At 44.1% G+C, this 115,343-nt stretch carries 105 protein-coding genes, 3 tRNA genes and 1 pseudogene (1 of these 109 running past the window's edge); 75 read left to right on the top strand and 34 right to left on the bottom strand.

Annotated elements, in window-relative coordinates:
• Window positions 1-453: the 3' portion of a Bax inhibitor-1/YccA family protein gene (locus FG24_RS00540; protein WP_036299888.1), read on the top strand. Its footprint begins 237 nt before the window's first position; only the last 453 of its 690 coding nucleotides appear in the window; its start codon lies off the left edge, out of view; the stop codon is at window positions 451-453.
• A gap of 86 nt (window positions 454-539) precedes the next feature.
• Here FG24_RS00540 and tadA read toward each other — a convergent pair whose 3' ends face one another.
• Genes tadA through FG24_RS00525 form a run of 3 tightly spaced genes read right to left on the bottom strand, consistent with a single transcriptional unit; the run spans window position 540 to window position 2,475 of the window.
• Window positions 540-1,037 (bottom strand): tRNA adenosine(34) deaminase TadA, encoded by a 498-nt coding sequence (gene tadA / locus FG24_RS00535; protein WP_036299886.1) that lies wholly within the window; start codon window positions 1,035-1,037, stop codon window positions 540-542.
• Between the two features lie 59 nt (window positions 1,038-1,096).
• Window positions 1,097-1,549 (bottom strand): phosphate-starvation-inducible PsiE family protein, encoded by a 453-nt coding sequence (locus FG24_RS00530; protein WP_036303772.1) that lies wholly within the window; start codon window positions 1,547-1,549, stop codon window positions 1,097-1,099.
• Window positions 1,550-1,560: 11 nt separating this feature from the next.
• Window positions 1,561-2,475: a LysR family transcriptional regulator gene (locus tag FG24_RS00525; protein WP_036299883.1), complete on the bottom strand. Its 915-nt coding sequence runs from the start codon at window positions 2,473-2,475 to the stop codon at window positions 1,561-1,563.
• Window positions 2,476-2,873: 398 nt separating this feature from the next.
• Here FG24_RS00525 and FG24_RS00520 point away from each other — a divergent pair, with 398 nt between their 5' ends.
• The 4 genes from FG24_RS00520 to FG24_RS00505 all read left to right on the top strand — a co-directional run bounded on the left by FG24_RS00520 (window position 2,874) and on the right by FG24_RS00505 (window position 5,677).
• A complete protein-coding gene (locus FG24_RS00520; RefSeq protein WP_036299881.1) occupies window positions 2,874-3,485 on the top strand; it encodes a YceI family protein in 612 nt (203 codons plus the stop codon).
• A gap of 32 nt (window positions 3,486-3,517) precedes the next feature.
• Window positions 3,518-4,597 carry an alkene reductase gene (locus FG24_RS00515; RefSeq protein ID WP_036299880.1) on the top strand — a complete coding sequence of 360 codons (1,080 nt, stop codon included), beginning with the start codon at window positions 3,518-3,520 and terminating at the stop codon, window positions 4,595-4,597.
• A 6-nt stretch (window positions 4,598-4,603) separates the two neighbouring features.
• A complete protein-coding gene (locus FG24_RS00510) occupies window positions 4,604-5,215 on the top strand; it encodes a nitroreductase family protein (protein ID WP_036299878.1) in 612 nt (203 codons plus the stop codon).
• 90 nt (window positions 5,216-5,305) lie between these two features.
• Window positions 5,306-5,677: a thioredoxin family protein gene (locus tag FG24_RS00505; protein WP_036299876.1), complete on the top strand. Its 372-nt coding sequence runs from the start codon at window positions 5,306-5,308 to the stop codon at window positions 5,675-5,677.
• Window positions 5,678-5,804: 127 nt separating this feature from the next.
• Here FG24_RS00505 and FG24_RS00500 read toward each other — a convergent pair whose 3' ends face one another.
• The 11 genes from FG24_RS00500 to FG24_RS00450 all read right to left on the bottom strand — a co-directional run bounded on the left by FG24_RS00500 (window position 5,805) and on the right by FG24_RS00450 (window position 17,634).
• Window positions 5,805-6,161 (bottom strand): hypothetical protein, encoded by a 357-nt coding sequence (locus FG24_RS00500; protein WP_036299875.1) that lies wholly within the window; start codon window positions 6,159-6,161, stop codon window positions 5,805-5,807.
• A gap of 22 nt (window positions 6,162-6,183) precedes the next feature.
• Entirely contained in the window at window positions 6,184-7,197 is a 1,014-nt protein-coding gene (locus FG24_RS00495) for a peptidoglycan DD-metalloendopeptidase family protein (RefSeq protein ID WP_036299874.1), read from the bottom strand.
• Window positions 7,194-7,832, bottom strand: a complete 639-nt coding sequence (locus FG24_RS00490; protein WP_036303770.1) for a protein-L-isoaspartate(D-aspartate) O-methyltransferase — start codon at window positions 7,830-7,832, stop codon at window positions 7,194-7,196. The genes FG24_RS00495 and FG24_RS00490 overlap by 4 nt, the downstream gene beginning before the upstream one ends.
• 55 nt (window positions 7,833-7,887) lie before the next feature.
• Entirely contained in the window at window positions 7,888-8,631 is a 744-nt protein-coding gene (surE, locus tag FG24_RS00485) for a 5'/3'-nucleotidase SurE (protein ID WP_036299872.1), read from the bottom strand.
• A gap of 88 nt (window positions 8,632-8,719) precedes the next feature.
• The gene (locus FG24_RS00480) at window positions 8,720-9,082 is read right to left on the bottom strand and encodes a DUF2069 domain-containing protein (RefSeq protein WP_036303769.1); all 363 of its coding nucleotides are present in this window, start codon (window positions 9,080-9,082) and stop codon (window positions 8,720-8,722) included.
• A gap of 22 nt (window positions 9,083-9,104) precedes the next feature.
• On the bottom strand, window positions 9,105-9,830 hold the full coding sequence (locus tag FG24_RS00475) for a HugZ family protein (protein WP_036299871.1): 726 nt from the start codon (window positions 9,828-9,830) through the stop codon (window positions 9,105-9,107).
• A 3-nt stretch (window positions 9,831-9,833) separates the two neighbouring features.
• A complete protein-coding gene (gene wrbA / locus FG24_RS00470; protein ID WP_036299869.1) occupies window positions 9,834-10,433 on the bottom strand; it encodes an NAD(P)H:quinone oxidoreductase in 600 nt (199 codons plus the stop codon).
• Window positions 10,434-10,446: 13 nt separating this feature from the next.
• Window positions 10,447-13,605, bottom strand: coding sequence for a translocation/assembly module TamB domain-containing protein (locus FG24_RS00465; protein ID WP_036299867.1), 3,159 nt, complete (start codon window positions 13,603-13,605; stop codon window positions 10,447-10,449).
• Entirely contained in the window at window positions 13,605-15,362 is a 1,758-nt protein-coding gene (locus FG24_RS00460) for an autotransporter assembly complex protein TamA (protein WP_036299865.1), read from the bottom strand. Before FG24_RS00460 ends, FG24_RS00465 begins: the two co-directional genes overlap by 1 nt.
• Window positions 15,363-15,405: 43 nt before the next feature.
• Window positions 15,406-16,779, bottom strand: coding sequence for an adenylosuccinate lyase (gene purB / locus FG24_RS00455; protein WP_036299863.1), 1,374 nt, complete (start codon window positions 16,777-16,779; stop codon window positions 15,406-15,408).
• Between the two features lie 120 nt (window positions 16,780-16,899).
• A complete protein-coding gene (locus FG24_RS00450) occupies window positions 16,900-17,634 on the bottom strand; it encodes a tetratricopeptide repeat protein (protein WP_160172168.1) in 735 nt (244 codons plus the stop codon).
• 182 nt (window positions 17,635-17,816) lie between these two features.
• Between FG24_RS00450 and ung the strand changes: the two genes are divergently transcribed.
• Window positions 17,817-18,512, top strand: coding sequence for a uracil-DNA glycosylase (gene ung / locus FG24_RS00445; RefSeq protein ID WP_036299860.1), 696 nt, complete (start codon window positions 17,817-17,819; stop codon window positions 18,510-18,512).
• Window positions 18,513-18,551: 39 nt separating this feature from the next.
• On the opposite strand, the gene FG24_RS00440 is transcribed toward ung, so the two are convergent.
• The 6 genes from FG24_RS00440 to FG24_RS00415 form a co-directional block, all read right to left on the bottom strand.
• Entirely contained in the window at window positions 18,552-20,015 is a 1,464-nt protein-coding gene (locus FG24_RS00440) for a bifunctional 2-methylcitrate dehydratase/aconitate hydratase (protein ID WP_036299858.1), read from the bottom strand.
• 130 nt (window positions 20,016-20,145) lie between these two features.
• Window positions 20,146-21,300: a bifunctional 2-methylcitrate synthase/citrate synthase gene (gene prpC, locus FG24_RS00435; RefSeq protein ID WP_036299857.1), complete on the bottom strand. Its 1,155-nt coding sequence runs from the start codon at window positions 21,298-21,300 to the stop codon at window positions 20,146-20,148.
• 1 nt (window position 21,301) lies between these two features.
• On the bottom strand, window positions 21,302-22,186 hold the full coding sequence (gene prpB / locus FG24_RS00430) for a methylisocitrate lyase (protein WP_036299855.1): 885 nt from the start codon (window positions 22,184-22,186) through the stop codon (window positions 21,302-21,304).
• A 129-nt stretch (window positions 22,187-22,315) separates the two neighbouring features.
• On the bottom strand, window positions 22,316-23,314 hold the full coding sequence (locus FG24_RS00425; protein ID WP_036299853.1) for an HpcH/HpaI aldolase/citrate lyase family protein: 999 nt from the start codon (window positions 23,312-23,314) through the stop codon (window positions 22,316-22,318).
• On the bottom strand, window positions 23,314-24,381 hold the full coding sequence (locus FG24_RS00420) for a MaoC family dehydratase (RefSeq protein WP_036303768.1): 1,068 nt from the start codon (window positions 24,379-24,381) through the stop codon (window positions 23,314-23,316). Before FG24_RS00420 ends, FG24_RS00425 begins: the two co-directional genes overlap by 1 nt.
• A gap of 12 nt (window positions 24,382-24,393) precedes the next feature.
• Window positions 24,394-25,275 carry an HpcH/HpaI aldolase/citrate lyase family protein gene (locus tag FG24_RS00415; RefSeq protein ID WP_200876855.1) on the bottom strand — a complete coding sequence of 294 codons (882 nt, stop codon included), beginning with the start codon at window positions 25,273-25,275 and terminating at the stop codon, window positions 24,394-24,396.
• A gap of 182 nt (window positions 25,276-25,457) precedes the next feature.
• Here FG24_RS00415 and FG24_RS00410 point away from each other — a divergent pair, with 182 nt between their 5' ends.
• The 13 genes from FG24_RS00410 to FG24_RS00350 all read left to right on the top strand — a co-directional run bounded on the left by FG24_RS00410 (window position 25,458) and on the right by FG24_RS00350 (window position 39,466).
• Entirely contained in the window at window positions 25,458-26,192 is a 735-nt protein-coding gene (locus FG24_RS00410; RefSeq protein ID WP_036299846.1) for a GntR family transcriptional regulator, read from the top strand.
• Window positions 26,193-26,338: 146 nt separating this feature from the next.
• Window positions 26,339-27,529 (top strand): malic enzyme-like NAD(P)-binding protein, encoded by a 1,191-nt coding sequence (locus tag FG24_RS00405; RefSeq protein WP_036299845.1) that lies wholly within the window; start codon window positions 26,339-26,341, stop codon window positions 27,527-27,529.
• Entirely contained in the window at window positions 27,530-27,919 is a 390-nt protein-coding gene (gene sdhC / locus FG24_RS00400; RefSeq protein ID WP_036299844.1) for a succinate dehydrogenase, cytochrome b556 subunit, read from the top strand.
• A gap of 11 nt (window positions 27,920-27,930) precedes the next feature.
• Window positions 27,931-28,278, top strand: a complete 348-nt coding sequence (sdhD, locus tag FG24_RS00395) for a succinate dehydrogenase, hydrophobic membrane anchor protein (RefSeq protein ID WP_036299843.1) — start codon at window positions 27,931-27,933, stop codon at window positions 28,276-28,278.
• 7 nt (window positions 28,279-28,285) lie between these two features.
• Window positions 28,286-30,046: a succinate dehydrogenase flavoprotein subunit gene (sdhA, locus tag FG24_RS00390; RefSeq protein ID WP_036299842.1), complete on the top strand. Its 1,761-nt coding sequence runs from the start codon at window positions 28,286-28,288 to the stop codon at window positions 30,044-30,046.
• Window position 30,047: 1 nt separating this feature from the next.
• A complete protein-coding gene (locus FG24_RS00385) occupies window positions 30,048-30,785 on the top strand; it encodes a succinate dehydrogenase iron-sulfur subunit (protein WP_036299840.1) in 738 nt (245 codons plus the stop codon).
• 9 nt (window positions 30,786-30,794) lie between these two features.
• Window positions 30,795-31,097, top strand: coding sequence for a succinate dehydrogenase assembly factor 2 (locus FG24_RS00380; protein WP_036303767.1), 303 nt, complete (start codon window positions 30,795-30,797; stop codon window positions 31,095-31,097).
• 1 nt (window position 31,098) lies between these two features.
• On the top strand, window positions 31,099-32,229 hold the full coding sequence (locus FG24_RS00375) for an HpcH/HpaI aldolase/citrate lyase family protein (protein WP_019899227.1): 1,131 nt from the start codon (window positions 31,099-31,101) through the stop codon (window positions 32,227-32,229).
• Window positions 32,229-33,866, top strand: coding sequence for an acyl-CoA synthetase (locus FG24_RS00370; protein WP_036299836.1), 1,638 nt, complete (start codon window positions 32,229-32,231; stop codon window positions 33,864-33,866). Before FG24_RS00375 ends, FG24_RS00370 begins: the two co-directional genes overlap by 1 nt.
• Window positions 33,867-33,875: 9 nt before the next feature.
• Window positions 33,876-35,414 carry a fumarate hydratase gene (locus tag FG24_RS00365; protein WP_036299834.1) on the top strand — a complete coding sequence of 513 codons (1,539 nt, stop codon included), beginning with the start codon at window positions 33,876-33,878 and terminating at the stop codon, window positions 35,412-35,414.
• A gap of 95 nt (window positions 35,415-35,509) precedes the next feature.
• A complete protein-coding gene (locus tag FG24_RS00360; protein ID WP_051901379.1) occupies window positions 35,510-35,842 on the top strand; it encodes a hypothetical protein in 333 nt (110 codons plus the stop codon).
• A gap of 158 nt (window positions 35,843-36,000) precedes the next feature.
• Window positions 36,001-38,604: a bifunctional aconitate hydratase 2/2-methylisocitrate dehydratase gene (gene acnB, locus FG24_RS00355; protein WP_036299832.1), complete on the top strand. Its 2,604-nt coding sequence runs from the start codon at window positions 36,001-36,003 to the stop codon at window positions 38,602-38,604.
• Between the two features lie 106 nt (window positions 38,605-38,710).
• Window positions 38,711-39,466 carry a hypothetical protein gene (locus FG24_RS00350; protein WP_036299830.1) on the top strand — a complete coding sequence of 252 codons (756 nt, stop codon included), beginning with the start codon at window positions 38,711-38,713 and terminating at the stop codon, window positions 39,464-39,466.
• 42 nt (window positions 39,467-39,508) lie between these two features.
• Here the strand turns inward: FG24_RS00350 and FG24_RS12700 are convergent, their stop codons facing one another.
• Complete coding sequence (locus FG24_RS12700) at window positions 39,509-39,670, bottom strand: hypothetical protein (protein ID WP_160172167.1); 162 nt, start codon at window positions 39,668-39,670, stop codon at window positions 39,509-39,511.
• Window positions 39,671-40,079: 409 nt separating this feature from the next.
• Here FG24_RS12700 and FG24_RS00345 point away from each other — a divergent pair, with 409 nt between their 5' ends.
• The gene (locus tag FG24_RS00345; protein ID WP_036299828.1) at window positions 40,080-40,484 is read left to right on the top strand and encodes a hypothetical protein; all 405 of its coding nucleotides are present in this window, start codon (window positions 40,080-40,082) and stop codon (window positions 40,482-40,484) included.
• A gap of 19 nt (window positions 40,485-40,503) precedes the next feature.
• Window positions 40,504-41,601 (top strand): DUF2914 domain-containing protein, encoded by a 1,098-nt coding sequence (locus FG24_RS00340; protein WP_200876854.1) that lies wholly within the window; start codon window positions 40,504-40,506, stop codon window positions 41,599-41,601.
• Window positions 41,602-41,607: 6 nt separating this feature from the next.
• Here FG24_RS00340 and FG24_RS00335 read toward each other — a convergent pair whose 3' ends face one another.
• Both FG24_RS00335 and FG24_RS00330 read right to left on the bottom strand, forming a co-directional pair.
• A complete protein-coding gene (locus tag FG24_RS00335) occupies window positions 41,608-42,153 on the bottom strand; it encodes a TIGR00645 family protein (protein ID WP_036299826.1) in 546 nt (181 codons plus the stop codon).
• 171 nt (window positions 42,154-42,324) lie between these two features.
• Complete coding sequence (locus FG24_RS00330; protein WP_036299824.1) at window positions 42,325-43,170, bottom strand: 23S rRNA (adenine(2030)-N(6))-methyltransferase RlmJ; 846 nt, start codon at window positions 43,168-43,170, stop codon at window positions 42,325-42,327.
• 62 nt (window positions 43,171-43,232) lie between these two features.
• On the opposite strand from FG24_RS00330, the gene FG24_RS00325 reads away from it, so the two are divergent.
• From FG24_RS00325 to FG24_RS00285, 9 genes are all read left to right on the top strand, one after another.
• Window positions 43,233-43,925, top strand: coding sequence for a cation diffusion facilitator family transporter (locus FG24_RS00325; RefSeq protein WP_036299822.1), 693 nt, complete (start codon window positions 43,233-43,235; stop codon window positions 43,923-43,925).
• 70 nt (window positions 43,926-43,995) lie between these two features.
• The gene (locus FG24_RS00320; RefSeq protein WP_015831720.1) at window positions 43,996-44,178 is read left to right on the top strand and encodes a tautomerase family protein; all 183 of its coding nucleotides are present in this window, start codon (window positions 43,996-43,998) and stop codon (window positions 44,176-44,178) included.
• 138 nt (window positions 44,179-44,316) lie between these two features.
• Entirely contained in the window at window positions 44,317-44,838 is a 522-nt protein-coding gene (locus FG24_RS00315; RefSeq protein WP_036299818.1) for an SRPBCC family protein, read from the top strand.
• A 95-nt stretch (window positions 44,839-44,933) separates the two neighbouring features.
• Window positions 44,934-46,733, top strand: a complete 1,800-nt coding sequence (gene uvrC, locus FG24_RS00310; protein WP_036299815.1) for an excinuclease ABC subunit UvrC — start codon at window positions 44,934-44,936, stop codon at window positions 46,731-46,733.
• A gap of 61 nt (window positions 46,734-46,794) precedes the next feature.
• A complete protein-coding gene (gene pgsA, locus FG24_RS00305; protein ID WP_036299812.1) occupies window positions 46,795-47,391 on the top strand; it encodes a CDP-diacylglycerol--glycerol-3-phosphate 3-phosphatidyltransferase in 597 nt (198 codons plus the stop codon).
• 74 nt (window positions 47,392-47,465) lie between these two features.
• A tRNA-Gly gene (locus FG24_RS00300) sits at window positions 47,466-47,541 on the top strand.
• Window positions 47,542-47,655: 114 nt separating this feature from the next.
• Window positions 47,656-47,729 (top strand) — tRNA-Cys (locus FG24_RS00295).
• Between the two features lie 54 nt (window positions 47,730-47,783).
• Window positions 47,784-47,859 (top strand) — tRNA-Gly (locus FG24_RS00290).
• A gap of 283 nt (window positions 47,860-48,142) precedes the next feature.
• Window positions 48,143-48,352 carry a (2Fe-2S)-binding protein gene (locus FG24_RS00285; protein ID WP_036299809.1) on the top strand — a complete coding sequence of 70 codons (210 nt, stop codon included), beginning with the start codon at window positions 48,143-48,145 and terminating at the stop codon, window positions 48,350-48,352.
• Window positions 48,353-48,465: 113 nt separating this feature from the next.
• On the opposite strand, the gene FG24_RS00280 is transcribed toward FG24_RS00285, so the two are convergent.
• From FG24_RS00280 to FG24_RS00255, 6 genes are all read right to left on the bottom strand, one after another.
• Window positions 48,466-48,828, bottom strand: coding sequence for a hypothetical protein (locus FG24_RS00280; protein WP_051901378.1), 363 nt, complete (start codon window positions 48,826-48,828; stop codon window positions 48,466-48,468).
• Window positions 48,829-48,842: 14 nt separating this feature from the next.
• Window positions 48,843-49,535 (bottom strand): hypothetical protein, encoded by a 693-nt coding sequence (locus tag FG24_RS12360; protein ID WP_051901377.1) that lies wholly within the window; start codon window positions 49,533-49,535, stop codon window positions 48,843-48,845.
• 11 nt (window positions 49,536-49,546) lie between these two features.
• On the bottom strand, window positions 49,547-49,909 hold the full coding sequence (locus tag FG24_RS00270; protein ID WP_036299806.1) for a thioredoxin family protein: 363 nt from the start codon (window positions 49,907-49,909) through the stop codon (window positions 49,547-49,549).
• Between the two features lie 45 nt (window positions 49,910-49,954).
• The gene (locus FG24_RS00265) at window positions 49,955-50,335 is read right to left on the bottom strand and encodes a hypothetical protein (protein ID WP_051901376.1); all 381 of its coding nucleotides are present in this window, start codon (window positions 50,333-50,335) and stop codon (window positions 49,955-49,957) included.
• A 43-nt stretch (window positions 50,336-50,378) separates the two neighbouring features.
• Window positions 50,379-51,017: a response regulator transcription factor gene (locus tag FG24_RS00260; RefSeq protein ID WP_036299804.1), complete on the bottom strand. Its 639-nt coding sequence runs from the start codon at window positions 51,015-51,017 to the stop codon at window positions 50,379-50,381.
• 63 nt (window positions 51,018-51,080) lie between these two features.
• Window positions 51,081-52,025 carry a sensor histidine kinase gene (locus tag FG24_RS00255; RefSeq protein ID WP_036299801.1) on the bottom strand — a complete coding sequence of 315 codons (945 nt, stop codon included), beginning with the start codon at window positions 52,023-52,025 and terminating at the stop codon, window positions 51,081-51,083.
• Between the two features lie 237 nt (window positions 52,026-52,262).
• Here FG24_RS00255 and FG24_RS00250 point away from each other — a divergent pair, with 237 nt between their 5' ends.
• The 11 genes from FG24_RS00250 (at window position 52,263) to FG24_RS00200 (ending at window position 62,210) form a co-directional block, all read left to right on the top strand.
• The gene (locus FG24_RS00250) at window positions 52,263-54,062 is read left to right on the top strand and encodes a methanol/ethanol family PQQ-dependent dehydrogenase (protein ID WP_036299798.1); all 1,800 of its coding nucleotides are present in this window, start codon (window positions 52,263-52,265) and stop codon (window positions 54,060-54,062) included.
• Between the two features lie 174 nt (window positions 54,063-54,236).
• Window positions 54,237-55,070 (top strand): methanol oxidation system protein MoxJ, encoded by an 834-nt coding sequence (gene moxJ / locus FG24_RS00245; RefSeq protein WP_036299795.1) that lies wholly within the window; start codon window positions 54,237-54,239, stop codon window positions 55,068-55,070.
• 51 nt (window positions 55,071-55,121) lie between these two features.
• The gene (gene moxG, locus FG24_RS00240) at window positions 55,122-55,697 is read left to right on the top strand and encodes a cytochrome c(L), periplasmic (RefSeq protein ID WP_036299792.1); all 576 of its coding nucleotides are present in this window, start codon (window positions 55,122-55,124) and stop codon (window positions 55,695-55,697) included.
• 133 nt (window positions 55,698-55,830) lie between these two features.
• Window positions 55,831-56,106 carry a methanol dehydrogenase gene (locus tag FG24_RS00235; RefSeq protein ID WP_036299789.1) on the top strand — a complete coding sequence of 92 codons (276 nt, stop codon included), beginning with the start codon at window positions 55,831-55,833 and terminating at the stop codon, window positions 56,104-56,106.
• Window positions 56,107-56,260: 154 nt separating this feature from the next.
• Window positions 56,261-57,286: an AAA family ATPase gene (locus FG24_RS00230; RefSeq protein ID WP_036299787.1), complete on the top strand. Its 1,026-nt coding sequence runs from the start codon at window positions 56,261-56,263 to the stop codon at window positions 57,284-57,286.
• A 46-nt stretch (window positions 57,287-57,332) separates the two neighbouring features.
• Entirely contained in the window at window positions 57,333-58,184 is an 852-nt protein-coding gene (locus FG24_RS00225) for a DUF58 domain-containing protein (protein ID WP_235189699.1), read from the top strand.
• Complete coding sequence (locus tag FG24_RS00220; RefSeq protein ID WP_036299781.1) at window positions 58,184-59,122, top strand: hypothetical protein; 939 nt, start codon at window positions 58,184-58,186, stop codon at window positions 59,120-59,122. Before FG24_RS00225 ends, FG24_RS00220 begins: the two co-directional genes overlap by 1 nt.
• A 28-nt stretch (window positions 59,123-59,150) precedes the next feature.
• Window positions 59,151-60,146, top strand: coding sequence for a vWA domain-containing protein (locus FG24_RS00215; RefSeq protein ID WP_036299778.1), 996 nt, complete (start codon window positions 59,151-59,153; stop codon window positions 60,144-60,146).
• On the top strand, window positions 60,131-60,697 hold the full coding sequence (locus FG24_RS00210) for a hypothetical protein (protein WP_051901375.1): 567 nt from the start codon (window positions 60,131-60,133) through the stop codon (window positions 60,695-60,697). The genes FG24_RS00215 and FG24_RS00210 overlap by 16 nt, the downstream gene beginning before the upstream one ends.
• A complete protein-coding gene (locus FG24_RS00205; RefSeq protein ID WP_036299774.1) occupies window positions 60,694-61,704 on the top strand; it encodes an MxaL protein in 1,011 nt (336 codons plus the stop codon). The genes FG24_RS00210 and FG24_RS00205 overlap by 4 nt, the downstream gene beginning before the upstream one ends.
• On the top strand, window positions 61,701-62,210 hold the full coding sequence (locus tag FG24_RS00200; RefSeq protein WP_036299771.1) for an SRPBCC family protein: 510 nt from the start codon (window positions 61,701-61,703) through the stop codon (window positions 62,208-62,210). Before FG24_RS00205 ends, FG24_RS00200 begins: the two co-directional genes overlap by 4 nt.
• A gap of 226 nt (window positions 62,211-62,436) precedes the next feature.
• On the opposite strand, the gene FG24_RS00195 is transcribed toward FG24_RS00200, so the two are convergent.
• Entirely contained in the window at window positions 62,437-63,903 is a 1,467-nt protein-coding gene (locus FG24_RS00195) for a PLP-dependent aminotransferase family protein (protein WP_036299769.1), read from the bottom strand.
• A 281-nt stretch (window positions 63,904-64,184) separates the two neighbouring features.
• Between FG24_RS00195 and FG24_RS00190 the strand changes: the two genes are divergently transcribed.
• Genes FG24_RS00190 through FG24_RS00165 form a run of 6 tightly spaced genes read left to right on the top strand, consistent with a single transcriptional unit; the run spans window position 64,185 to window position 69,479 of the window.
• Entirely contained in the window at window positions 64,185-65,228 is a 1,044-nt protein-coding gene (locus tag FG24_RS00190) for an AAA family ATPase (RefSeq protein WP_036299768.1), read from the top strand.
• The gene (locus tag FG24_RS00185; protein WP_036299764.1) at window positions 65,225-66,085 is read left to right on the top strand and encodes a DUF58 domain-containing protein; all 861 of its coding nucleotides are present in this window, start codon (window positions 65,225-65,227) and stop codon (window positions 66,083-66,085) included. Before FG24_RS00190 ends, FG24_RS00185 begins: the two co-directional genes overlap by 4 nt.
• 43 nt (window positions 66,086-66,128) lie before the next feature.
• Window positions 66,129-67,046 (top strand): hypothetical protein, encoded by a 918-nt coding sequence (locus tag FG24_RS00180; protein ID WP_036299761.1) that lies wholly within the window; start codon window positions 66,129-66,131, stop codon window positions 67,044-67,046.
• Window positions 67,046-68,023: a vWA domain-containing protein gene (locus FG24_RS00175; RefSeq protein ID WP_036299758.1), complete on the top strand. Its 978-nt coding sequence runs from the start codon at window positions 67,046-67,048 to the stop codon at window positions 68,021-68,023. Before FG24_RS00180 ends, FG24_RS00175 begins: the two co-directional genes overlap by 1 nt.
• Window positions 68,008-68,544: a hypothetical protein gene (locus FG24_RS00170; protein ID WP_036299754.1), complete on the top strand. Its 537-nt coding sequence runs from the start codon at window positions 68,008-68,010 to the stop codon at window positions 68,542-68,544. The genes FG24_RS00175 and FG24_RS00170 overlap by 16 nt, the downstream gene beginning before the upstream one ends.
• Window positions 68,541-69,479, top strand: coding sequence for a vWA domain-containing protein (locus FG24_RS00165; protein WP_036299752.1), 939 nt, complete (start codon window positions 68,541-68,543; stop codon window positions 69,477-69,479). The genes FG24_RS00170 and FG24_RS00165 overlap by 4 nt, the downstream gene beginning before the upstream one ends.
• Before the next feature lie 201 nt (window positions 69,480-69,680).
• Here FG24_RS00165 and FG24_RS00160 read toward each other — a convergent pair whose 3' ends face one another.
• The gene (locus tag FG24_RS00160; protein ID WP_235189698.1) at window positions 69,681-71,891 is read right to left on the bottom strand and encodes a TonB-dependent receptor family protein; all 2,211 of its coding nucleotides are present in this window, start codon (window positions 71,889-71,891) and stop codon (window positions 69,681-69,683) included.
• 528 nt (window positions 71,892-72,419) lie between these two features.
• Here FG24_RS00160 and FG24_RS00155 point away from each other — a divergent pair.
• The 12 genes from FG24_RS00155 (at window position 72,420) to FG24_RS00100 (ending at window position 84,744) form a co-directional block, all read left to right on the top strand.
• A complete protein-coding gene (locus tag FG24_RS00155) occupies window positions 72,420-73,772 on the top strand; it encodes a sensor histidine kinase (RefSeq protein WP_036299750.1) in 1,353 nt (450 codons plus the stop codon).
• Complete coding sequence (locus FG24_RS00150; RefSeq protein WP_036299747.1) at window positions 73,772-74,413, top strand: response regulator; 642 nt, start codon at window positions 73,772-73,774, stop codon at window positions 74,411-74,413. The genes FG24_RS00155 and FG24_RS00150 overlap by 1 nt, the downstream gene beginning before the upstream one ends.
• Before the next feature lie 103 nt (window positions 74,414-74,516).
• Window positions 74,517-75,359: a tetratricopeptide repeat protein gene (locus FG24_RS00145; protein ID WP_051901374.1), complete on the top strand. Its 843-nt coding sequence runs from the start codon at window positions 74,517-74,519 to the stop codon at window positions 75,357-75,359.
• A gap of 220 nt (window positions 75,360-75,579) precedes the next feature.
• The gene (locus FG24_RS00140) at window positions 75,580-77,484 is read left to right on the top strand and encodes a PQQ-dependent dehydrogenase, methanol/ethanol family (RefSeq protein WP_036299744.1); all 1,905 of its coding nucleotides are present in this window, start codon (window positions 75,580-75,582) and stop codon (window positions 77,482-77,484) included.
• 248 nt (window positions 77,485-77,732) lie between these two features.
• Window positions 77,733-79,358, top strand: coding sequence for a quinoprotein dehydrogenase-associated putative ABC transporter substrate-binding protein (locus FG24_RS00135; protein ID WP_036299740.1), 1,626 nt, complete (start codon window positions 77,733-77,735; stop codon window positions 79,356-79,358).
• 140 nt (window positions 79,359-79,498) lie between these two features.
• Entirely contained in the window at window positions 79,499-80,065 is a 567-nt protein-coding gene (locus tag FG24_RS00130; RefSeq protein ID WP_036299737.1) for a c-type cytochrome, read from the top strand.
• A gap of 8 nt (window positions 80,066-80,073) precedes the next feature.
• Window positions 80,074-81,054, top strand: a complete 981-nt coding sequence (locus FG24_RS00125; RefSeq protein ID WP_235189697.1) for a beta-propeller fold lactonase family protein — start codon at window positions 80,074-80,076, stop codon at window positions 81,052-81,054.
• Between the two features lie 28 nt (window positions 81,055-81,082).
• Entirely contained in the window at window positions 81,083-81,559 is a 477-nt protein-coding gene (locus tag FG24_RS00120) for a DUF1924 domain-containing protein (RefSeq protein WP_235189696.1), read from the top strand.
• Between the two features lie 78 nt (window positions 81,560-81,637).
• On the top strand, window positions 81,638-82,174 hold the full coding sequence (locus FG24_RS00115) for an SRPBCC family protein (RefSeq protein ID WP_036299734.1): 537 nt from the start codon (window positions 81,638-81,640) through the stop codon (window positions 82,172-82,174).
• A gap of 39 nt (window positions 82,175-82,213) precedes the next feature.
• A complete protein-coding gene (locus FG24_RS00110; RefSeq protein ID WP_036299727.1) occupies window positions 82,214-82,759 on the top strand; it encodes an SRPBCC family protein in 546 nt (181 codons plus the stop codon).
• A 55-nt stretch (window positions 82,760-82,814) separates the two neighbouring features.
• Window positions 82,815-83,633, top strand: coding sequence for a quinoprotein dehydrogenase-associated SoxYZ-like carrier (locus FG24_RS00105; protein WP_051901373.1), 819 nt, complete (start codon window positions 82,815-82,817; stop codon window positions 83,631-83,633).
• Between the two features lie 145 nt (window positions 83,634-83,778).
• On the top strand, window positions 83,779-84,744 hold the full coding sequence (locus FG24_RS00100) for a beta-propeller fold lactonase family protein (RefSeq protein WP_036299724.1): 966 nt from the start codon (window positions 83,779-83,781) through the stop codon (window positions 84,742-84,744).
• 913 nt (window positions 84,745-85,657) lie between these two features.
• Here FG24_RS00100 and FG24_RS00095 read toward each other — a convergent pair.
• Window positions 85,658-86,179: a PepSY domain-containing protein gene (locus tag FG24_RS00095; RefSeq protein ID WP_036303746.1), complete on the bottom strand. Its 522-nt coding sequence runs from the start codon at window positions 86,177-86,179 to the stop codon at window positions 85,658-85,660.
• 658 nt (window positions 86,180-86,837) lie between these two features.
• Here FG24_RS00095 and FG24_RS00090 point away from each other — a divergent pair.
• From FG24_RS00090 to FG24_RS00025, 14 genes are all read left to right on the top strand, one after another.
• Window positions 86,838-88,538, top strand: coding sequence for a PglL family O-oligosaccharyltransferase (locus FG24_RS00090; protein WP_160172166.1), 1,701 nt, complete (start codon window positions 86,838-86,840; stop codon window positions 88,536-88,538).
• Between the two features lie 514 nt (window positions 88,539-89,052).
• Entirely contained in the window at window positions 89,053-89,946 is an 894-nt protein-coding gene (locus FG24_RS00085; protein WP_051901372.1) for a type II secretion system protein, read from the top strand.
• 89 nt (window positions 89,947-90,035) lie between these two features.
• On the top strand, window positions 90,036-90,812 hold the full coding sequence (locus FG24_RS00080) for a type II secretion system protein GspG (RefSeq protein WP_036299718.1): 777 nt from the start codon (window positions 90,036-90,038) through the stop codon (window positions 90,810-90,812).
• Entirely contained in the window at window positions 90,797-91,864 is a 1,068-nt protein-coding gene (locus tag FG24_RS00075; protein WP_036299715.1) for a prepilin-type N-terminal cleavage/methylation domain-containing protein, read from the top strand. Before FG24_RS00080 ends, FG24_RS00075 begins: the two co-directional genes overlap by 16 nt.
• Window positions 91,861-93,597, top strand: a complete 1,737-nt coding sequence (locus FG24_RS00070) for a hypothetical protein (protein WP_036299712.1) — start codon at window positions 91,861-91,863, stop codon at window positions 93,595-93,597. The genes FG24_RS00075 and FG24_RS00070 overlap by 4 nt, the downstream gene beginning before the upstream one ends.
• Before the next feature lie 48 nt (window positions 93,598-93,645).
• Window positions 93,646-94,380, top strand: a complete 735-nt coding sequence (locus tag FG24_RS00065; RefSeq protein WP_036299709.1) for a hypothetical protein — start codon at window positions 93,646-93,648, stop codon at window positions 94,378-94,380.
• A gap of 8 nt (window positions 94,381-94,388) precedes the next feature.
• On the top strand, window positions 94,389-96,029 hold the full coding sequence (locus FG24_RS00060) for a GspE/PulE family protein (protein WP_036299706.1): 1,641 nt from the start codon (window positions 94,389-94,391) through the stop codon (window positions 96,027-96,029).
• A 2-nt stretch (window positions 96,030-96,031) separates the two neighbouring features.
• The gene (locus tag FG24_RS00055; RefSeq protein WP_036299703.1) at window positions 96,032-97,264 is read left to right on the top strand and encodes a type II secretion system F family protein; all 1,233 of its coding nucleotides are present in this window, start codon (window positions 96,032-96,034) and stop codon (window positions 97,262-97,264) included.
• Window positions 97,265-97,271: 7 nt separating this feature from the next.
• Window positions 97,272-97,760, top strand: coding sequence for a hypothetical protein (locus FG24_RS12355; protein WP_051901371.1), 489 nt, complete (start codon window positions 97,272-97,274; stop codon window positions 97,758-97,760).
• Window positions 97,757-99,658 carry a type II secretion system protein GspD gene (locus FG24_RS00045; RefSeq protein WP_036299701.1) on the top strand — a complete coding sequence of 634 codons (1,902 nt, stop codon included), beginning with the start codon at window positions 97,757-97,759 and terminating at the stop codon, window positions 99,656-99,658. The genes FG24_RS12355 and FG24_RS00045 overlap by 4 nt, the downstream gene beginning before the upstream one ends.
• Entirely contained in the window at window positions 99,658-100,362 is a 705-nt protein-coding gene (locus FG24_RS00040) for a hypothetical protein (protein WP_036299698.1), read from the top strand. Before FG24_RS00045 ends, FG24_RS00040 begins: the two co-directional genes overlap by 1 nt.
• Before the next feature lie 219 nt (window positions 100,363-100,581).
• Complete coding sequence (locus tag FG24_RS00035; protein WP_036299695.1) at window positions 100,582-102,735, top strand: type I secretion system permease/ATPase; 2,154 nt, start codon at window positions 100,582-100,584, stop codon at window positions 102,733-102,735.
• Window positions 102,732-104,144: an HlyD family type I secretion periplasmic adaptor subunit gene (locus tag FG24_RS00030; protein ID WP_036299692.1), complete on the top strand. Its 1,413-nt coding sequence runs from the start codon at window positions 102,732-102,734 to the stop codon at window positions 104,142-104,144. The genes FG24_RS00035 and FG24_RS00030 overlap by 4 nt, the downstream gene beginning before the upstream one ends.
• Window positions 104,145-104,777 carry a response regulator transcription factor gene (locus tag FG24_RS00025; RefSeq protein WP_036299689.1) on the top strand — a complete coding sequence of 211 codons (633 nt, stop codon included), beginning with the start codon at window positions 104,145-104,147 and terminating at the stop codon, window positions 104,775-104,777.
• A gap of 76 nt (window positions 104,778-104,853) precedes the next feature.
• Here FG24_RS00025 and FG24_RS00020 read toward each other — a convergent pair whose 3' ends face one another.
• Complete coding sequence (locus tag FG24_RS00020) at window positions 104,854-106,770, bottom strand: bifunctional diguanylate cyclase/phosphodiesterase (RefSeq protein ID WP_036299686.1); 1,917 nt, start codon at window positions 106,768-106,770, stop codon at window positions 104,854-104,856.
• Between the two features lie 20 nt (window positions 106,771-106,790).
• Window positions 106,791-107,492, bottom strand: a complete 702-nt coding sequence (locus FG24_RS00015) for a transglutaminase-like cysteine peptidase (RefSeq protein WP_051901370.1) — start codon at window positions 107,490-107,492, stop codon at window positions 106,791-106,793.
• 220 nt (window positions 107,493-107,712) lie between these two features.
• On the opposite strand from FG24_RS00015, the gene FG24_RS12350 reads away from it, so the two are divergent.
• Entirely contained in the window at window positions 107,713-114,861 is a 7,149-nt protein-coding gene (locus tag FG24_RS12350; protein WP_051901369.1) for a retention module-containing protein, read from the top strand.
• Window positions 114,785-115,343, top strand: a pseudogene (locus FG24_RS12345) (hypothetical protein); the annotation flags it as partial. The gene FG24_RS12350 and the pseudogene FG24_RS12345, both read left to right, overlap by 77 nt.

The following is a 115,343-nucleotide window of genomic DNA, read 5'->3' as shown; positions in this document are numbered from 1 at the left end:
AGTTTCGGTGTAGTGCTTTTATTAGGCCTAACATTCTTAATGGGTATGTTACTTGGCCCAATTCTGCAACATGCACTTAACCTGAGTAACGGTGCGCAAATCGTTGGTTTAGCGGCTGGCGGTACAGGTATTATTCTGATGACATTGGCTGGTATTGCAACCACCACCAAAAAAGACTTTAGCTTCATGGGCAAGTTCTTAATGGTTGGTATTATTTTGCTAATCGTTGCTTCTTTGGCTAATATCTTTTTACAAATCCCAGCCATGGCACTTGCGTTGTCAGCTGTTGGTGTCATCTTGTTCTCTGGCTTTATTTTGTATGATGTTAGCCGTATCGTAAACGGTGGTGAAACCAATTACGTGATGGCGACGCTAGGTCTTTATTTAAGCATCTATAACCTATTTACTAGCTTGTTGCAGTTGTTAATGGGCTTGATGGGCAGTAACGATTAATCGCGATTGTTAGTGCATACGTTTAGATTAAAAAACCCGCTTCGGCGGGTTTTTTTATGTGAGCCATGTTTGACTATTGGGTGTAATTATTGGCGTTGGAGTTTTGCTAGTTTACGACGCTCAGAAAAAAAATTGGACAGCACCATCCCGCATTCCTTAGCGAGTATGCCGCTTATTACCTGCGTATGATGGTTTAGCTTTTGTTCTGCCATGAGGTTGACTACGCTGCCACAAGCCCCTGTTTTTTGGTCATTCGCACCATAGACTAGTCTGGCAATTCTGGCGTGTTGTATTGCGCCCGTACACATTGCGCAAGGCTCTAAAGTCACATAAAGCGTGCAGTCTACCAAGCGATAGTTGCCTAACTGTTTTGCTGCATCACGCATGGCCTGAATTTCAGCATGCGCACTAGGGTCATGTGAGCCGATGGGGGCATTGCTACCACGACCTATAATTTCGCCATCTTTCACGACAATCGCACCAACCGGCACCTCACCTGCGAGGGCGGCCTGTTCTGCTAGTGTTAGCGCGATGGACATAAAGGCTTGGTCTTGCTCCATGCTGTTAGTAGCGTTACTTGTCATTTTGTTAGGGTGTCTAATCTTTTATATATTAAATCAATTGCTTAGTATTATTTATTTTCTTACTCATTTTGCTTTTGACCCCAGCGAATTAGTACATAAACTAAACCTAGTACGAAAGCGCCTCCCACCCATGTTGCAATCTCTTCTGTGGTTGGTGAAAGATCCTGCACCGGCATCACAATTAATTTACGTAAGAACAGTACGAGTACAACTTCGACAAACGTTTCTACCAATAGCTTGCTACCTTGCAGGTAACGTATTTCCGCAGAGATAAGCGCTGAAATTGACCATAGCAGCATTAGTGTGCCCAGCGCGTGTAAGAAACCATGTACAAGATTATGCGCAGTTGCCGCGGCATAGACATCTTTAAAGAACAGCCAAGTAAACATGATGACGGAGGTGGCAAGTGCAAGCCCGATAATGATGTGTGCAAAGCCATTTAGCCATTGCATGGCCTTGATAGCGTAGTTATTGATAGTGGAAAAGTTCTTTGGAAGTTGATCTTGTGACATGCTAATTTCTTTCATTGTGCTGGTGATAACAAAATATCATTGATGTTCAATAATTGGAGTTGTTTAATGAGCCATTGTTGTGCTTTGCCGCCATCACTACGCCAAGCCAGGAAAATGGTGACTTCATGTTTTGGTTCTGCGACCTGTTTAATCACTAGCAAGCCTTTGCTAGCGTATTGCTCTGCTAGCTGATGTGGGATGTATCCCGCACCCAGACCCGCAATTTGTGCTTGTAATTTTAAACGCATATTAGGCACAGATAGCATATCTTGCCCAGTTAAAATGCCTGAAGTGCGTGGCGGCAAGTTGCGTGAGCTATCCGCAGCTGAGACTGAGCGGTACTGGATAATATCTTGATTTTGCAATGGCTCTGCTAACTTTGCAAGCGGGTGATGTGGCGCCACGGCATAGCTAAACATCAGTGAGCCAATTGGTTTTGTCATAAACCCTGCGTTCGGCGGTGCGTCGCCGGGAGCGCCTAAGGCGATATCTGCACGTCCGCTGATGAGTGCATCCCAACTGCCGCCATATACTTCTTGTGATAGTCTTATTCTGGTGCCGAAATGCTGGGCATAGAATTTTTCTAAGATGGGGTAGACACTTGTGATATCAAATAAATCGCTAACGGCGATGGTGAGTTCAGTTTCTACGCCTTTTGCAACGCGTTTAACTCGTGACTCCAGTTCACTGGCAGCATTAAGCAGGTTGCGACCTTCTTTAAGTAGTTCTGCCCCGGCTAAAGTAAGCTCTGCACGGTGACCGCTACGGTTAAACAGTTTGACATTTAAGTCTTCCTCAAGCTTTCTTACTGTGTAAGTGACTGCAGACGGCACGCGAAATAATGACTCTGCCGCTGCGGCAAAGCTGCCTTTACGGGCGATAGCATCTAAAACTTCAAGTGATTCTAAAGAAAGTTTTATCGACATAGGGGTTGGTAAATCTTAGTCAATTTTTTTGAATAAACCATGCAAAATTATTTGCTATTAGTATATTCTCATTAGTAATAACATGCTCTTAATTATTCAATTAACTTGAATGATGATGTTTGGTTGTCACTAGGTTTCATGCCACTGAGTTCATGTAGGTGTCATGATGTGATTGCATTATGAAGATGCAACTTTATGCCATTATGTTTGACCAATATCATGCTTCGCTATAGATGAGAGTATGCATCCGAACCAGAAACAGTTTCACGGCAAAGTACTCTCTCATGGTTAAGGAGACACTTCTTCTGTGTTTTCCAAAGTAACAGTTTCACTTTACTCAAAAGTGCGACACAAATACTAAAGATTAAAAAATACTAAGATTATAAAAAGGATACCGTATGAAATACACACATTTAAAAACGACAGCATTATTGTTGGGCACACTATTTTCAGGCATGAACACAGCGGTTGCAGCACCTGTTGCTTACAATATCGATGCTGCACATAGTTTTGCCAACTGGAGTGTTCGTCATGTTGTAGCAAAAGCTTCTGGTACTTTTAATGAAATTACAGGCAGTATCTCTATTGATAGAGATAATTTAGCTAACTCCTCAGTTGATGCAAAGATTAATGTACTTAGTGTCAACAGTGGGCTGGCTAAGCGTGACGCACACATCAAAGAAAAAGATTACTTGAATGCAGGCCAGTTTGCAGAGATGCGTTTTGTTAGCACAAAAATTGAAGCAAAAAATGCCACAGAAGGTGTGATGACAGGCAAGTTTACGATGAATGGCGTGACTAAAGAAATCGCATTACCGTTTAAAGTGTTAGGCTTTGGTAATGATCCATGGGGCGGTGAGCGCAGTGGTTTTGAAGCTAAAACTTCTTTAAAAGCGTCAGATTATGGCTTTGGTTGGGGTACAAAACCTAATGCGCCTGTGGGTGACGATGTAGAAATCACGCTATTGATTGAAGCGGTGAAACCTTCAGCTGAGAAGCCAAAAAAATAAAGTACTAAACAGCGTATATTTAGGAGTAACAAATGGCATTAGACTTATTTAGCCCAGCAACGCTGGGAAGTATACAATTGAGTAACCGTATTGTAATGGCGCCGCTAACACGCAATAGGGCGGGTGAGCACGGTGTGCCCCACTCTTTGAACGTTACCTATTATGAGCAACGCGCAAGTGCCGGGCTTATTGTGACTGAAGCAACGCCAATCTCGGCAATGGCGCATGGTTATCCAGCATTGCCTGGTATTTATACCGATGCTCAAGTCGCGGGCTGGAAGAAAATCACTGATGCGGTACATGCTAAAGGTGGAAAAATCGTCATCCAATTATGGCATGTAGGTCGTATTTCTCATCCAACACTATTGCCTGAAGGTGCGTTGCCGGTAGCGCCATCTGCGATTAAACCAGCTGGTCAGGCTTTTACCTATCAAGGATTAGTGGACTATGTGACACCTCGTGCATTGGATGTCAGTGAATTGTCAGACATTGTTGCTGATTATGTGCATGCGACCAAAGCTGCACTTGCGGCTGGGTTTGATGGTGTGGAGATTCACGCGGCTAATGGTTATTTACTTGACCAGTTCTTACGCGATGGCACTAATAAACGTACGGATCAGTATGGTGGTAGCTTTGAGAACCGGACACGGTTCTTGTTAGAGGTAACAAAAGCAGTAGTGGATGTTGCTGGCGCTGATAAGGTGGGCGTGCGTATTTCCCCTGTGAATCCTTTCAATGATATGCAAGATAGCAATCCGCAAGCATTGTTTAACTATGTGACTGAATCGTTGAATCAGTTTAATCTCGCTTACTTGCACGTGGTAGAAGGTGGTATTCATGGTGGCGGGCTTGCAGATCCATTTGACTTTGACGTGCTACGTAAGCTGTTCAAAGGCGCTTATATGGCTAATTTAGCTTATGATAAAGCACGCGGTAATGCAGTTGTTGCAAGTGGTCATGCAGATGTTGTGGCTTATGGTGTACCATTCATCGCTAATCCTGACTTAGTTGAACGTTTTAGAACAGATGCGCCATTAAATGAGGCAGATTCATCATCATTCTATGGCGGCGCTGAGAAAGGCTATACTGATTACCCATTTATTGAGGCTTAAATAACCATGCATAAACCCGCTATTACCCAACTACCGATTGATACCACACTCGCAAATCGATGGAGTGGCCGCGCCTATGACGCAGCTAAAGGCGTTACCCATGAGCAAGTAGTGACATTAATTGAGGCTGCAAGATGGGCGCCATCATGTTTTGGTGATCAACCTTGGCGTTTTGTGGTGTGGAATAAAGGTTCAGATGCAGCCAGCTGGCAACTGGCGTTTGATTGTCTTGTCCCTGGTAATCAGGATTGGGTAAAAAACTCACCATTGTTATTGTTGATTTGCGCAGACACTTTGTTTGCACACAACCAGAAGCCAAATCGTTGGGCACAATATGATACAGGTGCGGCTGCAGAGAACTTATGTTTGCAAGCGTCAAGCATGGGTCTGATGGCGCACCAGATGGGTGGGTTTGATGCGGATAAAACACGTAAAGAGTTTAATATTCCGGAGCAGTACACATTGATGGCCATGGTGGCTGTTGGTTATCCAGCTGATATTGCGACTTTAGAAGGCGATACCTTGACGCGCGAGACCGCTGATCGTGTAAGAAAGCCTTTGTCTGAGTTGTTTTTTGATGCGGCATGGGGTAACCCAGTTAAAGCGTTAAGTGAATAACTGTATTGCTAATGTAAAACTTAACGAAATATATGGCTTCTGATAAACTGCTATCTTTAGGTGTTACCTTATTCAATTAAAGGCAAAATTATGGCAGTTATCGCACTTACCAAAGCTAATTTTAAAGAAACGATAGAAAATAATCCTTTTGTGATTGTTGATTTTTGGGCTCAATGGTGTGATCCATGTGTTGCTTTTACGCCTACTTTTGAAGCTGCGGCAGCGAAGAACCCAGATATCGTATTTGGTATGGTCAATACTGAAGCTGACCCTGAAATTGGCGAGTATTTTGAAGTAACGCAAATTCCAGGCATTTTAGTGATTCGTGAGCAAGCTGGTATCCATGCGCAAGTGGGTGAAATTGGCGCCCCTGCGTTTGATGAAATTATCAAATGGGCGCGTGATTTTGATATGACACCTGTGCGTGAGTACTATAAAGAGCAAGCGAAAGCGGCTAACTAATACTGATAAGTTACTATCATCAGTAGCAATAAAAAAGCGGCTTAAAGCCGCTTTTTTATTGCATGTAAGATAAACAAACGTAATCAGATAGGCTATCCATGGTGATGGAAGATTGACTGCTATTGGGCTAAAAAGAGCCTGTCATGTAAAATCTGATTAAGAAGAAAACACCAATCGCCATCATCACATACATTGGTAAGTCACCACTTTTTTTGGTTTCTGATTTATTGGGCGTGCTGATCCATCTGTTGATTAACCATAATGCAAAAATGATGACTGGAATCATGAGCATACTGCTGGTTGATTCAAACAGGCTGCTCATTGCTTTTGAAAGCAAGCCCTCTTCACGAAACAACTCTAAGGCAATGCCCACAATACCTACAATCATCAGCCCCATTCGTATGGTTGCAACAAGCACGCTAGCTTTACTTTCCGGCTTAATGTCTTTATTTTTCAAATATTTGTTGGGTTCAATATTTGCCATATGCTACTCCTTAGGTATTGACTTAATCCGCACTGAGAAATTTCATTGGGTCTACAGATTTACCTTGTTGCCTGATTTCAAAGTGTAGTTTTACCGCATTGCTGTCAGTATCACCCATCTCTGCAATTTTTTGACCGCTACTCACTTGCTGGCCTTCTTTGACTAAAATCAGGCTGTTGTTAGCATACACAGATAAATATGTTGCGCTGTGTTTGATGATGACTAATTTTCCATAGCCACGTAAGTCAGAGCCGCTATAGATGACTTTCCCTGTTGCTGCCGCATGAATTGCTTGTCCCATTTTTCCTGAGATATCGATACCTTTGTTGCCGGCATCGTTAAAGTTGGCAACTACTTTACCTTTGGTTGGCCAAGCCCAGCTTAATTGGCCGTTAGGTTCGAGTTTAGGTTTCGACTCTACTTTTGGCTCCGCTGTTTTAACTTCAGGTTTTGGTTCGATGGTTGTTTTCTCTGCGACTGGTTTCTTCGCTACATTACTTGTTGAAGATGGTGTGGCTGTGATTGTTTTTGCGGTTGGCAATGGTTGTTTGTAAGCTTCATCACTGTAAGGTTCGCGCAGTGCCTTAGGTTCATTAATTGCAACTGCTACAGGTGGCGTTGCTGGTGAACTTACGCTGGATTCTTGCGGGCTGTCGTTACCAATCGCATAGGTCACTACGCCATTGCTATTATCTTGTGCTGGGCTAGCGTCTGCATTAGTTGGTGTTTCATTGAGCGTGGAGAACTTAAGTGTTTGACCGATTTTAATGATGTAGGGCGCACTAATGTTATTGGCTTGTGCGATTTCTTTGTAATCGTAACCATGCTCTAGCCCAATGCTATAAAGCGTATCGCCTTTTTTGACGATATAGGTTGCTGGTCGCCAGTCAGTGCCGGCTTTGTGCACAACAGGTGCGGTTTGTGATTTGTTTGATTTACCATGTGGCATTCGGTCAATCACAGGTGCTGGGGTAGTGCTACATGCGAAGGTAAGTGATGAAATAAATAGGATGATAAAACAGCGTATTACATTCATTGTGAACTGGTACCACCGAGTAATGGAACAAATTTTACAGGCTCTAATTGAGTTTGATGGTAATCATTTGTGGAGACGCGCTCTACCAAATATAAAATTTGCTCATCAGTGCCGACAGGAATGACCAAGCGGCCGCCAATCGCTAGCTGTGTTAATAACTCTTGCGGGATATGGCTTGCTGCTGCTGTCACAATAATGGCATCAAATGGTGCTAACTGAGCAAGTCCCATGTTGCCGTCAGCGTGGTCTAGCTTAACGTTGATGCATTTTAATTGGCGTAGATGGTCGCGCGCTTTTAGTACTAAAGGCCGGATACGTTCTACAGAGTAAACTTCTTTTGCCAGTTTTGACAAGACTGCGGTTTGGTAGCCGCAGCCCGTACCAATTTCCAGTGCTTTTTCTATCGATTGACCATTGCGCAGCAGTTCAGACATGCGGGCGACAATATAAGGTTGGGATATAGTCTGACCAAACCCAATTGGCAACGATACGTCTTCATAAGCGCGGATGGAGAGTGCTTCGTCTACAAATATATGACGAGGAATACTGCCAATCGCAGAGAGTACCACTTCATCTTTAATGCCTTGTTCACGCAGTCGATTTAGCATGCGATCACGCGTACGTTGTGATGTCATGCCAATACCAGCTTGTGATGATCTAATGAGTGCCAAGATGTTATTTCCAGTGTTGTTAGCTAGATAACCATTGTTTTATATCATTCAGCTGTGCATGGCAGGTTAGATCAACTTGAATGGGAGAAATAGACACTTGTTGATTAGCAATGGCATGAAAATCCGTGCCTAAACCGCCATCATTAGGTTGCCCGGCAGCACCAACCCAATATACCGTCTCATTGCGCGGCGTTTTAAGCTGTACGACTGGTTCTGCTTTATGGCGTTTGCCTAGGCGTGTCACTGTGCGGCCTTGCAGTGCTTCATAAGGGATGTCGGGCACATTTACATTAAGTAAGGTTGGTGCACTGAATCCATTTTTCTGATAGTGCTGAACAAGTTCAACGGCAACTCTTGCTGCAGTTTCAAAGTGTGTAGAGTTGTGCTGGGACATTGACACCGCAATTGATGGAATACCAAGTAAATAGCCTTCCATCGCAGCAGCAACGGTGCCTGAGTAAATCGTATCATCACCCATGTTGGCACCATCATTAATACCACTAATCACCATGTCTGGCATCGTATCCATTAGCCCTGTTAGTGCAATATGCACACAGTCAGTTGGTGTGCCGTTGACGTAAAAAAATCCGTTTGATGCTTTTTTTACGCTTAATGGACGATCAAGTGTGAGTGAGTTGCTTGCGCCACTTCTGTTTCTTTCAGGCGCTACGACTGTAATATCTGCAATTTTTGCAATATGTTCTGCCAGTATGTTTAAACCTGGTGCGAAGTAACCATCATCGTTTGAGAGCAGTATTTTCATGCGTAACTTGCTAATAGTGTTTTAATGACTAAATTATAGTAGAAGACAGCATGTTTGGCGCGGTATGGATGTAAAAACTTATGGTTGTTTACGCGTTTTCTACGCTGATTTGCTTTGGTTGACGTGTTAGTCGTGCGTAAAAAATTGTACATGTAAAGAATAAGATTGTAAGGATGACCTCTAGTAACGCAAGTTTGGCAGAAAGACCTGTATCAGCCCAAGCGCGAACTGCACCTTCTGTGAAGTAAAATAGTATGAACATACACGACCATTGGTAGGTGTAGCGTTTGCCTCGCAAAATACCAAACAAAGGCAGTAACAGCGGTAAAGCCTTGAGCATGAGCAGTGAGCCGCCAGGCTTTAACGGCGCCAAAACGGTTTCCCATGCGAGCGTGAGTAAAATAAGTGCGATGAGGCTAATCGAAGCACCCAGCTGAAGTTTGTTAAGCATGTTGATTTTATTCACGTTTTGTTTAAAGGTTGACTGATTTTGAGAGGCTTACCAATGCAGCTCTTGCCGATTGAGCATCATGGATTTTTGTTTCAAAGTTAAAGCGAAAAATAGTTGTTTTGTCGCCAACGGTGGCATGCACATCGAAGCCGTCGCAATCGATTCCTAGCATGCTTGCATGCGTAGCCTGGACACCGTGCACGTGCTGACAATAACGGATTAAGCTATCGGCATGGTCTGTATTCATATGCGCAATAATTTGTGCTTCCTGATTGGCTAGTAATGCATCTGTAGGGATGTCATTGATTAAATCATCACCCGATAGCCAGCCCATTTTGCCAAAACCAGCAATATAGCGCGCTGTTTCAATTTTTATACGATAAAAAGCAAAATCATGCATATCAAAATAGCCGCTCGCTTGTGGTAGGTAACGTAAATACCGCTCTCTCAAGTTAGCATCTTCGTTTTTATTGATTGCATTGGCGCTACCTAGTAGCGTGAGCCTTGCATTCGCTTGTAAGTCTTCAGCCCCTGCAAACACTAGCAGTGATACTTTTGGGTTGGCAGCGATGTTTTTGGTGTGTTCTGCAATGTTGCTAATCAATATGATTGGTTGGCATTGGTGATCTAATACAAACGGGGCGACCGAGCCAAATGGATAGCCTTCAAATTTTGTCGAATGGGTTGATAGTATAGCGGTGCGAGTGCTTCTTAGAAATTGCCTGGCATCTAGGTGTAAATTGGCCATTTTTTAAAGTTTTCTTGATAACTTTAACGCAGACTCAGCGAGGCGTTTACCTAGTGCGAGACACAGTTTCTTTTCATCATCGCTGATGGGTTTGTCATCCATGGCACCGCCAACATGGCTTGCACCATAAGGTGTGCCGCCAGAGGTGGTGGCTGATAGTGCAGGCTCTGAATACGGTAAGCCGACCATGATCATGCCGTGGTGCATTAACGGCAGCATCATGGTGATAAGCGTGGTTTCGTTACCACCATGCATCGAGCCCGTCGAGGTAAACACAGCGGCGGCTTTGCCAGCCAGTGCACCTTTTAACCAAAGTGCAGTAGTACCATCAAGAAAATATTTCATCGGTGCCGCCATGTTACCGAAGCGGGTAGGGCTGCCTAATGCCAAGCCTATACATTCTTCTAAATCCTGCAATTCAACGTATGGGTCACCTGTGCTAGGGATGTCAGATTCTGTGGCTTCGCAATTGGTTGATACTTTAGGGACAGTGCGAATACGCGCTTTAATGCCATCTACGCTTTGCACGCCGCGGGCAATCAACTGCGCCATTTCACGTACTGCGCCACCTTGAGAATAATATAGGACTAGGATTTCGTTCATTAGATTTATTTCATTACTTGAAGCTGAAAGTATATAACACATCGACAGCACTTTCATTGCCAGCTTCGGCGCGTAATGCCCAGCGTGGTGTGATGTTGAAGGTGAGTCTGGCGACATCTTGTAGGCTGCTGATGCTTTTTGCGTAACTGAGATACAGTTGTGAGGTGAGCCGCTTGCCTAACGTAAGTGATGCATTCTCAGCATCGCCGCCAGCGAAACTAAACTCGTCCAGCCCAGCAGCGCGCGCTATTTGGCTTTGTAGTGGTACAGATTGTCCTTGTGAGAACAGAGCGCCAGCGGCGAGCGAGAGTAATGCAAAATCATTCTTCCCAGCTTGTTCTGTGCCGTGACCCAGCACTAACCATGCGAGTTTATCCGTTTCTGGTACGTTGGGGTCTGAGACTAGTTTCACTACTGGAATGGTTGCACTCCCTGTTATTTCAACACCTGCATTGACTGGTTTGCTATTGCGCATGGCACGGATATTTAGACCTGGGTTATCCATCGGGCCATTAAAATTTAAAATACCGCGTTCAATGGTTAATATCTGGCCATAAGCCATGAAGGTGCCTTTTTCGACATTGATGCTGCCTTCGGTGTATGGTCTGTATTCCGTAAGGCCAGTCAGTGTTAATGCGCCTGTTAATTGTGCGTCTAAACCACGTCCGCGTAGGGTAAAGTCATCGCCTAGTTTGATATGCAAACCATTGAGTAGAATTTGTAATGAAGTATCTTTTTCTACAATAGCTTGTCCTAAAATCACAACATCATCACTTAACGTGGGTGTATCTTCTTGCGCGAGTTCTATCAAACCCTTGTTGACGGTGAAATCACCTGAAATATTGAGTAAGCTGTCAGCGAGCACGGTTTTACCTGTGCCACTTAATGTGAGCAGGCGATCTGTCCTGGAAAGTATTGTAAATTGATCTGCTGCCCAAGCAAGGTCTATGGTTGGTTTGCCTTGATTAAGCTGTAACCAGCCGTTTGCACTTAGGTTGCCTGAGCCGCCTTGCCAGACCATTTGCTCAATGTGTAGCTGGTCATTTTCAAAGCGTGCTTGAAATGTACCATTGTTTAATTGAATGCCTTCTGAGGGCAGGTTGAAACTGATTTTTTCGCCATTAATAGCGCCGCTCAGGTTGGGGTGCTCAATCGTGCCATCTGCGTTTGCAGATAGTGTTAGTTGACCATCAAGGTCTGCATCCAACATGGATGATGGCATGGGGAGCCAGAGCAATGTATTGAGTTGGGCGTGGCTGGTTAACTTAAATGGTGCATTGTTATGTAAGCTAAACCCTGCATCTTCTTTTGTAAGTCGGGTTGCTGTTTCAGCATTCAGTGTGCCAATATTTTTCCCATTTAAACTGACCTTAGCTGCTAACTCATTGTTGATAACGTTAAGTTCCACTTTTGTTTCTAATAACTCTAATGGTAACAATGTGCCGTCTGGCTTTTTAAAAGTGATATCTCCGCTATCACGCCACAAGCTAAAGTGAGCATTGATTGTATCTTTAGTTTCAAGGAACCATTTCCCTGAGAAAACTGCATTACTGCTCAGCGTATTCGGTAGTTGTAATAAGTTTGGCGGCAGGTCATCTAAGGTTATCTTCTCTAGTGAGCCTTTGCTATCTAATACGCCGTTGCCTATATGTATGTGTTCGACATTAATAGCACCATTTTTCAGTGTGAGTAATGCTTGCTTGAGCGATAGCTGCTCAAGGTCAACACTGAGCGGTGCAGCGTCTTTAAGCTTGATAGGTGTGCCTCCTGCGTAATCTAGTTGTTGCAATACACCTAGCCATTGTTTTTTTGCTGATGACTGCTTAAGTTGAATGCCACCTTTGAGCGTGCTTTGTAATTTATTCTCTTTGTTTTCTGCGGTGATGGTGATGGTATGGTCAGCTTGTGTGCCTTTTAATCGGATATTCCCATTGATAGGGGCGTAGCTCCCGAATTCTATTTTTTGTGCGTCAATGGTTGCGGCAATCGTGCCGTTTCCACCAGCTGTGATGTTGGCATCACCTGTTAAGTGCTCAATCTGTAAGTCTTTAGACAGGCGGAGTTTTTGCGCGAGTAGTTTGAGTGTTGCTGATGGGTTGTCAATGGCACCGTCAATCGTACCGTTTGCACTTATTTGTCCAGCGTAGGTTTGATCAAACCTACTCATGTCAGGTAAATCTGCCTGCCATGTTAAGTGCATATTTTCTTTATTGATATTGCCTGTGCCTTTAATTTGATTATTGGCAATATTCACTGCAAACGTTAGTTGTTCCAGAGTTTGGCCGTTTAATTGTGCTTTTACTAAGCCTGATACTGCTTGTTGTTGCCAAACACTATCATGTGCTGTGATGGTGAGGGCTGCATTTAATGTGGGTTTTAGTGCACCGTCTAGGTTTACCTCTACATTGAGTAATGCTTCTGGATAATTGCCTAAACGGGCAGGGGATAGTTCCAGAAGCTGACCATGTACCTGCATTGCATAGTTTTTATTCAACTCAAGCTGTGCATCAATAATGAGTTGTGCGCCAGCTTGTTTAGTATCTGATTTTAATAGGTTTATTTTTCTATCTTGTAGTGCTAACCATGATTTCGAATGGATGTTGATAATATTGAGATTGCCGCCCAGCTGCGCTTTAACGTCATAAGGGTAATCCGTATTTGTTTTTTTGAGTGAAACATCACCTGTGAGGTTAAATGGCTTGGTTGCGCTCATATTGATGTGTGCCGAAGCTTCTCCCCACGGCGTGCTTGCATGAGATAAATTCAGTTTGAGTTTCTTTGCATTCCCCTCAAAATTTAATTTAACATTGTGAAATGTCTGCCTATCTTCCCCTGTTACAACAATCACTTCGTTAATTTCTGACTGTTCGATAGTAATGGGAAAAGGCAGTTTGATACTTTTAGGTAATGGCGATTCTTTAGATTCAGTGTCGCTGTTTTTAACGGTAATAGTCAGGCGTTTTGCTTTTAATTGTTCTACCAGTAAATCTCCCTCGCCAAAAGGTGAAAGCTGCCAGCGTGCGCTGAGTTTTTCTAGTTTCAGATGAATACTGTCTAGGTCATAGCTAAAAGTATCTAAGCTGGTACTGACACTAATGGTTGATTCACTATGCGCAGCGGGCAATAGCAATAAGGCAATGCTCACCATTAGGATTTGCAGGTAGCGTGTCATTAGAATATCACCCCGATATTGAAATGCATGCGATATTCGTCTGTTTCCTGTCCATAGGCAATATCAGCACCAATCGGGCCGACAGGGCTTTTCCATCTGGCCCCCAAGCCGTATCCATAGACAGGTTTTAAATCTTTAACGGTGTTGGCGGCATTACCAAAGTCAGTAAAGATGGCGGCTCCCCACTCAGGGGTTAGCCATTGAATGATTTCAATACTGCCAGTAGCAAGATAGCGCCCACCCACAATCGCATCGCCTTCGGTGACACCTAAGCTTTGGAAGCCGTAACCACGTACCGATTGGTCGCCACCAGCGCGGAATAGAAAAGCTGCAGGTGCGCTATTTTTACCATTGACCATCCCTAGTTCAGCACGGGCGATGAGTTGCGTACTTTTGGTAATTGGGTAATAGGCCTGTGTTTTAAAATAGCTTTGCAAGAAAGTACCATTAGAAAGTGATGCTAACGGCGCACCATTAAACTGCGCATTAAACAGATAGCCACGCGTAGGGTTCAAATTGTTATCGGTGCGTCTTAATGTGATGCCATAGCCTAATGTCGCTGCATAATTATCGGACGATTCTGCGCTATCTAGCTTAACGTGTTCGGACAGTATATTGGCCCCAACATACTGCTCACGTTTAAGTGTTCCCCATGCGCGCTTCACGCCTGCTTGTGTCACCGTGGTCGTTTGTCCTTCAATCTCTGTGCGTGTGGTGGCGGCATTGGCACTATCACGATAACCATTTTCGGTTGTTGGCAGCCGAATGACACCAGAGATGGATTGTAGTTTTTCTTCTAATCTGAGGCTGGAAGTCATCCGCCAATTGCGGTTAAACAAGTTCAAGTGATCTACAGTCAACTGTGTACGTGCGCCAGTGTTGGTACTGTAACCCACACCTGTGCTGAGCTTAATCGATTGATTCTCATCGACTTTTACTTTAATTGGCGCCAAGTTGGTTTCTTGAGAGGCTGTTTTAGCATCTGAGGTCACTTCTACCACGCGGAAATAGCCGCTCTCTTGTAAACGAGTTTGAAAAGTCAGTAACTGCGCTTGGCTATATACCTCATTCGGCTTAATCGGGTTAAGGTTGTGGATGATGTTTTCAGGATAGCGTTGCAGGCCTTCGATGAGTATGTCACCAAAATGCACAGTGCTGCCGCTATCTACTGTGATTTGCAATGATGCAGTTTGTTGATTGGCATCGATGACTGCCTTGGTGTCAGTGATAGTTGCATTTGGGTAACGGTTAACTAGTAGCTTGCTCAGTAAGTTGCGCTTTGCTTCTGACCAAGCGGTCTGAGTGAACGTCATGCCAGATTTTAGTGGCCATTCATCACGAATTTGCTGCTGGCTCGGTGTCGCTTTAGCTGGTTGTTGTGTAATGTCACCAGTGAAGGTGATGTCGACCTTGTCTATTACAGCAGGGTTGCCTGGCTCAATCATAAATTTAGCAACATATTCGCTATTATTTTGTGTCGCTTGCAGGTTGATGCTTGGTGAGAAATAACCTTCTGTTGCCAGTAAGTCTTTGATTTGTTGATGCGCTTCTGCGGATAGGCGCTTCCACTCGCCAGGTGACATCCGCGGATTTTTACGCCATTTGATGATGTCGAGATGATTCTGTAGCAGAGACTCTAAGGGGGAGGGCGCTTCAATTTCTACTTGGTAGCTATTGTTATCCGCATATGCGGGCGCGCTCCCACATAAGAAAGTCACGTACAAAAAAAACACGTAGATGATAAGGCGCTTATTCAAGGGTAGGCGCCTTGTCATTACTGGTTTTTAAATGCATTTAAACTCACTTAATCGTTTTAACAAGCTCCGCTGCTTTACCTGTGTAAGTTGCAGGTGTCAGTGCCAGTAATGCTTGCTTAGCCTCTTCTGGAATAGATAAGCCGCTAATAAATGTATGTAATGAGCTTTGATTGATGCCACCTTTGCCACGTGTCAGTTCTTTGAGCTGTTCATATGGATTTTCGATACCATAGCGGCGCATTACTGTTTGAATCGGCTCAGCCAACACTTCCCAGCTATTGTTTAAATCTTCGTCTAAACGCGCAGGGTTTACTTCTAATTTATTTAAGCCACGTAAGCAAGAATCGTAGCCCAATAAGGTATAACCGAAAGCCACGCCCATATTACGCAACACAGTAGAGTCGGTTAAATCACGCTGCCAGCGAGAAATCGGTAGCTTTTCAGCCATATGGCGCAATACTGCATTGGCTAAACCTAAGTTGCCTTCGCTGTTTTCAAAGTCAATCGGGTTTACTTTATGTGGCATGGTCGATGAACCGATTTCGCCCGCTTTTACTTTCTGTTTGAAGTAACCTACAGAGATATAGCCCCAAATATCGCGGTTGATATCAATCAGAATTGTATTGATGCGCGCTATGGTGTCGTATAGTTCTGCCATGTAATCATGTGGCTCAATTTGTATGGTCATTGGGTTGTAAGTGAGGCCTAATGAAGAGACAAAACCCTTTGCAAAGGCTTCCCAGTCAAAATCAGGGTATGCAGATAAATGCGCATTAAAGTTACCAACAGCACCGTTAATTTTGCCTAGAATGTCATTGCTAGCTAATTGTTTTTGCTGACGTTGTAAGCGGTATACCACGTTGGCTAACTCTTTACCCATGGTGGTAGGTGATGCAGTTTGGCCGTGGGTGCGTGATAGCATTGGTTGATTAGCCAATTGCTCTGATAATTCAGTTAAACGTGCAATTAGATTATTCAAAAACGGCAACATCACGCTGTCACGCGCAGTTTTTAGCATCAAGCCGTGAGATAAGTTGTTAATGTCTTCTGAGGTACAGGCAAAGTGAATAAATTCGCTGGCCTTTTTAACTTCAGGATTGCTATCAAACTTTTCTTTTAACCAGTATTCAAGCGCTTTTACGTCATGGTTAGTGCGTGCTTCAATCGCTTTCACTTGTGATGCGTCTGCTTCACTGAAGTTTGTAATCGCAGTATCTAATTCTTTGATTGTTTCCGCGCTAAATGGGGCGATTTCTGCTAATTCTTTAGCGCCAGCTAATGCTTTAAGCCACTCAATTTCTACCCATGCACGGTGTTTAATTAGTGCATATTCACTAAAGTAAGGACGTAAAGCATCAAGTTTAGATTGGTAGCGGCCATCAAGAGGAGATAGCGCATTTAGCGTGGTAAGTGACATGCGGCAAACTTTCAAAACATATATTTTAATGAAACCGTATTTTACCCTAGTCGTAGGGAGTGCAAAAAGCTTTTATTTATGCAGCTATCATTACCCCCTACTCATAGTGGTGATTAATTGTTAAGAATTGCGTACGTAAGTAGCAAACTCCCTACCAGCGCCAGGTAAGCGAGCGCTTGCGGTCTCTATGTCTTTTGCTCCACCTTTTACATCACCTTGTTTTTGTCGAGCCAAGCCGCGGCCATACAAAGCGCGCATATTGTTAGGGCTAATCTTTAATGCGGCATCAAAATCTGCTTGTGCTTCTATATTTCTGTTTAGTAGCAGATAAGCTTGTCCGCGAGCGGTATAGGCAATACTCTCTCCATTTTTGATAGTAAGGGCAGTACTACAATCCTGTAAGCCATCTATATGTGGATTGGATGCAACAAGGATGACGCAACGCGCACCAAGATAACGTGGGCTATTTGGGGTCAGCTGGATCGCATGATTAATGGCGTTAAGTGCTTCGGCATGTTTCCCTTGTACGATAAGAATTTGTGCGTGGTCAAAGTTAGCGGTTGCGTGGTTTTGATCCAATTTTAATGCTTTATCTATGTCTTGTGACGCTTCTGACATTTTATTCAGTTCGGCATAAATATGGCCGCGTCTTGCATAGTAATCTGCCTTATCTGGATTTAAGAGAATGGCTTGATTCAGTGATTTGATTGCTGATGCACGATCTCCGCGTGCCAAATGCGCTTTAGCTTCGGTTAAATAAAACCCGGCATTGTTTTGATGCTTAGGAATGCCTGTGCAGGCATTTAGGATGAGCGCTACGCTTAATGGGAGGATTAGTTTTTTTAGTATTCTCATTTTATGACCCTGTGTTTTAGATAAAATCATTCTATAGTAAATGAGAATCATTATCAAATAATGGCAAATAGGTAAACAATGTGAGTGTCATAGGGTGGGCAGTCTCGCGAATATTTGCCATATAAAATGAGTAGCCACTTCGGTCTATAATGAGCCTATCTTCATCACTCTGACTTTCTCAAATGCCACAAGAAAAAACTGGTCAACTTCACTCATCGTGGCAGGCTGTTATTGGTGAGGAGTTAGCTAAGCCTTACATGCAGTCGCTTCGTGCTTTTTTAATGCAGGAAAAATCCGCTGGTAAGACCATATTTCCACCTAGTTCATTGATTTTTAATGCGTTTAATCATACGCCGTTTGATAAAGTGCGCGTGGTGATTATCGGGCAAGATCCATATCATGGACTGTATAAAGGGCAGCCTCAAGCGCATGGCTTGAGTTTTTCTGTGCCGGAAGGTATTGCTTTACCACCTTCGTTGCTCAATATTTTTAAGGAAATTGAAAGTGACCTTGGCATTAAAATGCGAGGTAAAGGCGATTTGACGTCTTGGGCGAATCAAGGCGTGCTGCTGTTAAATGCAACGTTGACGGTGGAAATGGGTAACGCAGGGTCACATCAGAAGCGTGGTTGGGAAACATTTACCGATGCGGCGATTGCAGCTTTAAACCAGCATCGAGAAGGTTTGGTGTTTGTGCTGTGGGGGAGTTATGCGCAGAAAAAAGGCGAGATGATAGACCCGAAAAAGCATTTGGTATTGAAGTCAGTCCATCCATCGCCATTGTCAGCACATCGCGGTTTTTTTGGTAATCACCAATTCTCGAGTATTAATGAATACCTGAAAAAGCGCGGTGAAGAACCGATTGATTGGCAGGTTTAGTGTGAGCGGGCAAAATTGATGATTTCGCCCGCCTATTGATTAGCCTTGCCAGAGCATATCTACAAACTCATTTACTGGCATCGTTTCTAGCGTATTCTGTGCCAAGCATAAAGCCAAAATATCTGCTTGTTTCTTAGTATCAAATCTACGTGCTAAATTGATTTTGAATTTTTTCACTAATTCAGGGATGCCTTCACCACGGCGACGGCGGTGCCCGATAGGGTATTCAACGGCGATGTTGCTGGAGCTGGAGCCATCTTTAAAGAAGATTTGAATCGCGTTAGCAATCGAGCGTTTTTCTGGGTCTAGATAATCGCGCGTGTATTCTGCTTTTTCTACACAGGTCATTTTGCTGCGAATAGCATCAATGCGTGGGTCCGCTGCGGCTTCATCTTCATAGTCCTGCGCTGTTAGATTACCTTTTAATAGACCGATGGCTGCCATGTACTGAATACAATGGTCGCGGTCAGCTGGGTTATCAAGCGGGCCGGTTTTATCAATGATGCGGATTGCAGACTCGTGCGTAGTAATCACGATTTTGTCGATTTCTGCAATTTGGTCTACAGTTTGCAGTCGGTTGCCGACTTCTTTATTTAGCTGCAATGCGCATTCCACCGCTGTTTGTGCATGGAACTCTGCTGGGAACGAGATTTTGAAAAGCACTTGCTCCATCACATAAGAGCCGTAAGTGCGTTGGAATTTAAACGCGTTGCCTTTGAATAGCACGTCATAGAAGCCCCAAGTTTTTGCAGTGAGCGCAGAGGGGTAGCCCATTTCGCCTTGCATCGTCATCCAAGCCAGCCTTACCGCGCGTGAGGTGGCATCGCCAGCCGCCCAAGATTTGCGTGAGCCGGTATTCGGGCTGTGGCGATAGGTACGTAAGCTTTGGCCGTCAACAAAAGCATTAGAAACAGCATTGATAATATCTTCTTTATTGCCGCCTAGTAGTTTGGCCACCACTGCGGTAGAGGCGATTTTCACTAAAATCACGTGGTCTAAACCCACACGGTTAAAGCTATTTTCTAATGCCAGCACGCCTTGAATCTCATGGGCTTTAATCATGGAAGTAAGTACGTCTTTTACCGTCAGCGGTGCTTTGCCTTCCGTAATGTTCTTGCGCGACATGTAATCTGCCACCGCTAAAATACCACCCAGATTATCAGACGGATGGCCCCATTCTGCGGCCAGCCATGTATCGTTAAAGTCTAACCAGCGGATCATAGCGCCAATATTGAATGCGGCCAGGATAGGGTCAAGCTGGAAGTTAGTGCCCGGTACTTTTGCGCCATTAGGCACCACAGTGCCAGCAATCACAGGCCCGAGTAACTTAGTGCAAGCCGGGTAATCCAATGCTTCAAACCCACAGCCTAATGTATCCATCAGACAATTGCGTGCGGTGTCATAGGCTTCGTCGCTATTGATTTCAAAATCAGCAACGTAATTGGCAATATCAACAATGACTTGGTCAGGTGCGGGACGGACGTTTGAGATGTGAGCTGACATGGTTAAACACTTTCAATATAAAAATAATTTTTAGTTAATCCGTCATTCCCACGAAAGTGGGAATCCACTTTGCTACTACTTGCTATTTTGAAATGGATTCCCGTTTGCACGGGAATGACGGATGTATGGATTAGCGCATATTTAACGGTACATATGCCCGATTTTCCGGGCCGATATACTCCGCATTAGGGCGGATGATTTTGTTATCAATGCGTTGTTCAATCACATGGGCGACCCAGCCTGTGGTGCGTGAGATCACAAAAATCGGGGTGAACATGCCGGTTGGGATGCCCATCATGTGGTAGCTGGATGCGCTGTACCAATCCAGGTTAGGGAACATTTTTTTCTCGCGCCACATGGTTTCTTCAATGCGAGCGGACACATCAAATAAGGTCATGTTGCCGTTATCTTCACATAACTTGCGGCTAACGGCTTTGATGGATTCGTTTCTTGGGTCTGCAATGGTGTAAACAGGGTGACCAAAGCCGATAATGATTTCTTTGCGCGCCATGCGTTGCATGATATCGGCCTCGGCTTCATCGGCGGTTTTGTAGCGTTCAATGATTTCCATGGCGGCTTCATTCGCACCGCCGTGTTTAGGTCCGCGCAGTGCGCCAATGGCGCCGGTAATGCACGAGTACATATCGGATAGGGTGCCTGCCACCACGCGCGCCGTAAAGGTTGAGGCGTTAAATTCATGTTCTGCATACAGTACAAGCGATGTGTTCATGGCACTGATGTGTAAATCAGATGGTTTTTTGCCATGCAGCAAATGTAGGAAATGTGCGGCAATCGAGTCTTCGTCGGTTTCGACTTCTATACGCTTCTGGTTGTGGCTAAAGTGATACCAGTAAATCAAAATAGAGCCAAAACAGGCAATTAGTCTATCGCCCAAGTTTTTTGCATCTTCAATATTGCGGTCGCTTGATTCAGGCTCTAGTGTGCCTAGCATAGAGCAGCCGGTGCGCATCACATCCATCGGGTGTGCATTCGCCGGAATTTGCTCTAATACCTTTTTTAAGCCATCGGGCAGGCCACGTAACTTCTTCAGTTTTTGATGGTAGGTAGCCAGTTCTGCTTTATTTGGCAGTGCGCCATGAATCAACAGGTGAGCTACTTCTTCAAATGTTGCAGATTTTGCTAGTTCGATAATGTCGTAACCGCGGTAATGTAAATCATTGCCAGTGTGGCCAACGGTACAGATTGCCGTAGTGCCTGCGGAAATGCCGGCAAGGGCTACGCCTTTTTTCTTTTTAGGTTCTTGAGTAGTGGTGGCTTGTGTCATGCTACTTTTCTCCCTTAAATAATGCGTCCAGCTTTTGCTCGTAAGCGTGATAGTTCAGGTGTTCGTACAGTGCTGCGCGTGTTTGCATAGTGCTAACTACATTAGCTTGTGTGCCGTCTTTGCGTACAGCTTGGTACACATTCAGCGCAGCCTGATTCATGGCTCTAAATGCTGAAAGCGGGTAGAGCACCATGCTCACATGCGCACTGCGTAACTCATCTACGGTGAATAGTGGCGTGGAGCCAAACTCGGTAATGTTGGCGAGCACTGGCACTTTCACTGCATCTGCAAACTGTTGATACATGCTGAGTTCAGTGATCGCCTCGGGGAAGATCATGTCTGCGCCAGCTTCAACACAGGCACAGGCGCGGTCAATTGCGGATTGCAGGCCTTCGACTGCCAGTGCATCAGTGCGCGCCATAATCACGAAATCTGGGTCCGTTTTTGCATCCACAGCGGCTTTAATGCGGTCTACCATTTCAGCTTGGCTGACAATCGCCTTGTTGGGGCGGTGGCCGCAGCGCTTCGCTTGCACTTGGTCTTCAATATGTACCGCGCCTGCGCCAGCTTTAATGATGCTTTTGATACTGCGAGCAATGTTGAATGCGCCGCCAAAGCCAGTGTCGATATCCACTAGTAACGGTGTCTCTGTCACATCGGTGATTCTACGTACGTCAATCAGCACATCTTCCAGTGTGGATATGCCTAAATCCGGAATACCTAGTGAGCCTGCAGCAACTCCGCCACCGGATAAATATAAAGCCTTGTAACCAGTTTGCGTGGCGAGTAATGCATGATAAGCGTTGATTGCACCTATGATTTGTAAAGGTGTTTCTGCGCTTAATGCGGCTCTGAAACGGCTACCTGCGGTCGCTTGTTTGCTCATGTTGCTACTTCCTTTAGTTCATTTTAATCACGCGAGATTGCTATGACAGCGTGGGTTGAATTAAAAGCCCATCCTGTCGGCAGCATAAATACATGCCGATTGGTGTTAGGTTGCTGGATGGTTAGTTGTTTAAAAAAATGCTGCAGTCGCTTCTGCAGAAATTTCTACTCGGGTAAGTCTGGCTTTTTGCAACACTTCCCAAAAGTATCTGTAGGTTGCACGGTCATGTAACTCACCATTGTATTGAATCGGCCCCCAATCGGCTTGTTGTGCGGCAAGCAGGATGTTGGCGGCATCAATCACCTCATCAAAGTTGGGCTTCATCGCATCCACAATGGCCTGAATTTGTGTCGGGTAAATGCTCCACATGCGCATAAAACCAAACTCATTGCGTGCGCGGCTGGCGTCGTTTAATGTCGTTTCTACATTTTTTAAGTCTAGTGTGACGTTATGCGCAGGAACAACGCCATTGGCGAGCGCTGCGGCAACTACTTCTGATTTCGCACGCGCTAAAAGACGGTGTTCGAACTGGCCAGGGCTACGCATCGCGCTTGCAGGGATTGCACCATGATGCGCACTGACAAAATCCATCAAGCCAAAATCCAGTACTTGCAACCATGGTAGTGCGGCAATTTCGTGCACTTGTTTGAGTGCGCCGTGTGTTTCAATCAAGATGTGAATTGGAATCACACGTTCAATGTTATTTTGTTTAGCCACTTTTTGAATGTATTGAATCATTTCACTGGCTTGGCTGATATCAGTACATTTAGGAATCGTAATGTAGCTCAATACCTTGCCTGCACCAGCAACTAAGATGTCGATATCTAGTTTCCATCCCGGATGGGTGTAATCATGAATACGTGCGCCTGCCATTTTGTGTTTGTTCACATCCGAATTTAATACACGAACGATCATTTCTGCATGTTCACGCTCTTGTCCGGCAGCTGCGCCATCTTCACAGTCACAAGTAATATCAAAGACAGCACCAATGCTATCTTGCAGTGATAGTGCTTTTAATATGAGTTTTTCACTGCCAGCAAAGTGCTCGCAGGCAGGAATCAGCGGGAATGGTTTTTCGCCGCCAAATAGCGCTTCGTTCGGGTGTTTTGGGGTTAGAGTCACAGCCATTATTGATTTCCTTTGCGTGGCATAAGTACCGTGTAATCAAGATCAAGTACTACATTAGGGTGGTAACTGTTAAATTGTTTGGTTTCTGCCAAATCGGCTGAACTCATGTTTTTGATGCCTATCATGCGTAACCTGAGCGCACCAACATCGCTTCTGTTTGGCAATTCCCAGCGATCTAACACTTCGGTAAATGTATAAATGGTGTCGCCCGCAAAGCATGGGTTTGCATGTGTACCTGCGTTAATGGCAACAATGCTGATGGCATTCTCTAGCCCTTCATAACTCAATGCTCGGCATGCAGAAATAACGATGCCGCCGTACACCAAGCGTTTGCCGAAGGAGGAGAACTGCATTAAATGCGCATCAAAATGCAAGCGCGCATTATTTTGATAAAGACGCGTAGCTAGCGAGTGGTCGCTTTCGTTGATGGTCATGCCAGCGGCGTGGTTAATGCGCTCGTCTGCTTGATAGTCTTCCCAGTAGAATTGGCCACCTGTCGCTTGTTGGTCAAAATGGTTTGCCGTTAAATATGCAGGGATGTTTAGTTGGTTCGCTGCAACAAACGCCGGTAACTCAGGCACTGTAGTTTCAGGCGCTGGGGCGCTAGTGTCATTTTTGTGCACCATCACCCAACGCACCCAGCTTAAAACGGGTTGCTTATGTTGGTTAACGGCGGTTGAGCGTACATAGACCACCCCATTTTTACCGTTGGAGTTTTGTTTAAGTCCTATCACTTGGCTGGATGTGCTTAGTGTGTCGCCTATAGATACGGGCTGTAAGAAGCGCACATCTGCATAGCCTAAATTTGCCACTGCGTTCACAGAAATATCAGGTACGGTTTTGCCAAAAGCGATATGAAACGTAAGTAAGTCATCTATTGGGGCAGATTGGTAGCCCACGCTTTGCGCAAAAGGCTCGCTGCAATGCAATGGATTACGACTACCGGTTAATCCGATATAAAGCGCGACATCACCAGCTGTAATGGTGCGCGGGGTAGCGTGATGAATTACTTCGTTTAATGTGAAGTGCTCAAAAAACCGTCCTGATGATGTTTTGTTTGATTGCATGATAGTCGCCATTTATATGTATTCTTCTTCAAGCTCAATGATTGCTTCATGGAGTTTAATCAAGCGCTGTGCTGCTTTAATATGGTGATGCTCGACTAATTTGTCGTTCACAACTACTGTGCCGCGGCCCGCCTCATTCGCTTCTTTCAGTGCGGTGATAATGAGCCTTGCGTTAGCTACTTCTGAGGCTTTTGGTGTGTATGCATCATTACAGTAAGCAATTTGAGCAGGGTGCACTAGTGACTTTCCATCCAAGCCCATGTCGCGCCCCAATCTGCATGCATACTCAAAAGAGTGCATGTTTTTGAAATCGCTAGTGATGCCATCTATCACGCTTCTGCCATAGGCGCGTGCCGCTAGAATCACCAATGATAGCGAAGTTAAGATCGCAGAGCGTTCATGCGTCACATGGGCATGTAGCTGAGAGATTAAGTCCGAGGTTGCCATCACCATGCAGATGATTCTATCTGACGCAGCGGCGATTTCTTTGGCATTTAATACAGCAAGCGGGCTTTCTATCATTACCATGATAGGCATATGGCTACCGCCAGCTTCATCTAAATATGCCTGTGCTTTGAGTACATCTTCTCGTGATTCAATATTAGGAAAAAGAATCGCATCTGCACCAATATTGGCTACAGCGCGAATGTCATCTAGCCCCCAGATGGAATCTAGATTATTCACACGCACGACTACTTCGCGCGAGCCGTAACCACCTTGCTGAATGGCTTCTACTACATTAGCTCTTGATAGCTCTTTTGCATCTACAAGAATCGGGTCACCCAGATCTAGGATGACGGAGTCAGCAGCTAGCGTGCGGGCGCGATCAAGATAATGCTTGTTGCAGCCTGGCACATATAGCATAGAGCGCCGTGGGCAGATGTGATGTTCCATAATCAATATGACTTTCTAAAGATGTGGATTTGATTATATAGATGAAGTTAAATAAGTGTCAACATTTATCTTATGTCTTATATAAGATATAAAACACTAGACTAATTTTATTTTGCATGATATAAATTCAATCATGGAAATTTGGCAAGTTGATGTTAACTAATGCATAGGTAGTAAAAATTATGGATAAGCAATTGAGTTCACCTAGTTACAGGCCTTTGTATGATCAGATTAAAGTGTTGATCACGCAAAGTTTGATTGGGGGCGAGTGGGGTCCTGGTGACGTGATTCCTAGCGAGATAGAGCTGGCTGCACGTTATAAAGTGAGTCAAGGTACTGTGCGCAAGGCCATTGATAGCCTGTCTGCTGAAAACATTTTGATCCGCAGGCAAGGTAAAGGCACTTTTGTCGCGACCCATAGTGAAGAGGTCACTAAGCTTAGATTTTTAAGGTTAACTGCGGTTGACGGTAAAAAAGAGCTGTTACATAACGAGCTAATCTCATGCGTTAAATCGAAAGCGGATAATTACCTCGCTAAGATTTTGGAGATTAAGGCTGGCGCAGCAACGATAGAAGTGAAGCGATTGTTAACTTTTTCAGGTCGTCCGCTCATTTATGACCATTTGATTGTGCCAGCGGCAACATTTAAAGGGCTAAATGGTAATAAGGTTGAAGAGTGTAATGGCTCGATGTATAGCATGTACGAATCGCAGTTTGGCATACGCATGATACGTGCTGAGGAGCGCTTGAAGGCGGTGGCTGCTGATCAAGAAGTATCAAAAGCCCTTGGTTTGAAAGAAGGTTTTCCATTATTAAGTATAGAGCGTGTTTCGTTTACTTATGGTGATAAGCCAATGGAGTGGCGCTTAGGTTTGTGTTTAACCGATGATCATCATTACATGAGTGAGCTTGAGTGAATGTTTTAGAAAATCAGTATTGGCGTTGTCAGACTTCGCTTGTTGCACTTCTCGTACTGTCTGCACTCGGCTTCTTAGCGCTGCAGATTTTTAAAATATTTTGACGGCGTAAATTTAGGCAATTGTAAGTTGTGAAAAGGCGAAAAATGGACGATCTAAAAAAACGGGCACTTGATTACCACCAGTTTCCAATACCAGGAAAGCTTAGTGTGGAGTCGTCAAAGCCTTGTGCTACACAAGATGACTTATCGCTTGCCTATACGCCTGGTGTTGCAGAGCCTGTCAGGGCAATTCACGCTGATGCAAGTAATGCCTATAAGTACACAAATAAAGGAAATTTGGTTGCAGTCATCACCGATGGAACGGCTGTATTGGGCTTGGGTGATATGGGAGCGTTAGCGAGCAAGCCGGTGATGGAAGGCAAGGCTGTATTGTTTAAACGCTTTGCTGGGATTGATGTATTTGATATTGAGATTAATGCCAAAACACCGGATGAGTTTATTCAGACAGTGGTGAATATTTCACCAACCTTTGGCGGTATTAATTTGGAAGATATTGCCGCACCGCACTGTTTTTATATAGAGAATGAACTGAAAAAACGGTTAGATATTCCGGTGTTTCATGATGATCAGCACGGTACTGCGGTGATTGTGGCTGCCGCGATGTTGAATGCGCTGGATTTGCAGGGTAAAACATTAGCAACTGCAAGGATCGTGTTTTTGGGAGCAGGTGCAGCTGGGTGTTCTTGTGCCAAATTGCTCAAAAGTATGGGGGCAAATCACATCACGATGGTAGATAGAACAGGCGTGCTGGATACAGACAGATCTGATCTACATGATAATAATCGTGAGCTTGCAATCACCCCAAGTAGTATCAAAACATTGGCAGATGCAATGCTAGATGCGGATGTGTTTGTTGGCGTTTCAGCTAAAAATGCACTTGATGCCAGTCTGATAAAAGGCATGGCAAAAAATCCAATTATTTTTGCATTAGCTAACCCCGATCCAGAAGTGTTGCCAAGTGTGGCACATGCGATTCGTGATGATATTTTAATGGCAACTGGACGCAGTGACTTTCCTAATCAGGTAAATAATGCGTTGTGCTTTCCCTATTTATTTAGAGGGGCGTTAGACGCTAAAGCCAAACAAATCACGGAGGCGATGAAAATTGCAGCGGCACATGCGCTAAGTGAGCTCGCACGCGAACCAGTGCCTGCTGAAGTGTTGACTGCTTACAATCTGCAAGCGCTTGAGTTTGGCAAAACATACATTATCCCTAAACCATTTGATCCGCGTCTGTTAGCGCGTGTATCAAAAGCAGTGGCTGGAGCAGCTTAAATGTCGAAGCAAGTACCTGTGCGTAATAGGCCAAAGAATCTTAATCTTTTTACGATTCGCTTGCCTATTAATGCTGTGGTGTCGATTTTGCATCGAATGAGTGGCATGTTGTTGTTTTTATTGATTCCAGCATTGATTTGGGCGCTGCAAACTTCGCTCAGTAGCGAGTCAAGTTTTGATAAGTTGGGTGCGATGTTTAGGCACTGGACCTTAAAGCTTATTTTAATTGGTTTTTCCTGGCCATTTTTTCACCACCTGTATGCAGGGTTAAGGCATTTGGGACAGGATGTGCATTGGATGACGACGCTCAATAAAGCAAGGCTCTCTAGTCGGGTTGTGCTGGTGTTAGGCGCCTGTTCGATGCTTATGTTTGCTTATTATATTTGGTAAAAGCCACGGTTATGTTGATAGAGCTACTAACAAAAAAATATCCAGGCATGCGTTTATGGCTAACGCAGCGTCTTTCTGCAGTTGCCATGGTGGTTTATTTGTTACTGATGTTATTGGTGCTAGCCATTAGGCAGCCACACGATTATGCATCATGGCTAGATTTAATGTCACCTTGGTGGTGGCGCTTGTTAACGCTAGTGTTTTTTGCCAGTTTGTTTACGCACGCATGGCTTGGGGTGCGGGATGTATTCAAAGATTATGTATTTAATCTAAGGTTGCGTGCATTTTTGCAGATTGTCGTTGATATGTTGTTGATTGGTTACCTGGGCTGGGTAAGCATTATTTTATGGAAGCTTTAAGTCTCATATGAATATACAGAATCATCAGTTTGATGCAGTGATTGTCGGTGGTGGCGGTGCAGGCTTGCGCGCCTCTCTACAGTTGGCCGAAGCGGGCGTAAAGGTGGCGGTGTTATCTAAAGTATTTCCTACACGTTCACATACAGTGGCAGCGCAGGGCGGTGTGGCAGCAGCTTTAGGTAATGTGTCTGGTGATAACTGGCTGTGGCATATGTACGACACGATTAAAGGTTCTGATTATTTAGGTGATCAGGATGCCATTGAGTTTATGTGTAAAAACGCTGCCAAAGCGATTATCGAGCTTGAGCATTTTGGCATGCCGTTTGATCGCTTAGAGAACGGCAAAATATTTCAGCGCCCATTTGGTGGGATGACGCAGAATTTTGGCGAAAAACCTATTTCCCGCACCTGTGCAGTGGCAGATAGAACAGGACATGCCATGTTGCATACTTTGTATCAACGCAATATCCGTGCAAACACGCAGTTTTTTGTCGAATGGTTTGCATTGGACTTAATCCGCGATGCGGATGGTGATGTGCTAGGCGTGATTGCCTTGGAAATTGAAACAGGCGCTATTCATGTGTTGCATGCAAAAACCACTTTGCTCGCAACGGGCGGGGCTGGCCGTATATTTCAAGCAAGCACTAATGCTTTTATCAACACCGGAGATGGTCTTGGTATGGCGGTACGTGCAGGCTTGCCGTTGCAAGACATGGAGTTTTGGCAGTTTCACCCCACAGGTGTTCTACACGCAGGCGTGTTGATTACCGAAGGCGTGCGTGGTGAGGGTGGCTATTTGGTCAACTCGGAAGGTGAGCGCTTTATGGAGCGTTATGCACCGAATGCGAAAGATTTGGCAAGTCGAGATGTTATTTCACGCGCCATTGCCACAGAAATCAAAGCCGGCCGTGGTGTAGGTAAAAATAAAGATGCCGTGTATTTAAAGCTAGACCATTTAGGCGAAGAGCTGATTAGCAAGCGTCTGCCTGGTATACGTGAAATTGCAAAAACCTTTGCCAATGTTGACCCTGTTGTTGATCCAATTCCTATCGTGCCGACAGCTCACTACATGATGGGTGGCGTTCCCACCAATTTAGACGGGCAAGTGGTTGAGTCTGTGAATGGTAGTGAAAAAGCGGTCAATGGCCTATATGCGGTGGGCGAGTGCGCGTGTGTTTCAGTACATGGTGCAAACCGCTTGGGTTCTAACTCACTATTAGATTTAGTCGTGTTTGGCAAAGTAGCTGGTGACAAAATGGTGCAAGAGATCGCCTTAAATCAGGCACATAAGCCATTGCCAGTAGATGCCGTAGATAAAACATTAGCACGGATTTCTCGTCTAAATAATCAGAAAGATGGCGAGAGTGTGGCCGAGGTTGGCGCTGCAATGCGTAAAACCATGCAAGCCCATTGTGGCGTATTTAGGTTCCCAGATTTGTTGCAACAGGGCGTGACTAGCATTAATGAAATTGCAGAACGTGTGCAGCGTATTGAAATTAAAGACAAGAGCCAGGTATTTAACACCGCTCGAGTAGAAGCATTAGAGTTGGATAACTTGATTGAAGTGGCTGTAGCAACGATGCATGCCGCAAACAATCGACAAGAAAGCCGAGGCGCACATGCGCGCGAGGACTTCTCAGAGCGTGATGATGAAAACTGGTTAACGCATTCACTTTACTATAAAAAAGACCATCAGTTGCTTTATAAGCCTGTGCGTTTGCAACCATTAACGGTAGAGCCATTTGTACCTAAAGCGAGGGTTTATTGATATGAAGTTCTCTATTTATAGATACAACCCGGACGAAGATAAAAAGCCGTACATGCAAGATTATGAAATTGAATTGCAGGACGGCGACCAAATGCTGTTGGATGCGCTGATTCGTATCAAGCAATACGATGATACTTTGTCGCTACGTAAATCTTGCCGTGAAGGGGTGTGTGGCAGTGATGCGATGAACATTAACGGTAAAAATGGCCTTGCTTGTACCACCAAGCTATCCGAGCTTGAGCAGCCGGTTGTGCTGCGACCAATGCCAGGTTTACCTGTGATACGCGACTTGGTGGTTGATATGACGCAGTTCTTTGAACATTACAATTCAGTAAAGCCTTATTTAATTAACAATGATCCGTTGCCCGAAACTGAGCGTTTGCAAAGCCCAGAAGACCGAGCAAAGTTAGATGGTTTGTATGAATGCATTATGTGCGGTGCTTGTACTACGGCTTGTCCTAGTTTCTGGTGGAATCCTGATAAGTTCGTTGGGCCATCTGGTTTGATGCAGGCTTACCGTTTTATTGTCGATTCTCGCGATCAGGCAGAAGCCGAACGTCTGGAAAATTTAGAAGATCCATACCGTTTGTATCGTTGCCACAATATTATGAACTGCGTGGATGTATGCCCGAAAAAGCTGAACCCGAATGCTGCGATTGCCAGTATTAAAGACCTGAAAATTGAGCGCGCAAAAGAAGCTAAAGCCATAAAGAAAACGGTATTAATTAAAGCGATTTGAGGTGCCATGATGATGAATGCAGAAAACCTAAGAGATGCAGAGCAAAGGCGCTTCGCATGGCGCTGTAGAAGGGGCTTGTTGGAGCTGGATATAGTGCTGCAAGACTTTGTGCAACATCAATACGACGCGCTGACCTTAAAAGAGTTGCAAGTGTTCGACGGTTTGCTCGCGCTGCCAGATAATGAATTCTGGGCATTGATTAACAATACTAGTGTGATGAATAAAGCGACTGGTGCAAAAGAAGCAGCAAGAAATGCGATGATTTACAAAATAAAGACTGCCAGATTAGAAAAGCTAGAGGAGGCTGAATAAGATGATGATGCATATAGGTGAAGAGCCAATCACTTTCGATGCCAAAGCGCTGGGCGACTATTGGCCCGGCATCCAGTTGTATTATCCGCCAGTCAAATATGCGCCTAGTTTGGGTATTTATGAGGATATGGAGCAAGCGTCTGCACGTATGAAAAAACATGCGCACTTTACGCATGCGCACACGCTGATTTTTGACTTGGAAGACGGTTGCCGCCAAAAAGCAATGAGCCGTGATTTATTGCGTCAAGAATTGCCATTGCTACGCAAAATGAACGAACGTGTCACTGTGGCCATCCGTGCTAATTCATTTAGAACAGATGAGTATGAGTTAGACATGCAGTTAGTGCGCGACATGGGTGATTACATCGATGTCGTGATGTTAGCTAAAGCTGGCGAGGCTTATGGCGCAGCAGAGGTGCGTGATTTATCAAGCTTCTTACTCAGCGTTAATCCGAAAATTACGATTCAGCCAATTATTGAGCACCCAAAATCGTTAAAAATAGCCCCTGATTTAATGCAGTACACCACGGTTAAGCATGTGGTGTTTGGGATTCATGACTTTTCCAAAGCGATGGGTATTCAGATCACGCCAGAAAACTGGATTGATGAACTACAGTTTTACATGAATACATTGATGTTTGAAGCACGTATCGCAGGTAAGGGTGTGATTGGCGGGGTGGAAACGCTCATCGGCGCCAGCGCTATGCCAGAAAAATACCTAGAACCGCATGATGTACGTCGCTGGCTAGATTTACATGGTGATAACGAGTCGCGCGTCGTCTACAAGCACGCCTGTAAAGAGTCAGCAATGGGCTTAACAGGTAAGCAGGTTATCCACCCTGGACATATCCACCTTTGTAAAACAGCTTACACACCATCTCCAACAGAAGTTGCGCAAAAAGTGAGTATATTAAAAGCGGCGATTGAAGCTGATGCGTTGCTTGGAGGTGCCATTAAATTCGATGGCGAAATGTTAGATCCGCCAATGTTTGGTAAGGCATTGCAGACTTTATTAAGGGCACATGCACTACGTGCGCTTAAATCCAGCGATATGGAATTTGCTTTGCATGTTTTACAACTGCTACCTGCACAGGTTGTGCGAGAAAACTGGCCATATGGAGTGCTCTTATAATGTTGACTGACTTTCCAAAGTGGGATTGGCAAATTCCAGAACATTTTAATATTGGTATCGCTTGTTCTGATAAGCATTTAGGCACTGCGCAAGCCAATCAAATTGCCATGATTGTAGAAGATGATACGTTAGGCACTTCTACCATTACTTTTGCAGAATTAGCCCTTAAAACTAATCTTTTTGCACAGGTATTGCGTGACTTAGGCGTTAAAGTCGGCGATCGTGTATTAATTCGTTTACCCAATAGTTTAGATTATCCAATCGCCTTTTTAGGCGCCATGAAGATGGGTGCCATTTCAGTGCCTACATCGACCTTACTCACCGCTGAAGAAGTGGCCTATTTGGCTAAAGATTCAGGTGCTGCGGTATTAGTCACTGATGCTACCGCATGGAGTGCGATGCAGTTGCAGCTAGAAGGTGCTTTGGGCGATACGCCCAACTTAAAATATGTGCTCTTAACGCAACTAACACAGGCAATTGTGCCTAGTAAATTGGTGGTGCATGACCTTGAGATGACGATGGCAAGTGTGGGAGTAGTAGAAGAAATGCCTCTCACCAAAGCGGAAGATCCTGCTTATCTGGTTTATACCTCTGGTACTACTGGTTATCCTAAAGGCGTGCTGCACGCACACCGCGCTTTATTAGGACGTCAGCCTGCAGCACAGTATTGGTTTAATTACAGTGAACAGGTTCAAGATAGAATCATGCATTCAGGTAAGTTTAACTGGACCTACGTGCTAGGTACTGGTTTGATGGATCCTTTGTACTTAGGTAAAACCGTGATTGTGCATGAAGGTAAAAATGATGCGCAAAAATGGCTAGACCTCATACAAAAACATCAAGCCACTATCTTTATTGGCGTGCCAACTATCTATCGCCAGATTTTACAAAAAACCACCACGGCAAAAGAACAGCTGCCCAGTATGCGCCACTACATGAGCGCGGGTGAGCACTTGTCAGATGAGGTGTTAAACCAATGGCGTGAACGTTTTGGTTTGGATATCTATGAAGCGGTGGGGATGAGTGAGTTTTCATACTACTTATCACAAAGCAGGTACCGTCCTATCCGCGCGGGTTCAGCTGGGTTTCCGCAACCTGGACATAACATCCAGTTGCTCAATCCAGACACGCGTGAATCCGTGGCAACGGGGGAAGAGGGCATGATTTGCGTCACGGATACAGACCCTGGCTTGTTCTTGCGCTATTGGAATCTGGATGAAGAAACTGCCAAATACAAACATGATGGCTATTTCTTTACTGGAGATTATGCGAAATTTGATGCTGATGGTTACATCTGGTTTCTAGGCCGTAAAGACGACATTATTAAAAGCTTTGGCTACCGTGTATCACCCTATGAAATTGAGCGCGTGTACAAAGGTCACCCTGATGTGGCAGATTGCGCGGCGATTGGCGAAGAAATCGAAAAAGATAAGTTGCTGGTGGTTATTTACGTGATTCTGAAACCAGAAGTAAGTGTCACGCCAGATGATTTGCTGCAGTTCGGTAAACAGCATCTTGCAGCTTATAAATCACCAAAAACGGTTTATCTAGCAAAAGATTTCCCACGCACTAAGAATGGTAAAATCTTACGTAAAGATATTAACTCAACCATTGCGATAGCAAAATCAACACGATAAATCAATACGATGACTACGATTAAACAAGAAGACTTTATTGCGAGCATTGCAGATGCCTTGCAGTATATTTCTTACTATCACCCCGCCGACTTTATCCAAGCATTAGCAGCCGCTTATGCGCAGGAAGAGTCTCCAGCGGCAAAAGATGCAATAGCGCAGATACTGACCAACTCACGCATGTGTGCAGAAGGTAAGCGTCCATTGTGTCAGGATACTGGCATTGTGGTGGCGTTCGTAAAAGTCGGTATGCAAGTGCATTTTGATGCTGAGCATTCATTGGAACAAATGGTGAATGAAGGCGTACGTCGCGCCTACTTATTACCAGAGAATAAACTGCGCGCCTCGATTGTGAGCGACCCTGCTGGTAAGCGCGCTAATACTAAAGACAACACCCCAGCTGTGGTGCATGTTGAGCTGGTGGCTGGCGATAAAGTTGAAGTGAGCATCGCCGCTAAAGGCGGCGGTAGTGAGAATAAAGCAAAATTAGCTATGCTTAACCCGAACGACAGCATTGTTGATTGGATATTGGAGGTGGTGCCAACCATGGGCGCCGGCTGGTGCCCGCCCGGTATGCTGGGGATTGGTATTGGCGGTACTGCTGAAAAAGCCATGCTGTTGGCTAAAGAGTCGCTGATGGCACCGATTGATATGCACGAGCTGAAAGCAAACGGCGCGCAGAATAAGATTGATGCTTTAAGGTTAGAAATCTATGAAAAGGTCAATAATCTAGGGATTGGCGCACAAGGCTTAGGTGGCTTAACTACCGTGCTGGATGTGAAAATACTAGATTATCCAACGCATGCCGCCAGCTTGCCGGTGGCGATTATTCCTAATTGCGCAGCAACTAGGCATGTGCATTTTGAGTTGGATGGTAGTGGCTCAGCCGTACTAGAGGCTCCTAGTTTAGCAGATTGGCCTGATGTCAATTGGGCACCTAGTGAGCAGTCTTTACGGGTAAATCTCGATACGATTACCCAGCAAGAGATACAAGCTTGGCAGCCAGGGCAGACCTTGCTGCTAAGCGGTAAGTTGCTCACCGGTAGGGACGCTGCGCATAAACGTATGGTGACCATGCTGAATAATGGTGAAAAATTACCAATAGACTTTACCAATCGCTTTATTTATTACGTGGGCCCTGTAGATGCGGTGGGTAATGAGGCCGTAGGGCCAGCAGGCCCAACCACGGCTACGCGTATGGATGACTTTACAGAAACCATGCTCAGCCAAACCGGGCTGTTAGGTATGGTAGGTAAGGCTGAGCGCGGTGCAGAAACGATTGCAACCATCGCCAAGCATCATTCTGTTTATTTAACGGCAGTGGGTGGTGCGGCTTACTTGGTGAGCAAAGCCATTAAAAAAGCTGAAGTCTTGGCATTTGCTGATTTAGGCATGGAGGCGATTTACGAGTTTACCGTGCAGGATATGCCAGTAACCGTCGCAGTAGATAGTCGCGGCAGTTCAGTGCATACCACTGGTCCTGCGGAATGGCAGCAAAAGATAGCACAGCGTAAAGCCCTTGATGAGGTGATTGCCATTCATCCAGTCTAGTAGGAAATCACTATTAAATAATCATTAGTTAAGTGATAGACTGAGTGAATTATTATCTAGATTTTTACTCTTAACTCATGCAAAGGAGTAAGTTGATGAAATCACATGGAATTAGGTTGTTTATCTTAGTTGCTGGGGCGGCTGGCTTGATGGTTGGTTTAATGGCGGTAATGCCTGCGCATGCTGCTACTATCCTTGATGTGCTGACCGATACCCAAGGCCGCTATACAGGGCCTACCGTTGAAGATAACGTGGTGTCAATGGACACCGATAAAAACGGATTTGCCGATGCTAGCGAGGTGCGTGCTTTTTTAGAGCTCAAGCATGGCAAAGGCTATGAAAGTGAAGTCTTAGAAAGATTCGAAGCTTCGCTTAAAGGCACGAGCTGTGGTACGCCTTTCGCAGGGGCATCGCAACTAACAAACTAGTTTGGCTGATTATTTAGATTTTGCAGGTGATGTACACGGTGAAAGTGCGCTAATCGTCACAAATGCGTGAATCATCATACATGCATCAATCAACATTAAGTTAAGCTAGTTTATAATAAACACAATTTATTTAACTAGAATCTAAGCAGAAAATCGTTATGTTAAAAGCCTATGCAGCGCACGTACAAGAACGTGCTTCACAACAACTTCCTCCATTACCATTAACAGCTGAACAAGTCGCACAACTTGTAGAGCTACTCAAAAACCCGCCAGCGGGTGAAGAAAAACTGTTGGTCGACTTGCTTGAAAATCGTGTGCCAGCAGGTGTGGATCAGGCTGCCTATGTGAAAGCAGCGTTTTTGTCAGACATTGCGCTCGGTAAAGCTACATCACCTTTAGTTAGCGCTGAAACCGCGGTGGCCTTATTGGGCACAATGCTGGGTGGTTACAATGTGCAGGCTTTGGTCGGGTTGTTAGATTTATCTGCAACTAACCCAGCCATGGCAGATGCTGCGGTTAAAGCCTTGTCGCAAACGATTTTAATGTTTGATGCATTCCATGATGTTGATGAAAAAATGAAGGCAGGCAATGTGCATGCTAAAGAACTCATCGAGTCTTGGGCAAATGCAGAGTGGTTTACCAATGTGCCAAAATTGGCTGACGAAATTAAAGTGGTGGTATTTAAAGTGGATGGTGAAACCAACACTGACGATTTAAGCCCAGCACAGGAAGCATGGAGCCGCCCAGATATTCCACTGCACGCAAAAGCGATGCTGGTGACTAAAATGCCTGATGGCTTGCAAACGATTGAAACATTGAAGCAAAAAGGTTTGCCACTTGCTTATGTGGGTGACGTGGTCGGTACTGGATCATCACGTAAGTCAGCCATTAACTCTGTACAGTGGTTTATGGGCAATGATATCCCTAATATCCCAAACAAACGCACTGCGGGTGTGATTTTAGGCACCAAAATTGCGCCAATTTTCTTTAACACCGCAGAAGATTCAGGCGCGATGCCGATTCAATGTGATGTGTCAAAAATGCAAATGGGCGATGTCATCACCATTAAGCCTTATGCAGGCCAAGTGTTGAATGCGCAAGGCGAAGTGATTAGCACATTTGAATTAGCGCCAACCACCATGCCGGATGAAGTGCGTGCTGGTGGCCGTATTCCATTGATTATTGGCCGTGGTTTAACCACTAACGCACGTCATGCGTTAGGCTTGCCAGCATCAGATTTATTTATTCAATCAATCGCACCAAAAGATACCGGCAAAGGCTATACGCTGGCACAAAAAATGGTGGGTAGGGCTTGTGGTCTGCCTGAAGGTACAGGCGTGCGCCCAGGTGCTTATTGTGAGCCTAAGGCAACCACAGTGGGTTCACAAGATACTACTGGCGGTATGACGCGTGACGAGCTTAAAGAACTGGCGTGCTTGGGCTTTAGCGCAGATTTAGTAATGCAAAGCTTCTGCCACACAGCGGCTTATCCAAAACCAGTGGACATTAAATTACAGCACAGTTTGCCAGAGTTTATGAGCAGCCGTGGCGGCGTGAGCTTACGCCCGGGCGATGGCGTGATTCACTCATGGTTAAACCGTATGGTGTTGCCTGATACTGTTGGTACTGGCGGCGACTCACATACACGTTTCCCAATCGGTATTTCATTCCCGGCTGGTTCAGGCTTGGTTGCTTTCGCTGCCGCTATGGGCGTGATGCCATTAGATATGCCTGAGTCTGTATTAGTGCGTTTTAAAGGTGAAATGCAGCCTGGCATTACCTTACGCGATTTAGTGAATGCGATTCCTTACGCTGCGATTCAAGAGGGTACTTTAACGGTTGGTAAGCAAGGTAAAAAGAACGTATTTAACGGCAGAATCTTGGAAATTGAAGGTTTGCCAGATTTAAAGGTAGAGCAAGCGTTTGAGTTTGCCGATGCTTCAGCCGAGCGCTCTGCTAACGGCTGTACCGTGAAGTTAAACAAAGAGCCAGTGATTGAGTTCCTGACTTCAAATATCGTGTTGCTACAAAACATGATTGAAAATGGTTACCAAGATCCACGCACATTGCAACGCCGTATCGCCAGCATGCAAGCTTGGTTGGCTAAGCCTGAGTTATTAGAGGCCGATAAAGATGCTGAATACGCGCACGTGATTGAAATTGACCTCAACACCATTACTGAGCCGTTGGTGGCTTGCCCTAACGACCCAGACGACATCAAGCCACTAACGGCTGTGGTGGGCGATAAAATTGATGAAGTGTTCATCGGCAGTTGCATGACTAACATTGGTCACTATCGCGCGGCCGCTAAGGTATTGGAAGGTTCAGGCGGTATTCCTACGCGTTTATGGATTGCACCACCAACCCGTATGGATGAAGCGCAATTACGTGATGAAGGTGTTTACTCTGTATTTGGGGTTGCCGGTGCACGAACTGAAGTGCCAGGCTGCTCATTGTGTATGGGTAACCAAGCGCGCGTGGCAGATAAAGCCACGGTGTTTTCAACCAGTACGCGTAACTTTGACAACCGTATGGGTAGAGATGCGCGCGTGTACTTGGGATCTGCTGAATTGGCAGCCGTTTGTGCCAAGCTAGGCCGTATGCCGACACATGCTGAATATTTAGACACGGTAGGTAATAAGCTTGCTAACACGGCTGAAATTTATAAATATTTAAATTTTGATCAAATGACGGATTACACACAATCTTTAGAAGCACTTTCTAATGGTAAAAAAGTCATCCCGATTGCTGAGGCTGTTTGAAACATTAAGTTTTCATTAGGTTTGAAATGATTAGCCATGCTGGTTTGACATAGAGGTATAGGTCAAATAGCATGGCTAATTTACGTTAGGCACCTCGGAGAATTTTATGCCCGTAGCTAGAGTCAATGATATAAAGGCAAATCTTGAGTTTGCATTCGACTCAAACCGCGAGTTGAGCACATTGATCGCGGATGCACAGCGCGATGACCAGAGCATCAAATATCTTTCACAAAAATCAGCTGCAATCCTGGCTGCAGTAAGAGAGTGTTTCGATTACTGCATTTCAGATATTCGTGATGACTATCTACCCAGCGAGACTCAGAGGGTCTACTACCCATTTCATCCTGATACGCTTCAACGCGGAAAACCATTGCATAAACTGGAAGGCTGCAACAACGTTCTTTACCAAAGGCTGCTGTCTGTTGCCTCCAATATTCAGGCCCGTGCGGTCATTCAAGGAACGATGTGCCGTTACAGCGACGTTAGGGCAGTAAATGATCTCGTAAACCACAAGAAGCACGACAAAATTATCGAGGTCTGCGAGCTAGGCCGATCAAAGTCAAGGATCGATTTTCCTAACGGTCAGTCAATGACTGTTACGCCTATGTACCCGATAGGCGCAGACGGATTTCCAGATTTCACGAAACCAGGGGCCGTGGGGCCTGAGGCTTGGCTGAGCACCCCAGGAGTGAAAGTAACTGCTGTAAAGGACTTCTTTTTTGACAATACAGGTATTGATATGAGTCGGGCAGATATACATGGCTTTTGCATGACTTCTATTACTGCAGCCCGTTTTGTTTTGGGCGAGATATATCACACAGCATACGCAATGCCGTTTGACACTTTTCATGAGAGAGGCTAACGCATTAGCCCTGTAGGGTGGGCAAGTTGTTTGCCCACGCAATCACTCGCTAGTTTGCTTGTCGGTCTCGCCCGACTGGCGAGTTTCTTTCTTTTGCGTAGCCAAAAGAAAGAAACCAAAGAAAATGCTACCCACTGCTGCTTGTTTCCTGTGTTGTTTAGCCTTGATGGGCGGCAAGCGGAAACTCGTGCTTTCAGCACTCAAACAGCCGCTTGCCGACACCTCCCATTCAGACTAAACAACTCAGGCGCAGCAGAAAGGGATTAAGGTCAAAACCATCTGAACTTGCCATTATTTTTTTCTTATGCATAACAATGCGAGTTTGGGACGGTACTTGTAAAGCAATTTACTCGAATTTCAGCTAGCGCAAGTCTGTGCAAACTCGTAGACCTGTAGGGTGGGTAACTCGTTACCCACGCGGGTGGTTGCATCCTAAATTATCTATTCATAAGTGAATTACCGCTATCGCACCACAAGCTATTTCGATTTGCTAATCGCTAAAGCTCTTGCAAAGTCGTATGTGAGAATGGCTATTATTTTTTAAGTTTAGCAATCATCGAAAAACACGGTTCAATGCTAAAATCATTCCATCCTAAACTACCTTGATTATCCCATGGACGAAAAACACATTTTTGATAGTGATATCATTAAGCCGCCGAAACGTGGTGCATGGAAATGGATGTTGCCACTTAGCATTGTGTTGGTAGTGGTGGTTTTTGCCGCGTGGCACTTCGGCTGGGATGCTAAAGCTGTAACCGCGGGCATTTTGTTATTTGGCGTTGTATCTAATGTATTTGTCTGGTTGCTAGGTGTGATTGGCTTGGTACCAGTTATCGGTCCATTAATAGTCAAGGTGCTGAGCTTGTCTATCATTTGGCTGTTAAATGCGATTGGTTATATCGTGTCATTTGTCGCCATTAAGCGCGGCTATTCAAAAGATGTACTCACCTACCGCGGGCTAACCATTGCGTTAATCATCGGCATCATTATTGGCTATGTACTTGGCCATTTTTTATAGGCTTGATTACTAGTAACGTATGAACACTACTTTAACCAATGCCTCTTGGATGCAGGTAGGTATGCAACGCGTACGTAAACTCACTGACTTTTTACCGGCGGTGTTCTTTGTTGCTGGTTTCGTGTGGGATGCGTTGACGATAGGCCGTAACGTTGCAGCCTTGGATTTATGGATATTTGCTGGATACCTGCTTTGTGCGGCACTTATTCTGTATTTAATTGGTCGTCCAAACCCAATCGAGAATAGCGAGAGTAAATTAGTCTCGGTCTTTAAAAAGCATTACTCACCACGGCTACCTTACTTCTTACTTCAGTTCTTGTTTGGTAGTCTTTTCAGTGCATTATTCATCTTATACTTTAAAAGTTCCAGTCACTGGCTATCATGGTTGATGTCGCTAGCATTGGCGGTATTGCTTGTCGCGAATGAGTTTTTAGAGAGCGAATATAAACGTTTTACATTAAGCTGGTCTATGTTTGGTTTGTGTGCGATGTTGCTGTTTAACTTTGCATTGCCATTTTTACTGGGCAGTATTCATGCTGTATGGTTTTATTTAAGCACCTTACTTGGTGCTAGTCTCGCTTTTTGGCTTTACAAAAAAACGCCTAATCATTTAGGTAGTATTAAGCCTGTGGCAGCAATCGCTGCATTACTCATGCTGGCTTATGCGGTTGATATGATTCCGCCTGTGCCTTTGGTCAAGCGTGATGTTGTTGTGGCTTTTGAGTTAGAAAAAGCCAATGGTCAATATCGACTGTCGCAGCAAGCTTCGCCTTGGTGGGTATTTTGGCGTAAAACCAGCAATGATTTAGAGATGGTAGCAGGGCAGCGTGTCTATTGTTTTTCTTCGATATTCGCACCACCTGGCCTTGAAGCAAAGCTATACCATCGCTGGCAGCATTACAACAAAAAGCAAGGTTGGGTGACACAGTCACGCATTGGTTTTGATTTATCTGGGGGCCGCTATGCGGGTTTCAGAGGATACACTTACAAAAATAACCTAGCACCGGGTGATTGGCGTGTCAGTGTGGAAACTGAAAACGAGAAAACGATTACCGTACATAAGTTTTCAGTACATCATGTAGAAACAGCACCACAGCGAGTGGTGCTGTTGTATTAGTGATTTTTAGTGTTGTGTCGGTTGTGAATGCGCCATAAGTTTATCAATATAAGCAATTGCTACCGCTGACAGTACAAATGCCATGTGAATCACGGTTTGTGCAATCAATACTCTATCGGATAGGTTGTGCGCATTGATAAATGTCTTGAGCAAGTGAATCGATGAAATACCAATAATGGCAGTCGCAAGCTTTACTTTCAGCAAGTTAGCATTCACGTGAGATAGCCAGTCCGGTTCGTCCGGATGGCCTTCCAAATTCAGGCGTGACACAAAGGTTTCATAGCCGCCAACAATTACCATAATCAACAAGTTTGAAATCATCACCACGTCAATCAAGCCCAATACGATCAGCATAATGTCAGCTTCAACGATCTTATGGGCGGTTGATACCAAGTGAATAAGTTCAACGCCAAAAAAGAACACGTAGACAGCCTGCGCTACAATTAAACCTAAATAAAGCGGCAATTGTAACCAGCGGCTACCAAATAAAATGTTGGTCATAATGCTACCTTGCTTGTATGCGGTCGCATGTTGTTTAATTTTTTCTTGCATAGTATGTAAAAGCCTTTAAATAAATAACGTAATTCCAATTCTAAACCATTCGTGTCGTTGTTACCTTCGGCTTGCCGTGCTACAGCACTGTCTTCGCCTCATCGCCTAGACACGAATGATTTAGAATTTGGAATAAAACGTGTGTATTGTAGCAGTTTGAGCGAGTGTTTTTTATTCAATCTGGCTATCTAAAGTGAAACTTGCGGTTTCATCAAGTGCAAGCAGTTCTGTTAAAACTGGCATCGTTTCTGTCAATGTTTTAGGCAGCGTCCAAGGTGGATTGATAATAAATAATCCACTGCCATACATGCCAAAGCCTTCCTCGGAAGGTGCTTCAATAGATAATGTCACATGTAGCCAGTCTGGCACATTTAGCGCTAATAGGTCATCTAACATTTCAGCAGGTTCTGGACGCTGTAATAGCGGATACCAAATGACATATGTGCCAGTAGGGAATCGTTTTAAGCTGTCTTTAATTGCATCTACTACATATAGGTAATCTTGTTTATCTTCATAAGGCGGGTCTATCAGCACTACTGCTCGGCGCGGCGGTGGAGGTAAGCACGACTTTAAGCCTTTAAAGCCATTTTGCATTTCAACTTTAACTTGCCTACCAAATCCCTCAAAATTTTCTGACAGTAGTTTGTAATCGTTGGGATGCAATTCAAACAGGCGCATTCTGTCATCTGCACGCATGTATGATTCAGCAACCATGGGTGAGCCAGGGTAAAAATTCAGCGCATTGCCAGTGCTGAAAGATTGAATCTGTGTCACATAGTCTGCTAAAGGCTGTGGTAAGTTTTTTGCAGATAATAGTTTGCTAATGCCTTCTTCAAACTCTTGGTTTTGTGTCGCGTAGCCATCTTGCAGGCTGTACATGCCAGCACCTGCATGCGTGTCAATGTACCAAAATGGTTTGTCTTTTTGTTTGGTGTGGGCAAGCACTAGGCCTAGTACGTAATGCTTAAGCACATCGGCGTGGTTGCCTGCATGGAATGCGTGGCGATAACTGAGCATAGAATGATTAAAAATAGTGATAAGCCGACATTATCCTATATTTTTGGGTTAGCATTTAGCTTATGAATACATCAACACACAACAACCATGATGATCACGATCATTATTTCCTTCCTTTTTTACTCATTCTTGTTTTCGCTGTCGTAGAGGCAGTCGGTAGCTGGTATACGGGCTCACTGGCACTTTTAAGTGATGCTGGGCATATGTTCTCTGATGTTGCCGCGCTAGGGTTGGCATGGATGGCCTCTGTCTTGAGTAAAAAATCTAATGTTTCGCGGCATCGATCCGGTGTAAGTTATGCAGAGCTGGCCGTTTCTATCTTCAATGCGGTCACTATGTTACTGGTGGTTATCTTTATTGTGATGGAGGCAATTTCTAGGTTTAAACAGCCACATCATGTGCAAGGGTTTGGTTTAATCATCATCGCAAGCATCGGGCTAATCGTTAATCTCGTTGTGGCTAAACAATTGCATCATCAAGCCCATCATCATGGCGAGAGCTTAAATAATAGCGCAGCTTTTTTGCACGTGTTAGGTGATTTATTAGGCTCTGTTGCCGCAGTGGTAGCTGGTGTGGTGATTTATTTCACTGGCTGGATGCTAATCGATCCTATTTTGTCTATATTGATTTCATTTTTGCTATTGATGCTTACTTTAAACCTTATGCGAGATATCTGGCTTACGTTAAAAGGTCAGCACACTAAATATCATCAACATGCACATGACCACGCGCATCACCATGATCACGATCATTAAGCCAAGCCTCGAAACATAGCGAAATATCAATGAGAAGCCGTATCTTTTGTAAACTAAAGGAGAATGAAGCATGCCATATGTGAATATTAAATTAGCAGGTGAAGTGACTCGTGAGCAAAAAGCGCAAATCGCAAAAGAAATTACCGAAACGCTAGAGCGTGTTGCACATAAGCCAAAATCTTATACCTACATTACCTTTGAAGAGGTTGCCTACGAAGATTGGGCGATAGCAGGCGAGTTACTGGATGCCTAGTGATTATAGCTGTAGTGATTAGACGCTTAAATTAGACGTATCGTTATTTTGCGCACATGCGGCATAAATTATCATGTATATTCTTACCCGCTCGTATGAGGCGGGCGTATTCTTAATTATTAATATTTTGAGGTTTTTATGAGTAAATTTTTTACAGCAATGTTGGTTTCATTGTTTGCATTTACTAACCAAGCATCTGCTGCGATTGACGAAACAATCCGTTTGAAAGAAACCATTGAAATTAATGCACCAGCTGACAAAGTATGGGCAAAGGTTGGTAGTTTTGCCGATATGAGCTGGCACCCAGCGATCGCCAAAACTGAAATCACTAGCGGCAAAGCTGATGAAGTTGGCGCTACACGTGTGTTAACCGCACAAGACGGTGGAAAAATTAACGAAGTACTCACCAGTTATGATGGTGCTTCTAAAACAATGAAGTATGAAATCACTGAAAGCGTATTACCTGTACGTGACTATGGTGCAACTTTGAAGCTTAAAGAAAGTGCAGATGGCAAGACTACAGTAGTTTGGAGTGCAAACTTTAAGCGTAAAGACCCAGCAAACCCAGGCGCTGCTGGTCAAGATGATGCTGCGGCAAAAGCTGCAATTTTAGGTATTTTCAAATCTGGTTTAGAAAATCTTAAAAAGGTTTCAGAGTAATTTCCTTTAGGGGTGACGATTACGGCCAGTATGCGTTAGCAATTTTGGCCGTAATCGATTACACCAATTCAATTAATGGGCTGTAAAATACGCTCATGTTCGATCCCAAACCTATCTTAAAAAATTTGCCTAACTTGCCTGGCGTTTATCGCATGATTAACGCAAGCGATGAGGTTATTTACGTCGGTAAAGCCAAAGATCTCAAGAAGCGCGTTTCCTCTTATTTCAATAAAAATCTACCAAGTCCACGTACGCGCCTGATGGTCAGCAATATTGTGCGTATAGAAACAACTGTCACACGCAGTGAGGCGGAAGCTTTACTACTGGAAAACAACCTGATTAAGGGCTTGATGCCGCGTTACAACGTGTTGTTTCGTGATGATAAGTCTTATCCTTACATCACACTTACAGGAGACGAATATTCACGTTTAGCGTTTCATCGTGGCTCACAGCGCAAAGGTAACCAGTACTTCGGTCCGTTTCCCAACTCAGTCGCGGTGCGTGAAAGTATCCAGCTACTGCAAAAAGTCTTCAAATTACGTACATGTGAAAATACTGTATTTGCAAACCGTAGTCGTCCATGTCTACAGCACCAGATAGAACGTTGCACTGCACCGTGTGTGGGCTTTATTTCGGCAGATGATTATCGCAATGACGTGCATCAGGCCGCGATGTTCTTGCAGGGTAAAACGACAGAAGTGATGGATACCATTGCTGAACAAATGAATATAGCCGCAACTAAACAAGATTATGAGCTTGCTGCTGTGTTCAGGGATCGCATTCAGGCATTGCGTCAGGTGCAAGCCAAGCAGTTTGTAAGTGATTTTAATGTATCAGATGCTGATGTAATTGCTTGTACTGAGCTACAAGGTCAGCATTGTATTAATCTAGTGATGATACGTGGTGGGCGACATTTGGGCGATAGAAGCTATATGCCAAAAAACTCTGAAGGTGAGACTTTAGAAACCACCGTGCAGGCCTTTTTGGCGCAGCATTATGTTGTTCAAAACACGCCGCCATTGATTGTGGTTGGCGTTAAAATCGACACCGAGCTGATTGAGGAAGTGTTAAGCGAGCAAGCTGGTCGTAAAGTGAAAATTAATATTAACCCTATCGGGGACAAACGCGTGTGGCTGAAAATGGCGCAAACCAATGCGGATCTAGCATTAGGGCAGCGCGCCGCCACTTCTGCCAATCAGGAGGCTAAACTGCTTGCGCTGCGTGAGGCCTTGCGTTTACCTGATAGTACAGAGCGTATGGAGTGCTTTGATATTAGCCATACCATGGGGGAGGCCACCGTTGCCAGTTGTGTCGTGTTTGACCGTGGCGATATGCAAAACAGCGAATACCGACGCTATAACATCACGGGCATTACCCCTGGGGACGATTACGCAGCGATGCGAGATGTACTCACTAGGCGCTATAAAAAAGTAGCAGCAGGTGAAGGTAAGCGCCCAGATTTGGTATTTATTGATGGCGGCAAGGGCCAGCTTGGTGTGGCGATTGAAGTCATGGCTGAAGTTGGTCTGGATGATATTCTACTGGTAGGTATTGCCAAAGGTGAAGACCGTAAACCGGGTTTAGAAACCATGATATTTTCAGATACTGGTGAAATGATTAATCTAGAAAAAGACAATAAGGGTTTGCACTTGTTGCAACAGATACGAGATGAAGCGCATCGATTTGCCATCACTGGCCACCGTGCCAAACGCGCCAAAGCGCGATTGCACTCCAGCTTGGAGGACATTGAAGGAATTGGTGCAAAACGCCGTAAAGCGCTTCTAACCCGTTTTGGCGGTTTAGATGGTGTAAAAAATGCTAGTATTGACGAACTTGCCAATGTTGAAGGTATTAGCCAAAGCTTGGCTGAGAAAATATATGGCGAATTGCACTAAAGTAATTGGTAGTTGGTAATTGGCAATTGATAAGAATTGTTATTTTTTTGAGATTAACTATATGACTTGCAACATCCCAACCATGCTGACATGGCTCCGTATCTTGTTGATACCAGTATTTGTCATTATTTTTTATTTGCCCACAAACCCGCAAGCGTTTGGTGCCATTCCAGCACATTGGGTAAATTTAACAGCGACCGCAATCTTTGCAGTCGCTGCATTTACGGATTGGCTGGATGGATACTTGGCGCGGAAGCTAAACCAAACTTCTTCGTTTGGGGCTTTTTTAGACCCTGTTGCCGATAAGTTAATGGTAGCTGCGGCATTAATCGTATTAGTTGAGTTTGAGCGCGTAGGTGCTGTGGTGGCTTTGATTATTATTGGTCGTGAAATTGCTATTAGTGCATTGCGTGAGTGGATGGCAGGTGAAGGCCAACGCAGTAGCGTAGGTGTCGCAATGATAGGTAAAGTAAAAACAGCGGTACAAATGATCGCAATTTTATTTTTATTGTATTGGGACAGTATTGAGGTGGCGAACCTAGGCATGTTCCCCACCAAATTATTTGGACAGGTGCTAATCGTGATCGCAGCATTTTTAACATTGCTATCAATGGCTTATTATTTACGTGCTGCAATGCCAAAAATAAACCGCAAATAATTTAATAAAAAATGCGTATCTAGTACTTGACGATATCTTCAAACCCTCTATAATGGCGCCTGTCTTAACGACACGCGGGAATAGCTCAGCTGGTAGAGCGCAACCTTGCCAAGGTTGAGGTCGCGAGTTCGAGCCTCGTTTCCCGCTCCAAATAATAAACGGCGAATGCATAAAAGCTTCGCCGTTTTAGTTTTAAAAAGTATGCCTCTTTGGTTTTATCATCAATGAATGTACTTCTGTTGTATGGTATATAATGCCAACATTGGCGCGATAGCAAAGCGGTTATGCCGCGGCCTGCAAAGCCGTTTAGGCCGGTTCGACTCCGGCTCGCGCCTCCAGTGTTTAGTAGTGGTTTTTGTATTAATTTGGCAGTTTTAATTGGTTTTAGTCAGGCGGGAATAGCTCAGCTGGTAGAGCGCAACCTTGCCAAGGTTGAGGTCGCGAGTTCGAGCCTCGTTTCCCGCTCCAAATAGTAAAAACGGCGAATACAGTGATGTATTCGCCGTTTTTTTATGCGGTAAAGTAGCAAGTTTTTTAAGTTAGTTTATTCTAAGTAATAGTTGCTTCAAACCAATATGTTAGTCTTGACTGCATATAGCTTGGTAGTACTAGCTTTTGCATCATTGCACTCTCTTTTATTTTTTTATCTTTCTTCTATCTTTTCAATTTGCTTTAGTTTTGTGCTGTTATACATAATTAAACCATGATGCTAAACTGCAAATAGTCATAAACGTTGAAGCAAACCTAATCCATGAACGCAAAGCATGCCAATCCAACAGATGAAGTGATGTGCCATTGTAGTGGTACTACGCGTGATGAAATGCAACGTCTGTTTGAGCAAGGGATGGATATGGACGCTATCTCTAGATGGACAGGGGCACTTTCAGGCTGTGGTGGTTGCGAATGGGATGTTGCAGCATTTTTAAAGAGTCTAGCCGAGCAACGCAAAAGTAGTGTGTAAGGTTTGTTAAGCTAATTCAGCCGAGCTTGTACAACTGAGGTGGTTGAGAGCAGGTTTTACTGCAGTCATGTTTTATATGCCTGCAATGTCTATTTGTCTGCTACGCGCTTTGCTTACTCAGTTTTTAATGGCATTATTTCTACACTGTATATCGTCCAATGCTGATCACCACCTGATTTTGCTTTCGAGCACCCAAGCGGTGTTGCTTCTGTATTCGGCAGTAGTATTTGTTTAGTGTGATCGGGCGTTTGAACACTCATAAACCATCGATCAATCCATACATGCAAGGTGTTGTTTGGATTTGTATTCTTAATAGAAATTAGCTTGCCATCGCTGATTGAACAGTCTGCAGTATCTGTTTCTGTCAATTGCACATGTTCAATAGCTGTCCTTAGTTTTTCTTCACTGGCAATTAATTGCGTTGTTTGAAAAATACTTAAACAGCTAATAAAGGTAATTGTTGTTTTTTTGAGCATATTGAACTTCCCAATTAAAATCTTATAAATTCTGAGGTGCTGGAATCCAAATAGACAGCGCTCTCTTTAGTTGATAGGGTGTATCCAATACTGTGTGCATAATGGTCGGTACGTTTTATGATATTTGTAAGTGTATTATCAATTTCATTTATTTGTTTGCTAGTGCAATTGGCATGAAAATGATGGGTGTCATTTGATGTGTTGATTAATTTCTGGCGTGTAATTTCAATATTACGGGCTGCATGATATAGATTTTTTGGTAATATTTTTTTTGTGAATGTAAACTCGTTCTCACCCCCATAGGCTTGCACCAGCATTGTATGCAGGCCTGTGATAAGTGGGAGTATGCGGTCGCCTTGATATTCTGGGCTAAAGCTTAAAGATAGAGCATCTATTGATTGCGCTTGTCTGATTGCATCGAACTTCCAGCCAAAGGGGCCTTCAAATACCCATTGCGTGAGTTCTTCTGCACTTACTTTTGTACTTTTTAATAGGTCTTTTTGGTTGCATTGATATAGTTGTAACATCAATTGTCTGAGGTCATCGGTTTGAATTTTGAATACTTCGCTAACCTTGGGTATGGCAGGCGTTACATGTTGTGCTTTAGCTTTTTTAGTGGTGTTTTGCTGCTTTGTTTGCTCGGCAGATAAACATGCCTGACTAGTCAGGCATAGTGTGATGAGTACTGTTAAACAGCGTATGGCCATGGTGAATATTTTCAGGCATCTTTTTCTGCAAAATGTCGATTGATTTCCGTGGTATCAAAATCTTTCCATTGTCGCAGGCTTTCTTCAAATGATGATTCGGGCATGACCCCGACTACGCCATCAATTACTATTTGATTTTTAATGGCAAGTACGCATGGTATCTGCTCGATGTTAAAGTACGAAGCAATCTCCGCATTGGTTTCTGTATCCAGCATGCAGAACATGATATCTGGGTGTTTTGAAGCTACATTTTCAAAAGTACTGCTAAACATTAAACATGGTTCGCACCATTGTGCCCAGAAGTCGATGACGACAAAAGGGTTAGATTCGATGACTGTTTTGAAGTTATCTTGTGTCAGTTTGGTAATTGCCATGTGTAAAATATGCCTAAATGGTTAGTTTTTTGAGGTACACAATATTTAGTTCAGGAACATCATATTGGTTGCAGCATCGTTAATGAAGGTAATTTCAGCTTGTTTATAAGTGTTTTTCGAGTTGTATTTCACTAGGTTAAAGTAGTACCACATTTCAATCTCATCCTTCTTTAAGTTAGCGGGGCCATTTGCTTGGCCTACAATGCTGTCTGCATTAGATGGTTTGACAGGTTTACTCTTTTTGGTTGGTTGGCCTAATGTTTGCAGTACGAAGGCTTTGTTTTTACCTTTGAACGTTTGGATAAATTCCATTTCTTGGTAGGTGTTATTTGGTTTAGCGTTTTCTGCAAAGCTTAGATTGCTGAAAAACAGGCTGGTAATCAGTCCTGTAATTGCCAGTGTTAAAGATGGTTTGGTGTTTTTCAAAATGATGATCCTTTAATGGTTGATATCTAGTGATGGTCGATAATTAGGTTTTACTTTGAGTGACGCCAAACTGAATGGCGAGATGAACAAGATTAGCGGTTGTGTGTACGTTGAGCTTTTGTCTGATTTGGGTTTGAATGTTTGCAACGGTTTTATAGCTAATGTTTAAACTATCGGAAATGATGCTTAGCGAGTTGCCTGATGCTAGCTGCCTAAATACCTCAAACTCTCTAGGGGAGAGCTTCTCTAAAGGTTTGTTGGCTTCATTGATTAAGTCGATTGCGAGGTGTTGCGCTAGCTTTTGTTCAATAAATTTTCCGCCTTTCATGATTTTATCAACCGCTTCTAATAAGATACTTACGTCATCTGTTTTAACAACGTAGCCTTTTGCACCTGCTTGAATTGCACGCATGGCATAGATGTTGTCATCATGCATGCTGTAGATGAGGACTTTGGCATCTTTGCTACGTGCCAGGATTCTTTGTAATGCCTCTAAACCGCCTAGTCCTGGCATATCTAAATCCATAAGAACTAAACTCGGCTGGTGCTCTTGCCATAACAATATCGCGGATTCGCCACTGGAAGCTTCTGCCACTACGCGATAGCCCCATTGACCTAGTAAGCTTTTTAGACCTTGCCTTACTACTGCGTGGTCATCCACTAATAAAATTGATTTATTCATTCATTTACCCCAATAATTTCTGTGACATTGATTTTTAATCGCTGTATTCATTTTTAAATAAGCCTAGATAGGGATCTGTGCACTAATCGTGACCCCTTTGCTCAAATTGTTTTTTGCAATGAACGTGCCATTGACTGCGTCAATGCGCTCACGCATGCCGATAATGCCCATGCCATAAGAGGTTTCTTCTGCTTTAAATCCAACGCCATCGTCAATAATCTCTATACATATCAATTGCCCATGTTCATTTGAGCTTGATTTTAGGGAAACGCTTACCTGTTGCGCATTAGCATGTTTTGATATGTTGGTGAGCGCCTCTTGGATAAATCTATAAATGGTGATGTTGATTTGTTCTGTGAATAAAGAGGAGCAGGCCTCAACATTTATCTCTAGATGAATATGTGGCTGTTGCTCATGCCACTCTTTAATCAATATGCTGATGGCTGCTGTGCAGTCCTGGCTACTGGTTGGTGCTGGCCTTAGGCGACGCATCAGTGTTCTGGTCATCTCTTGTATATGCTGGGCATTGGCTAAAATTCTTTTTGCATAAAGGGTGGTAGATGCATGTAGGTTTTGATCTTTTTTACTTAAATTTAATGCAGATGCATCTAAGCGAATCGCTAATAAATATTGCCCAATATCATCATGTAAATCTCTAGCAAGATGTAAGCGTTCGGCCTCTTGGATTTTTAATACGTGTCTAGTGAGTGCTTTGTTTTGTACTAGTAGTTGCATGATTTTTTCTTCTGCTGATACACGCAGATGAATTTCCTTATTCAGTTCAACCATTCTTCGTCTTGAGAACCATGCCATTCCAAGAGCGATTAGTAACAAGAGGAATGGCACTTCATCTAGTTGTACTTCTTCGTACTGTGCAAACCAATTGGCAAGCGTTTCTGCTAAGTTAACTGACAATATGAGGATATATATCAGCGCAATGACGACTGCAATAACCGCTGCATCGCGTTGAGAGTCCTTACGTAAATTCCAGAGTTCTTTGATTTTCATAAGGGAGTGATTGTTCTGTAAATACAGAATCTTGAATAGGGGAATAATTCCCGACGATGTGTAATGAGGTAAATAACTAGTTACAAGATGTAACTGCAATGAGTAATTTCATTTTTCATCGGGAATGTTTCATCTTATTTGGAAAATAGCCAAGGCACATAATGCACCTCGCCAAATTGATAATCATGATGGCTTCGGATTTATACGGTTTAACCAATTTATAGGGAGACGATCAATATGAAACGCAAAGTTGCTAACGTCAGTGTTAGTGCAGCAATCGGCGGTTTACTTGTTCTTGCAGCAGCGCAAACTGCTTTTGCAGATGAGGATTTAACCAAACGTGTGAATGACCCAAACCAATGGGCAACACAAACTGGTGGTTATAACAGCCAGCACAATAGTACTTTAGATCAGATTAATAAAAACAATGTAAAGAATGTTAAGGCTGCTTGGTCATTCTCAACCGGTGTATTGCATGGTCATGAAGGTGCGCCACTTGTGATTGGTGACATGATGTATATCCATTCAGCATTTCCAAATAATACGTTCGCTGTTAACTTAAATGACCCAGGCAAAATTGTTTGGTCTCATAAGCCAAAACAAGACGCTTCTACTAAAGCAGTCATGTGTTGCGATATTGTTGACCGTGGCGTGGCTTATGGTGCTGGTCAAATCGTTAAAAAGCAAGCGGATGGCCACTTATTAGCTTTAGATGCAAAAACGGGTAAGGTCAATTGGAAAGTGGAGCTTTGTGATCCTAAAGTTGGCATGACGTTTACGCAAGCGCCTTATGTGGTGAAAGATACCGTGTTAATTGGTTGTTCTGGCGCTGAGTTGGGTGTGCGTGGTGCGGTGAATGCTGTTGATATAAAAACTGGTGCATTGAAATGGCGTGCATTTGCAACTGGTCCTGATAATGAAATTCGCTTAGCTAAAAACTTTAATGAACATAATCCCCACTATGGTCAATTTGGTTTAGGTACCAAAACATGGGAAGGTGATGCTTGGAAAATCGGTGGCGGTACTAACTGGGGTTGGTATGCATATGACCCTAAATTGAACTTGTTCTATTACGGATCAGGTAATCCTGCACCTTGGAACGAAACCATGCGCCCTGGTGATAATAAGTGGACGATGACTATTTGGGCGCGTGATGTAGATACGGGCGAAGCAAAGTGGGGCTACCAAAAGACACCACATGATGAGTGGGACTTTGCAGGTGTGAACCAAATGGTGCTTACTGATCAACCTGTTCAAGGCAAAATGACACCGCTTCTTACGCACATTGACCGTAACGGCATTATGTACACGCTTAATCGTGACACAGGTAAATTAATCTTGGCTGACAAGGTTGACCCAGCGGTTAACGTGTTTAAGAAAGTTGATTTAAAAACTGGTTTGCCAGTACGTGATCCAGAGTTCTCAACACGTATGGATCATAAAGGTACCAATATCTGTCCATCCGCGATGGGCTTCCATAACCAAGGTGTCGACTCATATGACCCAGAATCACGTACCTTGTACGCTGGTTTGAATCATATTTGTATGGATTGGGAGCCGTTCATGCTGCCATACCGTGCAGGCCAGTTCTTTGTTGGCGCAACGCTAGCAATGTACCCTGGACCTAGTGGCCCTACTAAAACAGAGATGGGTACTGTACGTGCTTTTGACACTGTATCAGGAAAAGTGAAGTGGTCTAAATGGGAGAAATTTGCAGCTTGGGGCGGTACTTTGTACACCAAAGGTGGCTTGGTTTGGTACAACACTTTAGATGGTCATATCAAAGCATTGGATAAAAACAACGGTAAAGAATTGTGGAAATTCAAAATGCCTTCAGGTGGTATCGGGTCTCCTATGACTTATGCATTTAAGGGCAAACAATACGTTGCAAGTATGTATGGCGTAGGTGGTTGGCCAGGTGTTGGTCTGGTGTTTGACTTGACTGACCCAAGTGCTGGTCTTGGTGCTGTAGGTGCTTTCAAAGAGCTACAAAACCATACCAACATGGGCGGTGGTTTGATGGTGTTTAGTCTTTAAACCAAAAGTTTAGTTGAACTAGTAAGGCTGTGCAGGCTGGGTGGGTTGATACCTGGCCTGCATTTTCACCCCAAGGCTTATCCAAATGAGTTTCACACATCACCATTGTTGGGATGTTTCATGATGTTTATTTGGATGTGTCCTGAATTTTTTAGCATGAGGAGTATTTTTAGCATGAAAAATAAAAAGTTTTTGCGTTCTGGGTTTAAGTCTTTAGTGCTTGGCGTTTTAAGTTTGTGGGCAGTGCAGGTGTATGCCGATGAGTTGAATGTTTGTGCAGGTAAAAATGAGATGCCTTTTTCTAACGATAAGAAAGATGGCTTTGAAAATGATATTGCAGAAATAATGGCTAAGTCATTGAATAAGAAATTGAATTATGTGTACTGGGATGATCCACGCTATGCCGTTGGTTTTTTCTTAGATAAAAAGAAATGCGATTTAGTGCTAGGGGTGGATAGTACAGACCCACGTGTGCTTAAGACTAATCCTTATTACAAAACTGGTTACGTGTTTATTACTAGGGAAGATCGTGAAATTGATATTTCTTCATGGAATGATGATTTATTAAAAGAGAGAAATTTCCGCATTGGTGTCATGCCGGATAGCCCAGGTAAGGTGATGTTGCTACAAATTAATCGATTTGATGACATGTTTGATTATTTTGCAGAGAAGCAAAAATACCAATCAACACGTAACAAGTATGTGAGGGTTGACCCGCAAGAAGTTGTGAATGATGTATCTAACAAATATATCCACGCAGCCATGTTGTGGGCACCAGAAGCAGCACGTTATGTGAAGCAATCTAAAGAGCCATTGAAGGTTCAGTTGGTGAAAGATGATGCAACAAAATCTAATGGTGAATCTGTGCAAATGCACTATGAAATTGTGATGGGCGTACGTAAGGATGATGTGCAATTACAGCAAGCGCTTAACAAAGCTATTGATGAAAAGCGTAGTGAGATTGAATCAGTGCTTAAGCGTGAAGGCATCCCACTTTTGCCAATTTAAACGAAGTTTTTCAGTTAATTAATACCATTTAGAAAATATGTAGAGGTCAAGATGTTAGCTTTATCTTTTAAACGTAGCCAAGTTTCAGCATTGTGTACAGCCGCTGTGATGGCAACTTTTTTATCGGCATGTAATGCCTCCCCGCAATCTGCAACTTCAGGCGAGCAAAAGGCAATTGTTGCAAAAGAAGGCCTAGTTCATCCTAACCCAGAGTCTTTAGGCCCTGTTTTAGATTTTAGGGGGACCATTTCTGGTGAGCCATTAGATTTTAATGATGGTAAAGGTGCTGACTCTCCGGCAGTTCAAGAGTTTAAAAGAACTGGGAAAAATCCATATAACTTGAATGAAAACGTGATTAAAAATGGTTACACATTGTTTTCAACAGCATGCTCGGGTTGCCATGGACATTTGGCTGAAGGAAAACTTGGTCCTGCATTGGCGGATGATTACTGGACATATCCAGGCAATGCTTATGACAAAGGCTTTTTTGAGACAATTTATGGCGGTGGACAAGGCATGATGGGCCCACAAAAAGGATTGATTTCTCAAGATGAGATTCTTCAGATCATGAGCTGGATTCGTAGTGTGTATGTTGGCGACCCCAAGAAAGCTAAATGGAAGAAATAGCTAAATGGAACAAACAGTTTAGTGCCAGAAGTAATTTTGGATAAATAGATTAAATGAACATAGCAAAGCGCTCACTGGTGGCGTTTTGTTAATAGTGCAATTTCACCAGCGACCATATGACAAGGAGATTTGAATGAAACGAATTTTGACTTTAGTAGCAATCGCAAGTGCAATGGTTGCATCAGGCGCAGCTTTTGCATATGACGGCCATAACTGTAAAGAATCGGGCAATTGCTGGGAGGCAAAGCCTGGCTACCCTGAAAAAATTGCTGGTTCTAAATACGATCCAAAACATGATCCTAAAGAAGTCGGTAAACAACAAGCTTCTATTCAGGCAATGGATGCACGCAATGCCAAACGGATTGCTAATGCTAAAGCCACAGGTAAATTTGACTACGATATAGATTAATCGATCGTGATTGAAGGCCGATGTCGTATGGCATCGGCTTTTTGAGGGTTATTTCAGTAGAGGCTGAGTTAAACATGCTAATCGCAGACGCTTCTGAAATCATCTTTGTATTTAATTAGTAGAATTTTTAATTTTAGAGTGACATTCAATCAGCATGATGCTTAACAACCACATTAATTTACCAGAGTGGCGTGAACGCGCGATTCAATTTGAACAATCGCTTAATAGTGTTGTGCTCGGATTAGATAAACAAGTCCGTGCGTTGACGATTAGTATATTTTCTCGTGGCCACGTGCTGCTAGAAGGTGATGTGGGCGTAGGTAAAACAACCTTATTGCGCGCTGCAGCACATTTGCTTGGCGGTCAGTATCAGCGTATTGAAGGTGCGATTGACTTAATGCCTAGCGATTTTTTATATCACGCGTACCTCGATGAAAAAGGACAGCCAGCAGTTGCGCCTGGTCCTTTATTGCAGCATGAAGAGAACTTGGCGGTTTTTTTCTTTAATGAAATTAACCGTGCTAGGCCACAAGCACATAGCTTGTTACTCCGATTGATGGCTGAACGTAGCACGCAGGCATTTAATCGTGAATATTCATTCCCTCATCTCACAGTATTTGCAGATAGAAACCGCTTGGAAAGAGAAGAAACATTTGAGCTGCCAGCTGCTGCTAGAGATAGGTTCTTTATGGAGATATCAGTAGAGGCGACGAATGACAGAGATTTACAGCGGGAATTGATGTTTAACGCACGTTTCCACAATGTAGATACTTTGATTGATAGCTTACCTGCTGGCTTAGTGCCTTATGCAGCGCTTAATGAGGTGGCTGAGGAAATTCAGTCTAGTGTTCGTGCGGAGTTAGCATTGCAGGATTATGCCGTTAATTTATGGCGGGCGCTGCGCACGCCTAGTGATGTTGGGGTCGTTTTAGAAGATATTGATGTTTCTAGGTTGGTAGCTGGTGGTGCAAGCCCTAGAGGGATGGCCATGTTGATGCGTGCTGCGAGGTGTCGAGCATGGTTGGAGGGGCGAGACTACTTAACGCCTGATGATATTAGAGCTGTGTTTTACGAGACGGTGGCACATCGCATATTTTTCACGCCAGCTTATGAGTTACGCCGCGAAAATATTGCACCACGCTTGCTTAATAGCGTGTTAGATCAAGTATCTGCACCTTAAGTATTTTTATTAACCAATCGTTTTCATCAATCAATTGAGTCGATTTTTGTCTAGTGAATTTTACTATCGTCTAGGGTGGCGTGCCAGAAGTGTACAGCCTGGTAGTCATGCCACGCGCACATCTGGTGGAAGTGCGGATTTTCGTGGATATGTTCCATTTTTAGCAAACCCTAATCCAAGGCGCATCGATTTACATGCGAGTTTACGCGCATTTCCAAAGCAACTGATGGTGCGTGCTTATCATGAGCGAGGCGCCATTGCTGTTTATGCCATGCTTGATTTGTCTGCATCCATGCGGTTTTCTGGTAATAGCAATAAAACTAAACTGATGGCAGATATCACCGCGTCCATTGCATGGTCGGCACAACGCAATGGTGATGCCTTTGGTATGGTTGCTTGCGATGATGAAGTGAGGAGTGATTTGTTTGAAGCGCCTTCGTATCGGCGAGGTATTGCAGACGAGATACATGAAAAATTAATCAACATACGCAGCGTTGAGCAGGTTGGCGCAAGTGCGCTTCCTCGCGCAATCACACAATTAAGAAGGAAACGGTCTTTAGTCTTTTTAATTTCAGACTATCACTTAGATGATTATTTACTCAAGGCGACATTAACCGCGCTATCGCCACATGATGTTGTGCCAGTCGTGTTATGGGATAGTGCTGAATATCGCGATATTCCTAACTGGGGTTGGGCGCGTGTTCGAGACATAGAAACAGGCCGTTATCAATCCTTATTTCTTAGGCCAAGCCTAGTCAGCCGTATAAAAAACTCTTATGCAGAGCATCGCTCAAAAATTGTTTCTACCTGTTTAATGGCAGGAACACGCATGCCATTTTTTATTGAAGATCACTTTGATATAGAAGCTTTGACACGCCATATGTTGGAGGCTAGTTAATGATGTCGAACGCTTGTATGTCTTTATTCAGCTTATTTTTTATGTTAATGACCTCATTAGCTTATGCGTCAGATGAGCAAGGTCAAACAAAAAATGGCGAACAACAGGGTCGTGCGGTTTTAGTGAAATCTAGCGTTGATGAGCTTGGTTACCGTGTTGGTGATATTGCACGCCAGTCAGTTGAAGTGATTACACCGAAAGGCTATCGCTTAGATGAAACTTCAATACCGGCTCTTGGTAAGGGTGCTGCCAATATAGAGTTACGGCATGCAAATTGGGAGCATCGTGATTTTGCTAACAATACTCATCACTTCATTACATTGGAGTGGCAAGTTTTTAGAGTGATGCAAGAGGCAAGATATTACGCTTTAAGACCATTACATTTGCAGTTTAAGCAGGAAAAAAAGTCTATTTCTATTGATATTAAACCAGCGCACGTGTTGATTTCATCGGTATTACCTTCGCAGATGAATAAAGACACGATGTTACTGCGCACGGATATCAAACCTCAACTGCACGATATATCAATCTATTTAGCGATGTTAGCGTTAGCCTCATTTACGTTTTTATTGACACTTGTATATTTTACTTGGCACTTTGATTGGTTTCATTTACGTGTACGAAAGATTCAGCCATTTAGACGGGCCTGCCGTGAAATCAAGAAACTGAGCAACGCTAACAGTGCTCAGACTGCAAATGCTTTTAAAGCAATGCGGATTTTACGTAGCGCTTTTGATGAAAGTGCCGAATTAACACTAACGATAGAGCGGTTATCACTACTTTATCAACATTGCCCATGGTTGATTTCTATGCAGCAGAACATTGAGCATTTTTATTTAACTTCGGAGCTAGCATTCTTTGCTGGAGACCAGCCTAAGTTAAGTCTGATACAACTCAAAAAATTGAGCCATCAACTGATGCGTCTAGAGTCTATCTAAATCTTTAAAATATATGTCTTTTGTTTAAATGAGCGATTTTTTTCATCATTCAGGTATTGAATACCCTTGGCTGCTGTTGCTGCTTTTTTTAGGATTATTCCCTTGGTTTGTGCGCGGACATGAAGCATTCCCACATCCATCTATGCTGAGCCTACCTAAAGATACGTTTTCAATTTGGGTAGAACGCGTATGGCGTTTGCTAGGGTCGTTATTTATCTTGTTTATTGTGCTTGCACTTGCTGGTATTTACTGGGGTGAGCCTGTCGTTGAAAGAGTCGGACGTGGTGCTCACATCATGATGGTGCTTGATAGAAGCGCAAGTATGAATGATGACTTTGCAGACAAGCCAGCTGAAGGTAGTGCTTCTAAAATGGCTGCTGCACGACGCGTATTACAACAGTTTGTAGATAAAGGTCGTGAAGATTTAATTGGGATGGTGACGTTTAGCACATCACCAATTTTAGTAGCACCATTAGGTGGGGATAGAGAGGCTGTGAAGGCTGCTTTAAAGGCAACTGATGCTGGTGGCATGGGGTTTACTGCCATTGCGCGAGGGCTTGGGTTAGCGCTGGATTACTACGAAGGAAAACCCATGACAGGCTCGCGCGTAGTCTTGTTGGTATCCGATGGTGGTGCGCATTTGGATAGCAAAACGCAAGATATGCTACGGGCCATGTTTATTCGGCAGAGCGCTTCACTTTATTGGATTTTTCTAAGGTCCGCTAATGGTTCTAGCTTGTCCGTGCCGCCAGAAGAGGGACGTGAAGATGCTTACCCAGAATATCACTTACATCAATTTTTTGGCACATTAGGCGTGCCATACAAAGCTTATGAGGCTGAAAGCCCTCGTGCGGTTGAGACAGCAATCGCGGATATCGCACGATTGAAAAATCAACCCGTACGCTATTTTGAAGCAGCTCCACGTCACAATCTAGCAAGCGTATTTTATCTGCTAGCCTTGTTGTGTGGTTGTGGACTATTTGCGTTACATCTAACGGAGGTTAAGCAATGGCGCACCGCCTAAATATCATGCCATTGATGCTTTTTGTGACGATTGCATCGATGATTATCATGGTGATGAGTGCTAGAGATCTGTATTTAGTCAATCGCTATAACGAAAACCTCAGTAGCAATCGTCTACATAATGGCACTACACATGATGCTGTTTTTGCAGATGCTTATCTATGGAAACAAAAGTCGAACGACCAAAAGTCATTAGCCTTATATGCCAGTATTGCAAATTCAAAAGATACGTATATTGGTCAATCAGCGCATTACAACAGCGCAAATATCTACTTAAACCAAGCCATTAAACTACTTGATGATCATGGCTTAGAAGCATGGGATAAAGCCATGCCATTATTATCGTTGGCTAAAGAGAGTTACCGTGACGCATTACGCCTGAAACCAGATTGGATGGAGGCTAAGTACAACTATGAGTTAGCGCTCCGCTTGTCTCCCACCATAGAAAGTCAGGGGAGAACAGCGACTAAAGACGATGATGAAGAAAAAGATATGGGCGTTCCTCCCGATGGTTGGCCATCCATCCCAGGGTTTCCACGTGGTATGCCATGATGCATTGGTGGCATAAGCTAGATTTGCGTGGTAAAGCATTATTTTTTGCAATCACATTGTTAGTGATTTGTTTATTTCAACCGCATATGAAACTGCCTAAACGCGTGTACGACTGGTTGATTGTGTTGGATATCACACAAAGCATGAACGTGCGTGATATGGAAACAGATGACCGCTCAATAAGCCGTTTAGCATTTTCTAAAGAGAGTGTTCGTGAGGCGCTACGTGCGTTGCCATGCGGTTCTCGCGTGGCGTTAGGGTTATTTACTGAGCGAAATGCAACCACGATTACACACCCGTTAGAGGTCTGTGCTCACTTTAGTACGTTGGATGAAACTGTTTCACGTTTAGATTGGCGAATGGCTTGGGCAGCTGACTCTTTTATTAGCCATGGCTTATTTGATGCGATTGCAAAAACTGCAAAAATTGATGAGCAAATGAATATTGCCTTTATTACTGACGGCCATCAAGCGCCGCCAGGAAACCCCGACTATATGCCTAAGTTTGAAGGTAAACCAGGACAGGTCAAAGGCTTGGTTGTTGGGGTGGGTGGTTTAAAGCCAAGTCTAATCCCTAAGTTAGATGACAAAGATAATATTACTGGCTATTGGGAGTTAGATGATGTGCAACGCTATGCTACTTTTGGTATGGCAAGCGTTCAATCAGCATTAGAAATGGAGCAGCAACAGGCTGATGGCATGCATGGGCGGAACGCGCCACATGGCAGTGACCCTGCGGAAGTTAATAACGCCAATCTTTCTGGGCTAGATCAAGGTAATTTACAGCGGCTAGCAAAAGAAACAACGCTCAACTATGTACAACTCGAAGCTATTCATCAACTGAATGATGCATTTTCTAGCAGAAAAATGTCTGTATGGCGCATGGCAGATACCGATTTACGTCCATGGCTTGCTACGCCAGCTATCTTGCTGATTATCGTGTTCTTTATACCAGCTACATTTTTAAACCAATTATTTCAACGTGTGATTAAGAGAAAGAGAAAATGAAGAAAATATATGCACTGATATTGATGGCAATTGCAGCACCAGCGATTGCACACGGACCAACGCCACAAAAAACTGATCAGTCCGCGCTGATTGGCGCCAAGCCAGATGTAGTTTGGAAGCTGCTAAGTGAGCCATGTGCCATTAAAGATTGGCATCCAGATGTCGTTGGATGTGAATCTTCAGCAGCACTTAAGCGTACATTAGTGCTAAAAAACGGGAGCAAAATTAACGAGGAAATTGATGAGATATTACCTGGTGAAATGAGTATTTCATATCGCTTGGGTGATATTGATATTAAAGCACTACCTGTTAGTTCATTGACTGGCCGCCTTAAAGTTACTGCAGACGGCGCTGGATCTAAAGTGGTGTGGGTTGCGCGTTATTATCGCGCTGATACAACTAATGAGCCACCAAAAGGTCTGGATGATGAATCTGCGTTAAATGCCGTCAACGCTTACGTTAAAGCAGCTTTAATTGGTTTAGAAAATCCTGTGCCAAAAAAGTGAAGTCCCCTAAAGAATCAACAAAAGGACAAGATTCTTGGTGGGGAAAGTTCAAACGTTTATTTGGTTAAAGTTGTTTAAAAACAAAAGCGACAATGAATTTGTAAAATTGAGGATGACCAGTTTGATATTTGATATCTGTGCTTAATCCTTTATTAAACTTATCATTAGCTCAGATTTGAGTTAGCACATCTAATCTGATTGCTCCTAATTGTTTGGGACTATCAGATTAGAGTTTCTCACAAAAAGCATCACGTAATTTTTTAATGCCTAGCTCCAACTCCTTAACATCTAGACTACCAAAACCAAGTCTAATGGCATGTACCTCTTTAGCTGACGCTGAGAAAAGCGTACCGGGTAGAATGCGTACGTTCTTATTTAACGCGCTTTTCTCCAAGTCGTTTATATTTAAGCCGCTATTAAGGCGTAACCAGAGTGCAAGCCCTCCACTGGGCTCATCAAAATTTACAAAATCACTTAACTGGCTACTAACTAGATTCATTAAGACATTGCGACGTTCGTTATAAATTTTAAATGTTCTGCGAATATGCCGTTTTATCTCACCTGACATCATCAGTTCTGCAACCGCTAACTCGGTAATCGAGTTCCCTTGTCTATCAATCAACATCACCTCATGTGCACACCGATCAATAAATGCTTTTGATGCGACTAGATAGCCAACTCGCAACCCGGGCGCAAGTACTTTTGATAGTGACCCCACGTAGACAACTCTATCTGCGTGATTGGTGCTTGCAAGTGGAAATACGGGGCGATGCAAAAAGTGAAATTCGTGGTCGTAGTCATCCTCTACAATCGTGAAGTCATACTGCTTAGCAAGCATGAGTAGTTTTAGTCTGCGCTCTGCAGTCATAATGACAGTGGTTGGAAACTGATGGTGAGGGGTGACGTAAATGGCTTTAATGGGATACATTTTGCACAGCTTTTCAAGTGCAACCACGTCTATGCCGTATTTATCCTGACCTACAGTCAAGATTCTTGCGCCGCAAGACTGGAATGCTTCCCTTGCTGGCGGGTAACTTAAATCTTCCACAACGACATAATCATCATGCTTGGTTAAAATGCGAGCCGCCAAAAAGATACCCATTTGGCTACCACGTGTAATACACACCTTATCATCATCAACATTAAGACCTCTTTCCATATTGAGCATGGTAGCAATTGCTTGGCGTAATCGTATGTTGCCTCTTGGGTCACCATACCCAAGCTTATTGGCTTTTTTGGAGCCTAGTAATATATGTCTAAATACGCGCGAAAGAGTCTCGCAAGGAATCAAACGTGTATCTGGAATGCCATCGTTGAAATCAATCGTACCAGCAGAAGATGTATGATATAAAGTTTGCGAATCTATTGTATCTTCCAAGTTAGAAGCTAACTTGTCGCTTACTTGATTAGCACTTTCCAGGGCAGTGAAGTTAGGTAAGTCAGCAGAAACAAAAGTACCCCTTCTGCTTTGGGTGGTAAGCCAGCCCTGAGCGATCAATTCATCATATGCCAGCACAACAGTTTTTCTATTCACCTTTAGCTTTTCAGATAAATCTCTTGTGCCTGGCATTGCCGTTGACGGCACAAGCCGGCCTCGTTGGATTTCATCAATGATTTGCTGCGCTATTTGCAAATATACGGCTACACCAGACGTGCTCGTAATTGTTAAATTAAGACTCCATGAGCGAAGCATTTCCTCTCCTTTTCAACATAAATTAGCGAACAACGCATGATGAAAATCCAAAAATGGTTGTATTGAACCTATCTTTTTTAAAATCTGGTTGATCTAAACCACATTGTAACTCTAAATTTTACTGGACCAGTTAGGTTATTTAAACTGGATGGTTTATTGACTTTTACATTCTGTTACATTGTATTCACTACTTGTTACAGCATGGCTTAAAAGTCATGTAGCAGATAGCTTGGTTCTATTGATTGAACCTTTTAACAACAATGGTTAGCAAAGGAATACTCATGTCACCACCACTAGATCATCAATTATCAGACTGGCGTAATCATGCTTTAAAGCTGGAAAATGAAGTTAAAAAAGTTATCGTAGGCCAAGATAAAGCCATTAGGTTAATGAATATTGCTATTTTTGCGCGTGGTCATGTGTTACTGGAGGGTGGGGTTGGTGTAGGGAAGACGACATTATTGCAGTCTATTGCACGATGTATTGGCGGTGCTTATGAGCGTATTGAAGGCACTGTAGATTTGATGCCTAATGACTTAATCTATCACACCTATTTAGGCGAAGACGGAAGACCTAAAATTGATGAAGGTCCTTTGTTACGCGCAGGTGAGAACCTATCTGTTTTTTTCTTTAATGAAATAAACCGGGCTAGGCCTCAAGTACATGCGCTTATGTTGCGCGTCATGGCTGAACGACACATCAGTGCGTTTAAGAAAGAGTACCGTTTGCCGCACATGGTGGTGTTTGCAGACCGTAATCAAGTAGAGAAAAATGAAACCTTTGAAATTCCATCTGCAGCACGTGACCGTTTTATGATGGAAATTCCGATTGAGATTCCTGAAGATCGTGAATTAAGAAAATCACTCATGTTTAACGTGAAGTTCCAGCATGCGGAAAATCTGACTAAGCAAGTAGCGTCTAATGTACTGCAGTTTGATCAGCTTAATAATTTTTCAGACATCCTGCAAAGTCATATTAAATCAAGTCCAACCTTAGAGGATTACGCAATCGATTTATGGGAATCAACACAATCACCAGCTAAATACGGCATCAAAATGGATAGCGTTGATGTCAATCGTTTAGTACATACAGGTGCAAGCCCTAGAGGCATGGGTATGTTACTTAAGGCAGCACGTGTCAATGCTTGGCTGATGAATCGCGATAGTTTATATCCTGAAGATATCCATGCTGTGTTCCATGAGTTGATTGCACATAGGTTGGTGTTTAACTCTATGTATGAAAATCGAAGAACGCAGTTAGCGCGTGAGTTTACAACGCAGATATTAAGCACTGTGGCGGTGCCAGCACAGGCTAAAGCAGCATGATTCCAGCATACGCCAAACCTTTTTCTTATCAAATTCCATGGAAATCCAGCAGCATTCATGCTGGAGACCACCGAGGCTCACAGCGCGGACTAGGGTTTGAGTATAGGGGTAATGTTTCACTGATTGATCATCCTGATGCTAGACGCATGGATTTGCGGCAGACGCTGCGTGACCCTTATGAGCAAATACAAGTTAAGCTTTTCAATCAGGATAATACGACGCCGATTTTTGCTGTATGTGACTGCTCTAGTTCAATGCAGTTTAAAGGACATGTGCGTAAGCTTGATTTGGCGATGGAAGTAGCTGCATCTGTAGCCTATTCAGCTTTTAATGCTGGAGATGTATTTAGCTTCATAGGATACAACCATGAAGTGCTTGAAGACCTCACCTTGCCTTTAAGTCATCACGTCTATCAATCTTTTGAATTGATCGATCAGTTGAAAAATTATAAAAAAATGCATATAGGCGCTGATGGCATACTCGCCGTGCCACAATACCTTAGTCAACATCGCGGGTTGGTCTTTTGGATTTCTGATTTTCATATGCCTATAGAGTTGCTTGAGCAGGCGCTTAATGCGATGTCGGTTCACCAAGTTGTCCCAGTAGTGCTTTGGGATGATCAGGAATATAAAAAACTGCCTAAGTTTGGATTTGGCAACATGCTAGATCCTGAAACTGGGATGTGCCGTAGTATTTTCTTTAGAGACTCTGTGAGAAAACAGTTTGAAGCGGCCTTTATGGAACGTAAAGAGCAACTGGAAAACATATTTGCAAGCTTTGATTACCAGCCAATTTACCTAAGTGAGGCTTTTAATCCTGAGGCTATGTCTGAGTATTTTGAACAATTTATGGGCTAAGTAAGGCTTTCGCATCCACCTTAAAAAAGATATTGAAGAGTCTATGAAAAATTTTAAAACCAAGTGTTATGTGCTATTGGGGATATTTGCGATTTTTAACGGAGCAGTAGCGCAGGAATCAAAAATATCCGAAGCTAAAATCATTAGTATTAGTAACCCATTACAGAGTCACGGTATACAAGTTGGTGATGTATTAAGCAGAAAAATTGTATTGGAAGTGAAAGCGCCATATCAGCTGTCGCAACAAACATTACCAATGAAGGGCACCAGAACTAATGATGTTGAGTTAAGCCAAATTAGCATTACTCAGACGGCCTCTCAAGAGGCCATTAGGTACAGCATTGATTTACGTTATCAGGTGTTCAGTGCCGTATTTGTTCCTAGCGTATTGCAGTTGCCAGCAGAAAAATTTGCACTCACTGGTGGCGCGCAGGCGCTGTCGGTTAATCTCCCAGCTTGGAAGTTTTGGTTTTCTCCTTTAGCCCCCAAAGGAATGACTAAGGCGAGAGAAAATATGCATATGCAATTTAAGCCTACGTTGATAGATTTAAAGCCATATGCAAACAAAGTGCTTGTATTTTCAGGCATGTTAATCGTTGGTTTACTAGGTTTAGTCTACATCAATGCAGACAAGCGCTGGTTGCCATTTATGAACGGTGCTTTTGCAAAAGCACACCGAAAACTTAAAAAACTTCCTCGTAATGAAGATGGAGAGAAGCAGGCACTAAGCCATATGCACCTAGCATTCAATCAATTACATGGTGGAAATCTATTTGTAAATGAACTGAATGAGTTTTTATCTAAACATCCAGCCTTCGTGAAATTTGCAAAAGAAATTGAAGCCTTTTTTGAGCAGTCTAACCAATCGCTATTTGCACAGAAAACCCAAAATAGTGAGCAATTGATGGCTGACTTAATGGTATTAAGCCGTCGCTTACGTGATTGTGAACGGGGCGTTTGATGACATTACTAAACCCATGGTTTCTTCTGTTGTTACCGTTTGCATTTGCGCCATTTTGGCTCAAAAGCCATCAAGGCCAGATGTATTCTTGGCTAGCGATAGCGCCAGAAGATAAATTTTCAGAAATTGCCAATCACATTATTAAAGCAATCATTACTTTACTGATATTAAGTATTATTTTTGCACTTGCATCGCCTCAAGGAGCCGAGAGAAAAATACAAAAGATTGGTAAAGGTGCGCAGACGGTATTGGTGATTGACCGTAGCGTAAGTATGGACAAGCCTTTTGCCGGCGATCCTACTAGCGGTGTCGCCACGGAAATTAAATCAGCGGCTGCTAGGCGTCTAATTACTAAGTTTATTAACGAGCGTCCTGACGACATGATGGGCGTGGTGAGTTTTACCAACTCGGCGTTGTATAACGTAAAAATCACAAATAACCGAGATGCGATTCACTCAGCCATTAAAGCAGCTACTAGCTCAGCGCTAAATCAAACCAACATCGGGTCTGGAGTAACTGCTGGTATTGCCATGTTTGACAAGATTCAAAGCTCAGGTTCTCGGGCCGTGATTTTGTTGTCAGATGGTGCAGGGAAAATTAGCCCTCGTGTTAAGCAAAAAATTGCCGAGCAACTGACTGAGAAGAAAATCAATTTGTATTGGATTGTATTACACGAGCCAGACCAAGTCAGCATCTTCACCAAGCAAAAATTTAGAGAGGGCGAAGTCACAAGCCTTGAGCTTCATAAGTATTTTAGTGGCCTTAAAATTAAGTACAAAGCATTTGAGGCGGATAACCCAACGACATTACAGGCAGCTTTGCAGTATATCGACTCAAAAGAGAAAAATGTCATTCAATATACAGTGGTTGTACCTGGGCATGATTACTCAAAAAACTTAATCATCATGGCGTTGGTGCTTGCCTTACTCATATTAATCATTAAAAATTTAAGGGTGCATTCATGGCAAAATACATAAAGAACAGTAATCTTATATTTGGACTACTTCTTGTGACGGGCCTGATAGGGACTGTATATGAGGCTTACCAATATAAGAAAATATCACTGGTAAATGATGCAATATCTACTAATCAGCAAATTAGTGACAATACTTTTCCTTACCAACAAAAGTTTGCAGCAGCATATGATCAGGGGAGTAAGCAAGGTTATAAGCATGCGGTTCAGACATACGGGCAACTATTAGAAACTAATCCTTCTATTAGTGAACAGGCAAAAATACAGTTTAATATCGCTAACAATTTATTTATATTAGGTCTCATTCGACGGGTGAATGACGATGGCTCGCTGCAGGATGATGCACGGTACGCTTACACGCAAGCCAAAATGGCATATGAGCAATCGTTACGGTTAGACCCAGCGCTAGGTTCAGCAAAGTTTAATCTTAGTTTGTTGCAATCTACTTTAGCTCAGAATACAAAAATAGCACTTAAAGAACAGTCCGCTATGGAACTTAGCAACTTACCGATTGGATTGCCATGAGTAAGTTATTGATTTTGTTAAGAAGTAACTACGAAACGGTACTTTACATAGCGGCATCAGTTCTGTTACTGCTTGCTTTAATTAAGCCAGAAATTCAATTAAAGCAGGAAGTGCATAATTATCTATTGCTGGCAGATGTTTCACAAAGTATGAATGCTGAGGATGTGAAGCTCAACAACCAGAATGTCAGTCGAATGGCTTACACGAAACATTTAATGACAAAAATTGTAGAGTCATCGCCATGTGGCACACATATCAGTGTCGGAGTCTTTGCATCAGACAATGTTGCCTTATTGATTAACCCTTTAGAAGTGTGTGAAAACTATGATGTACTTAACGACACCATAGACCATATTGAGTGGCGCATGGCGTGGAAAGGTGATAGTCGATTAAGCATAGGCGTGCGCGCTGCTGCTACTTTATTCGACTCTTTAAACACACCAGCCAAGCTACTTTTTTTTACTGATGGTGATGAAGCACCAAAGCTTAATGTGACCATTAGACAGAACCTAGATGGTGTTCAAATAGGTAAACACGTACTATTTGTTGGTGTAGGGGGCAAAGAGCAAGTTGCTGTTCCACGTTATAACTCATTAAATAAATGGATTGGCTTTTGGCCATCTGGTGAAAATAATAGTACAGGTGGTGGTGTGAACTATACCGATACTAGTCAAGATGAGCCAGATCCTCAAGTGGCATCGGCAGAGTATGACCGCTATCTATCTAAGCTTGAAGATGAGCACCTTAAAGAGTTAGCCACGGAGATTAAGGCGAGCTATATAGAAGGGAGCAATACACCACAGTTTTATGAGTATGTGCAGGAACAGAAGCCAGCGGCTAGTTTTGTAACTGCATATTCAGTGCGTTGGATATATTTAATGATGGCGATAATATTGATCTTATCTACCTACATCCCAAGTTTTATAAGGCGATAGTTTGCTGTGGTGAAAAGTTGCTCGGACGATAGTGTAAAAATAGTGATGATTTTTAGCTGTTATTACAAGATTATTTGAATGGCTAGCGTTTTAATGCACCATAGTTGTTAATGTGAATGTTGAGCGTCTAAACTTTTAAAGGGTTTAGACGCTCATTGACAGATCGGCTGTTAATTGTATTAAGTGGCCGAATTTTTAAACTTAGAAGTCGTAACGAATCCCACCAAACACCTGACGGCCACGGCCTACAGACATACCATCTACACGGCTTGCTAAGTATTCACGGTCTGCTAAGTTATGGCCACTAGCGAAGTACGTCACTTTAGAGCCTACCGGTTTAAAGTTCACAGATGCATTAAGTAATGTGTATGCAGGAATGTTGCCAGCGAGTCCAGAAAGCGCTGCATCAACAGGACCAAGTGCTCTAGCAAACGCGTCAACTTCCTGCTGGCTGATGTATGTCACACCAACACGCGCATCCAGACCAACCGGATGTTGATAACCTAAGCTCACAGAAGCTAAATGACGAGGTGCATAGGGCAAACGTGAGCCACTTTGGATACCGCTACTTGCCACCTGACCATCTTTCTTGAATTCTGCTGTGAACGTATTGGTGTACGAGCCCAACACATAAATGTTATGCGTTGTATTGTAAATAGTACCAAAGTCGATACGGCCACCAACTTCTAAGCCAGACATGGCTGATTCACCACCATTCACAAAGTTACCCGCACCATTATTGATGACGATATCATCAAATTTAGTATGAAATAGGGTTGATGAGAAATTAACGCCTTTAAAATAGTTTGAGCGTACGCCGACTTCCCAATTGGTACTGGTTTCAGGTTTGGTTTTATCTACGACAGCTGTGTTCGCACCAGCTACACGCAAATCTCTATCTGGCCTCGGTGGTGCAAAGCCTTTATGCACACCACCAAAGACTGTGGTGTTGGCAATGCCATTCCAAGCTACACCAAAACCTGGCAATACTTCCGTTTGGTTATTGGTTGAGTTTGATTCAGGATTATTTTGGACCGCATTGCCTGCACGACGAATATCCGTTTTAATTTGGATATCCTCAACTCGCACACCAGGTGTGATTGCCCAGTCGTTTACGTGAAACGTGTTTTGCGCATAGTAAGATTTAGCTTCAACTTTGATACCTATATCTTCACGAGCCAATGAGTTGGCTTTGGCATAAGATAGGCTTTGAAAGTCTGCAGTATCCCCACGGTATTGTTGACGGCTGATATCTTCTTCATGATAACGGAAGCCAAGTACTGCATCACTGTCTATGCCAAACAAATTATGGCTTACGTCTAAACGAGGTTCAATACCCCAATAGTTATAACTTCTTGGGCGATGGCGGCCACCACATGCATTCGCCTGATCTTCAGTAAATGGCACGCCTGGTGTGTCACATCGTTCCAACACCGTGATGCCAGTCGCATTATTTGCTTCATCGTAACCACCAGGTGCATCCGTCTGGCGGAATGATGTTCGATACGAATCAGCATAGTACGCTTGGGTCGATAACTTCATTTTGTCATCAATTTGGAAAATATGCTGTAACTGTGCAGATTTACGTTCATGCTCAAAAAAGTCATTCTTGCCAGACGGTGCTTGAAACTTATCGTTGATGTAGTCTACTTCACCTAGGCCAGTTTCAGATACATTTGAGTCTTCTTTGTAGTAACCAACTTTAGCAATCAGTGTTTGACGGTCTGTGATGTTTAATTGACCCTTTAACGTGTATTCTTCTACATCAAACTCGTGATTCTCACGAATACCATCGCCTTCTTTTTTAATGGCGTCGACCATGAATCCACCTAGGTCAGTACCATAACCAACATTGGCATGTAAGCCATAAAAATCGTTATTGCCCCCCACAGCAGATACGCTACCTGCAAAACCATCTTTGGGTACTGGCTTGCTAACAAAGTTAATCATGCCACCTACTGTTTGTGGGCCATACAATACTTGGCCTGAGCCTTTAACCACCTCAATACGACCAACCCGTTCAAGCATGGGGATATAGTGCGAAGAAGGGTCGCCATAAGGCGCTAAGAATAACGGCATACCATCTTCAAGTAAAAGTGTGCGTGAAGTGCGGCGTGGATCCATACCGCGGATGCCAATGTTTTGTGCTAAACCTAATGGATCTTCATTTTGTACAACATTCACACCAGGTACGTTACCTAATGCTTCTTTAATGGAGAAAGGGCGGCTAGCCTCTAACTCTTTTTCGCTAACAATATCGAAAGAGCCTGGTACTGACTCTAATTTTTCAGGCAAAATGCCTGTGACTTCCACTTTATCTAACTTAATCGCTTCTTTATTTTCATCTGCGTAAACTGGTTGTATAAATACCAGCGGAATTAGGGAAGCTAAAACTTTCTTCTTAAACATCATAATGATAAACCTCGGATTTACATGAGAGGTTCAATTATCCCGTTAAAAAGTCATCCAAAGCCGTGAGTTAATTCACGTTGGCATATAGGAAAAAATCCCTATATTTACAGAATGTATTTTTTAAGAAGAATGGCAATAAGCTGTTAAATACATAAGTATCATTAAGTATCATATGATGATCCATATACTGAGTGACCGATTTTCGATAATTAGCATTTATCTTTATTTTTATCTTTTTAGAGATAGGCTTGTATAACTTCATACTCTAGTTAGCTTTATTAATAATTTATGAATGTATTGATTACAAAGGGATAAAATCCCAAGTTTAAAGTGGTATAACTCCCTAGGGAGTTGATTTTGTTATTGCTAAACTGGCAACCAGTTAATCTCCAAATTAGCTAGATAAGTACCTCTCTTAGCCATGCAGTTAACACTGCATGGCATTTTTTCCCCTAGGTCGGGAATTTCTCCTGTATCCGTTTTTGAAAAACTCATTAAAATGCAGTGGTAACTTAATCGTCCTCCCTCATGAATCTTAAACTCCGACTCAATTTAATCATTACAACATTGCTTTTATTGGTAATGTTGATTGGTGCATTGTTGATGATTCGAAGCGCACGGGATGATGTACGTGCGGAAGTAGAATCTACAGCGCTACTGGCTTTACATTTATTGGATGCTGAGATTCTGCATTACACCTCCGACTATGTATGGTTAAACGGAATAAATCCTAATAAAGCTTCAATATTTAGATTGCAGAGCCTGGAAAATGTACGTCATTTGCGCATTGACTTTTTTGATGCCAGAGGAAACCTTAGAGATAGTAATCGCTCTGTTGCTAAAGTAGATGAGTGGCCTGCTCCTGTATGGTTTGTGAGTGCAATGGATGCAGTTTCTGAAACGATGCCCCCTATTAAACGGCAAATATTTGCCAATGGACGAATATTAGGAGAGTTAGTAGTCACGCCTGACTCATCCTATGAGATTGCTGAAATTTGGAATGACATACTAGGCATATTAGTGCTGGTATCCATCTTTTTTGTCGTAGTAAACGCGATGATCTATTGGGCAGTTGGTCGAGCACTTCGACCAGTTAATCGTGTGCTGGTGGCATTGTCAGAATTAGAGCAAGGTAACTTAGATTCACGTTTGCCAAGTTTTACGTTGCCTGAATTGACAGGTATTAGCAGCAAATTTAACGCAATGGCAGAAACCCTACAAAATAGCATTAAAAGTAACCATCAATTAACCCAGCAAATGATTAGCCTGCAAGAGGATGAAAGGAAAAGTCTAGCTCGGGATTTGCACGATGAAGTCGGCCAGCATTTAACTGCAATTCATATTGATGCCTCAACGATTTTACATGCCAAAACTATCAATGACGCACGTGAAAGTGCAAAAGCTATTGATGTTGTCGCAAGGCAAATGATGAATATCGTACACGGTATGTTGCAACGCTTAAGACCGGGTAGTCTGGATGAGCTTGGGCTCAAGGCTGCCCTGCAAGATTTAATTGATACTTGGTTGCAAAGAAACCGTAGTATCTCTGTAGATGTCTCGCTGTTAGGTGATTTTGTCGGTGTGGATGAAACTGTAGCAATTGCAATATATCGCATTGTGCAAGAGTGTTTAACGAATATTGCACGACACTCAGAAGCGAACAAAGTGGTTGTTAGTCTTCATCGGCAATCAGATGAGCTGGTTTTAAGTGTTGAAGATAATGGTAAAGGATTTGATCCTAAATTAGTTTCATCAGGCTTTGGTGTTGCAGGTATGCGAGAGCGCGTACAAGGGTTAGGCGGTCATTTCGAACTTAACAGCCGTATTGGTTTTGGTGTGCAAATTCAAGCAAACCTGCCATTTAAAAAGAAAGTAATTTGATGAGTGTTGGTATTCGTATTGTGCTTGTTGATGACCATGCCGTCGTGCGATCTGGTTTGAGACGTTTGTTAGAGCAAAACACAGGGATGCAAGTGGTTGCAGAGGCCGATAGTGGTGAGCAGGCATATCAGTTGTATGGCGAGCACTTGCCTGATGTTTTAGTTATGGACATGTCGATGCCCGGGATGGGAGGCTTAGAGTCTTTAAGAAGAATTCTGACACGTTACCCATCGGCACGTGTCGTTATTTTTTCTATGCATGAGAATGCTGCGTTTGCATCACAGGCACTATCTGCTGGTGCGCGTTGCTATGTTGCAAAGTCTGGTGCGGCTGATGACTTGGTTCGCGCCGTTAAAGAGGCTTTTGCAGGCAGAGGCTATTTAAGTCCATCCGTTGCACAAAATATCGTATTACAGTCGATGTCCGGTGGCGAAGACCCGACACAGCGCTTATCTGCCAGAGAGTTTGAAGTTTTCCGCATGCTGGCAGAAGGCAGTAATGTTGAGGATATTGCGCTAACACTCAAAATTAGCCAGAAAACAGTGGCTAACTACCAAACTTTATTAAAGCAAAAACTTGGAATATCCAGTCCGGTGGAGTTGGTCAGATTAGCAATGCGGCATGGTGTCATCGAGACTTAGGCTAAGTTCTTTTTTGATTTGTGCCTTGAAACTATAGCCCCACATGACAAATTTTATAGATTAAATTTTTGGCAGTTACCCTAATTTTGTATAAGGACGTTATATGAATAAATCTTTTTCGTTGCGAAAATTACCCGTGTTATTGCTTTTTTTATTATCTAGCAATATGACATTTGCTGGGTTTGACGAAGGTAAAGCTGCGATGCTGAGCCATGATTACACTAAAGCCATGCAAGAATTTTTGCCATTAGCTAAAAATGGAGATGCTAAGTCGCAACACATTGTAGGCATGATGTATGACGAAGGTCAGGGCGTGAAGCAAAGTTACACAGAAGCGGCTGTTTGGTATGAAAAAGCCGGGTTGCAAGGTGATTTAGACTCTCAATACAATTTGGGGGTGATGTATGCGCAGGGGCAGGGCGTTACAAGAAATGATGAGAAAGCTGCGTCATGGTTTAACAAAGCCGCAGAAAAAGGACACGTACTCTCCCAGTTTGCCTTAGGTCGAATCTATACCATTGGCCGAGGGGTGAAGCAGGATGATAAAGTGGCAGCAAAGTGGTATCGCCAAGCTGCTGAGCAAAATCATTTTAAAGCACAGCTAGTTTATGGGCAGATATGCGCTGAGGGACGCGGTGTCCCTAAGAATGAAAAGGAAGCGGCTAAATGGACGCAAAAATCCGCAGAGCAAGGGCATATGAAAGCTCAATATGCACTCGCGAAAATGTATAGAGACGGTCGTGGCGTCACAAAAAATGCTGCACTTTCCTATGCTTTGTTTGATGTTGCAGGGCGCGATGGACATGGCGCCGCAGTGCAGGAACGTGACGCCTTGGTTAAAGCCGCGACGCCAGAGCAAATTGCGCAAGGTAAGTTACTTGCTTCTCAATGGGTAAAGGCGAGCCCTATCGTGATATCGGATGCTAACCCTTTGAAATTAAAATAATTTACATTTAATTTTATTCACTTTTAAGGTCATCTAGCGATGGCCTTTTTTTATTTTACTATCCCGGCCCATGCGGGATTTTATCCCGACCATACACAGGAACTCTTCTCATGTAGTGCAACGCATCTTTGCCTATAGTGCTAACACGTAATCAACTTGTAACTAGATGTAACACGTTGGATATGCAGTAGTTCCTAATAACCGAATCAATGGGGGATGTATGAAACAACCAAACTTTACATTACGCTCAGGTTTACTAGCTCTAGGTGCTTTGGCATTTATAGGGATGGTAGGTCAGGCGTCTGCGAATGAGGAAATCATCAAGCGCAGTAAAGATCATAATATGTGGGCAGCACCGGGTCAAAACTTGGCTTTGCATCGTCATAGCCAGCTAAAAGATATCAATACTAAAAACGTAAAAGATCTACAAATGATCTGGTCACAGTCTTCGGGTACATTACGCGGCCATGAAGGTCAGCCAGTGGTGGTGGAGCATAATGGTAAAACCATGATGTATATGGTTTCAGGTTGGCCAAATATTGTGCAAGCGCTAGATTTATCTGACCCTGATCATCCGAAACAAATTTGGAACTACACCAAAAAAACAGATCGTGATGAATCAGCCGTGCCACGTGCATGTTGCGATACGATTAACCGTGGCTTGAATTACGCAGATGGTAAAGTTGTTTTCCATACATTGGATGGCTTCTTGATTGCACTTGATGCAGCTACAGGTAAGGAAATTTGGGTCACTAAGCATGCTTTCCCAGACAAAGGTGAAACACATTCAGGCCCTGCAATGGTGGCTGAAGGTTTAGTGATTGCCGGTTTTGGTGGTGATGAGTTTGCTGCACGCGGCCGTACCGTAGCTTATGATTTAAAAACAGGTAAAGAAGTGTGGAAATGTCATAGCACTGGTTCAGATAAAGACCTTTGTTTGACACCAGAAACCAACAAAGCTAATCCACATTATGGTTTATATGGCCAAAACACTGGTTTAACTTACCCAGGCGATGAGTGGAAAATTGGTGGCGGTGCACCTTGGGCATGGTTCAGCTATGACCCAAAATTACGCATTATGTACGCAGGTACAGGTAATCCAGGTCACTGGTCTCCAGCTTACCGTTGCGGTGAAACAGGTGCAAACTTAACGCATGAAAAATGTAACACACCTGATCCAAAAACCAATGTAGGTAAATACGACAATAAATGGTCTATGACTATTATGGCGCGTAAAGTTGACACTGGTGAAATGGTTTGGGCATACCAAAAAACACCATTTGACCAATGGGATTATGACGGTGTAAACGAAAACATCTTGGTCGACAACTTAGTGGTTGACGGTAAAAAACATGATGCTTTAGTTAACTTTGACCGTAATGGTTTTGCTTATGTGTTAGATCGTAAAGACGGTACATTGTTGCGAGCAAACAAATTTGTGACTGTAAACTGGGCTGAAAAGGTTGACTTGAAATCAGGTCGCCCTGTTAAAGTTAAAGAGCACTCACCATTTGACCGTGATGTAAACACGCAAGCTTGTCCATCTGCAATGGGTGGTAAAGATCAGCAACCAGCGGCGGTTGATCCAAAAGAACCAAACGTGTTCTATGTGCCAACTAATAACTGGTGTATGGAAGATGAACCACAAGAACGTACACATACACAACAAGGTACCGTTTATGTATTTGCTAACGTGTATATGTACCCAGAAAAACCAGGTGTGACTGGTAAGTTGAAAAAATTCGACGTAGTGACTGGTAAAACAATCTGGGAAGTATCAGACCCATATCCAAACTGGAGTGGTGTGTTAGTGACTGATGGTGGCTTGGCATTCTACGGTTCATTGGGCGGTGATTTCCGTGCGGTTGATCGTAAATCAGGCAAAGTGTTATGGCAACGTAAATTGGCATCAGGCATTATCGGTAACCCAATCACATACAAAGTAAAAGGCAAACAATACGTGTCTGTATGGACAGGTATCGGTGGCTGGATTGGTCTACCTGTCACTGCAGGACTAGATATGGATGACAAATACGGTGCAATTGGTGCGACAGCGATGGCTAAAGCAACTGGTCTTGATAAGGTTCCTCAAGGCGGCACATTGTTCACTTTCCGTATTGACTAATGCGCAGTTAAGCAGAAGTTGATCTAAATAAATCAGTAGGTAGTGCTTAAGCATTGCCTGCTGATTTTTTCATTTATCAATTACATCGTATTAATTACATATTAAGTGCTACGTAGGTTTATTTGTAATGAGCGTGACGTTATGTTTATTACAAACAAACTTGCACAGACAAGTGGTTTTTATCACCAATATCATCGTCAAAATTTTAGCAATATCTTCCAACAATTTTATATAGAGGTTCTCAAGCAATGTTAAAGCATTTCGCGCCTAAGAAAGTCATCCCAATGATTACGTTGTTAACCCTTGGCATGGCCTCAAGTTCTACAGTATTAGCTAACAATGACAGTATTCTAAGGGTGTGCGCAGACCCAGGTAACATGCCAATATCCAATGATAGGGGCGAAGGCTTTTCTAACAAAATAGCGAAAGTGATTGCAGAAGGCATGGGGAAAAGTGTCACTTATTTTTATCGACCTTACTTAAACCGAGGCCTAACCCGTCAAACTTTTGATAACAACGAGTGCGATATTTTGATGGATATGACGCCAGACGATGAGCGTATGTTAACCACTAAACCACTTTATAAAAGTACCTTTGTACTGGCGTACAGAAGCGATAAAGGAATAGATATTCAAGACCTATCAGATCCTAAGTTATTAAATGATTACAAAGTAGGCGTATTCCAGCACTCTGCAATTCGCACCGTGTTGCAGGAGCATGGCATTAATCGAGCAAATACGATTGTACGCACCATTGCACACGATGCTGACTTAAGGCCAGAAAGACAGCCCCATATGGATGTGCAGTTGATGCTCGATGGTAAATTTGATGTGGCTGCGATATGGGGCCCAATGGCTGGTTGGTACAAAACCATTAAAAAAGAGCCAATCACAATTCTACCGCTTAATCGCCTGGAAGATAAGACACCTATGGAGTTCCCACTGGCGATTGGTATGCGTAAAAATGCTAAAGAATTAAAAACACAAATTGAATCAGTCATGATCAAAGAGAAAGATAAAATCAGGCAGATATTTGATGAGTACGGTGTTCCATTAGTCCTGTGTAATGAATGTGTGATTTCAGGTGATATTCCATCACATGGCCCATATCAGGCATTGGTAAGAAAAGCTTATGTTCCTAAAAGTTCTGACATTTCAACGTTGCCATCACTAGTAGATGAAGCGTTAAAGCAGGGTTCTAGCTTAGATCAAGAGCTTCATAACGCTACGATTGCACGCGATGCAACTAGGGTTGAGTATTTATTAAAGCTTGGTGCAAAAGTTAATGCTAGAGATAATGAAGGTAAAACCCCTTTAATGGTAGCCATAGCGAGCGAGGATATTAGTTTAATCAGTGGTTTACTCGCTTATGGCGCAGATCCAAATGCACAGGATCACGATAATTGGACCGCTGGTATGCATGCTGTGCGTTCAAACGAGCCAAAAATATTTCGCTTAATGGGTCAATATAAAGCCAACTATAACTTAGTGAATAGTGATGAGATGACTGCATTAGCAATGGCGGTCATGGATAACAAAGCCAATGCAGCAGTGGCCATGCTAGACAATGGTGCAAAACCTGATTTTGCAATGGGGGCGGCTAAGTACAATGCATTGATGCTAGCAGTTAAAAAAGGCAATCAGCAAATGGCGCAAACCTTGTTGCAATATAAAGCTAACCCAAATGCTAAAAATACAGGCGGATTAACACCTCTGATGATTGCGGCATTTTCAAATCACGAGATGATTGTGTCGTTGCTATTAAAAGCAGGGGCTAATCCTAACCTTAAAGATGACCATGGAAAAACCGCGCTCATGCTTGCTAAAGAAAACGGTGCTGATAAAGCCATCGTGCAGTTAGAGGGCTCAATTTAAAACGGTAGTGATTAGGCGTAAGGATTAAATCCCAGTGCTTATTAGGATTTAGTCCGTAAATGAAAATTACATATTCATCGTTAAATGGCATGTTAGCCGCCAGAACATTTTGAAGTAGATTATTTTTTGAAAGGTAGTATATGAAGTTGCATCATTTATTGTTGATTCTAACCCTCAGTTTTAGCCTGTTATCAGTCACTGCCAACGCAGCAGATGAGCCTGTGGCAGCCGAGCCTGCAGTTGGTGCTGATGGCTTTGCGATTCCTCAGCAGAAGAAAAAGTTAGGTGATGCACCACCTCCGCCGGCAGATGCAATGTCTCCACTAGAGCGCGTTAAAATCACGCCGATTGGCGAATTAAAAAACCCATACAAAGATAATGCTGACATGGTGAAGTGGGGTCAAAAGCGCTATATGGGAAACAGTTGTAATGGCTGTCATGGCGGTACAGGTGGTGGCGGTATGTGCCCACCAATCTCAAACGAAACCTGGGTGTATGGTAGTGATGATGACACCTTGTTTCGCCTCATTGCATTAGGTAGTGATGAGTACATGAAGCAAACAGGAAAAACACGTAAAGGACGTGAAAACGTTGTTGGTCCAATGCCAGCATTTGGCGGCATTATCAAAACAGATGATGAGGTGTGGAGAATCGTCACTTTCTTACGCTCTATCTATCGTGGCGATCCATCAAGAGCTGATTGGTAATTCAATACATGCCAGTTTATAGGGTGCTAATTAAAAGTCTGCCAGTCATCACTGGCGGTCTTTTCTTATTTGTCATGAATACGGTAGATGCAGAACCTCGCGCTTATATTACTAATCAGGGCGAGAATTCAGTTTCTGTCATATCACTGACAACAAATCAGGTAATTTCAACAATTGTTACAGCTAAAGCACCTGTCGGTGTTGCGATTGATGACATCGACCATAAGCTTTATGTGTCAAATGTTGAAGGTCGCTCTATTTCTGTCATCGACATGAAAACTAATTTAGTCATGAGTGAGATAAAACTTAAGATTGCCCCGGTTGGCATCACCTTAAGCAAAAGTGGCGGCCAACTTTTTGTTGCAGATTGGTTTCATGATCAAGTGCTTGTGTTCGATACTGCCACGCTTAAACAAACAGGTGAAGTTGCCATAGGCAAAGCACCATCTGGCATGGTTGTTAGTAGCGAAGGCGCAACTTTGTATGTTGCAAACCGTGATAGTGATGATGTTGGTGTGATAGATATTCGCAGTAAAAAACTTGTGAGCAAAATTTCAGTAGGTAAACATCCATTTGGTGTTGCACTAGGTGGTGATGGCAAAACGCTTTATGTCGTGAATGTTGAGAGCAACTCAGTCAGCATGATTGATACCAGGAGCGACGTAGTGATCGCAACAATTCCAGTAGGCGAACATCCTTATTGCGTGACTACCAATACGGATGGCACTCGAGCTTATGTCACTAATACAGGCGCTGACACCGTTTCCGTGATTGATACAGTGTCTAAAAAAGTCATTGCCACCATCTCTGTCGATGGCTTTCCAGAAGGCATTGCGTTTGATGCAAAGAGTAGCCGTGTGTATGTTGCAAGCTGGATGGATAACGCGGTCTCTGTCATTGATGCAAAAACCAACAAGAAAATAAGCTCAATCCCCACAGGCTCACAAAGCCGATCTTTTGGTCAGTTTATTGGCAACATTACCAATTAATCATATTTTTAAAATCAAGGAGCACTCTATGCAGTTAAGCCATTCTATGAAATCAAGACATTACTTGCTAGCAGCGCTATTAGCTGTATTTTCTGTAAGCGCATCTGCTGATGTCGCTACTGCACAAAAATTAGCAGATAAATACGCAGTTATGGCTAAAGCCACTGACCATGCCTACACAGGCCCATCGGCTGAGGACGGTAAAGAATTTTTCAATCGTGAGGTGATTCAGTTCAAGGGTGATGTGAACACACCGGGTAAAGCAATTGCATGTGCGTCATGCCATACCGCCAATCCAGCCGATGCTGGTAAGCACATTGTGACGGGCAAGCAGATCAAACCATTATCACCGCATGCTAATAAAAAGCGTTTCCAATCAACGCGTGAGGTAGAGAAAAACTTTACTAAACATTGTAATGAAGTAGTAGGCAGTGATTGTTCACCACAAGAGAAAGCTAACTATATTGCCTACTTGTTAACCGAAAAAACACCGAGCAAAAAGTAATACGAAATTAATACTTTTGCACCATCTGGCAGATATCTCTGCTTTTTATATTGATGTTTTATTTTAAAGGAAAAAAATATGAAATATTTATTAGCTTTATTAGCAATCTGTACTATTCCATTAACAGCTAATGCTGCCAATGCGCCAAGTCAGCAAAAAGTGATTCGTGAAGTAGTGATTAAAGCCAGCCCAGAAGAAGTCTGGAATTTAGTAAAAGATTTTGGCGCTATCCATCAATGGCATCCAGCCGTTGCAGAAACCAAGCTAGAGACACGTAAAGATGAAGCTGGTGCAGATGCACAACATCGATTACTCACCTTAAATGGCGGCGGCACATTGCTAGAAAAATTAATTGGGGTGACAGATAGCACGATGAAAGTTGAATACCGCATTGTAGAAGGTGTACTGCCTGTCAGTGGTTATCGTGCAATTATGCAAGTAAAAGCTGGCCCTAATGCTGATGAAGCAACCGTCACATGGACAGGTCGTTTTTATAATAAAGCTAACAAAGTGGATGCGCCAGCGGGTGAAGATAACGCGACAGCAGTAAAAGCCATCGAAGGTGTTTATGACTCTGGCTTGCAAAACCTAAAAAAAGTAGTTGAGGCTCAGTAGTCACTCACTGAGTGTTGTAGATTAGTTAAGGATATATAAATGAAAAAGTTTTTGTTGTTATTTGCAGGTTTGTGCTTAATGCCAATCAGCGCTTTTGCGCATGGACCAAGCCCGCAAAAAGTAGTGAAAGAGATTGTCATAAAAGCAGAGCCGGCAAAGGTATGGGCTTTAGTCAAAGACTTTGGTGCAATTGGAAAATGGCATCCTGACGTTGTTAGCGTTAAAACTGATACAAGACCAGACGTTGAAACAGGTGCTGAATTGTTGCATCGTGAAGTGGTGCTAAAAAACGGCAACGGTTTTGTAGAAAAATTGCGTGAGGCGAATGATGCCGGCATGAAGGTTGATTACAAAATGCTAGAAGTAAAAGAAAGTACGATACCAGTAAGTAATTATCGCACTGTGATGCAAGTAAAAGCTGGTGCAACCCCACAAGAATCATTGCTGACCATTACTGCACGTTTTTACAACAAAGCCAACAGCATGGAAGCGCCGCCAGGATTAGATAATCCAACAGCAAATAAAGCAATTAACGAGCTTTATGATGCTGCCATGGTCGGTCTGAAAAAATCGCTAGAAAATTAGGTGTAGAAAGCTAATTTTAAATATCAAGTACTATCAACCGACATGGCTGATTAAAATGGTAGTCAAATATATCAAAGCGCTAATTTGCACAGGAGTGCTATGTTGGCTTGTGTTGTTGCCTAGTGCTGTCCATGCAGAGTTGTCAGTTCAAAACTGGCCGATGATTAAAGAACGATTTTTTAATCATCGGCCAATTAACCCCACCCCTCTAATACAAGTGATTGCGCCATTAGGCGCTGAAAATTCTGCACAAGTGCCAGTGACGCTTAAGGTCAGTAACCAACTGCAAGACCCCATCAAAAGTATTTATTTATTCGTAGATGCCAACCCAGTGCCAATGGTCGCGCATTATCAATTTCCCCTTAGTTTTAATGCATTAGAACTCAGTACCAGAATACGCATGGAGAATGATTCGCATATTCGTGCTATTGCAGAAACTGAGAGCGGTGCGCTTCTCATGGCAACGGCTACAGTGAATGCAGGTGGTGGTTGTGCTGGCACTATTGCTGAAGATGAAAGTATCGTCAGGGAAAACGCAGGGAAAGTTAAATTCCAAATAAATCCGCCATACAAAATGCATGAAACAGCCGCTGCTACCTTACAAATCAAACATCCCATGTACACAGGCTTGCAATTAGATGCCAAAACTCAGCAATTAAAACCAGCGTTTTATATAGAGCATGCAGACATCATATTTGAGAAATATAGCATCATGCAGATTGATTTTAACGTGGGTACCGCTGAGAACCCACATTTAGCTTTTAAGTTTGATTTGCCAAAAACACATCATCAAACCAGTGTGAATAATGTGCACATAAAATTATCAGATAATGAGCGCCGCGTATTTATCCATACGATTAACTTAAAACCTTAAGCTAACTTAAAGTCTTGATCGGGAATAAATCCCGATGCTATTCGGGAGTTTTGGAATATGGCATATGCTCAGCGCAAACTAAAATCGTAATTACTGTAATACGTGCGATCACGTTACTACAAGCTCAACTTATTAAAGGTAAATTATGATTAAGTTAATATCAGCACCAAGTCTTTTACTCGTTACATTAAGCAGCATTGCCCAAATGGCGATTGCATCTCCATTAGCCTATGTACCTAACGAGAAGGACGGCAATGTTTCTGTGATAGACACTCAATCAGATAAAGTGTTGTACAACCTACCTGCCGAAGGGAAGTTGGGCAATAAAATTCAGGCAGTTGCCATGGATCCAGCAGGACAAAAACTCTATGTCGTTGTGCGTGACGATAATGCTGTTGCCATGATTGATTTAATCTCTAAGAAAGAGCAATTGCGCATCCAAGTAGGTGATGAGCCTGAAGGCATCAGCGTCTCGCCAGATGGTAAAACACTAGCTGCATGTTTAGAAGAAGAAAATGCAGTTTCTTTTGTTGATTTAACCACCTTTAAATTAACGCATACAGCAAAAACGCAAGGTAAAAACCCTGAGCACTGTGTATATTCACCAGATGGTAAATGGTTACTAGCTAGTAATGAAAAAAGCGGTGATGTTGATGTGATTGATACTGCCAAACATGCTTCAGTCGCTTTGATTAAATCTACCAAGCACCCACGTGGTATCGGTTTCTCACCAGATAGTAAATTGGCGTATATTGCTAATGAGGCTGCCAATCTTTTAGAAGTTGTGAATGTGGCAGACTGGAAAGTGATAAAAAAAATACCAGTGGGTTTACGTTCAAATGGCGTAAAGGTGAGTGCTGATGGCAGCCGTGTTTACGTGAGTAACGGTGGCGATGGTAATGTAAGCGTGATTGATGCTCAAAAACAAAAGGTAATTGCAACCATTCCAGTAGGTAAACGTCCTTGGAACATGGCGATGACCCCAGACGGTAAAAAGCTATATGTAGCCAATGGTCGTAGCAACAGTGTTTCAGTGATTGATACCGATAAAAACAAACTTATTAAAGACATTGCTGTTGGACAGTTGCCTTGGGGTGTGGTGATTCACTAATCACATATTTTTTTATTAGAAAGCCCTTTTTATCTCACACAATGGTGCCGACTTTAATGCACTCTGCAAATCAATATATATTGATGGTGAATATTCTTTAGATTACCCATCATAATATTGATTATCATAAAAAAAAGCCCGGGGCGTAAACGCCTCGGGCTAACTCGCAATCAACACATCAAATTTCAATCTGAATTGGTATTACCTAGATTCGCATTACTTGAAATTGGCATTACTCAAAGTAACATGGTATCAAATACCTTAGCGCTATGGTTGGGCGGGAAGGTAACTGAACATGCTGATATCTTTACAATACTTTGCATGGCCTAGGTCCAGCACCCTCCCATAACGCATAGTTACGCTAAGTTCTAATAATGCAAAAGCTATGCCAAAGAGAGGTTTTTGTTTAACCCTTTGATTATTATTTAATTTTTGTAGCTTTAGTTTTTGATTGTTAGTAGATTTGGTTGCTATTAAAGAACCACTTGGTTGTTTACAACCAGTTTTGATGATAAAAACTTAGCTAATCTTTGGTAAGCTTCAATGCTTCTTAAATGGCTCTTCAATAATGGAGGGCTGAGACCTTTCGCAACTTCCGTTCGTCCTGAGCTTGTCGAAGGATTAACCAATTAACATATTGATTGGTAGCCGGAAATTCTTAGGCAGTACGCTCGTCAGAATAATCTGCGCTAGCTGATATATTAACTGTGAATATGCCAGATAGTGATCTAGCGCGAGTGGGTGAATAGTTGGTTATGCGCGCGTTGTGATAAGGTCTTTGTAGTCAAGTGATTAGATCAATAGCGCAATTCGCATTGCGTATAGGCTTGCGCTGTGTGCTGCGTCGCTTGATTCGAATGTAAAAAAGCCCTCGTTACGAGGGCTTTTTATTGAAATAAACGATGACAGAGGTTTATTCTTTACCGATTTGATATAGCTCTTTGCTACTTTCAACGATTTTACCGCTGGTTGCATCTACTTCAACCTTCATTTCACCATCTTTAGTTTTGATGTCGAATTCATATGAAGCAGCGCCATCAGGTTCAATTTCATATTCTGTTTCAACTACTTCACCTGGAAATGCAGCAAGTGCTGTTTTCTTAGCATCAGCTTCTGAAATTTTAACTTTAGCCTTAAATGCTGCAGCGTCTGCGTTAGCCACTTCTTCTTCAACTTCAGTAATTTTACCAGTTTTGCTGTTGCACTCAACATCCCATGCTTTACCGTCGGCTGTTTCAATATCAAATTCATAAACAGGTACTTTGTCTTCAAGTTTGTATTCAACCTTAACGACATTACCAGCTTTTGCAGCCAGTGCAGCGCTTAAGCACTTTTCAACACCAACTTTTGATTTAGGGAAAATGGTCTCTGCCGCTTGAGCGTTGGTTGCAGCAAATGCGCCAACAATAATAGATAACATTGCGAGTTTTTTCATTTTTACTTCCTTTCTAAGATGACCACTGATTTTGGCAACCAATTTAGCCACCTGCCTAGGCACAGGCGTGCGCATTATAGCATTTTTAAAAATTATTCTAAATTCAGAGTGTGGGGTTTAGAGTAATTTTGGTTTAAATCAGCCCTATATTTGGTTGATAACAACCAAATTATACATAATTCAACTGTAAGTATTGATGGTGCTGATATTTATGTTATTGATTTTTAATAACTATTAAATATATTGATTGTTATGGCATAAATAGTGCTGGCTATGAGCAAATCAAATTTTTTGGTTGATGCGCAATGAGAGAGATGGTTAAGAAAAGCGTGGTCTAGATTTGCTTCAATCCAATGTTGCTTCAATCTAGATTTTCTTCAATGAAGGTGAGCGTTATACAGCATCACTTTAACCATCTTGCTGATGGGTGATGGTCAAATTGTGTTTGCGTAACATTAACTGGTTAGCATGGTTTGACTTAATCACCCTATCTTTTTGCATCAACTCGTATCAATTTGGTTGCAAAGCACGCAAATAATATTTCAATATTATTTGCGACTAAAATCACTCGATACTCCTTCGGATTTTTATGATAAATAAGTATTTCCAGTCTTATAGGCTTCCTGATCTAAGTTTATTGTTTATAGCACTTATGTGTGTGGTACCTTTTTTAATCCCCCATCATCGATTCCCACTGACCACTTTTTACGGTGAGTGGTCAGCTGCTGTCTTAGGGTTATTAGCTTCAATCTTGCTGTTACGTCCAATCACTTGGCAATCATTTAGGTTGCCTGTAGTGGCTTTAGTGCCGTTGGGTTTAATGGCTATATTTGCAATACAAGTGCCATTGGGTTTGGTTAATTATTGGCAGCAGAACTTTTTACTAGGCTTGTATTTGCTTTGGGCTGTGCTGTTGATTGCGCTTGGTGCTGAGATTAAGCGTGAGTTTGGGATGCCAAAGGTTGTATCTGTACTGGCTTGGGCGGTTTTTATCGGTGGGTTGCTTAATATACTGATAGTGGTTTTGCAGGTTGCTGGTGTTGAGCTGTCAAATGTGATTGTTCCACATAACCAGGCTGGAAATGGCGCTAACCTTAGTCAGGTAAATCATCTTGCCAACTATTTGGCACTGGCGCTTGGTTCGCTTATTTATTTAGGGATTACGGAAAAAATTAAACCAAAGTTTGCGGTGGTATTCGCAATATTATTGTTGTTCCCAATTGCGATGACTGGCCAGCGTATGGGCTGGCTATATGTGCTTATCCTTTCTATTGGTGGTTGGTGGGCTATTAGAAAGTTTAGTAAAAATAAAACGTATCTGCGTCCGTGGTTGTTACTTTTACTGGTACCTGCATTTGTGGGTGTGCAGTTAATTGTCCCCATGTTGCCTATTTCAGGGCTGCCTGCCATGCCTACCGAAAAAGTAGTAGTTGGTATGCAAGGCTCCTCTATTCGTTTGGAATTAATTACTGAGGCTTGGCAAGTGTTCTTGCAGCAGCCATTGCTGGGTATTGGCTTCGCGCAATTTGGATGGCAAGACTTTCTGTTAGCAGAGTCTTTTGACCAACACATGGGTTGGTATCACCATACACATAACATCGTGATTAATGTAATGGTTGAAGCTGGTGTGATTGGCGCTGTATTGATGCTGTCTGGATTCATTTATTTTGTGGTGAATGCATGGCGTAATCCACTCACGCCAGAGCGATTTTGGGTATATGTGTTGCTTGCCGTATTAGCCATTCATAGCTCGTTAGAGTATCCACTTTGGTATGCTTATTTTCTTGGTATTGCTGCAATTGCCTTAGGCTTGGGTGATGAAAAGTTTATAGAATGGAAGATGGAGCTTGGGCCAATTGCAATAGGGTCGCTCATTTTGTTTGGTGCAATTAGTTTGGTGAATATTGGCATGCACTATTACAAACTAGAAGATTGGTTTACGCGTGGCCAAGCTAAACAGGTTAAGCCTGCAGATGTAGACCGAATGCTGGATGAAATGTTGGTGATTCGCAACAAATCTCTATTGGCGCCGCATATCGATTTTGTGGTGCTAAGAATACTCCCTAATGTGAGCGAAATACTGCCGCATAAGCTTGCGATTAGTGCGCAAGTAGTTAAGTTTATTCCCGGAGATAAAGAGGTTTATCAGCACGCAACTTTGCTTGCCATGAGTGGGCAATTACCAGCAGCCCAACAGCAGTTGAAGCTTGCGTTGATACGATATCCGCAGTATGCCAATGAATATGCCGTGCAATTATTAAGGCAGGGTGATGCACGCACTATGCCTTTAATTGCTTCGGTCCTGCAAAACGCTGGCAAACTGAAAAGACAGGCGCTAGCCGACAAGAAATCCAGCTAACAACCATCAACTAACAATAAATTCTTATTAAGTATGTAAGTAAGTAAATCTATTAGCTTAGTGGTGGTGTAGAAAATAATTGGGTGTAAATAAGTAAGGTGGTGGTTGTTAACAACCACCACTATTCATAATAACCACCAATTATCCTAATAATCGTTGTGATGTTTTCTGAATATATTTCAGGAATTACTCATAATTTACATATAGTTACAATTTGTTTCAATTTGTTGGCATATTCGTTGCTTATATAGCTTGGCACACAAGGGGTATGCGCTGGGAGCCAGGCCAGCCGTGTGTCGGGACTGCCTGTTCCTCCCGCCCTTAATCATTGGTTGCTGTATATACAAAGCAGCTATTGATTGAGTCAGGTTTTGTTTAGTTGAAAAAAGCGTTAGTTAAAAAGCTAGGTTTAAGTGATCACTTGAATACAGCATGGGGAGTAACGTGAAGTTTTTAATTAAATTAAGTAAATAAAAATTTTTTAAAATTAAATTTCAAAACCAAGGAGTTTTAAATGTTTATGTTGAAATCAAAACAACAAGGTTTCACCTTGCTTGAGTTGCTGGTGGTGATTACTTTACTGGCTGTATTAGCTGTTGGCGCTTTAGTAGCGTATGAAGATGTGGGCGACAATGCTGAAGCGGCAGCGGCTGCTAATGCAAACGTGACATTAGATAGTGCGATTCGTACATACCGTGCAGTTGAGAAGGTTTATCCAAACCAGTGGGACGTGCTTGCAGTTACAGCAACTTCTGGTATCAGTACATTACCAACAGCAGCTCTAGATATTTTCGGCGGTGTAACTTTATCAGCTTCAAACTCAGCAGCAGTTGCAAACTCATTAATAGCAGCTGGTATTGATGAGTTACAACAAATCACAGGTACAAACCCAAATCCTGTAGCACCAAATCGTCAACATAATGAGAGCGTTAACATTGGTTTTGCACAAGAGTTGGATTTGGAAGACATGATAGCTGCTGGTGATCAGCTAACTGTATCTATTGTTCCATCTGCTGGTAATAATGGCACTGGTTGTGCATTTGCTGGTGATAACTTGAACGTAGCTTTCTCAGGAGCATTATCTGCTTCCTCAGCTAATACAATTCAAAATAAATTTAATGACTCTTTAGAGGCTGATGAATGTCATTTAGTGCTAGCTCTGGGTTTTGGTAGTGATGCTGCTGCAAGTACATCAAGCTCTAAAGTAGCCATTTCACAAGCGCCTACTTACACCAAAGTTAATAGCGTAAATCCTGCAGTGAACTATGCACGATATATCGGCCTATTCCAAGTTGCGGCTGATGATACAGGTAATGTCACTGGTCCTGCTCTAGAAAAAGCTCGCTTACTTGCTGTAATTACACCAGACGGTAAAGTAATTGATGATGCTATCGCTGATGCACAATAAGATTTCTAAAGTATCTTAATGCAATAAAGCTTGGCAGGGTTCTATGAGCCCTGCCTTTTTGCGTATTTATTATTAGGCCTAATAATTAAATGATGTCAGTGACGTTTCAGAAAAAACACATGATGGTAGTAGCGGCTTCTTTATGCGATTTGCATAAGGTTGTATGTGCTTTTTTTGAGTTGTTATGTCAGTTTGTTAAAGTCATTGCTGATGGTTTAAATCCGAAACACCTTCAATGTCGTCATGCTTTTCAACGCAATGCTGGTTTTACTCTATTAGAGTTACTCGTGGTGGTGGCGTTAATGTCGGTGGTGGCTGTTGCTGCGGTGATGTCATTAGAAGACGTAGATGATACTGCTGCTATTCAAGTAGCGCGTAGTGAAATGGTGGAAATCAGCAAGGCATTAAAGCTGTTTAAACATCATGTTGGACATTTCCCCGATGCTGCCAATGAGATTAAATATATTGGTACGCCTGACCCAGATGAAGATAAGCAGCAAGTTGTGGATATGAACTATGAGGCGGCGAAGTTAAATTTATTAAGAACTTGCCAAGCAACGGACATTAGTAAAGTGACGCTCGCTGAGCCTACTTATGATGTGGGTTGTAAAGATTGGAGTATAGACACTGCTCGTGGTTGGTATGGGCCATATCTATCACGTGATGGTAATACGGTGTTTGTGAACGACCCTTGGGGTAACCCCTATGTGTTGAGAGGCTTTGGTAGTGATATCCGCATCATTAGTTTTGGTGCAGATGGCGCTTATGGCGGAGACCATGCGGTTGTTGACCCTGTAGACATTTGTAAAGCGAACGATGCTTCGGCTTTAGGCAAGGATGATTTGGTGCTATGTCTACTCATGTAAATCAAATGTCATCAATGGGTGACGCTGGATTGCTTTCTCACACTAGAGCCCTGATTGTTGCTAAGTTTAATCAATCTAGGTGTTTGAATAAGCAAAAGCCTTTTGTCGGTGGTTTTTCACTGCTAGAACTTTTGGTGGTGGTCTCTCTGCTTGGCATGTTGGCACTTGCTACAACGGTGATGGTAGATAACACTGATGACCAACAGCGCTTTGAGTTAACGCGCACACGTTTGCAGCAAATAAGAACGGCGATTATTGGTGATACATCACGCACATTCAATGGTGAGCCTGTGTTAAGCGGATTTGCCATAGATATGGGGCGCTTACCAACCAATATTAACGAGTTGGTTGAACTGCCCGCTGGTGCTAATGTTTGGCAGGGTTTCCCTATCGCCACCTCTTCAGCATCGGCAGTTGGTGAAGTATATGCTGGGTGGCGTGGCCCTTACCTTGATGTGATGCCAAGTGCTGGTGCATCCGCTGTGCGTGCTTTTCGTGATGGATGGGCTAATGACGATGGCACAGATAATTTTGGTTGGGCTGTCGCTATCAGTGGTACATCACCAAACCATAGTGCGCTTAGTATTAAAAGTTATGGATCAGATGGTCCTACCGGGACAGGTACTAGTGTGTATGAGGAAGATTATCCAGCTTCTGGAAATTTAGTAGAGCCTAGAGACTGGCAAGTTGATTTTTCTGCGATAGATCCTGCTTTTAGAGTCACGATTAACGGACTGCTCAACCAAAATTTTCCTAACTTGCGTTTATATGTTTTCTTTATGAAAAGCAACGCGGCCTCTAGTTACGCTGATGCGTTTGTGAGTAATGCAATGACTGCTGTTTCAGGCGTGCCTGCACAAGTGTTTGATGTGGCCCATGAGAGCGGTACCAGCGTACTGCCTATCGGTAAGTTGGCCGCCGTTCTTGTGTGTGAAGATGGCCATATTTTCGATGGTAACTGTGATAGTGATGTTGATATTTCACCGTTCTATTTTCCTTTGTTACCACGTGCGTTTGCACCGCCAATTAATATTCAATGGAATATCCAATGAGTTTGAAAAGTATTGCTCAATTACTCCCTTTTTCTCGGCGCATATCTTCTGTTCTCGTCTGTGAGACCGATGGATTTACGTTGCGAGGGGCTATTGTCAGCCGTAGCGGTGATGGTTTGGTGGTGTCGTATTCGTCACGCTCGGAAGCGCTAGAGTTTCAAACTGCTGTTACTGAAATTGTGGCTAGTGTACAAAAGCAAGGCTGGCAAGGAAAAACAGCCATTTTACTAACACCTGGAGCACTTTCTACATTAGTAGATCTTCCTGTAGCCCCCAATAGTAAGCGGCCACCAGAACAAATGTTGGAATTGGTGCGTTGGGAGCTTGAGCCGCTGTTAATGCAGCATACGACATTATGGTCTGTTGGCAGGATTTTAGTGGGGCTAGGGTACCTCACTGAGGCACAGGCAACAGAGGTGCTTGACCGCCAGCAAGGTCGTAAAGGCGTAGAAGATGCTTCTGCATTAGATGTATATTCTTTTAAACGCTATGGCGAAATGGCGATTGAAATGGGGTACATCACGCATCGCCAAATGGAGGAATGTTTAACACGTCAGGCATGGCTACAAGGTAGCGGAGATGAGATTGCATGCGGCTGGTCAGCACAGCCGGTTGCAAAAGGACAAACTACAGATGAAGGCCAATATCCTTGGCTGGTCTGCGGTATCAATCAAGGCATGATGCAACAATGGGCTTCAGCATTTGCTGAAAGTCGCGTCATATTACAGCGTGTTTACCCATTGGTAGGTTGTGCTGCAACGGCATCTGAGTTATCAGCGAATGAATCAGGTGATCAATTATTAATAGAGGCGCATGCTGGCTTGGTTGCTGCTATTAGGGTTGTATCTGGCTCAGTTTCTGCGATTAATCTACAGCAAAGTACATTAAAAAATACGTTAGATGCTTGTTTAGAGGCTTTTCATGTATTAATACCGCCAGACGTAAAAGCTATTTGGTTAGGTAGTGCAATTGGTGAGTCTGATGGCCTTGAGATTAGCTTAACTAGTATGCTGGGCCGTCCAGTGAATCAATTAAGTTTAGTTAGCAGTGAAGTGACGCCTGGTATGTTTGGAGCCGCGCGTCACTTACTAGAGATGGAAGGCGCTGCACGTTGCTGCGGTGTTTCTGTGCTAGGCCCTACAGTGCCACTTTGGCAAAGTGTAGAAGCGCGCGCGATTGCAGCAGGATTATTGCTGTTGTTAGGGGTGGGCGCTGCAGAAACAATACTGCAATTACGACAAAATCTAGCCGAGCAAGAGCATGAGGAAATAACGGAGCAAGCGACTGTGATGGATGAGGCTGTTGGCCGTGTACAGGTGCAGATTGATGCCATCAATAAGCTAAAAGATAGCTTAAAAGCAAGAAATGAAGAGATAGATTTATTAAAAACACGCACTGATTTATTGGCTGTAGATGCACCTAAGCGGTCTGCCTTTTTGCAAGCATTGTTAATTGAACTAAGCAGTATTACGCCAGATGACATGGTGCTTGAACGCATTGAAGAAACGCCTAGAGATGGATTTAGGTTTACGGCTTGGTCATTAAGTGAAAAGTCTGCTCAACAGTTTGTAAAAAGCTTTCAGTCTGCAATGGATCCATATGGTTTAAAAGTGGTAGAGGTTAGCGTTGGCAGTCAGGTAGGTAGGCTTGGTCTGACTGGATATATTTTGAGATTAAGGTTAGATAAACAACCGGCTCCAACAGCAACTGCTATTGATGTTGGTAAGACATAGTGCGTAGTCGCTCAAAATAATTTAAGTATAAAGATACTGGTATAAATAATGAATTTACGCAACATTTCAACACGCGAACAAATCCTGATTTTTGTTGTTGCACTCGTTTTTATTGGTGGTGGTTATGGGTTGCTCCGTTATCGTCCAGCGTTAGCAGAACTTGCCAAATTGCAGGCTAGTAACTTAGAAACGGCAGAGCGCACTAAAAAAGCTGTGATTCCAGATGAACCAAATGATAACCCTGAGGAGTTAGAGGCTGATATTGCCTATGCAGATAAAACATTGGAGACTATGAATGCAAGATTTATTCAATTAGAACAGCGTTTAGCACCTGAAGAATCCCAAGAGCTAAGGCTAAGTATTTCCAATTTAGCCAATAACGTAGGCGTGAGAATCCGTGAAAATATTCCTTACGTAATCCCTAGTGCTGCGGGTGTAAAAAGCCAAGCTACACCAAAGGCCAATTTAACTAGGCGTGCACAAAAAGCAGCAAGAAAAGCCGCTGGGGGAAGGCTTGGTGGAGTAGGTGCTGATGCCGTCATGGGAACTGCGCCTTTGCCAGGAGAGTTGAGCTATCGATTGGTAAATGATTTGGATTCACCAAGACCATTTCAAAGAGTTAGTTTAGAAGGGAATTTTTATCAGCTACAACGATTTATTGACGAGCTTGGTAAGTTACCCTCAATGGTGACTGTGACACAGATGCAAGTAGAGTTATCAGCACAAACGCCGCCTGCAGGATATCCTCAGCCCCTATTAGTTACCATGATTTTAGTGCTTTGAAATTATAAATGTCGATTGCAATTGAACAACTGATTGATGCTGCTATTAGGCAGCGTCTTATTGATGCTGAAACATTGGCGCATTTGCGTACAGAGGCGCGCCGTAAGCGTGTTGACTTACTGGATGCAGTCACTGCACATTATCGGCTGCCTGTTTCTGCGCTTTATAGGGCAGTTGCTGAGCTAAGAGGTTTGCCATTTGTTGACCCAACAGGCACAACGCCACCTCCTGAGTTACTTAAAAAAATCCCCCAAGCATTGTTGAGACGTAAAGCAATCCTTCCATTATCAGAAAATGCTGAAGGTATATTGCTTGCTGTTGCTGACCCTGATGATCGAGCAACCATCGATAGCATTCAACGCTTATTAGGGCGAAACGTACGTTTGGCTGTGGCAGATCCTAATACACTTAATGCGATGATTAGCCGTAGCTTAGCTGCTACTAGTCAGGGGCAAGCAGCCACTGCAGTATCTCAGGCTGCTGAGGTAGATCTGGTTGCCTTGTTGAATGATGTTCTAAAGGAAGCATTCTTGCGACGTGCCTCAGATGTACATATCGTGCAGGAAGAGTTTGGGTTGCGCGTGCGCTTGCGTGTAGATGGCGCGCTTCAAGACTATAACTTAAACACTGATGGTAATAATACCGTGGCGAATGGCTTGATTTCGCGCATTAAAGTATTGTCCAACCTAGATATTGCCGAGCAGCGTGAGCCACAGGATGGTGGTATGTCGTATTACCTGCCTCCTCCTATAGACAGTGAGTTTAATATACGTGTCGCAACTGCACCTACGCGCTTGGGTGAGCGCGTTACCATGCGTATTTTAGGGCAAGAGGCACAGAATTTAACTTTAGAAAAATTAGGCATGTCTGCGGATGATTTGGTGATGTTTCGTCAAGCAATCCGTAAGCCTTTTGGCATGATATTACTTACAGGGCCTACAGGTAGCGGTAAGTCAACAACGCTCTTTGCAGCGCTGCAAGAAATTAACTCCCCAGACCTGAATATCATGACGGTGGAAAACCCTATCGAGTATGTGATGGAAGGGGTTTCTCAAATACAGACTGGTCCTAAGATTAGTTTTGCTGGGGCGCTACGTTCCTTGCTGCGTCATGACCCAGATGTATTGATGGTGGGCGAGATTCGAGATGAGGAAACTGCAGATGTTGCGCTAAAAGCAGCGATGACAGGTCACTTAGTATTTTCAACATTACATACCAATACTGCTGCTGGCACGGTAGCGCGTTTGATTGATATTGGTTGCGAGCCATTTTTGATTGGTTCCACCATGAATGCAGTGATTGCACAACGTTTGGTGCGGCGTTTATGCCCACATTGTAGGGTAGAGCGTGTAGCAACTGAAGAAGAGCGGCATCTACTATGCGTGACTGAGAAAAAAATCAATGTATATGAGCCAAAGGGCTGCGCATATTGTCAAGGCTCTGGTTATCGTGGACGTCTTGGTCTGTTTGAGACTTTGTGGTTTGACGAAGAATTAAGCAAACTGGTTTCACGCGATTGTACTGAAGAAGAGCTGGTGTCGTGCGCAGGAAACCGCTTGAGATCAATGTGGAACGATGGCTGTGCTAAGGTATTAACTGGTGCAACAACTTTAGCTGAAATAAAAACTGTAGCGATTAAACGAGATTAACGATGGCTACGTTCAAATATATTGCGGTGGATGCAAAAGGCAAAGAGAGTAAGGGGGCGGTTCAAGCAGTTGACTCTCGTTCTGCCGTAGCTCAATTGCGACAACAAAGTTTGTTTGTTGTAAAAATCGATGAAAATGCATCAGAAACAACATCTGCCACTGGTGGTCTTTCCAAAGAGTTAAATTTTGCCGGCTTAAGTGATTTGCGCTCTGTGCCAACGCGGGACTTGGTGTTCTTTTTTAAGCAATTATCATTTATGTTGCGCGCAGGCCTGCCTGTATTACAAGCGTTGCAACTTTCGCATACACAAGTGTCTGCCGGGCGCTTACGTAGCGTGATTGGCAGAATGATTACAGATATTGAAACAGGTAGTCAGCTATCACAGGCAATGGCTAAGCATCCCGGTGTTTTCCCACTTATTGCTGTTAATTTAATGGTGGCTGGAGAGTTTACTGGCGATATCGATGCAATCGCCGATCGTTTGGCTACGCATCTTGAAAAGCGAGTGGCACTTAAGTCACAAACCATCAATGCATTAATTTACCCTGGAGTGGTAGTGCTAGTAGCACTAGGTGTAGTGACATTCCTAGTCGTGAAAATCATCCCAACCTTTGCAAAGTTCTTAGCTGGAAAAGGTAACGCTTTGCCACCATCTACTCAGTTCTTAATTGATGCCTCAAATTTTGCATTGAAATATGGCCTACATATTATTGGGTCTTTGGTTATTTTAGTGGTGGCAATTGTTGTTGCTTACAACACCCCTAATGGGCGCTTGAAAATTGACGGGTTTTTATTGCGAATTCCAGTCATAGGTCAATTGTTAACCTGCGGGGCAGTTGCTGAATTGACTTGGTCACTTTCTATGATGCTGCGTAGTGGTTTAACAGTGTTTGATGCCCTGAAAATCAGCTCAAACGTGATTGCAAACCGCCTGATTTCTACGAAATTAAAATCTGCCTCTGAAATGATTTTAACAGGTAAAGACATGGCTTCTAGTATCCGTAATCCTGCTATTCCCGAGCTAGTCACACAGATGATCTCAATTGGTGAGCGCACCGGTACTTTAGACCATGTGTTAATGGAGTTGGGTGTGTTTTACGAGGCGCAGTTACAGGTAGGTATTAAACGTTTAAGTGCCATGATCGAACCAGCCTTAATTTTGGTTATCGGTGGGATTGTTGGTTTTGTCTATTATGCATTTTTTCAAGCAATGTTTTCACTGGCGAAAGGCTAAGCTTATTTTGAAAATTGGTAACAATCACTTATCACGATTAAGAGCATATTTTTACAGCTTATACAAACCAAGTGTTTTTGCAGCAGTGGCGGCACTTACTGCCATGAATATAACGTTTTCTTATGCCGCTACAAGTAATCATCCTGAAAATATTCAGTCAGGCGCATTACCGCAACGAGACCCATTTACGACTAGCGATTTGATGTACTCCGAGGTAGGCAACCCTCAACGCGCAGGTGGTGCGCAAGGGTTCGTACCTGGATATGGCCCACAGACCGCTCCAAAAATGCGTCTTAAAGGCTTTATGAATAGAGGTGCAAAAAAAATGGTTGCATTGTTGGAAGTAGAGGGTGCAGGTGTTTATTTAGTCAGTGAGGGTGACGAAATAGGCTTACAAACTCTTGGGCAAAATGCAGTCATTAAGGTCGTTAAAATTGACATTAATGGGGTTAGAGTACAAGCCGGCCGTGTGAACCAAGTGATTCTGGTTCGATGAGTACCTTAGAGGTGTATCAAATTTTGGAAAAAATAAGTATGAATCAAATAGTGCTACATAAAAATTTAAAAGCTGCGACGTGTAGATATTTAAGCTTGTTATTACAAGCAATGCTATTAAATATGACGTATATGTCTTATTTACATGCGGCGGATGATGAAAGCTTAGCCTTAACTGCCACTGAGCGGGTGGTTCAGTCCAATCCATCTGAAGTTAACTCAACGGTTCAATCTAATAAAAAGATCTCGCCACCTAAAAAGATAGCTTCTTCTGGAGAGGAGGCTATTATCAGTAAGCTTGAATTTAAACAAGCTAACATTGTGGATGTAGTCCGTGCGCTTGCAGATATGTCTGGTTTGAATATCGTAGCAACTGAAGATGCTGCGAAAAAAAATGTAACGGTTTTTTTACAAAACATTACAGTGAAAAATGCGCTTGATACGATAGCTAAAAACAGTGGTCTTTGGTACAGGCAAGACAAGACAAGTGAAACTTATCGTGTTATGAGTACCGAAGAATATCAGCGTGATATGGTTGTGTATCGTGAGGACACAACAAAGATTTTTAACTTATTACATCCTAACCCAACCGAAGTGGCAACTGTTATTAGAGATGTTTATGGTTCGCGTGTGATTGTTTCTCAGTTATGTGATTCTGGAGCAGTTAGAAAGCTGGGAGGCATAGCTAATGCTGCCAACAATACTACTGGATCAGTTCGTACTACAAGTAGCAATAGAGCATCTGCTAATCAAAACAATAGACAGCAAAATGCGAACAATCGTAACAATATTTTGGGGATTAATGGACAATCAGAAAATCTCGTTAATGAAAAAATGTCTGCTGATCAACTTCAACAGCTTGATGAGATTGTCGTTACATCTAATGGAAACACAATTGCGGCTGAGCGTTTAAGTAAAATATCTAGTAGTGAGCCCTCAATTTATTTAAGTGTAAATTGTGAACATAACCTGATTATCTTACGTACTAGTGATAATGCTGCGATTAAAGACATAGAACATCTAATTAAAGAAATGGATAGACCTGTACCCCAAGTATTATTAGAAATGAAAATACTAGAATTAACAATGGGGGATAGTTTTGAGCAGTTGTTCGATTTAAATTATCAGGCTGGTACTACTACAAAAGGACCTGGTGTTTTTTCAACAGCAATCCCAACTTTGCCGATAGGTACTTTAAGCAATCAAAATAATCTAACATTAGGTGCGGGTTCTCTTGTATATCAATTTTTAAGCGACAGAATCAGTGCAAAAATTCAATTGCTAGAAACAAAGAATAAAGTAAAAACAATTAGTTCTCCTGTTCTCTTGGCTTCAAACAACCGTAAATCAGAGTTGTTTGTCGGTACGCAAAACTTGATCACGACTGGTTTTAATCCAGGCACCGTGGTAACACCAGCTAATGGTTCACCAGTTACGGTTGCACCTACTCCAATTACTGAACTACAAGATGTAGGGCCTAAGTTAACCATTACGCCAAAGATCAACGCAGATAAAACAGTAACAATTGAAATTGATCAAGCCGTGACAAGTATCATTCGTGATTTATCTCAGGTTCTAGTACCCGATGCGACTGGTAACCTTACACAGCAATTTGTTGATGGCCTAAATGTGGCGACGATTAACGGTATTGTGACGGCTAAAGACGGGCTTACTGTTGCGATTGGTGGATTGATTAAGAACAGTGATAGTAAGGTTGATACAAGAGTCCCTGTATTTAGCAGTATTCCTTTATTAGGTGAGCTATTTAAAGGTAAAAAAGATGTGAGTAGCCGTACGGAAATGGTGCTACTGATTACACCACACATTATTAGTACTGCTTCTGAATCTGATGATATTACCAGAGATGTCATGGAGCCAATGACCGAGCAAGAGTGGTAATGATGTACTTACAAACTAAATTTGAAAGACAAAATATGAAATTAACTGGTTTGTTTTTGATGGTTTTATCAGGTTGCTTAACAGCTTGTGTCACTAATATCCCACAAGCAAAAAATTTTGAATCTACAGCGCAAAGAAAAGCAATGGCGGCGCAACATTGGGGCGTGATTGCTACCGATGCTGTTGAGCAGACTAGGTCAGCATTAGCTAAGCAAGTCACTTTAGCTGGCAGTCCTTTATACGTTTCTGATAATGGTAGCACTGAATTTGGTCGTGCATTTCGTCAGTACATGATAGCTGGCTTGATAGATGCTGGCTATGCTGTTTCTGCAACAAAGGAGGGGGCAATTGAAGTTGGCTATGAGGCGCAGGTGATTCGTCATGCATCATCTTTTGATCCTAAATCTTTAGGATATCAACCAGGAATGGCGACAGGTGGCGTTGCTGGGTTCTGGGTATTACGTGATGCTTTAAAATATGGCTTTAGCACTGCATTTGCTATGGGCTCTGTCGCAGTAGCAGGTGCGTATGATGGATATAAGGCAGTTAACCCAGGAGAGACTGGTGTGGAGTTATTGGTTTCCACTTCAATTATTTATAAGAATCGATATGTCATGCTTAACGCTGACGCTTACTATATAGAGAAAGATGAAGCTTGGCTGTTTGAAGGCTGTAAGGGAAAAAATCGCAGGATATGCCGTTAGTTAAGCTAATAGCGTGCATTTTGTAAAAGTAAATTTTACTTGTGACTTCTATCGTATAAATAATCTAGTAATGTCAATCATCCAAATGGCTAGGTGCGCATTTGCCTAAAAATTAATATTATTTAACATTATTTGTATTGTGGTAACCGCCTAATACTTAGTACGATACGCATATTAGTAGCATAATGTAGTTAAAGTTGATTCTAAGAAAGTAAATCGATGCGTCAGGATGATGTGAGTCAGTTCGCTAGCGAAGGTGTGGTTGATACATTACTAGAAAGTCTGCTATTAGTTTGTCGTATGCATGGCGTAGCGACCACCCGTGACGCGCTAGTTGCAGGCTTGCCGCTTCGTGATGGTAAGATGACGCCAGCCTTAGTCAAGCGCTCAGCAAGCCGTGTGCAATTAGCAGCAACCATTTTAAAAAAGTCATTGGTTAAAACAAGGCAAGAATTTTTACCAGCCATTTTGCTGCTAAAAGATGATGAAGCTTGTGTGATTACCAATGTTAATCTTGAGACTAAGCTCGTTGGTGTTATTTTCCCTGAGTTAGGTGATGCTGAAGTTTCTGTGCCATTAGAAGAGTTAATGGCTAGAAGCGCTGGTTATTTTATTGTCGCTAAACTTAAGTTTACCTTTGATCAGCGTGCACCAAGTGTTGGTAAAGTGACTGTGCGCCACTGGTTTTGGGGTTCTTTAGCAGAAAATAGCCGCATTTACCGAGATATTATGGTGGCAGCATTTGTGGTGAACATGTTTGCATTAGCCATGCCCCTATTTACAATGAATGTTTATGATCGGGTGTTACCTAATCAAGCGACAGAGACTTTGTGGGTGATGTCTCTTGGCGTTTCATTGATATTTATCGGCGATTTAGTGCTGCGTACGATGCGAGGTTACTTTCTTGATTGGGCGAGCACTAGAATCGACATTAAACTTACTGCACGTATCATGGAGCAGGTGTTAGGTATTCGTTTAGAGCAGAGACCAAACTCCGTTGGGTCTTTTGCGTCAAATCTGCGCTCGTTTGAAACGGTACGCGATTTTATTACTTCGGCAACGATTACTACTTTGATTGATATTCCATTTGGCTTGATTTTTATCGGAGTAATCGCTTGGATTGCTTGGCCGATGATTATCCCTGTGCTGTTAGGTGCAGTAGTGATTCTTATCTATTCATTTAGCGTGCAAACTAAAATGCATGATCTTTCTGAAACCATGTACCGTGCCAGCGCCATCAGAAACGCGACCTTGATTGAGAGCTTGGTTGGATTAGAGACTGTGAAAGCATTAGGTATCGAAGGGCAGATGCAACGTAAGTGGGAGCACAGTGCGCATTTTCTGACAGAGGTTTCTAGCAAGTTACGTTTGTTATCGTCATCCATTAACAATGGCGCAACAACGATGCAGCAGTTAATTGCCGTCAGTTTGGTGGTACTAGGTGTTTATTTGGTGATTAATGGTGAGTTGACCATGGGCGGTTTGATTGCTTGTACGATGCTTGCTTCACGTGCATTAGTGCCTATTGCACAAACTGCTGGTTTACTGACGCAGTATCATAATGCAGCAACGTCTCTAAACTCTCTTGATGAGATTATGCAAAGACCAGTGGAGCGTCCGGCCGATAGCACATTCCTATCCAGACCAGTTTTTAATGGAGATATTGAATTCAGAGAGGTTTCCTTTAGCTATCCAGGTGCAGAAGGTAATGCGCTCACTAAAGTGTCTTTTAAAATTAAAGCGGGTGAGCATGTTGCGATACTGGGGCGCATGGGTTCAGGCAAGTCAACTATACATAAATTGATTTTAGGGTTGTATCAGCCTACAGAAGGTGCTGTATTGATTGATGGCATTGATGCACGTCAGATTGACCCAGCTGAATTGCGCCGTAGTGTTGGCTATGTGCAGCAAGATACACAATTGTTCTATGGATCAATGCGTGACAATTTAACGATTTCTGCGCCACATGTGGATGATGCTGCTGTGATTGCCGCTGCACGTGTTGGCGGTATAGATGAGTTTGTAAACTCACATCCCAAAGGTTTTGATATGTTGATTGGTGAGCGAGGTGAAACCTTGTCTGGTGGGCAGCGACAAGGCGTTGGTGTCGCACGTGCTTTTATTAACAAACCTGCGATATTGCTATTGGATGAGCCTACCAGTGCGATGGATCATTCTGGTGAGGATGCAATTAAGACACGCTTGATTGAGAGTACCCAAAACAAGACATTACTTTTAATTTCACATCGATCATCACTTTATGCGCTAGTTAACAGGATTATCGTGATTGACTCAGGCAGAGTTGTTGCTGACGGTGCAAAAGACCAAGTGACCGATGCGTTAAGAAATGGCAAGATTGGTAAAGCGCTATGAGTGAAGACCTATTCAAAAAGCTAGAAACAATTAATCGCTTTCTTAAAAGCCAATCTTGGCTGACAAAACCTATTTACTATTTTTTAGATAAATGGACCCCTACTGAGACCAAAGAGGATTTGCCTTGGCATGAAGAGGCAGACCTAGTCATTCTCGAGCAAACACCAGTCAAAGCCAGATTGCTGTTGTACACAATTGCGGTGACGATGTTACTGTTAGTACTTTGGGCTTTTTTTGCCAAGGTTGATGAAGTTGTACGGGGTGATGGGCGTGTGATTCCATCCAAGCAGGTACAAGTGATTCAATCACTAGACGGCGGTATTGTCTCCGAGATTTTAGTGAGTGAAGGGGAGTCTGTCGCAGTGGGAGCGCCGCTGATTCGTATCGATGAGACACGTGCAATATCATCACTGAGAGAAAACCAATCACAATATTTGGCTTACTTAGCTAAGCAATACAGGCTAAGGGCTTTAGCTGAAGGTACAGGCTTTAACCCGCCGGAAGAAGTGCGTAAAGAGGTGCCTGAAACCTATGATCAAGAATACGCGCTCTACAACTCAAGCAAGGAGGAGTTGCAGTCTGCTGTTGAAATTGCGCGTGATCAGACGGTTCAGCGTGAGAAAGAGTTGCTCGAAGTACAGTTCCGCAAAGAAATTGCTGAAAAGAATTATGAGTCTGCCAAGAAAGAGCTTGCTGCCAATAAGCCGTTGTTATCCAGTGGTGCGGTGTCTGAAATTGATATCCTGAAGCTGGAGCGAGAAACGAATAAAGCTAAGGGGGATATTGATCAGGCGCGTGCTCAAATCAGCCGAATTGAAAGCTCTATTGGAGAGGCACGGCGTAAGGTTTCAGAAGTGCAACAAACGTTCCAAAGTAAGGTGCGTACTGAATTGAATGATATTACGGCTCGTTTAAATAGCGTGTCTGAGGTCAGTGTTTCGCTTAAAGATAAAGTGAACCAGTCCACACTAAAATCTCCCGTTAACGGTAAAGTGAGTCGACTTTTTTATAATACGGTAGGTGGGGTGATTCAGCCAGGTAAAGAGGTGCTGGAGGTTGTGCCGACCGATGATGCTTTAATATTAGAAACTAAAATCCAGATTAGAGATATTGCTTTTATTAGTTTGTTGCAGCCTGCAGTGGTCAAGTTAACCGCCTATGACTATACGGTGTATGGTGCATTAGATGCAACAGTAGAGAATATTGCACCAGACTCTATTGTTGATGAAAAAGGCAATGCTTATTACATTGTACGTGTGCGTACGCTTAAATCTAACCTTGGTAAAGGGTTGCCGATTATTCCTGGCATGGTGGCGCAAGTTGATATTATGACTGGCAAGAAAACCATACTTTCTTATTTATTAAAACCAGTTTTAAAAGCGAAGTCGTACGCTTTCAGTGAGAGATAGATGCAGGATATTTTTGTTAGTAATTTATCGGAACGTATTAATTCTTGGATTGAGGCTTTTCCAGATTCGGAAATCGTGACAGACATTTTAAATGTTACTGATTATCCAAACTCTGCTCAATTAGAGGCTGATGGCACAGTGTTTTGGCTGCATATTAATGAAGAAGAGCCAGCTTGGTTAAGTAACATGGTCAGCAATATTATTAAGCAGTTTGAATCCGCAAAAGTGGTTGTGCTTGCAAATGCGCCTAATCAGGCTGGTTGTTTTTCTGCATTAAGCGCAGGAGCAGTGGGGTATGCGCATGCTTACTCATCTGCGGCAATGTTAAGCGAAATTAAAACAGTCATCGGACATGGTGGTTTATGGTTAGGGCAGGAGTTACTGCAACGATTAATTGAAACATCCACTAAATTAGTTGGCAATCAGCCTGCTTACGTGGATAGCTTGCTTGCTCAGTTAACCAGCCGAGAGAGAGAAGTGGCGCTTGAGGTGGCTAAAGGGTTAAGCAATAAAGAGGTGGCTAGAGTGCTGAATATTACCGATCGTACGGTTAAAGCGCATTTGGCTGCAACTTTTGAGCGTTTAGGCGCTAAGGATAGGTTGCAATTGGCGTTGATGCTCAACACGCGCTAATTAACGCAAAGCTAGTTTACGCAAAGTCAGCGCTAGGCTAGATGGAAGTCTAGAGCACTCAACTTTGCATGTTTGGTCAGAGTGAAATGCCAGGGCCAGTCATCCCATCAATGCCAATTAGCTTCAGTGTGCTTATCTCATCATTATTTTGCACGCCCTCGGCAATTGCAATTACACCAATAGAGTGTGCAATCATGCACAAGCCTCTAAGTAGCGTTTTATTGGCTTCATTTTTATTAATGTCACGAATAACTGAAGCATCAATTTTAATGTAATCTAATCCAATATCATGTAGCTCACCTAAGCGTGAAATACGTGTACCAACGTGCTCTATTCCCACCTTGCATCCCAGCGCTTTCACGGCAATGCAAAATTGACGGAACTCTGATAAGTGATCAAAAGCACTTTGTTCTGGAACTTCAAAATAAAGTTTATCTGCCACTTGAGCCTGATTTTTAATACTACTCATTGCAACATCAATAAATGCAGGGTTGCAAATTGCGCTGGCTGATATATTAAGCCCAATGGGCATTGCGCCATTGGCGAGTGAGTTAATGGCAGTTTGTAATACGAGCTCATCTACACGGTTAATCAAGTTTAATTTGTCTGCCCATGTAATGAATTCGCCAGCGCAGAACCATTTTCCGTCGGTTGCGAGTTGCAGTCTTACCGGAGATTCATAGTGGATTAATTCACCAACTTGATTGATGACAGGGTAGCTCTCAAGCTTGATTCTGTTGTTATCTAAAGCCGAGCTTAGAAGGTTTTTCCACTCTTGTAAGTTGTGGTCCTGGTATTGATGAAGCTCTCCTGAGTTAATGACATGTAAGTTGTTACTACTTTCGGTACCGATGTCATCTAGTACATGATGCACTGAGTTAATAATGTTTTCTGCACTGTCTAATTTTGTGATGCGTGTTGATATGGTGAGGAAGTTGACCAAGATATCTTGACCCGTAATATTGCTCACTTTTTCAAAGGCGCTATTAATCGTGGTGCCAAGGCTGTAGCAGTCTGCTGGTTGGTTCGAAAATACAGAGAAATCAGCACCACTAAGTCGACTAGCAGATAGCGCTGTATTTTGGTCACATAAATGCTGCAGTGCATCACTGATGATTTTTAATAATTGGTTGGTTTCTTTGTAGCCTAATTTTTGATCGATTTCTGCAATGTTCAGTATTCTGGTAATTACCAGTACACCTTCATTAAAGTACTCTTCATGACTGATGCTTGCGTTGACTTTTTTAACAAAATAATCATGGTTCATTAAGCCTGTTACATGGTCAAAGTTATTATCGAATCTGAGTTGATCTAGCCTTGCAGACTCTTCACTGACCGTTTTCTTTACTCTATTCGACAGCGTGTTCATTGCATTTACAACAGCTTTAAACTCTTTGGTTTTAGGTACTTTGGTCATGATAAACCGGCTTTCACCAATTGCTCTGGCTTGATCTACAACTTCATCAAGTGGTTTGAGTATTTTTTTAAGCAACTGTCCAGCCAAGTAGCAACTGATAAGGCCAATCAATAATACCCATAATGCAATTTGTATGGTGGCATCCCAAAGTTTGTTATAGGCAAATGAGGTGTTGCTTTCAACCCTTAATGTGCCGAACTGTGACCAGCCTTCTTGTATTTCAGCAAGGCCCGCGTCCACTTGTAAAGGGATTGCGTTCACAAACCATTGGGGGGCGTAGGTTTTAATGTTTTTGTTAATACGCTCACTAAGTACTGTGCCATTAGTGTCAGTGAGCGCAATGTGTTGGTAGTAGCCAGAGTCAAATTGGGCCGACAATAATAAATCTAATGTGACGGGGTCTTTAGGTAGCTGAGTCATCGATAAGGCAAGTGTGACTGCGTTATCATTATTTTTCATTTGCAATTGTTTTTCTAAATATTGCTTGCCAGATAATGTGCTCAAAATAAAACTACCGCTAGAAGCTAACGCTAGAATTAAAATAATAGCTAACCATAGTTGCTTAATTAGTGACATAAATTCATCCTTACTTTCATTTATTCAATTCCATCAGCACGCATACGTGCCAACACATCGCGCCATCTTGATAGGTTTGATTGGGAGTCTGACTTTGGTTTGGTGCTGTTTCCAACCCAAAGCCCTTTATCGTTAAAGCTAAATATTGGTGATAAATCTTTTCTGCTAGATGCCGCAGATATATTGGGTACTAAGTTATCTAAAATGAGCGGCTCAGATTGTGGGGTTGCATAGTAGCTTAGTACCATATGTGCTTTGATGACTTTTCTGTTGTTTTCTGAAAGCTCTGCTCTAACGTAGGTAAGCCTTAATTTGTCGTTGGGGATGTTGGCGGCTTTCAAGAATACATATTTTGCAATGCTAAAATCTTCACAGTCTCCAGCATGTAGACCTAAAAGCTCAAGCGGTGTTGCCCAATAGTCGGATTGCCCCCACACATGACTATCATCTGCAAATGTGACTTTTTGGTTGAAAAAGTTATTAATTTGCGAGAGCTTCTCTGCGTCGGATGCATTTCTCAGTGTTGTGATGAGTTGTTGTAATTCCACGAAGTCATCGTGGGCTTCATCACCATATTTCTGCTTGGCTAGCGTGGCGAGTTTGTTAGCGTCATAGCCTTCTGCCGAAATATAGTGAAAGCATAGTGGCAAAAACATCATCATCACAACGATGCATAATCGCAACTTTTGTGTGCCTAATGTTTTATTAATGATAGCAGTCACTCATGCTCCAAAATGTAATGTCAGATTGACATTAATGCCCTGAAATATCATACCTTAACTACCATTGATTCTTGAAACTTTAAGGACGCTTGATGCTTTTTAAAGTGATTGGTGACATATTGGCCATTGGTACAATATGCTTTCGCTATTTCAAGGTGTTTAATGTTAAGTAACGCATAAAAGCTTAACCGTAAGCTCTAATATTTCTTAGGATATTAACATGGCATTAATCGGCAAAATCATCGCAATCACAGGTACTGCGACATTAATTTCAAATAACGGTAATCAGCGTGACTTGAGATTAGGTGACAACATTCAAACTGCGGATACCATTAAAACTGGTGCAGGTGTTGAGGTGGAGTTGCAGTTGGCCAACGGTCAAGTAATCCATATCGGGGCTGAGCAGTTGATCGCTTTTGCAGATGAGCTTGTTGAGGCCTTTGTGCCTGCATCTCTGGATAGTTCGGTGAATGTGGCCACGATAGATACTGTTGTTAAAGCGATTGAAGAGGGTAAAGATATTAGTGAGGTGTTGGAAGAAACTGCCGCAGGTCCTGGTGGCTCTTCTAATAGCTATGGTTTTGGGTTTGTTGATCTTCTGAGAATTAACGACGATCTTAATAATTTTAGATTTGCTTATGAATTTGGCTCTGCAACTCCTATTGATACAGCATTGTCGGGCAATAGTTTTGCAGATGTTATTAATCAGCAAGATGCTGCTGAAATAGCTACCGACAGCAGCCCAGTGGCGGTGAACGACAGCGCCAGCATCACAGAAGACGCCGCCCCGAACACGGTGAGCGGCACAGTGCTCAGCAACGACACGGTCGGTGCAGACAGCAACGCGACCCCGATCAGCGCCTACAGTGGCAACCTAACGTACGGCAGTCTGGTGTTGAACAGCGACGGCACTTACAGCTACACACTGAACAACGCCAACCCAGCGGTGAACGCGCTCAACAACGGTCAAACCTTGATCGACAGCTACACCTACACGCTGACCGATGGCGACGGCACGACAACGACAGCCGTGCTCAACATCACCATTAACGGCAACACCGATGGCGCGCCTAGCGTCAGTATCCCTGACACCAACGGCCTTGCGGCTGGCGACAGCACCTTGCCTGAGACCGCAGGCGCGACGGCAGGTAGCTTCAGTGTCAGCACCCCGGCCGGCCTCGCCAGCATTAGCGTAGGCGGCACCACCGTGACCGAAGCACAACTCGGCAATCTTGGCAGCAGCCCAGTCAGCATCAACACTGGCGAAGGCACCCTGATCCTGACTGGCTACAATGCCGGCACAGGCGTCGTCAGCTACACCTACGACCCGAACGTACAAAGCGTCAACGGCGATGTCACCGATAGCATCGCGATTAGCGTGACCGACGACCTAGGCGCCACCAGTCCGATCAATAACCTCGACATCGTGATCACCGACAGCAGCCCAGTGGCGGTGAACGACAGCGCCAGCATCACAGAAGACGCCGCCCCGAACACGGTGAGCGGCACAGTGCTCAGCAACGACACGGTCGGTGCAGACAGCAACGCGACCCCGATCAGCGCCTACAGTGGCAACCTAACGTACGGCAGTCTGGTGTTGAACAGCGACGGCACTTACAGCTACACACTGAACAACGCCAACCCAGCGGTGAACGCGCTCAACAACGGTCAAACCTTGATCGACAGCTACACCTACACGCTGACCGATGGCGACGGCACGACAACGACAGCCGTGCTCAACATCACCATTAACGGCAACACCGATGGCGCGCCTAGCGTCAGTATCCCTGACACCAACGGCCTTGCGGCTGGCGACAGCACCTTGCCTGAGACCGCAGGCGCGACGGCAGGTAGCTTCAGTGTCAGCACCCCGGCCGGCCTCGCCAGCATTAGCGTAGGCGGCACCACCGTGACCGAAGCACAACTCGGCAATCTTGGCAGCAGCCCAGTCAGCATCAACACTGGCGAAGGCACCCTGATCCTGACTGGCTACAATGCCGGCACAGGCGTCGTCAGCTACACCTACGACCCGAACGTACAAAGCGTCAACGGCGATGTCACCGATAGCATCGCGATTAGCGTGACCGACGACCTAGGCGCCACCAGTCCGATCAATAACCTCGACATCGTGATCACCGACAGCAGCCCAGTGGCGGTGAACGACAGCGCCAGCATCACAGAAGACGCCGCCCCGAACACGGTGAGCGGCACAGTGCTCAGCAACGACACGGTCGGTGCAGACAGCAACGCGACCCCGATCAGCGCCTACAGTGGCAACCTAACGTACGGCAGTCTGGTGTTGAACAGCGACGGCACTTACAGCTACACACTGAACAACGCCAACCCAGCGGTGAACGCGCTCAACAACGGTCAAACCTTGATCGACAGCTACACCTACACGCTGACCGATGGCGACGGCACGACAACGACAGCCGTGCTCAACATCACCATTAACGGCAACACCGATGGCGCGCCTAGCGTCAGTATCCCTGACACCAACGGCCTTGCGGCTGGCGACAGCACCTTGCCTGAGACCGCAGGCGCGACGGCAGGTAGCTTCAGTGTCAGCACCCCGGCCGGCCTCGCCAGCATTAGCGTAGGCGGCACCACCGTGACCGAAGCACAACTCGGCAATCTTGGCAGCAGCCCAGTCAGCATCAACACTGGCGAAGGCACCCTGATCCTGACTGGCTACAATGCCGGCACAGGCGTCGTCAGCTACACCTACGACCCGAACGTACAAAGCGTCAACGGCGATGTCACCGATAGCATCGCGATTAGCGTGACCGACGACCTAGGCGCCACCAGTCCGATCAATAACCTCGACATCGTGATCACCGACAGCAGCCCAGTGGCGGTGAACGACAGCGCCAGCATCACAGAAGACGCCGCCCCGAACACGGTGAGCGGCACAGTGCTCAGCAACGACACGGTCGGTGCAGACAGCAACGCGACCCCGATCAGCGCCTACAGTGGCAACCTAACGTACGGCAGTCTGGTGTTGAACAGCGACGGCACTTACAGCTACACACTGAACAACGCCAACCCAGCGGTGAACGCGCTCAACAACGGTCAAACCTTGATCGACAGCTACACCTACACGCTGACCGATGGCGACGGCACGACAACGACAGCCGTGCTCAACATCACCATTAACGGCAACACCGATGGCGCGCCTAGCGTCAGTATCCCTGACACCAACGGCCTTGCGGCTGGCGACAGCACCTTGCCTGAGACCGCAGGCGCGACGGCAGGTAGCTTCAGTGTCAGCACCCCGGCCGGCCTCGCCAGCATTAGCGTAGGCGGCACCACCGTGACCGAAGCACAACTCGGCAATCTTGGCAGCAGCCCAGTCAGCATCAACACTGGCGAAGGCACCCTGATCCTGACTGGCTACAATGCCGGCACAGGCGTCGTCAGCTACACCTACGACCCGAACGTACAAAGCGTCAACGGCGATGTCACCGATAGCATCGCGATTAGCGTGACCGACGACCTAGGCGCCACCAGTCCGATCAATAACCTCGACATCGTGATCACCGACAGCAGCCCAGTGGCGGTGAACGACAGCGCCAGCATCACAGAAGACGCCGCCCCGAACACGGTGAGCGGCACAGTGCTCAGCAACGACACGGTCGGTGCAGACAGCAACGCGACCCCGATCAGCGCCTACAGTGGCAACCTAACGTACGGCAGTCTGGTGTTGAACAGCGACGGCACTTACAGCTACACACTGAACAACGCCAACCCAGCGGTGAACGCGCTCAACAACGGTCAAACCTTGATCGACAGCTACACCTACACGCTGACCGATGGCGACGGCACGACAACGACAGCCGTGCTCAACATCACCATTAACGGCAACACCGATGGCGCGCCTAGCGTCAGTATCCCTGACACCAACGGCCTTGCGGCTGGCGACAGCACCTTGCCTGAGACCGCAGGCGCGACGGCAGGTAGCTTCAGTGTCAGCACCCCGGCCGGCCTCGCCAGCATTAGCGTAGGCGGCACCACCGTGACCGAAGCACAACTCGGCAATCTTGGCAGCAGCCCAGTCAGCATCAACACTGGCGAAGGCACCCTGATCCTGACTGGCTACAATGCCGGCACAGGCGTCGTCAGCTACACCTACGACCCGAACGTACAAAGCGTCAACGGCGATGTCACCGATAGCATCGCGATTAGCGTGACCGACGACCTAGGCGCCACCAGTCCGATCAATAACCTCGACATCGTGATCACCGACAGCAGCCCAGTGGCGGTGAACGACAGCGCCAGCATCACAGAAGACGCCGCCCCGAACACGGTGAGCGGCACAGTGCTCAGCAACGACACGGTCGGTGCAGACAGCAACGCGACCCCGATCAGCGCCTACAGTGGCAACCTAACGTACGGCAGTCTGGTGTTGAACAGCGACGGCACTTACAGCTACACACTGAACAACGCCAACCCAGCGGTGAACGCGCTCAACAACGGTCAAACCTTGATCGACAGCTACACCTACACGCTGACCGATGGCGACGGCACGACAACGACAGCCGTGCTCAACATCACCATTAACGGCAACACCGATGGCGCGCCTAGCGTCAGTATCCCTGACACCAACGGCCTTGCGGCTGGCGACAGCACCTTGCCTGAGACCGCAGGCGCGACGGCAGGTAGCTTCAGTGTCAGCACCCCGGCCGGCCTCGCCAGCATTAGCGTAGGCGGCACCACCGTGACCGAAGCACAACTCGGCAATCTTGGCAGCAGCCCAGTCAGCATCAACACTGGCGAAGGCACCCTGATCCTGACTGGCTACAATGCCGGCACAGGCGTCGTCAGCTACACCTACGACCCGAACGTACAAAGCGTCAACGGCGATGTCACCGATAGCATCGCGATTAGCGTGACCGACGACCTAGGCGCCACCAGTCCGATCAATAACCTCGACATCGTGATCACCGACAGCAGCCCAGTGGCGGTGAACGACAGCGCCAGCATCACAGAAGACGCCGCCCCGAACACGGTGAGCGGCACAGTGCTCAGCAACGACACGGTCGGTGCAGACAGCAACGCGACCCCGATCAGCGCCTACAGTGGCAACCTAACGTACGGCAGTCTGGTGTTGAACAGCGACGGCACTTACAGCTACACACTGAACAACGCCAACCCAGCGGTGAACGCGCTCAACAACGGTCAAACCTTGATCGACAGCTACACCTACACGCTGACCGATGGCGACGGCACGACAACGACAGCCGTGCTCAACATCACCATTAACGGCAACACCGATGGCGCGCCTAGCGTCAGTATCCCTGACACCAACGGCCTTGCGGCTGGCGACAGCACCTTGCCTGAGACCGCAGGCGCGACGGCAGGTAGCTTCAGTGTCAGCACCCCGGCCGGCCTCGCCAGCATTAGCGTAGGCGGCACCACCGTGACCGAAGCACAACTCGGCAATCTTGGCAGCAGCCCAGTCAGCATCAACACTGGCGAAGGCACCCTGATCCTGACTGGCTACAATGCCGGCACAGGCGTCGTCAGCTACACCTACGACCCGAACGTACAAAGCGTCAACGGCGATGTCACCGATAGCATCGCGATTAGCGTGACCGACGACCTAGGCGCCACCAGTCCGATCAATAACCTCGACATCGTGATCACCGACAGCAGCCCAGTGGCGGTGAACGACAGCGCCAGCATCACAGAAGACGCCGCCCCGAACACGGTGAGCGGCACAGTGCTCAGCAACGACACGGTCGGTGCAGACAGCAACGCGACCCCGATCAGCGCCTACAGTGGCAACCTAACGTACGGCAGTCTGGTGTTGAACAGCGACGGCACTTACAGCTACACACTGAACAACGCCAACCCAGCGGTGAACGCGCTCAACAACGGTCAAACCTTGATCGACAGCTACACCTACACGCTGACCGATGGCGACGGCACGACAACGACAGCCGTGCTCAACATCACCATTAACGGCAACACCGATGGCGCGCCTAGCGTCAGTATCCCTGACACCAACGGCCTTGCGGCTGGCGACAGCACCTTGCCTGAGACCGCAGGCGCGACGGCAGGTAGCTTCAGTGTCAGCACCCCGGCCGGCCTCGCCAGCATTAGCGTAGGCGGCACCACCGTGACCGAAGCACAACTCGGCAATCTTGGCAGCAGCCCAGTCAGCATCAACACTGGCGAAGGCACCCTGATCCTGACTGGCTACAATGCCGGCACAGGCGTCGTCAGCTACACCTACGACCCGAACGTACAAAGCGTCAACGGCGATGTCACCGATAGCATCGCGATTAGCGTGACCGACGACCTAGGCGCCACCAGTCCGATCAATAACCTCGACATCGTGATCACCGACAGCAGCCCAGTGGCGGTGAACGACAGCGCCAGCATCACAGAAGACGCCGCCCCGAACACGGTGAGCGGCACAGTGCTCAGCAACGACACGGTCGGTGCAGACAGCAACGCGACCCCGATCAGCGCCTACAGTGGCAACCTAACGTACGGCAGTCTGGTGTTGAACAGCGACGGCACTTACAGCTACACACTGAACAACGCCAACCCAGCGGTGAACGCGCTCAACAACGGTCAAACCTTGATCGACAGCTACACCTACACGCTGACCGATGGCGACGGCACGACAACGACAGCCGTGCTCAACATCACCATTAACGGCAACACCGATGGCGCGCCTAGCGTCAGTATCCCTGACACCAACGGCCTTGCGGCTGGCGACAGCACCTTGCCTGAGACCGCAGGCGCGACGGCAGGTAGCTTCAGTGTCAGCACCCCGGCCGGCCTCGCCAGCATTAGCGTAGGCGGCACCACCGTGACCGAAGCACAACTCGGCAATCTTGGCAGCAGCCCAGTCAGCATCAACACTGGCGAAGGCACCCTGATCCTGACTGGCTACAATGCCGGCACAGGCGTCGTCAGCTACACCTACGACCCGAACGTACAAAGCGTCAACGGCGATGTCACCGATAGCATCGCGATTAGCGTGACCGACGACCTAGGCGCCACCAGTCCGATCAATAACCTCGACATCGTGATCACCGACAGCAGCCCAGTGGCGGTGAACGACAGCGCCAGCATCACAGAAGACGCCGCCCCGAACACGGTGAGCGGCACAGTGCTCAGCAACGACACGGTCGGTGCAGACAGCAACGCGACCCCGATCAGCGCCTACAGTGGCAACCTAACGTACGGCAGTCTGGTGTTGAACAGCGACGGCACTTACAGCTACACACTGAACAACGCCAACCCAGCGGTGAACGCGCTCAACAAACGGTCAAACCTTGATCGACAGCTACACCTACACGCTGACCGATGGCGACGGCACGACAACGACAGCCGTGCTCAACATCACCATTAACGGCAACACCGATGGCGCGCCTAGCGTCAGTATCCCTGACACCAACGGCCTTGCGGCTGGCGACAGCACCTTGCCTGAGACCGCAGGCGCGACGGCAGGTAGCTTCAGTGTCAGCACCCCGGCCGGCCTCGCCAGCATTAGCGTAGGCGGCACCACCGTGACCGAAGCACAACTCGGCAATCTTGGCAGCAGCCCAGTCAGCATCAACACTGGCGAAGGCACCTTGATCCTGACTGGCTACAATGCCGGCACAGGCGTCGTCAGCTACACCTACGACCCGAACGTACAAAGCGTCAACGGCGATGTCACCGATAGCATCGCGATTAGCGTGACCGACGACCTAGGCGCCACCAGTCCGATCAATAACCTCGACATCGTGATCACCGACAGCAGCCCAGTGGCGGTGAACGACAGCGCCAGCATCACAGAAGACGCCGCCCCGAACACGGTGAGCGGCACAGTGCTCAGCAACGACACGGTCG

Source organism: Methylotenera sp. L2L1, from assembly GCF_000744605.1.
In the GTDB taxonomy this organism is placed as follows: domain Bacteria; phylum Pseudomonadota; class Gammaproteobacteria; order Burkholderiales; family Methylophilaceae; genus Methylotenera.
This window is presented reverse-complemented; position numbering and strand designations above follow the sequence as displayed.

Coding starts and splice junctions, on each gene's coding strand:
- tadA (WP_036299886.1), bottom strand. CDS start 1,037: ATGACAAGTAACGCTACTAACAGCATGGAGCAAGACCAAGCCTTTATG.
- FG24_RS00530 (WP_036303772.1), bottom strand. CDS start 1,549: ATGTCACAAGATCAACTTCCAAAGAACTTTTCCACTATCAATAACTAC.
- FG24_RS00525 (WP_036299883.1), bottom strand. CDS start 2,475: ATGTCGATAAAACTTTCTTTAGAATCACTTGAAGTTTTAGATGCTATC.
- FG24_RS00520 (WP_036299881.1), top strand. CDS start 2,874: ATGAAATACACACATTTAAAAACGACAGCATTATTGTTGGGCACACTA.
- FG24_RS00515 (WP_036299880.1), top strand. CDS start 3,518: ATGGCATTAGACTTATTTAGCCCAGCAACGCTGGGAAGTATACAATTG.
- FG24_RS00510 (WP_036299878.1), top strand. CDS start 4,604: ATGCATAAACCCGCTATTACCCAACTACCGATTGATACCACACTCGCA.
- FG24_RS00505 (WP_036299876.1), top strand. CDS start 5,306: ATGGCAGTTATCGCACTTACCAAAGCTAATTTTAAAGAAACGATAGAA.
- FG24_RS00500 (WP_036299875.1), bottom strand. CDS start 6,161: ATGGCAAATATTGAACCCAACAAATATTTGAAAAATAAAGACATTAAG.
- FG24_RS00495 (WP_036299874.1), bottom strand. CDS start 7,197: ATGAATGTAATACGCTGTTTTATCATCCTATTTATTTCATCACTTACC.
- FG24_RS00490 (WP_036303770.1), bottom strand. CDS start 7,832: ATGACATCACAACGTACGCGTGATCGCATGCTAAATCGACTGCGTGAA.
- surE (WP_036299872.1), bottom strand. CDS start 8,631: ATGAAAATACTGCTCTCAAACGATGATGGTTACTTCGCACCAGGTTTA.
- FG24_RS00480 (WP_036303769.1), bottom strand. CDS start 9,082: ATGCTTAACAAACTTCAGCTGGGTGCTTCGATTAGCCTCATCGCACTT.
- FG24_RS00475 (WP_036299871.1), bottom strand. CDS start 9,830: ATGGCCAATTTACACCTAGATGCCAGGCAATTTCTAAGAAGCACTCGC.
- wrbA (WP_036299869.1), bottom strand. CDS start 10,433: ATGAACGAAATCCTAGTCCTATATTATTCTCAAGGTGGCGCAGTACGT.
- FG24_RS00465 (WP_036299867.1), bottom strand. CDS start 13,605: ATGACACGCTACCTGCAAATCCTAATGGTGAGCATTGCCTTATTGCTA.
- purB (WP_036299863.1), bottom strand. CDS start 16,779: ATGTCACTTACCACGCTAAATGCGCTATCTCCTCTTGATGGCCGCTAC.
- FG24_RS00450 (WP_160172168.1), bottom strand. CDS start 17,634: ATGAGAATACTAAAAAAACTAATCCTCCCATTAAGCGTAGCGCTCATC.
- ung (WP_036299860.1), top strand. CDS start 17,817: ATGCCACAAGAAAAAACTGGTCAACTTCACTCATCGTGGCAGGCTGTT.
- FG24_RS00440 (WP_036299858.1), bottom strand. CDS start 20,015: ATGTCAGCTCACATCTCAAACGTCCGTCCCGCACCTGACCAAGTCATT.
- prpC (WP_036299857.1), bottom strand. CDS start 21,300: ATGACACAAGCCACCACTACTCAAGAACCTAAAAAGAAAAAAGGCGTA.
- prpB (WP_036299855.1), bottom strand. CDS start 22,186: ATGAGCAAACAAGCGACCGCAGGTAGCCGTTTCAGAGCCGCATTAAGC.
- FG24_RS00425 (WP_036299853.1), bottom strand. CDS start 23,314: ATGGCTGTGACTCTAACCCCAAAACACCCGAACGAAGCGCTATTTGGC.
- FG24_RS00420 (WP_036303768.1), bottom strand. CDS start 24,381: ATGCAATCAAACAAAACATCATCAGGACGGTTTTTTGAGCACTTCACA.
- FG24_RS00415 (WP_200876855.1), bottom strand. CDS start 25,275: ATGGAACATCACATCTGCCCACGGCGCTCTATGCTATATGTGCCAGGC.
- FG24_RS00410 (WP_036299846.1), top strand. CDS start 25,458: ATGGATAAGCAATTGAGTTCACCTAGTTACAGGCCTTTGTATGATCAG.
- FG24_RS00405 (WP_036299845.1), top strand. CDS start 26,339: ATGGACGATCTAAAAAAACGGGCACTTGATTACCACCAGTTTCCAATA.
- sdhC (WP_036299844.1), top strand. CDS start 27,530: ATGTCGAAGCAAGTACCTGTGCGTAATAGGCCAAAGAATCTTAATCTT.
- sdhD (WP_036299843.1), top strand. CDS start 27,931: ATGTTGATAGAGCTACTAACAAAAAAATATCCAGGCATGCGTTTATGG.
- sdhA (WP_036299842.1), top strand. CDS start 28,286: ATGAATATACAGAATCATCAGTTTGATGCAGTGATTGTCGGTGGTGGC.
- FG24_RS00385 (WP_036299840.1), top strand. CDS start 30,048: ATGAAGTTCTCTATTTATAGATACAACCCGGACGAAGATAAAAAGCCG.
- FG24_RS00380 (WP_036303767.1), top strand. CDS start 30,795: ATGATGAATGCAGAAAACCTAAGAGATGCAGAGCAAAGGCGCTTCGCA.
- FG24_RS00375 (WP_019899227.1), top strand. CDS start 31,099: ATGATGATGCATATAGGTGAAGAGCCAATCACTTTCGATGCCAAAGCG.
- FG24_RS00370 (WP_036299836.1), top strand. CDS start 32,229: ATGTTGACTGACTTTCCAAAGTGGGATTGGCAAATTCCAGAACATTTT.
- FG24_RS00365 (WP_036299834.1), top strand. CDS start 33,876: ATGACTACGATTAAACAAGAAGACTTTATTGCGAGCATTGCAGATGCC.
- FG24_RS00360 (WP_051901379.1), top strand. CDS start 35,510: ATGAAATCACATGGAATTAGGTTGTTTATCTTAGTTGCTGGGGCGGCT.
- acnB (WP_036299832.1), top strand. CDS start 36,001: ATGTTAAAAGCCTATGCAGCGCACGTACAAGAACGTGCTTCACAACAA.
- FG24_RS00350 (WP_036299830.1), top strand. CDS start 38,711: ATGCCCGTAGCTAGAGTCAATGATATAAAGGCAAATCTTGAGTTTGCA.
- FG24_RS00345 (WP_036299828.1), top strand. CDS start 40,080: ATGGACGAAAAACACATTTTTGATAGTGATATCATTAAGCCGCCGAAA.
- FG24_RS00340 (WP_200876854.1), top strand. CDS start 40,504: ATGAACACTACTTTAACCAATGCCTCTTGGATGCAGGTAGGTATGCAA.
- FG24_RS00335 (WP_036299826.1), bottom strand. CDS start 42,153: ATGCAAGAAAAAATTAAACAACATGCGACCGCATACAAGCAAGGTAGC.
- FG24_RS00330 (WP_036299824.1), bottom strand. CDS start 43,170: ATGCTCAGTTATCGCCACGCATTCCATGCAGGCAACCACGCCGATGTG.
- FG24_RS00325 (WP_036299822.1), top strand. CDS start 43,233: ATGAATACATCAACACACAACAACCATGATGATCACGATCATTATTTC.
- FG24_RS00320 (WP_015831720.1), top strand. CDS start 43,996: ATGCCATATGTGAATATTAAATTAGCAGGTGAAGTGACTCGTGAGCAA.
- FG24_RS00315 (WP_036299818.1), top strand. CDS start 44,317: ATGAGTAAATTTTTTACAGCAATGTTGGTTTCATTGTTTGCATTTACT.
- uvrC (WP_036299815.1), top strand. CDS start 44,934: ATGTTCGATCCCAAACCTATCTTAAAAAATTTGCCTAACTTGCCTGGC.
- pgsA (WP_036299812.1), top strand. CDS start 46,795: ATGACTTGCAACATCCCAACCATGCTGACATGGCTCCGTATCTTGTTG.
- FG24_RS00285 (WP_036299809.1), top strand. CDS start 48,143: ATGAACGCAAAGCATGCCAATCCAACAGATGAAGTGATGTGCCATTGT.
- FG24_RS00280 (WP_051901378.1), bottom strand. CDS start 48,828: ATGCTCAAAAAAACAACAATTACCTTTATTAGCTGTTTAAGTATTTTT.
- FG24_RS12360 (WP_051901377.1), bottom strand. CDS start 49,535: ATGGCCATACGCTGTTTAACAGTACTCATCACACTATGCCTGACTAGT.
- FG24_RS00270 (WP_036299806.1), bottom strand. CDS start 49,909: ATGGCAATTACCAAACTGACACAAGATAACTTCAAAACAGTCATCGAA.
- FG24_RS00260 (WP_036299804.1), bottom strand. CDS start 51,017: ATGAATAAATCAATTTTATTAGTGGATGACCACGCAGTAGTAAGGCAA.
- FG24_RS00255 (WP_036299801.1), bottom strand. CDS start 52,025: ATGAAAATCAAAGAACTCTGGAATTTACGTAAGGACTCTCAACGCGAT.
- FG24_RS00250 (WP_036299798.1), top strand. CDS start 52,263: ATGAAACGCAAAGTTGCTAACGTCAGTGTTAGTGCAGCAATCGGCGGT.
- moxJ (WP_036299795.1), top strand. CDS start 54,237: ATGAAAAATAAAAAGTTTTTGCGTTCTGGGTTTAAGTCTTTAGTGCTT.
- moxG (WP_036299792.1), top strand. CDS start 55,122: ATGTTAGCTTTATCTTTTAAACGTAGCCAAGTTTCAGCATTGTGTACA.
- FG24_RS00235 (WP_036299789.1), top strand. CDS start 55,831: ATGAAACGAATTTTGACTTTAGTAGCAATCGCAAGTGCAATGGTTGCA.
- FG24_RS00230 (WP_036299787.1), top strand. CDS start 56,261: ATGATGCTTAACAACCACATTAATTTACCAGAGTGGCGTGAACGCGCG.
- FG24_RS00220 (WP_036299781.1), top strand. CDS start 58,184: ATGATGTCGAACGCTTGTATGTCTTTATTCAGCTTATTTTTTATGTTA.
- FG24_RS00215 (WP_036299778.1), top strand. CDS start 59,151: ATGAGCGATTTTTTTCATCATTCAGGTATTGAATACCCTTGGCTGCTG.
- FG24_RS00210 (WP_051901375.1), top strand. CDS start 60,131: ATGGCGCACCGCCTAAATATCATGCCATTGATGCTTTTTGTGACGATT.
- FG24_RS00205 (WP_036299774.1), top strand. CDS start 60,694: ATGATGCATTGGTGGCATAAGCTAGATTTGCGTGGTAAAGCATTATTT.
- FG24_RS00200 (WP_036299771.1), top strand. CDS start 61,701: ATGAAGAAAATATATGCACTGATATTGATGGCAATTGCAGCACCAGCG.
- FG24_RS00195 (WP_036299769.1), bottom strand. CDS start 63,903: ATGCTTCGCTCATGGAGTCTTAATTTAACAATTACGAGCACGTCTGGT.
- FG24_RS00190 (WP_036299768.1), top strand. CDS start 64,185: ATGTCACCACCACTAGATCATCAATTATCAGACTGGCGTAATCATGCT.
- FG24_RS00185 (WP_036299764.1), top strand. CDS start 65,225: ATGATTCCAGCATACGCCAAACCTTTTTCTTATCAAATTCCATGGAAA.
- FG24_RS00180 (WP_036299761.1), top strand. CDS start 66,129: ATGAAAAATTTTAAAACCAAGTGTTATGTGCTATTGGGGATATTTGCG.
- FG24_RS00175 (WP_036299758.1), top strand. CDS start 67,046: ATGACATTACTAAACCCATGGTTTCTTCTGTTGTTACCGTTTGCATTT.
- FG24_RS00170 (WP_036299754.1), top strand. CDS start 68,008: ATGGCAAAATACATAAAGAACAGTAATCTTATATTTGGACTACTTCTT.
- FG24_RS00165 (WP_036299752.1), top strand. CDS start 68,541: ATGAGTAAGTTATTGATTTTGTTAAGAAGTAACTACGAAACGGTACTT.
- FG24_RS00160 (WP_235189698.1), bottom strand. CDS start 71,891: ATGATGTTTAAGAAGAAAGTTTTAGCTTCCCTAATTCCGCTGGTATTT.
- FG24_RS00155 (WP_036299750.1), top strand. CDS start 72,420: ATGAATCTTAAACTCCGACTCAATTTAATCATTACAACATTGCTTTTA.
- FG24_RS00150 (WP_036299747.1), top strand. CDS start 73,772: ATGAGTGTTGGTATTCGTATTGTGCTTGTTGATGACCATGCCGTCGTG.
- FG24_RS00145 (WP_051901374.1), top strand. CDS start 74,517: ATGAATAAATCTTTTTCGTTGCGAAAATTACCCGTGTTATTGCTTTTT.
- FG24_RS00140 (WP_036299744.1), top strand. CDS start 75,580: ATGAAACAACCAAACTTTACATTACGCTCAGGTTTACTAGCTCTAGGT.
- FG24_RS00135 (WP_036299740.1), top strand. CDS start 77,733: ATGTTAAAGCATTTCGCGCCTAAGAAAGTCATCCCAATGATTACGTTG.
- FG24_RS00130 (WP_036299737.1), top strand. CDS start 79,499: ATGAAGTTGCATCATTTATTGTTGATTCTAACCCTCAGTTTTAGCCTG.
- FG24_RS00125 (WP_235189697.1), top strand. CDS start 80,074: ATGCCAGTTTATAGGGTGCTAATTAAAAGTCTGCCAGTCATCACTGGC.
- FG24_RS00120 (WP_235189696.1), top strand. CDS start 81,083: ATGCAGTTAAGCCATTCTATGAAATCAAGACATTACTTGCTAGCAGCG.
- FG24_RS00115 (WP_036299734.1), top strand. CDS start 81,638: ATGAAATATTTATTAGCTTTATTAGCAATCTGTACTATTCCATTAACA.
- FG24_RS00110 (WP_036299727.1), top strand. CDS start 82,214: ATGAAAAAGTTTTTGTTGTTATTTGCAGGTTTGTGCTTAATGCCAATC.
- FG24_RS00105 (WP_051901373.1), top strand. CDS start 82,815: ATGGTAGTCAAATATATCAAAGCGCTAATTTGCACAGGAGTGCTATGT.
- FG24_RS00100 (WP_036299724.1), top strand. CDS start 83,779: ATGATTAAGTTAATATCAGCACCAAGTCTTTTACTCGTTACATTAAGC.
- FG24_RS00095 (WP_036303746.1), bottom strand. CDS start 86,179: ATGAAAAAACTCGCAATGTTATCTATTATTGTTGGCGCATTTGCTGCA.
- FG24_RS00085 (WP_051901372.1), top strand. CDS start 89,053: ATGTTTATGTTGAAATCAAAACAACAAGGTTTCACCTTGCTTGAGTTG.
- FG24_RS00080 (WP_036299718.1), top strand. CDS start 90,036: ATGATGTCAGTGACGTTTCAGAAAAAACACATGATGGTAGTAGCGGCT.
- FG24_RS00075 (WP_036299715.1), top strand. CDS start 90,797: ATGTCTACTCATGTAAATCAAATGTCATCAATGGGTGACGCTGGATTG.
- FG24_RS00070 (WP_036299712.1), top strand. CDS start 91,861: ATGAGTTTGAAAAGTATTGCTCAATTACTCCCTTTTTCTCGGCGCATA.
- FG24_RS00065 (WP_036299709.1), top strand. CDS start 93,646: ATGAATTTACGCAACATTTCAACACGCGAACAAATCCTGATTTTTGTT.
- FG24_RS00060 (WP_036299706.1), top strand. CDS start 94,389: ATGTCGATTGCAATTGAACAACTGATTGATGCTGCTATTAGGCAGCGT.
- FG24_RS00055 (WP_036299703.1), top strand. CDS start 96,032: ATGGCTACGTTCAAATATATTGCGGTGGATGCAAAAGGCAAAGAGAGT.
- FG24_RS00045 (WP_036299701.1), top strand. CDS start 97,757: ATGAGTACCTTAGAGGTGTATCAAATTTTGGAAAAAATAAGTATGAAT.
- FG24_RS00040 (WP_036299698.1), top strand. CDS start 99,658: ATGATGTACTTACAAACTAAATTTGAAAGACAAAATATGAAATTAACT.
- FG24_RS00035 (WP_036299695.1), top strand. CDS start 100,582: ATGCGTCAGGATGATGTGAGTCAGTTCGCTAGCGAAGGTGTGGTTGAT.
- FG24_RS00030 (WP_036299692.1), top strand. CDS start 102,732: ATGAGTGAAGACCTATTCAAAAAGCTAGAAACAATTAATCGCTTTCTT.
- FG24_RS00025 (WP_036299689.1), top strand. CDS start 104,145: ATGCAGGATATTTTTGTTAGTAATTTATCGGAACGTATTAATTCTTGG.
- FG24_RS00020 (WP_036299686.1), bottom strand. CDS start 106,770: ATGTCACTAATTAAGCAACTATGGTTAGCTATTATTTTAATTCTAGCG.
- FG24_RS12350 (WP_051901369.1), top strand. CDS start 107,713: ATGGCATTAATCGGCAAAATCATCGCAATCACAGGTACTGCGACATTA.